This is a genomic window from Nakamurella deserti (assembly GCF_003260015.1).
In the GTDB taxonomy this organism is placed as follows: Bacteria; Actinomycetota; Actinomycetes; order Mycobacteriales; family Nakamurellaceae; genus Nakamurella; species Nakamurella deserti.
Window position 1 is genome coordinate 1 of record NZ_QCXS01000004.1, and the last position, 114,878, is coordinate 114,878.

General features: G+C 72.5%; 104 protein-coding genes, 2 pseudogenes and 1 riboswitch (1 of these 107 running past the window's edge). Of the genes and pseudogenes, 50 read left to right on the top strand and 56 right to left on the bottom strand.

Annotated features, from left to right (window positions below; all coding sequences use genetic code 11):
* A pseudogene (locus DB033_RS18435) lies at positions 1-211 on the top strand (2-keto-myo-inositol dehydratase); the annotation flags it as partial.
* 79 nt (positions 212-290) lie between these two features.
* Entirely contained in the window at positions 291-1,157 is an 867-nt protein-coding gene (locus DB033_RS18440) for a sugar phosphate isomerase/epimerase family protein (RefSeq protein WP_111768440.1), read from the top strand.
* Between the two features lie 113 nt (positions 1,158-1,270).
* On the opposite strand, the pseudogene DB033_RS21850 reads toward DB033_RS18440, so the two are convergent.
* The 5 genes and pseudogenes from DB033_RS21850 to DB033_RS18470 all read right to left on the bottom strand — a co-directional run.
* Positions 1,271-1,881: pseudogene (locus tag DB033_RS21850) on the bottom strand (VOC family protein); the annotation flags it as partial.
* 54 nt (positions 1,882-1,935) lie between these two features.
* Positions 1,936-2,979: a Y-family DNA polymerase gene (locus DB033_RS18455; protein WP_170315594.1), complete on the bottom strand. Its 1,044-nt coding sequence runs from the start codon at positions 2,977-2,979 to the stop codon at positions 1,936-1,938.
* A 175-nt stretch (positions 2,980-3,154) separates the two neighbouring features.
* Complete coding sequence (locus tag DB033_RS18460) at positions 3,155-3,919, bottom strand: SDR family NAD(P)-dependent oxidoreductase (RefSeq protein WP_111768444.1); 765 nt, start codon at positions 3,917-3,919, stop codon at positions 3,155-3,157.
* Between the two features lie 232 nt (positions 3,920-4,151).
* Positions 4,152-5,381: a formaldehyde dehydrogenase, glutathione-independent gene (fdhA, locus tag DB033_RS18465; RefSeq protein WP_111768445.1), complete on the bottom strand. Its 1,230-nt coding sequence runs from the start codon at positions 5,379-5,381 to the stop codon at positions 4,152-4,154.
* Positions 5,382-5,571: 190 nt separating this feature from the next.
* Positions 5,572-6,768: a phytanoyl-CoA dioxygenase family protein gene (locus DB033_RS18470; RefSeq protein ID WP_111768446.1), complete on the bottom strand. Its 1,197-nt coding sequence runs from the start codon at positions 6,766-6,768 to the stop codon at positions 5,572-5,574.
* 260 nt (positions 6,769-7,028) lie between these two features.
* Between DB033_RS18470 and DB033_RS18475 the strand changes: the two genes are divergently transcribed.
* Entirely contained in the window at positions 7,029-8,051 is a 1,023-nt protein-coding gene (locus tag DB033_RS18475; RefSeq protein ID WP_111768447.1) for a LacI family DNA-binding transcriptional regulator, read from the top strand.
* A gap of 179 nt (positions 8,052-8,230) precedes the next feature.
* Here the strand turns inward: DB033_RS18475 and DB033_RS18480 are convergent, their stop codons facing one another.
* The 10 genes from DB033_RS18480 to iolD all read right to left on the bottom strand — a co-directional run bounded on the left by DB033_RS18480 (position 8,231) and on the right by iolD (position 20,422).
* Positions 8,231-9,046: an ATP-binding cassette domain-containing protein gene (locus DB033_RS18480; RefSeq protein WP_111768448.1), complete on the bottom strand. Its 816-nt coding sequence runs from the start codon at positions 9,044-9,046 to the stop codon at positions 8,231-8,233.
* 2 nt (positions 9,047-9,048) lie between these two features.
* The gene (locus DB033_RS18485; protein ID WP_111768449.1) at positions 9,049-10,110 is read right to left on the bottom strand and encodes an ABC transporter permease; all 1,062 of its coding nucleotides are present in this window, start codon (positions 10,108-10,110) and stop codon (positions 9,049-9,051) included.
* 67 nt (positions 10,111-10,177) lie between these two features.
* The gene (locus DB033_RS18490; RefSeq protein ID WP_111768450.1) at positions 10,178-11,194 is read right to left on the bottom strand and encodes a substrate-binding domain-containing protein; all 1,017 of its coding nucleotides are present in this window, start codon (positions 11,192-11,194) and stop codon (positions 10,178-10,180) included.
* Positions 11,195-11,847: 653 nt separating this feature from the next.
* The gene (locus tag DB033_RS18500; protein WP_111768452.1) at positions 11,848-12,684 is read right to left on the bottom strand and encodes a 3-oxoacyl-ACP reductase family protein; all 837 of its coding nucleotides are present in this window, start codon (positions 12,682-12,684) and stop codon (positions 11,848-11,850) included.
* A gap of 194 nt (positions 12,685-12,878) precedes the next feature.
* Positions 12,879-13,883, bottom strand: a complete 1,005-nt coding sequence (locus DB033_RS18505) for a Gfo/Idh/MocA family protein (RefSeq protein WP_111768453.1) — start codon at positions 13,881-13,883, stop codon at positions 12,879-12,881.
* A gap of 54 nt (positions 13,884-13,937) precedes the next feature.
* Positions 13,938-14,858: a TIM barrel protein gene (locus DB033_RS18510; RefSeq protein ID WP_111768454.1), complete on the bottom strand. Its 921-nt coding sequence runs from the start codon at positions 14,856-14,858 to the stop codon at positions 13,938-13,940.
* Positions 14,859-14,930: 72 nt separating this feature from the next.
* Entirely contained in the window at positions 14,931-15,812 is an 882-nt protein-coding gene (locus DB033_RS18515; protein WP_111768783.1) for a Cgl0159 family (beta/alpha)8-fold protein, read from the bottom strand.
* Positions 15,813-15,817: 5 nt separating this feature from the next.
* Positions 15,818-16,789 carry a 5-dehydro-2-deoxygluconokinase gene (gene iolC, locus DB033_RS18520; protein WP_111768455.1) on the bottom strand — a complete coding sequence of 324 codons (972 nt, stop codon included), beginning with the start codon at positions 16,787-16,789 and terminating at the stop codon, positions 15,818-15,820.
* 102 nt (positions 16,790-16,891) lie between these two features.
* Positions 16,892-18,448, bottom strand: coding sequence for a CoA-acylating methylmalonate-semialdehyde dehydrogenase (locus DB033_RS18525; protein WP_111768456.1), 1,557 nt, complete (start codon positions 18,446-18,448; stop codon positions 16,892-16,894).
* Positions 18,449-18,496: 48 nt separating this feature from the next.
* Entirely contained in the window at positions 18,497-20,422 is a 1,926-nt protein-coding gene (gene iolD / locus DB033_RS18530) for a 3D-(3,5/4)-trihydroxycyclohexane-1,2-dione acylhydrolase (decyclizing) (RefSeq protein WP_111768457.1), read from the bottom strand.
* 678 nt (positions 20,423-21,100) lie between these two features.
* Here iolD and DB033_RS18535 point away from each other — a divergent pair.
* Positions 21,101-22,603 carry an aldehyde dehydrogenase family protein gene (locus DB033_RS18535; RefSeq protein ID WP_205844031.1) on the top strand — a complete coding sequence of 501 codons (1,503 nt, stop codon included), beginning with the start codon at positions 21,101-21,103 and terminating at the stop codon, positions 22,601-22,603.
* Positions 22,604-22,759: 156 nt separating this feature from the next.
* Here the strand turns inward: DB033_RS18535 and DB033_RS18540 are convergent, their stop codons facing one another.
* Positions 22,760-24,739 carry a 3-oxoacyl-ACP synthase III family protein gene (locus DB033_RS18540; protein WP_111768458.1) on the bottom strand — a complete coding sequence of 660 codons (1,980 nt, stop codon included), beginning with the start codon at positions 24,737-24,739 and terminating at the stop codon, positions 22,760-22,762.
* A gap of 136 nt (positions 24,740-24,875) precedes the next feature.
* On the opposite strand from DB033_RS18540, the gene DB033_RS21715 reads away from it, so the two are divergent.
* The gene (locus tag DB033_RS21715) at positions 24,876-25,343 is read left to right on the top strand and encodes an alpha/beta-hydrolase family protein (protein WP_111768459.1); all 468 of its coding nucleotides are present in this window, start codon (positions 24,876-24,878) and stop codon (positions 25,341-25,343) included.
* 90 nt (positions 25,344-25,433) lie between these two features.
* Here the strand turns inward: DB033_RS21715 and iolB are convergent, their stop codons facing one another.
* Positions 25,434-26,345 carry a 5-deoxy-glucuronate isomerase gene (gene iolB / locus DB033_RS18550; RefSeq protein WP_111768460.1) on the bottom strand — a complete coding sequence of 304 codons (912 nt, stop codon included), beginning with the start codon at positions 26,343-26,345 and terminating at the stop codon, positions 25,434-25,436.
* Between the two features lie 212 nt (positions 26,346-26,557).
* Between iolB and DB033_RS18555 the strand changes: the two genes are divergently transcribed.
* The 8 genes from DB033_RS18555 (at position 26,558) to DB033_RS18590 (ending at position 35,840) form a co-directional block, all read left to right on the top strand.
* Positions 26,558-27,295: a GntR family transcriptional regulator gene (locus tag DB033_RS18555; RefSeq protein WP_111768461.1), complete on the top strand. Its 738-nt coding sequence runs from the start codon at positions 26,558-26,560 to the stop codon at positions 27,293-27,295.
* A 69-nt stretch (positions 27,296-27,364) separates the two neighbouring features.
* Positions 27,365-28,219: an EamA family transporter gene (locus DB033_RS18560; RefSeq protein ID WP_111768785.1), complete on the top strand. Its 855-nt coding sequence runs from the start codon at positions 27,365-27,367 to the stop codon at positions 28,217-28,219.
* A 117-nt stretch (positions 28,220-28,336) separates the two neighbouring features.
* The gene (locus DB033_RS18565) at positions 28,337-29,983 is read left to right on the top strand and encodes an ABC transporter transmembrane domain-containing protein (RefSeq protein WP_205844032.1); all 1,647 of its coding nucleotides are present in this window, start codon (positions 28,337-28,339) and stop codon (positions 29,981-29,983) included.
* Positions 29,980-31,746, top strand: coding sequence for an ABC transporter ATP-binding protein (locus DB033_RS18570; RefSeq protein WP_111768462.1), 1,767 nt, complete (start codon positions 29,980-29,982; stop codon positions 31,744-31,746). The genes DB033_RS18565 and DB033_RS18570 overlap by 4 nt, the downstream gene beginning before the upstream one ends.
* A 122-nt stretch (positions 31,747-31,868) precedes the next feature.
* Positions 31,869-32,258, top strand: a complete 390-nt coding sequence (locus tag DB033_RS18575; protein ID WP_111768463.1) for a tautomerase family protein — start codon at positions 31,869-31,871, stop codon at positions 32,256-32,258.
* A 47-nt stretch (positions 32,259-32,305) separates the two neighbouring features.
* Positions 32,306-33,697: an MFS transporter gene (locus DB033_RS18580; RefSeq protein WP_111768464.1), complete on the top strand. Its 1,392-nt coding sequence runs from the start codon at positions 32,306-32,308 to the stop codon at positions 33,695-33,697.
* A 125-nt stretch (positions 33,698-33,822) separates the two neighbouring features.
* Positions 33,823-34,821 (top strand): Gfo/Idh/MocA family oxidoreductase, encoded by a 999-nt coding sequence (locus tag DB033_RS18585; RefSeq protein WP_111768465.1) that lies wholly within the window; start codon positions 33,823-33,825, stop codon positions 34,819-34,821.
* Positions 34,818-35,840: a Gfo/Idh/MocA family protein gene (locus DB033_RS18590; protein ID WP_111768466.1), complete on the top strand. Its 1,023-nt coding sequence runs from the start codon at positions 34,818-34,820 to the stop codon at positions 35,838-35,840. Before DB033_RS18585 ends, DB033_RS18590 begins: the two co-directional genes overlap by 4 nt.
* A 115-nt stretch (positions 35,841-35,955) precedes the next feature.
* Here DB033_RS18590 and DB033_RS18595 read toward each other — a convergent pair whose 3' ends face one another.
* The 6 genes from DB033_RS18595 to dnaB form a co-directional block, all read right to left on the bottom strand.
* Complete coding sequence (locus DB033_RS18595) at positions 35,956-36,537, bottom strand: NADPH-dependent FMN reductase (RefSeq protein WP_111768467.1); 582 nt, start codon at positions 36,535-36,537, stop codon at positions 35,956-35,958.
* Between the two features lie 77 nt (positions 36,538-36,614).
* Complete coding sequence (locus DB033_RS18600; RefSeq protein ID WP_111768468.1) at positions 36,615-36,962, bottom strand: winged helix-turn-helix transcriptional regulator; 348 nt, start codon at positions 36,960-36,962, stop codon at positions 36,615-36,617.
* A gap of 44 nt (positions 36,963-37,006) precedes the next feature.
* Positions 37,007-37,975 (bottom strand): GAF and ANTAR domain-containing protein, encoded by a 969-nt coding sequence (locus DB033_RS18605; protein WP_157970794.1) that lies wholly within the window; start codon positions 37,973-37,975, stop codon positions 37,007-37,009.
* A 148-nt stretch (positions 37,976-38,123) separates the two neighbouring features.
* A complete protein-coding gene (locus tag DB033_RS18610) occupies positions 38,124-39,140 on the bottom strand; it encodes an aldo/keto reductase family protein (protein ID WP_111768470.1) in 1,017 nt (338 codons plus the stop codon).
* 294 nt (positions 39,141-39,434) lie between these two features.
* Positions 39,435-40,391, bottom strand: coding sequence for a nucleoside hydrolase (locus DB033_RS18615; RefSeq protein ID WP_111768471.1), 957 nt, complete (start codon positions 40,389-40,391; stop codon positions 39,435-39,437).
* 75 nt (positions 40,392-40,466) lie between these two features.
* A complete protein-coding gene (gene dnaB, locus DB033_RS18620) occupies positions 40,467-41,858 on the bottom strand; it encodes a replicative DNA helicase (RefSeq protein ID WP_111768472.1) in 1,392 nt (463 codons plus the stop codon).
* A gap of 584 nt (positions 41,859-42,442) precedes the next feature.
* On the opposite strand from dnaB, the gene DB033_RS18625 reads away from it, so the two are divergent.
* A complete protein-coding gene (locus DB033_RS18625; RefSeq protein ID WP_111768473.1) occupies positions 42,443-42,805 on the top strand; it encodes a VOC family protein in 363 nt (120 codons plus the stop codon).
* Between the two features lie 149 nt (positions 42,806-42,954).
* Here the strand turns inward: DB033_RS18625 and DB033_RS18630 are convergent, their stop codons facing one another.
* Positions 42,955-43,806 carry an alpha/beta hydrolase gene (locus DB033_RS18630; protein ID WP_111768474.1) on the bottom strand — a complete coding sequence of 284 codons (852 nt, stop codon included), beginning with the start codon at positions 43,804-43,806 and terminating at the stop codon, positions 42,955-42,957.
* Positions 43,807-44,035: 229 nt separating this feature from the next.
* Here DB033_RS18630 and DB033_RS18635 point away from each other — a divergent pair, with 229 nt between their 5' ends.
* From DB033_RS18635 to DB033_RS18665, 7 genes are read left to right on the top strand one after another with little or no spacing between them, the layout of a single operon-like run.
* Positions 44,036-45,013: an ABC transporter substrate-binding protein gene (locus tag DB033_RS18635; protein ID WP_157970795.1), complete on the top strand. Its 978-nt coding sequence runs from the start codon at positions 44,036-44,038 to the stop codon at positions 45,011-45,013.
* The gene (locus tag DB033_RS18640) at positions 45,006-45,992 is read left to right on the top strand and encodes an amino acid ABC transporter permease (protein ID WP_240615983.1); all 987 of its coding nucleotides are present in this window, start codon (positions 45,006-45,008) and stop codon (positions 45,990-45,992) included. The genes DB033_RS18635 and DB033_RS18640 overlap by 8 nt, the downstream gene beginning before the upstream one ends.
* Complete coding sequence (locus DB033_RS18645) at positions 45,989-46,786, top strand: amino acid ABC transporter ATP-binding protein (RefSeq protein WP_338066275.1); 798 nt, start codon at positions 45,989-45,991, stop codon at positions 46,784-46,786. Before DB033_RS18640 ends, DB033_RS18645 begins: the two co-directional genes overlap by 4 nt.
* A gap of 42 nt (positions 46,787-46,828) precedes the next feature.
* On the top strand, positions 46,829-47,986 hold the full coding sequence (gene solA, locus DB033_RS18650) for an N-methyl-L-tryptophan oxidase (RefSeq protein WP_111768476.1): 1,158 nt from the start codon (positions 46,829-46,831) through the stop codon (positions 47,984-47,986).
* 1 nt (position 47,987) lies between these two features.
* Positions 47,988-49,256: a M20/M25/M40 family metallo-hydrolase gene (locus DB033_RS18655; protein ID WP_111768477.1), complete on the top strand. Its 1,269-nt coding sequence runs from the start codon at positions 47,988-47,990 to the stop codon at positions 49,254-49,256.
* A gap of 4 nt (positions 49,257-49,260) precedes the next feature.
* Positions 49,261-49,881 (top strand): FMN-binding negative transcriptional regulator, encoded by a 621-nt coding sequence (locus tag DB033_RS18660; protein WP_111768478.1) that lies wholly within the window; start codon positions 49,261-49,263, stop codon positions 49,879-49,881.
* Complete coding sequence (locus tag DB033_RS18665; protein ID WP_111768479.1) at positions 49,874-51,370, top strand: amidohydrolase; 1,497 nt, start codon at positions 49,874-49,876, stop codon at positions 51,368-51,370. Before DB033_RS18660 ends, DB033_RS18665 begins: the two co-directional genes overlap by 8 nt.
* Before the next feature lie 10 nt (positions 51,371-51,380).
* Here the strand turns inward: DB033_RS18665 and DB033_RS18670 are convergent, their stop codons facing one another.
* Positions 51,381-52,799 (bottom strand): IclR family transcriptional regulator domain-containing protein, encoded by a 1,419-nt coding sequence (locus DB033_RS18670; protein WP_111768480.1) that lies wholly within the window; start codon positions 52,797-52,799, stop codon positions 51,381-51,383.
* Positions 52,800-53,169: 370 nt separating this feature from the next.
* Between DB033_RS18670 and DB033_RS18675 the strand changes: the two genes are divergently transcribed.
* The 6 genes from DB033_RS18675 (at position 53,170) to DB033_RS18695 (ending at position 58,036) form a co-directional block, all read left to right on the top strand.
* The gene (locus tag DB033_RS18675) at positions 53,170-53,394 is read left to right on the top strand and encodes a hypothetical protein (RefSeq protein ID WP_111768789.1); all 225 of its coding nucleotides are present in this window, start codon (positions 53,170-53,172) and stop codon (positions 53,392-53,394) included.
* A 62-nt stretch (positions 53,395-53,456) separates the two neighbouring features.
* Positions 53,457-53,528: a putative leader peptide gene (locus tag DB033_RS21855; protein ID WP_420814095.1), complete on the top strand. Its 72-nt coding sequence runs from the start codon at positions 53,457-53,459 to the stop codon at positions 53,526-53,528.
* A gap of 99 nt (positions 53,529-53,627) precedes the next feature.
* Positions 53,628-54,770, top strand: coding sequence for an LLM class flavin-dependent oxidoreductase (locus tag DB033_RS18680; protein WP_111768481.1), 1,143 nt, complete (start codon positions 53,628-53,630; stop codon positions 54,768-54,770).
* Positions 54,771-54,910: 140 nt separating this feature from the next.
* Positions 54,911-56,242 (top strand): ABC transporter substrate-binding protein, encoded by a 1,332-nt coding sequence (locus DB033_RS18685; RefSeq protein WP_205844033.1) that lies wholly within the window; start codon positions 54,911-54,913, stop codon positions 56,240-56,242.
* Entirely contained in the window at positions 56,239-57,201 is a 963-nt protein-coding gene (locus DB033_RS18690) for a carbohydrate ABC transporter permease (RefSeq protein WP_205844034.1), read from the top strand. Before DB033_RS18685 ends, DB033_RS18690 begins: the two co-directional genes overlap by 4 nt.
* Before the next feature lies 1 nt (position 57,202).
* Entirely contained in the window at positions 57,203-58,036 is an 834-nt protein-coding gene (locus tag DB033_RS18695) for a carbohydrate ABC transporter permease (protein ID WP_111768482.1), read from the top strand.
* On the opposite strand, the gene DB033_RS18700 is transcribed toward DB033_RS18695, so the two are convergent.
* The 5 genes from DB033_RS18700 to DB033_RS18720 all read right to left on the bottom strand — a co-directional run bounded on the left by DB033_RS18700 (position 58,037) and on the right by DB033_RS18720 (position 62,921).
* The gene (locus DB033_RS18700) at positions 58,037-58,513 is read right to left on the bottom strand and encodes a DUF309 domain-containing protein (protein ID WP_111768483.1); all 477 of its coding nucleotides are present in this window, start codon (positions 58,511-58,513) and stop codon (positions 58,037-58,039) included.
* Positions 58,514-58,569: 56 nt separating this feature from the next.
* Complete coding sequence (locus tag DB033_RS18705) at positions 58,570-59,196, bottom strand: GAF domain-containing protein (protein WP_111768484.1); 627 nt, start codon at positions 59,194-59,196, stop codon at positions 58,570-58,572.
* Positions 59,197-59,388: 192 nt separating this feature from the next.
* Entirely contained in the window at positions 59,389-61,488 is a 2,100-nt protein-coding gene (locus DB033_RS18710) for a S9 family peptidase (RefSeq protein ID WP_111768485.1), read from the bottom strand.
* A 95-nt stretch (positions 61,489-61,583) separates the two neighbouring features.
* Entirely contained in the window at positions 61,584-61,781 is a 198-nt protein-coding gene (locus DB033_RS18715; protein ID WP_111768486.1) for a hypothetical protein, read from the bottom strand.
* 273 nt (positions 61,782-62,054) lie between these two features.
* Positions 62,055-62,921: an SDR family NAD(P)-dependent oxidoreductase gene (locus DB033_RS18720; RefSeq protein ID WP_111768487.1), complete on the bottom strand. Its 867-nt coding sequence runs from the start codon at positions 62,919-62,921 to the stop codon at positions 62,055-62,057.
* A gap of 35 nt (positions 62,922-62,956) precedes the next feature.
* Between DB033_RS18720 and DB033_RS18725 the strand changes: the two genes are divergently transcribed.
* The 5 genes from DB033_RS18725 (at position 62,957) to DB033_RS18745 (ending at position 68,452) form a co-directional block, all read left to right on the top strand.
* A complete protein-coding gene (locus DB033_RS18725) occupies positions 62,957-63,580 on the top strand; it encodes a TetR/AcrR family transcriptional regulator (protein ID WP_111768488.1) in 624 nt (207 codons plus the stop codon).
* Between the two features lie 535 nt (positions 63,581-64,115).
* A complete protein-coding gene (locus DB033_RS18730; protein ID WP_157970796.1) occupies positions 64,116-64,607 on the top strand; it encodes a hypothetical protein in 492 nt (163 codons plus the stop codon).
* Positions 64,608-65,042: 435 nt separating this feature from the next.
* On the top strand, positions 65,043-65,849 hold the full coding sequence (locus DB033_RS18735; protein ID WP_111768490.1) for an alpha/beta fold hydrolase: 807 nt from the start codon (positions 65,043-65,045) through the stop codon (positions 65,847-65,849).
* Positions 65,842-67,644 carry a sensor domain-containing protein gene (locus DB033_RS18740; RefSeq protein WP_111768491.1) on the top strand — a complete coding sequence of 601 codons (1,803 nt, stop codon included), beginning with the start codon at positions 65,842-65,844 and terminating at the stop codon, positions 67,642-67,644. The genes DB033_RS18735 and DB033_RS18740 overlap by 8 nt, the downstream gene beginning before the upstream one ends.
* A 169-nt stretch (positions 67,645-67,813) precedes the next feature.
* The gene (locus tag DB033_RS18745) at positions 67,814-68,452 is read left to right on the top strand and encodes a TetR family transcriptional regulator (RefSeq protein WP_111768492.1); all 639 of its coding nucleotides are present in this window, start codon (positions 67,814-67,816) and stop codon (positions 68,450-68,452) included.
* Between the two features lie 7 nt (positions 68,453-68,459).
* Here the strand turns inward: DB033_RS18745 and DB033_RS18750 are convergent, their stop codons facing one another.
* Both DB033_RS18750 and DB033_RS18755 read right to left on the bottom strand, forming a co-directional pair.
* Entirely contained in the window at positions 68,460-68,831 is a 372-nt protein-coding gene (locus tag DB033_RS18750; protein ID WP_170315596.1) for a hypothetical protein, read from the bottom strand.
* An 86-nt stretch (positions 68,832-68,917) separates the two neighbouring features.
* Positions 68,918-70,429, bottom strand: a complete 1,512-nt coding sequence (locus DB033_RS18755; protein WP_111768494.1) for an MFS transporter — start codon at positions 70,427-70,429, stop codon at positions 68,918-68,920.
* Between the two features lie 98 nt (positions 70,430-70,527).
* On the opposite strand from DB033_RS18755, the gene DB033_RS18760 reads away from it, so the two are divergent.
* Both DB033_RS18760 and DB033_RS18765 read left to right on the top strand, forming a co-directional pair.
* Positions 70,528-71,100 carry a TetR/AcrR family transcriptional regulator gene (locus DB033_RS18760; RefSeq protein ID WP_157970797.1) on the top strand — a complete coding sequence of 191 codons (573 nt, stop codon included), beginning with the start codon at positions 70,528-70,530 and terminating at the stop codon, positions 71,098-71,100.
* Between the two features lie 165 nt (positions 71,101-71,265).
* Complete coding sequence (locus DB033_RS18765) at positions 71,266-72,339, top strand: alkene reductase (RefSeq protein WP_111768496.1); 1,074 nt, start codon at positions 71,266-71,268, stop codon at positions 72,337-72,339.
* 129 nt (positions 72,340-72,468) lie between these two features.
* On the opposite strand, the gene DB033_RS18770 is transcribed toward DB033_RS18765, so the two are convergent.
* On the bottom strand, positions 72,469-73,413 hold the full coding sequence (locus DB033_RS18770) for an SDR family oxidoreductase (RefSeq protein WP_111768497.1): 945 nt from the start codon (positions 73,411-73,413) through the stop codon (positions 72,469-72,471).
* A 200-nt stretch (positions 73,414-73,613) separates the two neighbouring features.
* Here DB033_RS18770 and DB033_RS18775 point away from each other — a divergent pair, with 200 nt between their 5' ends.
* On the top strand, positions 73,614-74,501 hold the full coding sequence (locus tag DB033_RS18775) for a helix-turn-helix transcriptional regulator (RefSeq protein WP_111768498.1): 888 nt from the start codon (positions 73,614-73,616) through the stop codon (positions 74,499-74,501).
* A gap of 112 nt (positions 74,502-74,613) precedes the next feature.
* Here the strand turns inward: DB033_RS18775 and DB033_RS18780 are convergent, their stop codons facing one another.
* The 3 genes from DB033_RS18780 to DB033_RS18790 form a co-directional block, all read right to left on the bottom strand.
* Positions 74,614-75,282: a peptidoglycan DD-metalloendopeptidase family protein gene (locus DB033_RS18780; RefSeq protein WP_111768499.1), complete on the bottom strand. Its 669-nt coding sequence runs from the start codon at positions 75,280-75,282 to the stop codon at positions 74,614-74,616.
* Between the two features lie 97 nt (positions 75,283-75,379).
* Positions 75,380-75,856 carry a MarR family winged helix-turn-helix transcriptional regulator gene (locus tag DB033_RS18785; RefSeq protein ID WP_111768500.1) on the bottom strand — a complete coding sequence of 159 codons (477 nt, stop codon included), beginning with the start codon at positions 75,854-75,856 and terminating at the stop codon, positions 75,380-75,382.
* A 175-nt stretch (positions 75,857-76,031) separates the two neighbouring features.
* The gene (locus DB033_RS18790) at positions 76,032-77,195 is read right to left on the bottom strand and encodes a glycosyltransferase family 9 protein (RefSeq protein ID WP_111768501.1); all 1,164 of its coding nucleotides are present in this window, start codon (positions 77,193-77,195) and stop codon (positions 76,032-76,034) included.
* 32 nt (positions 77,196-77,227) lie between these two features.
* Here DB033_RS18790 and DB033_RS18795 point away from each other — a divergent pair, with 32 nt between their 5' ends.
* The gene (locus DB033_RS18795) at positions 77,228-78,298 is read left to right on the top strand and encodes a glycosyltransferase family 4 protein (RefSeq protein ID WP_111768502.1); all 1,071 of its coding nucleotides are present in this window, start codon (positions 77,228-77,230) and stop codon (positions 78,296-78,298) included.
* Here DB033_RS18795 and DB033_RS18800 read toward each other — a convergent pair.
* On the bottom strand, positions 78,238-79,476 hold the full coding sequence (locus DB033_RS18800; protein ID WP_205844035.1) for a glycosyltransferase family 4 protein: 1,239 nt from the start codon (positions 79,474-79,476) through the stop codon (positions 78,238-78,240). The two genes, DB033_RS18795 and DB033_RS18800, sit on opposite strands and share 61 nt — an antisense overlap.
* Positions 79,473-81,338 carry a glycosyltransferase gene (locus tag DB033_RS18805; RefSeq protein ID WP_205844036.1) on the bottom strand — a complete coding sequence of 622 codons (1,866 nt, stop codon included), beginning with the start codon at positions 81,336-81,338 and terminating at the stop codon, positions 79,473-79,475. The genes DB033_RS18800 and DB033_RS18805 overlap by 4 nt, the downstream gene beginning before the upstream one ends.
* A gap of 157 nt (positions 81,339-81,495) precedes the next feature.
* Here DB033_RS18805 and DB033_RS18810 point away from each other — a divergent pair, with 157 nt between their 5' ends.
* A complete protein-coding gene (locus DB033_RS18810) occupies positions 81,496-82,401 on the top strand; it encodes an ATP-grasp fold amidoligase family protein (protein WP_157970798.1) in 906 nt (301 codons plus the stop codon).
* A gap of 31 nt (positions 82,402-82,432) precedes the next feature.
* Here the strand turns inward: DB033_RS18810 and DB033_RS18815 are convergent, their stop codons facing one another.
* Complete coding sequence (locus DB033_RS18815) at positions 82,433-83,320, bottom strand: NAD-dependent epimerase/dehydratase family protein (RefSeq protein ID WP_111768503.1); 888 nt, start codon at positions 83,318-83,320, stop codon at positions 82,433-82,435.
* Between the two features lie 161 nt (positions 83,321-83,481).
* On the bottom strand, positions 83,482-84,480 hold the full coding sequence (locus DB033_RS18820) for a LacI family DNA-binding transcriptional regulator (protein WP_205844037.1): 999 nt from the start codon (positions 84,478-84,480) through the stop codon (positions 83,482-83,484).
* 274 nt (positions 84,481-84,754) lie between these two features.
* On the opposite strand from DB033_RS18820, the gene DB033_RS18825 reads away from it, so the two are divergent.
* The 4 genes from DB033_RS18825 to DB033_RS18840 are packed head-to-tail and all read left to right on the top strand — an operon-like array spanning position 84,755 to position 90,240.
* Positions 84,755-86,074 (top strand): extracellular solute-binding protein, encoded by a 1,320-nt coding sequence (locus DB033_RS18825; protein ID WP_205844038.1) that lies wholly within the window; start codon positions 84,755-84,757, stop codon positions 86,072-86,074.
* A complete protein-coding gene (locus tag DB033_RS18830; protein WP_205844039.1) occupies positions 86,071-87,015 on the top strand; it encodes a carbohydrate ABC transporter permease in 945 nt (314 codons plus the stop codon). The genes DB033_RS18825 and DB033_RS18830 overlap by 4 nt, the downstream gene beginning before the upstream one ends.
* Positions 87,015-87,833, top strand: a complete 819-nt coding sequence (locus DB033_RS18835) for a carbohydrate ABC transporter permease (RefSeq protein WP_111768506.1) — start codon at positions 87,015-87,017, stop codon at positions 87,831-87,833. The genes DB033_RS18830 and DB033_RS18835 overlap by 1 nt, the downstream gene beginning before the upstream one ends.
* Before the next feature lie 28 nt (positions 87,834-87,861).
* The gene (locus DB033_RS18840) at positions 87,862-90,240 is read left to right on the top strand and encodes a beta-glucosidase family protein (protein WP_205844040.1); all 2,379 of its coding nucleotides are present in this window, start codon (positions 87,862-87,864) and stop codon (positions 90,238-90,240) included.
* Positions 90,241-90,295: 55 nt separating this feature from the next.
* On the opposite strand, the gene DB033_RS18845 is transcribed toward DB033_RS18840, so the two are convergent.
* Both DB033_RS18845 and DB033_RS18850 read right to left on the bottom strand, forming a co-directional pair.
* A complete protein-coding gene (locus tag DB033_RS18845; RefSeq protein WP_111768507.1) occupies positions 90,296-90,610 on the bottom strand; it encodes a DMT family transporter in 315 nt (104 codons plus the stop codon).
* 16 nt (positions 90,611-90,626) lie between these two features.
* A riboswitch (guanidine-III (ykkC-III) riboswitch) is annotated at positions 90,627-90,693 on the bottom strand.
* Between the two features lie 47 nt (positions 90,694-90,740).
* Complete coding sequence (locus DB033_RS18850) at positions 90,741-92,501, bottom strand: gamma-glutamyltransferase family protein (RefSeq protein ID WP_111768508.1); 1,761 nt, start codon at positions 92,499-92,501, stop codon at positions 90,741-90,743.
* Positions 92,502-93,061: 560 nt separating this feature from the next.
* Between DB033_RS18850 and DB033_RS18855 the strand changes: the two genes are divergently transcribed.
* Positions 93,062-94,840, top strand: coding sequence for an MOSC domain-containing protein (locus tag DB033_RS18855; RefSeq protein ID WP_170315597.1), 1,779 nt, complete (start codon positions 93,062-93,064; stop codon positions 94,838-94,840).
* A 141-nt stretch (positions 94,841-94,981) separates the two neighbouring features.
* Here the strand turns inward: DB033_RS18855 and DB033_RS18860 are convergent, their stop codons facing one another.
* From DB033_RS18860 to DB033_RS18885, 6 genes are all read right to left on the bottom strand, one after another.
* On the bottom strand, positions 94,982-95,425 hold the full coding sequence (locus DB033_RS18860) for a hypothetical protein (RefSeq protein WP_157970799.1): 444 nt from the start codon (positions 95,423-95,425) through the stop codon (positions 94,982-94,984).
* A gap of 317 nt (positions 95,426-95,742) precedes the next feature.
* Positions 95,743-96,195: a 50S ribosomal protein L9 gene (gene rplI / locus DB033_RS18865; protein WP_111768511.1), complete on the bottom strand. Its 453-nt coding sequence runs from the start codon at positions 96,193-96,195 to the stop codon at positions 95,743-95,745.
* A 13-nt stretch (positions 96,196-96,208) separates the two neighbouring features.
* Positions 96,209-96,445 (bottom strand): 30S ribosomal protein S18, encoded by a 237-nt coding sequence (gene rpsR / locus DB033_RS18870; RefSeq protein ID WP_111768512.1) that lies wholly within the window; start codon positions 96,443-96,445, stop codon positions 96,209-96,211.
* 46 nt (positions 96,446-96,491) lie between these two features.
* Entirely contained in the window at positions 96,492-97,001 is a 510-nt protein-coding gene (locus DB033_RS18875) for a single-stranded DNA-binding protein (protein ID WP_111768513.1), read from the bottom strand.
* Positions 97,002-97,010: 9 nt separating this feature from the next.
* Positions 97,011-97,322, bottom strand: a complete 312-nt coding sequence (gene rpsF / locus DB033_RS18880) for a 30S ribosomal protein S6 (RefSeq protein WP_111768796.1) — start codon at positions 97,320-97,322, stop codon at positions 97,011-97,013.
* 130 nt (positions 97,323-97,452) lie between these two features.
* Positions 97,453-98,769: an alpha-amylase family glycosyl hydrolase gene (locus DB033_RS18885; protein ID WP_111768514.1), complete on the bottom strand. Its 1,317-nt coding sequence runs from the start codon at positions 98,767-98,769 to the stop codon at positions 97,453-97,455.
* Between the two features lie 73 nt (positions 98,770-98,842).
* Between DB033_RS18885 and DB033_RS18890 the strand changes: the two genes are divergently transcribed.
* Positions 98,843-99,460 carry a TetR/AcrR family transcriptional regulator gene (locus tag DB033_RS18890; protein ID WP_111768515.1) on the top strand — a complete coding sequence of 206 codons (618 nt, stop codon included), beginning with the start codon at positions 98,843-98,845 and terminating at the stop codon, positions 99,458-99,460.
* Between the two features lie 46 nt (positions 99,461-99,506).
* Here DB033_RS18890 and DB033_RS18895 read toward each other — a convergent pair whose 3' ends face one another.
* The 6 genes from DB033_RS18895 to DB033_RS18920 all read right to left on the bottom strand — a co-directional run bounded on the left by DB033_RS18895 (position 99,507) and on the right by DB033_RS18920 (position 105,134).
* Complete coding sequence (locus tag DB033_RS18895) at positions 99,507-100,520, bottom strand: hypothetical protein (RefSeq protein WP_157970800.1); 1,014 nt, start codon at positions 100,518-100,520, stop codon at positions 99,507-99,509.
* 254 nt (positions 100,521-100,774) lie between these two features.
* On the bottom strand, positions 100,775-101,122 hold the full coding sequence (locus DB033_RS18900; RefSeq protein ID WP_111768517.1) for a TraR/DksA family transcriptional regulator: 348 nt from the start codon (positions 101,120-101,122) through the stop codon (positions 100,775-100,777).
* Positions 101,112-101,897 carry an alpha/beta hydrolase gene (locus DB033_RS18905; protein WP_111768518.1) on the bottom strand — a complete coding sequence of 262 codons (786 nt, stop codon included), beginning with the start codon at positions 101,895-101,897 and terminating at the stop codon, positions 101,112-101,114. The genes DB033_RS18900 and DB033_RS18905 overlap by 11 nt, the downstream gene beginning before the upstream one ends.
* A gap of 30 nt (positions 101,898-101,927) precedes the next feature.
* Positions 101,928-102,881: a hypothetical protein gene (locus DB033_RS18910; protein WP_111768519.1), complete on the bottom strand. Its 954-nt coding sequence runs from the start codon at positions 102,879-102,881 to the stop codon at positions 101,928-101,930.
* 100 nt (positions 102,882-102,981) lie between these two features.
* Positions 102,982-104,682 (bottom strand): glycosyltransferase family 87 protein, encoded by a 1,701-nt coding sequence (locus tag DB033_RS18915; RefSeq protein ID WP_157970801.1) that lies wholly within the window; start codon positions 104,680-104,682, stop codon positions 102,982-102,984.
* Between the two features lie 53 nt (positions 104,683-104,735).
* Positions 104,736-105,134 (bottom strand): DUF5318 family protein, encoded by a 399-nt coding sequence (locus DB033_RS18920; protein WP_111768521.1) that lies wholly within the window; start codon positions 105,132-105,134, stop codon positions 104,736-104,738.
* Positions 105,135-105,344: 210 nt separating this feature from the next.
* Between DB033_RS18920 and DB033_RS18925 the strand changes: the two genes are divergently transcribed.
* Both DB033_RS18925 and DB033_RS18930 read left to right on the top strand, forming a co-directional pair.
* Positions 105,345-106,631: a multidrug effflux MFS transporter gene (locus DB033_RS18925; protein ID WP_111768522.1), complete on the top strand. Its 1,287-nt coding sequence runs from the start codon at positions 105,345-105,347 to the stop codon at positions 106,629-106,631.
* 78 nt (positions 106,632-106,709) lie between these two features.
* Entirely contained in the window at positions 106,710-108,050 is a 1,341-nt protein-coding gene (locus DB033_RS18930) for a serine hydrolase domain-containing protein (protein ID WP_111768523.1), read from the top strand.
* Positions 108,051-108,175: 125 nt separating this feature from the next.
* On the opposite strand, the gene DB033_RS18935 is transcribed toward DB033_RS18930, so the two are convergent.
* The gene (locus tag DB033_RS18935) at positions 108,176-108,460 is read right to left on the bottom strand and encodes a hypothetical protein (protein ID WP_157970802.1); all 285 of its coding nucleotides are present in this window, start codon (positions 108,458-108,460) and stop codon (positions 108,176-108,178) included.
* On the opposite strand from DB033_RS18935, the gene DB033_RS18940 reads away from it, so the two are divergent.
* Positions 108,432-108,737: a hypothetical protein gene (locus DB033_RS18940; protein ID WP_157970803.1), complete on the top strand. Its 306-nt coding sequence runs from the start codon at positions 108,432-108,434 to the stop codon at positions 108,735-108,737. The two genes, DB033_RS18935 and DB033_RS18940, sit on opposite strands and share 29 nt — an antisense overlap.
* 163 nt (positions 108,738-108,900) lie before the next feature.
* Here DB033_RS18940 and DB033_RS18945 read toward each other — a convergent pair whose 3' ends face one another.
* The gene (locus DB033_RS18945) at positions 108,901-111,336 is read right to left on the bottom strand and encodes an immune inhibitor A domain-containing protein (protein WP_111768526.1); all 2,436 of its coding nucleotides are present in this window, start codon (positions 111,334-111,336) and stop codon (positions 108,901-108,903) included.
* Positions 111,337-111,880: 544 nt separating this feature from the next.
* Between DB033_RS18945 and DB033_RS18950 the strand changes: the two genes are divergently transcribed.
* The 4 genes from DB033_RS18950 to modA form a co-directional block, all read left to right on the top strand.
* Positions 111,881-112,510, top strand: a complete 630-nt coding sequence (locus DB033_RS18950) for a TetR/AcrR family transcriptional regulator (RefSeq protein WP_170315598.1) — start codon at positions 111,881-111,883, stop codon at positions 112,508-112,510.
* Between the two features lie 34 nt (positions 112,511-112,544).
* Positions 112,545-114,203 carry an MDR family MFS transporter gene (locus DB033_RS18955; RefSeq protein ID WP_111768528.1) on the top strand — a complete coding sequence of 553 codons (1,659 nt, stop codon included), beginning with the start codon at positions 112,545-112,547 and terminating at the stop codon, positions 114,201-114,203.
* 98 nt (positions 114,204-114,301) lie between these two features.
* On the top strand, positions 114,302-114,709 hold the full coding sequence (locus tag DB033_RS18960; RefSeq protein ID WP_111768529.1) for a TOBE domain-containing protein: 408 nt from the start codon (positions 114,302-114,304) through the stop codon (positions 114,707-114,709).
* Positions 114,706-114,878, top strand: the 5' end (the start) of a protein-coding gene (modA, locus tag DB033_RS18965; protein WP_240615985.1) for a molybdate ABC transporter substrate-binding protein. The gene runs 619 nt beyond the window's last position; only the first 173 of its 792 coding nucleotides appear in the window; it begins with the start codon at positions 114,706-114,708; its stop codon lies off the right edge, out of view. Before DB033_RS18960 ends, modA begins: the two co-directional genes overlap by 4 nt.

Sequence of the window (114,878 nt, forward strand, 5' to 3'; positions counted from 1 at the left end):
CCCGCTCGGCGTGATGGTCGAACCGCCCTACGGCGAACCCGCCGTCCCGCCGCTGCTGGACGCCCTCGCCGCCCTCGACCGGGAGGTGTTCACCATCCTCGAACAGGACCTGTACCCGGTGAAACCCGACGTCCCGCTCGCCATCCAGGCCCGCGCCGCCGGCTACCTCACCGCCTGCGGCCTCGGACCCGTCCGACGCTGGCCCTCCTGAGTCCGCCACACCGCGTGCCCGCTGTGCGTCACCCCCACGTCATCGCCGACGACCCCCGTCGGCCGGAACGGAGTAACTGATGGTCAAGATCGCGCTCGACCCGGCGATGTACCACGCCGACCTCTCGGTCGCCGACGAGGTACGCAAGGCCGCGGACCTGGGCTACGAGTACCTGGAGCTGTCGCCCCGCCCGGACTTCTTCTTCTGGCACCGCTACCCCAAGGCCGACGACGCCGCGATCGCCGAGGTCAGGCAGGCGTGCCGGGAGACCGGCGTGCAGATCAGCAGTCTCGTGCCGGTGTTCAACTGGTCGTCCCCGGACGAGCAGGAGCGCCAGGCGCAGGTGCGCAACTGGCGCCGACTGCTGCAGATCGCCGCCGAACTCGAGGTGCCGGTGGTGATGTCGGAGCTGTCGGGTGATCCCAACCAGCCCCTGAAGTCCGAGCACGCCTTCTACCGGTCGATGGAGGAGCTCATCCCTGACTTCGAGAAGCACGGGCTGGTACTGAACCTCGAGGCGCACCCGTACGACTTCTCCGAGACCAACGACGATGCCGTGCAGATCATCCGGGGCCTGAACACCTCGTGGGTGAACTACGTGTTCTGCGCACCGCACGCCTTCCACCTGTCCGACGGCAAGGGCGACCTCGACCGGATGATCCGCTACGCCGGCAGCAAGCTCGCCCACCTGCACATCGCCGACTGCTTCAACCACCGCGCCAACGTCGGTAACCGCTACATCGTCAATCCGCCCGGCGTCGACGCCCGCGTGCACCAGCACAACGAGATCGGCAACGGCGACATCGACTGGGACCAGTTCTTCGCCACGCTCCGCGACGTGCGGTTCGACGGCATCGCCACCGTGTGCGTCTTCGGCTGGGAGGAGAACGCCGACGCCATCCATCGGCGGATGCTGGAGCGGGTCACGAAGGAACTCGCGGGCTGAGTCCCACCGGACCCGGAGCAGGCTCCGCCCCCGTTCAACGTTCGGCGCGGAGCCTCGTTGCCGCCCGGGTCGGCCGGCTCGATGCCGCCGTCCCGGTCGGCGAGCCGGGTGCCGCCGAGCCCGGTGAGCCGTTCGAGCTCGCCCCCGAGGTCGGTCGCCGCCAGCTCGAACCGCTGCCGGTTGCGCCCGGTCTTCTCCGCGACCGGCCTTCCGCTCCAGGCGATCTGGGTGCCGTCGGCCGGCGCCTGGATCGCCGTCTCGCCCTCCCGGTCCCAGACCAGCGGCCGGCCCAGCGCGTCCCGCCAGAACAGGCCCAGGTCCCGGGTGCCGTCGCCGGCGGTCTCGCCGAGTCGGCCGCAGCCCGCGAGGAAGGCGTTGTCGGGCTCGATGACGCAGAACGCCTCACCGCCCGGGTTCGTGAGCACGATGTGGCCCTCCTCCGGCTGCTGCCCGATGTCGAGGTGGTGCCCTCCGGACGACACCACCACGTCCACCGTCCGCCGCTGATCATCAGGATCGGCGGTGGTCACCTGCAGGTGGACGCGCTCGGCGCCGGGTGTCCGGAACGGCCGTCGACGAACCGGAGCCCGACCTGGGTCGGGTCCCCGGGTAGCCGGAACCCGTCGTCGGGGATCACGGCCCGGCCGAGCGAAGCGGCCCAGAACGCCGCCCGGCGCGCCGGATCCGGGGCGTCGAGGGTGACGGAGACGAAGCGCAACGGCATGGGCGCGAACCTGGGCCGATCGTCCGGGCGACGCACCCGGTCATCCGGCCCACCTCAGAACAGCGCGCCCTGCACCTGGTCGGCCGGCACCAGCCCGGCCAGGGTGACGCCCAGCCGCGACAGCGGCGGGACCGGCTCCCGCCGGAGCAGGTCGCGCGCCACCGGCAGCCAGACGTCCGGACGGGTGGTCGCCTCCTCGACGGCGCTGCGCCGCACCGGGGCCGGATGCCCGTCCTCGCCTCGCAGGATCAGTGCGAGGTGGGCACCGGCCAGCCCGGCGCGTTCCACCCGGTGACAGACGCGGGCGACGCACGTCTCCAGCAGTTGCTCGGGTGTCCAGTCGGGCCGGCCGTAGCCGGCGACCGACCCTTCGGAACTGAACGACGCCCGCCGCCGCAACGGCCTGACCTCGGCGTCGTCGGTGCCGTCCCGCAGGCGCCACAGCCGGCCCGCCATCGTGGTGCCACACAGCTGCCGCAGCTGCGGACGCGGCACGTCGTCGAGGTCGGTCAGGCGCCGGATACCCAGTGCGGACAGCCGCCGGGTGGTCGTGGGTCCGACCCCCCAGATGTCGGTCAGCAGCAGGTCGGCGCGGACCGCCTCCTCCTCGTCGACCCCGATGACGAACAGGCCGTCGGGCTTTCCGGCCCGGGAGGCGAGCTTGGCCATCAGCTTGGTTCGCCCGACCCCGACGGTCACCGGGATGCCGAGCTCGGCCGCAGCGCGCCGGCGCAGCTTACGCGCCCGCTCCACGGCGTCGTTCCAGCTCAGATGCGAGGTGTCCAGGAACGCCTCCTCGATGGAGCCGGGTTCGACGGCGTCGGCCACCTCGTGGAACAGGTCGAACAGGGCGTCTCCCACCTCCTCGACCTCGGCGTGCGGGACGTCGACCAGCACCAGCTCGGGGCACCGCCGGACCGCCTCCGTGGCGAGCATGCCGCTGCGCACGCCGAGGGCGCGGGCCAGGTAGTTCGGGCTCGCCACGATGATCATGGTGACCACCGCCAGCGGCCGGGCCGCGAGGTCGGGGCGGCCGCGCATGACCACCGATGCGAAGAACGCGTCGGCGTCGGCATGCAACAGCGGGCCGCGGCTCATCACACGATCGTACATACGTACGAGTCGAAGGCGCCACCACCGGTCGGGAGCGCATGTCGGCCGGGCACCGGGGAGGCGGCCAGGCCGCCGGACCCGAATGACAGGTGCGTCCGGACCGCCTCCCGCCCGGCGCGCGACAGCACGATCGTCCGGACCGCCGAATCCTCACTCGCCGTCAGGCGGCCGCGGTCTGCCCGCCGTCGACGAGCAGCTCGCTGCCGGTGATCATCCCCGCGGCCTCCGAAGCCAGGAACAGGATCGTCCCGGCGATCTCGGCGGGCTCGATGAGCCGGCCGAGCGGCACGGTGGCCGCCAGCTGCTCCCGCAGCGCCTGGGCCGCGGCGGCGTCCGGCGCCAGCTCCGACAGCCCGGGCGTCGCCGTCGGCCCCGGCACCACGGCGTTGACCCGGATCCCGCGCGGCGCGAGCTCGACCGCCCAGGTCCGGACGAACGAGTGCAGCGCCGCCTTCGTCGCGGCATAGGCGCCGAACGCGGGCATGCCACCCGGAGCGGCCGTCGAGCCGGTGACGATCACCGACGCTCCCGCGGACAGCAGCGGCAGGGCCTTCTGCACGGTGAACAGCACCCCGTCGACGTTGGTCCCGAAGGTCTCGTCGACGTGTTCCTGCGTGGTCTCGGCCAGCGACGCGAACGACCCACCTCCGGCGTTGGCGACCACGACATCGAGTCCCCGCCCGCGCGCCCGGACGGCGGCGAAGACCCGGTCGAGGTCGGCCGGCGACGCGGCGTCGGCCTGCACCCCGAGCCCGGATCCACCGAGCGTTTCGACGGCCCGGTCCACGGCCTCCCGACGACGCCCGGTCACCACGACGAACGCCCCCGCGGCGGCGAACCGCTGGGCGGTGGCGAGTCCGATACCGCTCGTCCCGCCGGTCACCAGAACGGTACGGCCCTCGAAACCTGTTGTCACTGTGTTCATCTGACTCATCCTCCGTCGTGGGACGCGGCGTCCGCGCCCCGGTTCCGGCCACCCGGCCCGGGTGACGGCACTAGAAGGGTGAAACTTCACGCAATATTCCCGGGTGCGGTGCCGCGGCGCGGGACAGCGCCCCCCGGGTTGCGGCCCCGACGGACAGCGCCGCCCCGTGGCGCGACGGCACCACGGGGCGACGGGGACGACGGGGACGACGGGGGCGACGGGGACGACCGGGTCAGGCGGCGACGATCCTGCCGGTCACCCCGTGCGGATCGATGACGTACTTGCGCGCGACGCCGGAGTCGAACTCCGCGTAGCCCTTGGGGGCGTCCTCGAGGCTGATCACGGTGGCGTTCACCGCATCTCCGATGTGCACCTTGTCGTGCAGGATGGCCTTCATCAGCCCGTTGTTGTACTTCATCACCGGGCACTGGCCGGTGTAGAACGAGTGGGACTTCGCCCAGCCGAGCCCGAGCCGGATCGAGAGCGACCCGACCTTGGCGGCGTCGTCGGCCGCGCCGGGGTCACCGGTGACGTACAGACCGGGGATGCCCAGCGAGCCGCCCGCCGCGACGATGTCCATGAGCGAGTTGAGCACGGTGGCCGGCGCCTCGTTGCCCGCGTCCCCGCCGTGCCCATGGGCCTCGAAACCGACGGCGTCCACCCCGCAGTCGACCTCGGGGGTGCCCAGGAGCTGCTCGATCTGGTCGCGCGGATCGCCCTTGGTGACGTCGACGGTCTCGCAGCCGAGCACGCGTGCCTGCGCGAGCCGCTCCTCGTTGAGATCACCGACGATCACCACGCCCGCCCCGAGCAGCTGCGCCGAGACCGCGGCGGCGATGCCCACCGGTCCGGCCCCGGCCACGTACACGCTGGACCCGGTCTTCACCCCGGCCGTGTAGGCCCCGTGGAAGCCGGTCGGGAAGATGTCCGACAGCATGGTCAGATCGGTGATCTTCTCCATCGCCTGGTCGTAGTCGGGGAACACCAGCAGGTTCCAGTCGGCGTAGGGCACGAGGACGTACTCGGCCTGTCCACCCACCCAGCCGCCCATGTCCACGTAGCCGTAGGCCGAGCCGGGACGGTCGGGGTTGACGTTGAGGCAGATGCCGGTCTTGCCCTCCTTGCAGTTCTTGCAACGGCCGCAGGAGATGTTGAAAGGCACCGAACACAGGTCGCCGACCTTGACGAACTCGACTCCGGGACCGACCTCGACGACCTCACCGGTGATCTCGTGGCCGAGGACGAGCCCCTCCGGCGCCGTGGTGCGGCCGCGCACCATGTGCTGGTCGGACCCGCAGATGTTCGTTGTCACCACCTTGAGGATCGCGCCGTGCGGGATCTTGCGACCGACGTTCGCGGGGTTGACCCCGGGGCCGTCCTTGAGCTCGAACTCGGGATAGGCGATCGGGTCGACCTCGACCTTCAGTGGGCCCTGGTACGTGACGGCGCGGTTGTTCGGCATCGTGCTCCTCTTCGTCGAAGATCGCAGCGAGCCCCGGACGGGCCCGCCTGCCGGGTGTGACGGCGGCGACGTGCCGGATGCCACCACCTGTGACATGCCCAGAACCCCGGGGAGCCGCACCGGACACACGGCGCCGGACACACGTCGGTCCCGCCCCGGCAACGCGGGACGGGACCGGCGCCACGGCGGATCAACCCGGGAAGGGCTGCGTCCTGGTCGTGTGTGCCTCCAGCGCCGCGGCGAAGGCGTCCGGTGCCCACTCCTCGGCCACGGCCTGCCGGACCAGGTCGGCCTGGGTCTGCGGGGCCATGCCGCCGATGGGCTGGTCGCGGTCGAGGTTGGTCGGGAAGGCGTAGCCCTCCGCGGAGGCGGCGATCACGTTGTCCAGTGCCGTCCGGGCGACGCCGCGGCGCCTGGCCTCCAGCAGCACCGGGAACAGCGCCCGGCACATGGCGACCCGGTCGACGGACTCCATCGCCCGGCCGAACGGCGACGACACCTGCAGCAGGTTGGCCATCCGGCGGACGTCGGCCGACACGTTGGTACCGGCACCGTGGAACAGCGCGGGGTTGAAGAAGGCCGCGTCGCCCTTGGCCAGCGGCAGTTGCGTGTAGTGCTGCAGGAAGTACGCGGTGAACTCGGGCAGGTGGAACGCCAGGTAGCCGGGCTCGTACCGGTGGGAGTACGGCAGGTACAGGGTCGGGCCGGTCTCGATCGGCATGTCGCAGTGGGCGACCGCGCCCTGCAGGGTCAGCGCCGGCGACAGCCGGTGCACCTGCGCCGGGAACCGGGCCGCCGCGGCGGCGTCCATGAAACCCAGGTGGTAGTCGCGGTGGGCGGTCTGGGCCTGGCCGCCGGGGTTGACCACGTTGATCTGCGAGGTGACCTGGTATCCCGGCCCGAGCCAGGCCTCGCTGATCAGCGCGATGACGTCGTTGGCGTAGTACTCGGCGAAGATCGCCGGCTCGGCGACGGCCAGTTTGTCCAGTGCGCCCCACACCCGGTCGTTGGCACCCGGCTTGCCGAAGTGGTCGCCCTTGGCGGTACCGGCGGCCTTCTCGGCGGCGATCTGGGCGTGGAACGCGTCGGTGGCGCGGTCGACGACCGACAGGTCACCGAAGGCCGCCTTGAACACCACGATGCCCGGGCCGTCGGTGAGGGCGCGCATCAGTTCGGCCTGGACGTCGCGGCGGCCCTCGACGGAACCGACGGCCGCCCGCAGCTTCTCGCCGTAGATCAGCACCTTCTGCTCGACGGCATCGGCGTAGGGGTAGTCGGCGAGCTCGGTCTGCTGGTCGACGACCGCGACGAAGTCGTCGAGGGAGCAGTCGGCGGCGGTGAGCCAGCGGGTGGTGCCGGATGCGGTGGACACAGCGGATGCCGTCATGGGATGCGCTCCTGGGTCGGTGGCGGGACACCTCAAGGGTCCTCGACGCCGCCGCATCCCGTCAACGGCCGCCAGCCCTCAAAAAGCCCTCATCGGCGGCGACTTCGGACGCGCTCCACCCGGGTTGACCGGGTGTCACCACACGCGGACCGGAGCGGACGGCGGGACGCGACCTCACGGTCCCGCACCCGGCGCCCGCACCCGCATCCGGCTTCCGGCGTCATTGACACACCCCTCACGAACCCCTCAGACTCGCGGCTGTGCCCCACCCGTACCCGGTCCGCGAGATCGCCCGGCAGGCCGGCCTGAGCGAGGCGACCGTCGACCGGGTCCTCAACCACCGCCCCGGAGTCCGCGCCAGCACCGCCGCCCTCGTCGGTCAGGCGATCGCCGACCTCGACCGGCAGGCGTCCCAACTGCGAATGAACGGCCGGACCTTCCTGGTGGACGTGGTCGTCCAGGCCCCGGACCGTTTCTCCGCCGAGGTCCGCGCCGCCCTGGAGGCGGAACTGCCGTCGTTGCGGCCGGCCGCGGTGCGGGCCAGGTTCGACTTCCGGGAGAGGGCCCGGCCGGTCGAGATGGTCAAGGTCCTCGACGACATCGGGCACCGCGGCTCGGCCGGGGTCATCCTCAAGGCTCCCGACGTCCCCGAGATCGCCGCCGCGGTCGACAGTCTCGCGCGACGCGGCATCCCGGTCGTCACCCTCGTCACCGATCTGCCGCTGAGCCGCCGGGTGGCCTACGTCGGCATCGACAACCGCGCCGCCGGGTCGACGGCGGCCTACCTGGTGGACCGGCTGCTCGGGGAGCGTCCCGGCGCGGTGCTGATGGCGTTGAGCCGCAGCGTCTTCCGCGGCGAGGAGGAACGCGAGATCGGGTTCCGCGCCACCATGCGCCGCCGCGCCGCCGGCCGGGTCCTGGTCGAACAGACCGACACCGACGGGCTGGACGGCACCGTCCGGGAGTCGACGTTGCGGACCCTGGAGCGTCACCCGGAGATCTACGCGGTCTACTCGATCGGCGGCGGGAACCGGGCGGTCCTCGACGCGTTCGAGGTCGCCGGCCGGCCGTGCCGGGTGTTCGTCGGCCACGACCTCGACCGTGACAACCTGGCGCTGCTGCGCGAGGAGAAGCTCACCGCCGTCCTGCACCACGACCTGCGCTACGACCTGCGGCTGGCCTGCCACACGATCATGCAGGCCCACGGCGCCATCGACGGGCCGATCACGTCCGTCCGGTCACCCGTGCACGTCGTCACGCCGTACAACCTGCCGGCGGTGTGAGCCACCGGGGACCGGTCGGCGATCCGAACCGGTGTGCGGGCCGACACCTCGGGCGTGATCACCCCGGATTCCGGCGCACAGGCACGAGCGGCGGTCCGGGAGACCACCCGCCGTCCCGGGAACGCCGGAAGGGCCGCCCCCGGCGGGGACGGCCCTTCCGGCACAACTGCAGCGACGACTCAGCGCGCGAGTTCGTGCGCCAGTTCGGCGAGTTCCTGCCCACCGGCCATCTCGGCGGTGAGCTCCTCCAGCGAGACCTCGGTGCGCTTCTTGTCCAACACGCACTGGCCGAGCTTGAGGATGGCGAAGTGGTTCCCGACCAGGTAGGCGTGGTGCGGGTTGTGGGTGATGAACACGACCCCGAGGCCGGCGTCGCGGGCGGCGGCGGTGTACTTGAGCACCACACCGGACTGTTTGACACCGAGTGCGGCGGTGGGCTCGTCCAGGATCAGCACCCGGGCGCCGAAGTACACCGCGCGCGCGATCGCGACACACTGCCGCTGACCACCGGACAGGGTGCCGATGGGCTGGTTGATGTCCTTGACGACGATGCCCATCTTCTGCAGCTCGGCGTCGGCGATCTCGCGCATCTCCTTGATCTTCAGCGGAGCGCCCGGGTAGTTGCCCGCCTTGAGCTCCGAACCGAGGAAGAAGTTGCGCCACACCTCCATCAGGCTGACCACCGCGAGGTCCTGGTAGACGGTGGCGATGCCGTGGTCCAGGGCCTCCCGCGGGGACCCGAACTTCACGTCCTGGCCGTCGACCTTCAGCGAGCCCTCGGAATGCGGGTGCAGCCCCGACATGATCTTGATGAGGGTCGACTTGCCGGCGCCGTTGTCGCCCAGCACGCAGGTGACCTCACCGGCGTTGACCCGCAGGTTGATCCCGCGCAGCGCGCGCACCGCTCCGTAGTACTTACCGATGTCCTGCATCTCGATCAGGGGCGTGCCCTTGACCAGCGAGGAATCCGCGTGTTCGGCGAGGGTGTCCGTCATGGTCAGGAACTCCTTCGAGTCGTGGACAGCTTCTTCACGTAGAGGTTCACGCCGACGGCCAGCAGCAGCATGACCCCCAGGAACGTGCGGAACCAGTTCGGGTCCCAGCCGGCGTAGACGATGCCCTGGCTCACCATGCCGAAGATGAACGCGCCGATCGCGGTGCCGATCGCGGAGCCGTAGCCACCGGTCATCAGCGTGCCACCGACCACCGCGGCGATGATGTAGATGAACTCCTGACCCACGCCCTCACCGGCCTGGATCGTGTTGAACGCGTACAACCGGTGCTGGCCGTAGAACCAGGCCAGGAATCCGACCAGCATGAACAGGCCGATCTTGACCTTGTTCACCGGCACACCCACCGCCCGGGCGGACGCGGCGTTGCCGCCGACGGCGAAGATCCAGTTGCCGATCTTGGTGCGCACCAGCACCCAGGTGGCGATCGCGACGAAGACCAGCCACCACACCACGGTGATCCGCAGCTTCGCGTCCCCGATCGGGATCTCGGCGGCGAAGATCGCCTTGAGCGAGTTGAACCCGTCGATGTCGGACACGTTCTGGGTGGCCACCGAACCCGAGATGGCCTTGGTCACCGCGAGGTTGGCACCCTGCAGGATGAAGAACGTGCCCAGCGTGATCAGGAACGACGGGATCCCCGTTTTCTGCACCAGATAACCGTTGAGGAACCCGATGGCCAGGGCGAACACCAACGCGATCGCCGTGCCCAACCACATGTTGACCGACAACTGGTAGCTGATGATCGACGCGGTCAGCGCCGCGGTGATGAACGCGACGCCGGCCGACAGGTCGAACTCGCCGCCGATCATCAACAGGCCCACCGCCACCGCCACGATGCCCACCTGCGAGGAGGCGTACAGCACCGTCGTGAACGACGTGAAGTCGCGGAACGGCGGGGCGACGATGAAGAAGAAGATGTAGATGGCGACCGCCGCGAGCAACGCGCCGACCTCCGGACGCCCCAACAGACGCGCCGACAACGGCGGCGTCGAGCGGCCACTGGCCGCAGCGGGCGCCGGGGCCGGCGCCTTCACCGATGAACTCATGAGTTGCTCCGATCGCTGGGGTGGCTCGGTGGGGACACTAGGCCCCCACCGAACCGTCGGCCAGATGTCAGCGGGTGCCGGCGTCCGCGTAGGAGGAGATGGCTTCGATGTTGGTCTTGTCCACGAAGGACGGACCCGTCAGGACGGCCTTGCCACCGCCGAGATCGTTGCGGTTGGTCAGGTACAGCCACAGGGAGTCGACGGCCTCGTAGCCCTGCAGGTACGGCTGCTGGTCGATGGAGAACTCCAGGTTGCCGTCCTTGATGGCCTGCGCGGCATCGGCGTTCAGGTCGAAGGTGCCGACCTTGGCGCTGGAACCGGCGCCGTCCTTGGCCTGGATCGCGGCCAGCGCGATCGGGGCGCCCAGGGTGATGACGTAGTCGATCGTCGGGTCCTGCTGCAGCTTGGCGGTGATGGTCGAGGTCACCGACGACAGGTCGGCGCCGTTCACCTGGAGGTTCTCGGTGCCCGGGGCGCCCTGGGCGACACCGGCGCACCGGGTCTCCAGCGCGACCGAACCCTCGGCCTGGATGATGCACAGGACCTTCTTGGCCCCGGCCTCAGTGGCCCGCTCGCCCGCGGCCTGTCCGGCCAGCGCCTCGTCGGAGCCGAAGTACATCAGTGCGCCGAGGTCCTTGTACTGGTCGATGCCGGAGTTGAAGCCGACGACCGGGATGCCGGCGTCGGTGGCGGCCTTGACCGCGGGGGCCAGCGCGTCCGGGGTGACCAGCGTGGTGGCGATCGCGTCGACCTTGGAGTCCACGGCGTTCTGGATCAGCGTGGCCTGACCGGCCGCGGTCGGGTCGTTGGAGTACTTGATCGTGATGCCGTGGTTCGAGGCCGCGGAGTTCACGCCCGCCTTGATCTTGTCCCAGAAGGTGTCACCCGGGGTCTCGTGGGTGATGACGGCGATCGTGTAGGCCTTGGGGCCCTGGTTGACCGCGCCGCCGGAGCCGCCGGCCTGCTGCGAGGAGGAGGTCTCCTGGGCGCCACCGGAGCTGCTGCAGCCCGAGACGGCCAGCGCGACGGCTGCCACGGTGGCGGCCGCGACGCGCAGGCCCTTCCGAGATCGACTGAGCTTCATTGCTTTCCTTTCGTCGGATTCCCCGGCGACGTCGCCGGTTCACGTAGTGCGTACTGCGGGCGGAGCACCAGCCCACCGGCCGTCAGCGGACGGTGGGGGCGGCCGAGCCGCCCGGGCCGGCGCACACCACCGCGGACGGGTGGTGCGGACGGGAGCGGAACGAGGTGGGACGGGAACTACGAGGGTGCGGACCGCTCGACGATCGTGACACGGCTGCCGCGCCGGCGAGGTCGTCGCCGGTGGACGGACGCAGCGGTCCGCGGCGGGTCGTCACGACGGAGTCGCGGTGACCGGAGCCGACGGTGCGGTGCGGGGTGATCCGGTGGACGGTGGTGGGCCCGGCGGATCGGCGGTGCGGGTCACCGGAGGTGACCCGGCGGCAGCGAGACGGCCCTGGGATGCAGACGCGGTGGACGGGGGTGGTGCCCGCCGTCGTGGCAACACCCATGGGGCCCTACCTCCGCCTGATCCGAGCGCCGGCGCCTCTGCCGACAGGAACAAGAGTGTCCGACGGCACATCGGATGTCAAGCTTTTGTACTGACATTCTTACGTCGATCCAAGAGGTGCCGGGCAGCGACGCGGCGCGAGGCCGGCCCTCCTGGCAGCCGGGCGAAACGTTCCGCGCACGAACAGGTATCGAAGCCGTAACGAACTACATGTCCATGCCGCCGTTCACGGCCCAGACCTGTCCGGTGATGTACGAGGAGGCGTCCGCGGCCAGGAAGTGCACGATCCGGGCGATCTCCTCGGGCCGGCCGAGGCGTCGCAGCGGGATCTGCGCCGTGATCTTGTCCAGCACCTTCTCGGGGACCGCCGCGACCATCTCGGTGGCCGTGTACCCGGGGGTGACCGTGTTGACGGTGATGCCGACACTGTCGTCGGAGAGCTTGCCGGCGCGCTCCAGCAGGAACGCGGCCTCCCGCGCGAACGTCTTGGTCAGGCCGAACAGGCCGGACTTGGACGCGGCGTAGTTGGCCTGCCCGATGTTGCCCATCTCGCCGATGACCGACGAGACGTTGATGATCCGACCGCTCCCCCGCTCCACCATGTGCGCGAGCGCCGCCTGCGACAGGAAGAACGCTCCGGACAGGTTGACGTCGAGCACCTTGTGCCAGTCGTCGTCGGTGAGCTTGAGGATGGTCTTGTCGATCGTGATGCCGGCGTTGTTGACCAGGATGTCCAGCCGCCCGTGCTGTTCGATCACCTCCGCCACCACCCGACGGCAGTCGTCGGCGGAGGCGACGTTGCCCTGGTGGATGGTCACCGCGGTGCCGAAACGGCCCTGGAAGTCGGCCAGGAAACCCTCGGCCTTGGTCACGTTGCCGCTGAACCCGGCCGCGATGGCCGCGCCCTGCGCCGCCAGGCTGCCGCAGATCGCGGCCCCGATGCCCCGGGTGCCGCCGGTGACGAGAGCGACGCGTCCGGAGAGCTTGTCGCCCACCACCGCACTGACGGATCCCTTGTCGACGGAACTGTCGGCGGTGGTCATGGGGGCCTCCCGGGGTCGCGGAACGCGGTGGCGGTCCACTCCGGGAGGAGGGACCGGCTGGCGCACCTGATCCTAGGGCTCCCCACCGCGACGGCAACCGGACCGGAGATCGGCACCGGGCCGCTGACGGCAGCCGACAGGGGACGGGGCGGTGCCCGGCGGACGCCGGCCACCGCCCCGGAGAACGGACCTGGTCAGGGACGCGGGGACATCCGCACCTCGACGCGCTGCCCGGTGCGCACGGCCTCGACGCCGGCCTCGCACACCGCGACGGCGGCGTAGCCGTCCCAGGCTCCAGGGCCGTCGATGGTGCCGTTGCGGGCCGCGTTCACCCAGCGCTGCAGCTCGGCGTGGTAGGCCGCTCCGAAGCGCTGCACGAAGCCGGGGGTGAGAGTGCCGCCCCAGCGACCGTCGGTGGTGGTGCGGACCAGGTTCTGGTCGAGACCGATGAGCGCGGAGCCGGTCTCACCGACCACCTCGGTGCGCACCTCGTAGGCGACGCCGGTCCGGACGTAGATCTCGTCGGTGGCCACCGCCCCGGTGCTGGTCTCGAAGACCACCAGCATCGGGTCGTTGACGCCCTCCGGGGCGCGTGAGGTCGCGAGCCCCTTGTGGACGGTGATCGCCGTTATCTCCGTGTCCAGCAGGAACCGGACCACGTCCACCTCGTGCACCACCGAGTCGCGGATCATGAACTCGGAGTTGAAGTGCGGCGGCACGTCGGGGTTGCGGTGCGTGCAGTGCACCATCAGCGGCGCGCCCAGGCCACCGTCGGCGATGAGGGCCCGCAGCTCGGCGTACTCGGTGTCGAAGCGGCGCATGAAGCCGAGCTGGATGAGCTGCCGGCCGAGCTCGGCCTCCCGCTGCACGATCCGGTACGCGGTGTCGATGCCGGTGGTCAGCGGCTTCTCGCAGAGCACCGGGATGCCCCGCTCGAGGCAGGCCAGCACCTGCTCCTCGTGGGCCGCACCGGGGGTGGCGATGACCACGGCGTCGACGTCGTCGGCGTTGATCGCCTCGAACGGGTCGGCGACGACCCGCGACCCCGGGATGCCGGCCGAGACCTTCGCCGCGGTGCCGGCGGAGAAGTCGTTGATCACCGTGACGGTGGCGCCCTTGACGGCGGTGGACAGCGTGCTGGCGTGGAACGAGCCCATCATGCCGACGCCCAGGACGGCGACGCGCAGATCATCGGACACGGAGGTTCTCCTTCAGGCGGAACGGGGTGTGGTGGGTGGGCACGGGTGGCCGGGTCAGCCGCGCGGGGCGACGTGGCGGCAGCCCTTGAGGTAGGTCAGGGTGCGCTCGGCGATCGGGAACGGCACGTCGCCGGCGCAGCCGTACATGTCCTGCTCGACGATGCCGAAGATCGGCCGCCCCAGTCCCTCCAGTGCGGCGAAGACGTCCGGCATGTGCGGGACGCCGCCCGGCGGCTCCTGCATGACGCCCAGCTGTACGGCCTTGGCCCAGGTGAAATTGTTCTCGTCGACCACGGCCTTGACCTGCGGGTCGACCTGCTTGAGGTGGGTGTAGGTGACCCGGGACGGGTGCTTGGCGATCAGGTCCAGGTTGTCGCCGCCGCAGTAGCTCAGATGGCCGGTGTCCAGGCAGAGGTTGACGTAGTCCGGGTCGGTGCCCTCCAGGAACCGCTCCACCGCGGCGTTGTTGTCGACGTGACTGTCTGCGTGCGGGTGGTAGACGACCTTCATCCCGTACTCCTCCAGGATGGCCTTGCCGAGGCGGTCGTTGCCCTTGATCTTGCGGTCCCAGGCGGCCGCGTCCAGGTGGTAGGGCTCGACCTCCTCGCCGGTGACGTCGTCGCGCCACATCGACGGGATGACCACCACGTATTCCGCGCCCGCGGACTTGGCCAGCCCGGCCACGTCGCTCACCTGGGTCCACACGTCGTCCCAGGAGTTCTCCCGCTGCAGGTGCTCGAAGACGGTGCCCGCGGTGACCTTGAAGTTGCCGGGGGCCAGCGCATCGGCCAGTGCCGACGGGTCGGTCGGGAGGTAGCCGTACGGGCCGAGCTCGATCCATTCGTAGCCGGCCGCGGCCGCCTCGGTGAGGAACTGGGTGTACGGCACCTGCACCGGGTCGTCGGCGAACCACACACCCCAGGAGTCGGGGGCGGTACCGATGGTGACGCCATCAGAAGGGGGGAGCAAGGTCATGGGGATGTGTACCTCCGGTCGTGTGGTGCGGCGGCGGTGCCGGCGCCGGGATGTGGTGCGGGAGTGCCGGTCTCAGCGGATGAGCGAGACCGCGTTGTCGACCGCGTTGGCGACGTCGCCGTCGGCCGGGTACAGCATGGTGCGGCCGACGACCAGGCCGCGGACCGACGGCAGCGACAGCGCCCTGGCCCACGCGGCCAGGGTGTCCTCCGGTGATCCGGACGGGTCGCCGCCGAGCAGCAGGGTCGGGAAGGTCGTCGCGTCCATGACGCGCTCCATCTCCTTCACCACGGGCAGCTTCATCCAGGTGTAGGCGGTGGAACTGCCGAAGCCCTGGGCGATGTGGATGCTCTTGATGACCGCGTCCGGGCTCAGGTCGTTGACGATCTTGCCGGCCACCCGACTGGACATGAACGGCTCGACCATCGCGATGAGCTTGGCCCGGTTGAGCTCGGTGACCGCGCGGGCGCACGTCTCGAGGGTCGACACGGTGCCCGGGTCGGCCAGATCGATGCGGGTCAGCATCTTGGCGCCGTCGAAGCCGCCGTCGATGGTGCCCTGGACGTCGTAACCGGTCATCCGGTCGTCCATCTCGAAGGACGCCCCGGCGAGACCGCCGCGGTTCATCGAGGAGAACATGATCTTGTCCTCGAGCGCCCCCAGCAGCAGCAGGTCCTCCACGATGTCGGCGGTGGCGAGCAGCCCGTCGACCCCGGGGCGGGACAGTGCGGTCTGCAGCCGGCCGAGCAGGTCCTTGCGGTCGCTCATCGCGTGCGGATCGGACCCGACGGACAGCGCGCCGCGGGCCGGGTGGTCGCAGGCGACGATCATCATCTTGCCGTCGTCACCGAGCAGGTGGCGGCGCTTGCGGGAGCGGAACAGCCCGGCGATCCGCTCCGGCTCGCGGGCCCGGATCTCGGAGATCTCGTCGTAGCTCTTGGCGAAGTGGGACATCGCGTTCACCGGCCTTCGTTGGGGTTGCCACCGGCGATGAGGGTGTCGATCTCCGCGGCGGTGGGCATGGCGGTGGAGCACTCGAGGCGGGACGCGACGATGGCGCCGGCGGCGTTGGCCCGCTGCAGCACCTTCTCCAGCGGCCAGCCGGCGAGCAGGCCGTTGGCCAGCGACCCGCCGAAGCTGTCGCCGGCGCCGAGCCCGTTGACCGGGTCGATGAGGATGGGCGCGGACTCGACCCGCTCGTGCCTGGTCTTGGCCAGCACGCCCTTGGGGCCCTGCTTGACGATGGCCAGCTCCACCCCGGCGTCGAGCAGGGCGTCGGCGGCCTTGTCCGGCACCGTCTCCCCCACCGCGACCTCGCACTCCTCGCGGTTGCCGACGGCCACCGTGACGTGCGGGAGGATGCGGGCGATCTGCTCGGTGGCGTCGGCGGGCTTGTCCCAGAACATCGGGCGGTAGTCCAGGTCCAGCACCACGAAGCCCTTGCGGCCCCGGGCCTCCAGCACGTCGAGGTGGGTCTGCCGGCTGGGCTCCTCACTCATCCCGGTGGTGGAGATCCACAGCAGGTCCACGGCCCGGACGAGGTCGAGATCGACGTCGGAGGTGCGGATCTGCAGATCGGGGGCGGTGGGCTTGCGGTAGAAGTACAGCGGGAAGTCGTCGGGCGGGAAGATCTCGCAGAACGTGACCGGCGTCGGGTACTCGGTGTTGGTCACCACCTGGCTGTCGTCGACCCCGAGGTCGCGCAGCGCACGGCGGACGAAGCGGCCGAAGGGGTCGTCGCCGACCCCGGTGATGATCGAGGTGCGCCGGCCGAGCCGGGCGGCGGCGACGGCGACGTTGCCGGTGGTGCCGCCGAGGAACTTGCCGAACGTCTCGACGTCCTCGAGACCGACGCCGATCTGCAGCGGGTAGATGTCCACGCCGGCCCGACCCATGGTCAGGACCTCCGGGACTGCGGTGGGGGCGCTCATCTGTGCCTTCCGGGAACGGGGGGTTGGGTGGGTGCGTCCACCGGCGGGTGGCCGGGACGCGGGCGCCCGGTGGGCCGTCGTGGTCGACGGCCCACCGGCAGGTCACACGTTCTGCGGGAAGCCCAGGTTGAGGCCGCCGTGGCTGGGGTCGAGCCAGCGGGTGGTGATGACCTTGTTGCGGGTGAAGAAGTTGAAGCCCTCGGTGCCGTGGGCGTGGGTGTCGCCGAACAGCGAGAGCTTCCAGCCACCGAAGGAGTGGTAGCCGACCGGGACCGGGACCGGGACGTTGATGCCGACCATGCCGACCTCGACCTCGTTCTGGAACTTCCGCGCCGCTCCGCCGTCGTTGGTGAAGATGGCGGTGCCGTTGCCGTACGGGTTGTCGTTGATCATCTGCAGGCCCTCGTCGTAGGAGGCCACCCGCAGCACCGACAGCACCGGGCCGAAGATCTCGTCGGTGTAGATCGTCATGTCGGTGGAGACGTTGTCGATCAGCGTCGGGCCGAGCCAGAAGCCGTCGGCGTCGCCGTCGACGACCGGGTCGCGGCCGTCCACGACCAGGGTGGCGCCGGCCTCGGCGCCGGCGGCGACGTAGGAGGCGACCTTGTCGCGGTGCGCGCCGGTCACCAGCGGGCCCATGTCGCAGCCGCGGCGGCCGTCGCCGGTGCGCAGGGTGCCCATCCGCTCGACGATCTTGGCGACCAGCTCGTCGGCGACGACATCCACCGCGACGAGCGCGGAGATGGCCATGCAGCGCTCACCGGCGGAGCCGAAGCCGGCGTTGACGGCGGCGTCGGCGGCCAGGTCCAGGTCGGCGTCGGGCAGCACCAGCATGTGGTTCTTCGCGCCGCCGAGGGCCTGCACACGCTTGCCGGCCTTCGTGCCGGTCTCGTAGACGTAGCGGGCGATCGGGGTGGAGCCGACGAAGGAGATCGACTTGACCCGCGGGTCGGTGAGCAGCGCGTCGACGGCGACCTTGTCACCGTGCAGCACGTTGAACACCCCGTCCGGCAGCCCGGCCTCCTTCCACAGACCGGCGAGCCAGTTGGCCGTGGACGGGTCCTTCTCGCTCGGCTTGAGCACCACGGCGTTGCCGGCGGCGATGGCGATCGGGAAGAACCACATCGGCACCATGGCCGGGAAGTTGAACGGCGAGATGATGCCCACCACGCCGAGCGGCTGCCGGATGGTGGCGACATCGACGTTGGTGGAGGCGTTCTCGCTCAGCGAGCCCTTGAGCAGGTGGGCCAGGCCGCAGGCGAACTCGACGACCTCCTGGCCGCGGGTCACCTCGCCGAGCGCGTCGGAGAGCACCTTGCCGTGCTCGGAGGTGATCAGCTCGGCGGCCTCGGCCTTGCGCTCGTTGAGCAGCTCGCGGAACTTGAACAGCACCTGCGTGCGGCGGGCCAGCGACAGCGCGCCCCAGGCCGGGGCCGCCGCCGCGGCTGCGGCGATGACCGCGTCCGCGTCGGACTCCGACGCGAGGGTGACGTGCTTGGTGACCTTGCCGGTCGCCGGGTCGTACACCGGGGCGGTGCGGTCGGAGTCACCGGCGAACGGCGCGCCGTTGCTCCAGTGCGGCAGGACGGTGGGCGTCGTGGCCGTGCGGCGGGCGTCGGTCGCCTCGGGCAGGGCGTCGGGATCGGTGATGGTCGTCATGGGTCCTCCGGGGATATGCGGGAGTGCGGACGGGAAGCGCGTGCGGGGTCAGCGACCGGCGGGGCGGTGGTAGTCCCGCTGGGTCGCCTTGTTCTTGTCGTAGGCGACCTTGGCCTGCTGGGTGACGTCCAGCGTCGAGACGTCCGCGACGGGGACGTCCCACCAGCCGTCACCGGACGGCGACTGGTGCTCGAGGTCGGTGTCGACGTGCACCATGGCCGGCTCGTCGCCCGCCTTGGCCTGCTTGAGGGCCTCACGGAGCTCGTCGAGGGTCTTCGCCCGGTACACCGTGATGCCCAGGCTCTCGGCGTTGGCGGCCAGGTCAACCGGCAGGATGCCGCCGTCGAGGCGGCCGCTGTCGGCGTTGCGGTAGCGGTACTTGGTGCCGAAGCGGGCCACGCCCAGCGACTCCGACAGTGCGCCGATGGAGGCGTAGCCGTGGTTCTGCAGCAGCACCACGATGACCTTGATGCCCTCCTGGACGGCCGTGACCAGCTCGGTCGGCATCATCAGGTACGAGCCGTCGCCGACGGTGATGAACACGTCGCGGTCGGGGGCGGCCATCCGGACGCCGATGCCGCCCGGGATCTCGTAACCCATGCAGGAGAACCCGTACTCGACGTGGTAGCCCTTGCGGTCGCGGGTGCGCCACATGCCGTGCAGGTCGCCGGGCAGCGAACCGGCGGCGCAGACGACGACGTCCCGGGCCTCCATGACCTCGTCCACCGCCCCGAGCACCTCGGACTGGCCGAGGACGCCGTGCTCGGCCCCGAAGCCGCTGTGGAAGGAGGCGACGACCTCGTCGTCCCAGGCCTTCGCCCGGGCGGTGGCGTCGGCCCGGTAGGCCGCGTCGGTGGTGTGGCCGTCCAGCGCGGCCGTGAGCGCGGTCAGCGCCTGGCGGGCGTCGGCGAGCACCGGCAGACCGGCGTGCTTGACCGCGTCCAGGGAGGCGACGTTGATGTTGACGAACTGGACGTCCGGGTTCTGCCAGATCGTCCTGGACGCGGTGGTGAAGTCGGAGTACCGGGTGCCGATGCCGATGACCACATCGGCCTGGCGGGAGAAGTGGTTGGCCGCAGGCGATCCGGTGGCGCCGACGGCCCCGAGGTTGAGCGGGTGGTCGAACGGCAGGGAACCCTTGCCGGCCTGGGTCTCCCCGATCGGGATGCCGGTGGCCTCGACGAAGGTGCGCAGCGCCTCGTTGGCGTCGGCGTAGGTGACGCCGCCACCGGCCACGATGACGGGCCGCTTCGCGCCGCGGATGATCGCGGCGGCGGCCTCGACGACCTCGGGCTCGGGGATCGGCCGGCCGATGCGCCAGACCCGCTCGGCGAACAGCGCCACCGGCCAGTCGTGGGCCTCGGCCTGCACGTCCTCGGGCAGCGCGATGGTCACCGCACCGGTCTCGGCGGGGTCGGTCAGCACGCGCATCGCGCCGAGCAGCGCGGCGGGGAGCTGCTCGGGACGCCACACCCGGTCGAAGAACTTCGAGAGCGGGCGGAAGGCGTCGTTGACCGAGACGTCGTAGCCGTAGGGCTGCTCGAGTTCCTGCAGCACCGGCGAGGCGACGCGGGTGGCGAAGATGTCGCTGGGCAGCAGCAGCACCGGCAGCCGGTTGATGGTGGCCAGCGCCGCGCCGGTGAGCATGTTGGACGCACCCGGTCCGACGGAGGCGGTGACGGCGAAGGTCTCGAGCCGGTCCTGCTGGCGGGCGTAGCCGACCGCGATGTGCACCATGGCCTGCTCGTTGCGACCCTGGTGGTAGGGCAGCTCGCCCGGGCTCTCCAGCTCCGACTGCAACAGGGCCTGGCCGAGGCCGGCGACGTTGCCGTGTCCGAAGATGCCGAAGCAGCCGGCGAAGAACTTGCGGCGCACACCGTCCCGCTCGGAGTACTGCTGACCGAGGAACTTCACCACCGCCTGGGCGACGGTGAGGCGGATGGTGCCGTCCTGCGCTGCGGGCGTGTGACTCATGCCGGAGCTTCCTTTCACGAGAAAACCGGGTCTTCGAGAACAGCTGTGGTCCGGTCCGCGCCTGGCGGGCGCAGCCGGACGCGGATTCACGACGGGGAGGGCGGGAGCGGCCCGGGGACCGGACGCCGGGACGGTTGCGGCGGGGGGACGAGGCGGCCGGGGACGAACCGGGTGCGGCGGCCGGTCGATCGACCGTCCTGCCGCACACGCCGCCGCTCGGCCATGCTCACCCCTCTCCCGCGATGGCGGTGAGGTCACGCGTGGCCGGCGCCATCGCCCGCAGGGAGAACTCTTGCGGACGACGCGGTGTGATGTCAAGCTTTTGTTAGAACATGCGGACATGTCCAGCGACGGCCCGGGGAGCCACCCCGGCGCCGTCCCGGCCCCGTCCCTGCCGCGTCCCTGCCGCGGTGGACCGCGCGCGTGCGAACGCCTCCGCCGGGCGGCCGACCAGGGCCGCTGGTAGGAGAATGTAGGGCAGCGGGCGCCGACGGGCTCGGGAGAGCCGGCCGGTGCGCCGCCGGGAAGTTCGCGAACCTGTCCGCTCGTTGCACCAGCAGGTCGGCGGGACCCGGGGTGAGGACCTCGGCCCGGCCGACATCAGGCACGGCTGCCGCCGGCCGCCCGGCGACACCCGTCCGGCGCGACCGCCCGGAACGGCCCGATCCAGGAGGAAGCATGACGATCACCACGTCCGAGCCCACGACCACCGGTACCACCGTCCCCGACAGGCCGATGCTCATCGGCGGCGAGTGGGTGCCGGCGCTGTCGGGCGAGTGGAGCCAGGTGCAGTCCCCGGGTCGCCGCGGGACCGTCCTCGCCCGGGTCCCCGTCGGCGGCCCCGAGGACGCCGACCGGGCCGTCCAGGCCGCCCGCGCCGCGTTCCCCGCGTGGGCGGCGCTGCACTTCAAGGACCGACAGAAAGCGCTGCTGAAGATCGCCGACGCCCTCGAGGACGCCGCCGAGGAACTCGCGCTGCTCACCGCCGCCGACACCGGCAACGCGCTGCGCACCCAGGCCCGCCCCGAATCCCAGACCCTGGTCAGCCTGTTCCGCTACTTCGGCGGCGTGGCCGGCGAGTTCAAAGGCACCGTGCTCCCCGCCGGCGACGACCAGCTGCAGTACACCCGCCGCGAGCCCCTCGGCGTCGTCGCCGGGATCCTGCCCTGGAACTCGCCGCTGATGATCGCCGGCATGAAGACCCCCGCGTCGCTGGCCGCCGGGAACACCCTCATCCTCAAAACCGCGCAGGAAGCGCCCCTCACCATCCTCAAGATGGCCGAGATCGCCAACCGCTACCTGCCGCCCGGCGTCATCAACGTCGTCACCGGCCCCGGCCGCAGCATCGGCGAAGCGCTGCTCACCCACCCCGGCGTCGACAAAGTGTCCTTCACCGGCTCCACCGAGGTCGGCCGGCACGTCGGTGAGGTCGCCGGCAAACGCCTCGCCCACGTCTCCCTGGAACTCGGCGGCAAGAGCCCCAACATCGTGTTCCCCGACGCCGCCACCCCCGACACCATCGACGCCACCACCACCGGCGTGCTCACCGCCATGCGCTTCACCCGGCAGGGCCAGTCCTGCACCGCCGGGTCCCGGCTGTTCGTCCACGCCGACGTCTACGACGTCTTCCTCGCCGCGCTCATCGAAAAGGTCAAGCAGCTCAAGGTCGGCGACCCACTCGACGAGACCACCGACATGGGCTCCATCATCAACGCCAAGCAGTACGAATCGATCATGGACTACATCAACGACGGCAAATCCCAACCCGGCGTCCAGGTACCGCTGGACGGCGCCGACTTCGTCGGCGAAGGCCTCAACGGCTACTACCAGGGCCCCACCATCTTCGCCGCCGTCGACAACAGCTGGCGCATCGCCCAGGAAGAGATCTTCGGACCCGTCCTCGTGGCCATCCCGTGGACCGACCGCGACGAGGTCATCCGGATGGCCAACGACTCCACCTACGGCCTCGGCGCCTACATCTGGTCACACAACCTCACCGACGCACTCGACACCGCACACCGCATCCAGTCCGGCTGGGTCCAGATCAACCAGGGCGGCGGCCAGGTCATCGGCCAGTCCTACGGCGGCTACAAAGCCTCCGGCATCGGCCGCGAATTCTCCCTCGAAGGAGCCCTCGAAGGCTTCACCCAGACCAAACAGATCAACGTCAAACTGGGCTGAGACGACTTTCGGGGTGGTTCTGACCGATCACCGGGCAGAATCACCCCGCAAGTGACCCGACGGCCCGCGAGATGCCGTCCCTCCCGGTGACCGGACGAACGACTTTCGGGGTGATTGTGACCGCAGAGCGGACAGAATCACCCCGAAAGTTTCTTTTCAGCCGCCGAAGGCGATGCCGGCGTCCTCGAACTTGCCGCCGGTGGGCACGTTGTCGATGTCGGTGGCGGTGGGTGACGGGGCTCCGGTCTCGACCGCGGCCGACCAGCTGGGCGCGATCACCGCGGGGTCGATGGTCATCACCGAATAGCCGGCCACCGCACCCGCGCCGAACCCGGGCGCGAAGATCTTCACCGGCGCGTCGATGACCCCGGCGGCCACCGCGTCGGCGATGGCGATCGGGATCGACGCCGACGAGGTGTTGCCCATCGTCTCGATGTTGAAGAACAGCTTGTCCTCCGACAGGCCCGACGCCGCCGCCAGTTTCAGCACCATCGTCTTGTTGGCCTGGTGCGGCACCACCAGCTCGACGGTGCTCCACGCCGAGTCCTCGACCCCGCCCGGGTCGGGCAGCGCCTGCAGCTCCTCGATCATCTGGCCGAGGTAGCGGCCGGCCAGGTCCTTGACCTCGGGACCGTAGACGGTGATGTTGTTGTCGAACGCCGGGTTGGGCCAGATGATCGAGTTGACCTGGCTGAACGGCCCGCTGGCGTAGGTCTGCAGCAGGTCGATGTCACCGGGGTGGCCCTCCGGCGCCGGCGCGATCACCATCGCCGCGGCACCGTCGCCGAAGATCATCCGCGACGGCCGGACGGTGCCGATCTTGTCGGAGAACTTCTCCCCGCAGACCAGCAGCACCGGCCGCTCGACCTCCTGCAGCAGCCGCACGCACTCCGAGAGCCCGTACGGCAGACCGGCGCAGGCGGCGACCATGTCGACCGACGAGTGCGTCTGGTAGATGCCCAGCTGACCGGACAGCCAGGTGGCCATCGACGGCATCATCCGGTGACTGGTGCACGAGCAGAAGATCACCGCACCGATCTCCTCGGCCTTGCGCCCGGCGTGCTTGAGCGCGGCCACCGCGGCGTCCAGGGAGATCTCGGACAGGTCGCGGGTGGTGTACATCCGGGACTCGATACCGGTCTTGGAGCTGATGTCCTCGGCGCTCATCGGCGACCAGCAGTAGGCCGCGTTGCGGATGAGGTCTTCGTTGCTGCAGACGATCTCACCCTTGACCACGGCCAGCGACTCGATCCTGGGCAGCACGGCGTATTTCCTGCGGACGTCGGTCGGCGGGTACGGCCGGACCGGCTTGACCGACGGCGCGGCGGTCTGCGTGGCGCCAGGACGGGCGTCGTCACCGGAACTCTTCTTCATCCGGTTGATGAACCGCAGCACGTCGGGGTTGCGCGGCCGGAACGTCACCAGCACGTCGTCGTCGGCGAGGTCACCGACGGCCTTGAGCCGCACCTTCGAGCGGTCCCACGGGTACTGGTTGTGCAGCACCATCGACCAGCGCTGCAGCGCTTCGAGTTCAGGGATGTCGGCGTGGCAGTCGACGATGTCGTCGAAGCTGTGGGTGCCGTAGTCGGGGTCGTAGTCCTCCAGCACCAGGGTCAGCCACCCCGGGTTGGCGAGCGCCTCCGCCACGGTCGGCTTGATCGACGGCAGCGTGGTGGCGTCGTGCGTGCGGTTGCCGAACACGTCGAACAGATCGCGCCAGATGGCGTCCTCCGCGGCGGCGTCCCAGGTCGGGCCCAGCTCGTCGTAGGCCTTGGCGACCGCGCCGATCTTGGCCTCGCTGTCGTGCCAGTGGGCGACGATCGGCAGGAAGAAGTCGTCGCGGTTGCGGGGGGTGTCCCGCCACCGCACCGGTTGCTTGTCGTACATGGTCATCGCGAACCGGTTGACCCAGAACAGGTTCAGCGCGACGTCGCGCATCAGCTCGTACCGGGTGGGGTACTGGCCGGTGTCGATACGGGCCAGGATCTCGGTGCCCTTGGGGGCCTTGGTCTCGAAGTCGCGGCGGATCACCCCGTCGAGCTGGGCCTCCGTCTCGATCACCGAGAAGTCCAGATCCGGCAGGAAGTTGGACGGGAAGACGAGACGACCGTGCTGGTTCACGACGAATGGCTGCACTGACATTCTCCTAACGTCGAGCGGCCTGCGGCCGTCGGCGGCGCCTCCGGGGCAACGTCCCGGGTGGGCTGCGGACGACGACGGCAGGCGGTACGGGGGCGATCTCTGTCGAAGGCTCAGGGGTTGCGCGTCCATTATGGGCGGTGCCCGCCGGACGCGCGGATCGGGGCGCAGGCACCTCCGGGCACCCCGTTCGGCAGCACCGGACGTGACCTGCGGCGGGCGATCCGCGGTGGTGGTGAGGCCCCCGGGTGAGCATCCCGACGTCGGTGACCGACGACGTCGGCGATCCGGAGACCGTCCCGCGTCCGCGCGGGTTCCGGCGGGTTCGCGCCCGGGTGGCCGCCCACCGCCGGCGGCACCGGGCGGGACTGAGCACCCTCGGGCTGGTCTCGGCGTCACCTCGGGGGTGACCTGGTACCCGGCGGTGACGTTCTGCCGGGTCACCGTGGACATGGTGTTCTCCAGCGACATGCCCGACGGGCGCGGGCACCACGACGGGCCGGAACCCGCCGACGCCGGGGCCGAGGTGGCGCCGCCGCCCGGCTGGACGGCCGACGACACCGACCGGCTGCGCGCAGAACCGACCACCGTCGACCCGTGACGGCCCGGACCGTGGCGCCGGACCGGGCAGCCCCGGGGGGGGCCCGGCGGCCATGACGGCTCGACCGCGGAGCTCGGCTCCCGGTGGGGCTCAGCCCGCGGCGGGCTCCGGCGCCGCGTACAGCGGCAGCCGGGGATCGACGGCCTGGTCGGACCAGGTGCCACGGATCCAGCCGTGGTCGGGGTCGTCGCAGATCTTCCAGGCCCGGGTCGGCTCGGGGCCGGCCATCACGTTCAGGTAGTACATGTCGTGGCTCGGCGAGGCGATGGACGGGCCGTGCCAGCCGTGCGGGATGAGCACCACGTCGCCGTCGCCGACCTCCGCCAGGACGTCGATCGGACGCTCCTCGGTGCCGTACACGCGCTGGAAGCCGGCGCCCCTGCCGGTCGCGGCGACGGACGCGTCGGGGGCGTGGGAGCGGAAGCGGTAGTAGTAGATCTCCTCCAGCGACGACTCGACGTCAGAGGTCTCGTCGTGCTTGTGCGGCGGGTAGGACGACCAGTTCGCCGCGGGGGTGATGACCTCGCAGGCGATGAGCTTGCCGGTGTCGAACGCGCCGGGGGTGGCGAAGTTGTTGACCTGGCGGCTGCACGAGCCGGCCCCGCGCAGCTCGACGGGGACACCGGACGCGGGGCCGTAGCGGAACGGCAGCAGCTCGTCGGTGATCGCGCCGGGCAGGGCGAAGGTGCCGCTGGCCGCGCTGGTGACCTCGACGACCTCGGCGATGGGCAGGTAGGCGAAGTCGGTGACCGCGTCGAACACGCCGGACCGCCCGGCCAGGTCGAACTTCTCGCTGCCGATGCGGACGCTGCACGAGCCGGACAGCGGCAGCAGGATCATCTCCTCCAGGCCCGTCTCGAACTGCACGGTCCGTCCCGCCGTCAGGGTCAGCACCCGCAGGCTCGAGTAGCCCCACGAGGCGTCCTCGGGGGTGATGACCAGCTCGAACGGGCTGTCCGCGCCGCCGGTGGAGCCGGCCGGGACGAAGTACGGGTCGGACATGGGTACACCCTCACTGTCGGTCGCTCACGCGGGGACGCCGGGCCGGGTCGACAGGCCCGCGGCCTGCTCCGACGTCGACGGACAGACCGACGGTGAACGGAAATCGCGCCTGTCAAACGGTTGTTCGTACATACTGTCATCGGTGCGACATTGTCGCCATACTGGAACGGCCGGCCCGGGTACGTCGCCGGCGAGACCCGGAGGGTGCACCCATGACCGACCTCGTGATCGACCTCGATCGTTCCAGCCCCATCCCGCTCTACTTCCAGGTCGCCCAGGAACTCGAGAAGGCCATCACCACCGGGCAACTCGGGCCCGGGGCGAAGCTGCCCAACGAGATCAGCCTCGCCGACAACTTCGGGCTCAGCCGGCCCACCATGCGCCGCGCGATCCAGGAGCTGGTCGACAAGGGCCTGCTGGTGCGCAAGCGCGGGGTCGGCACCCAGGTCGTGCACGGCGAGGTGAGCCGGCCGGTCGAGCTCACCAGCCTGTTCGACGACCTCAGCCGCAACGGCGCCGCGCCGCGCACGACGCTGCTCACCCGCGAGGTGATCCCGGCCGACGACCGGATGGCCGGGCAGCTGGACATCGCGCCCGGCAAGGCCATCCTGCACCTGCGCCGGCTGCGCTTCGCCAACGGCGAGCCGCTGGCCATCATGGAGAATTTCCTCCCCGAGGACCTCGCCGACCTTCCCGAGAAGGACCTCGAGGAGCGCGGGCTCTACCAGATGATGCGCAGCCGGGGCATCCACATCCGGGTCGCCAAGCAGCGCATCGGTGCCCGCACCGGGACCACCGAGGAATGCCGGCTGCTGACCGAGCGCCGCAACAGCCCGCTGCTCACCATGGACCGCTCGACCTACGACGACTCCGGTCGCACGGTCGAATGGGGACACCACGTCTACCGCGCCAGCCAGTACTCGTTCGCGGTCACGCTCGTCGACCACTGAGCGGTCGCCGTCCTTCCTCGCCCGGTGACGTCCTCGCCGCGGCTGTCGGCTGCCCGCGCCGGCGTCCTGATGGCCGTCGCGTCGATGAGCTGCGTGCAGATCGGGCTGGCCGCCTCCGTCGGACTGTTCGACCGGCTCGGCGCCGCCGGCACGGCGTGGCTGCGGCTGGCCTGGGCCGGGGTGCTGCTGTTGGTGCTGGTGCGGCCGTGGCGGGTGCGGATCAGCCGGTCGTCGCTGCTGGTCTGTGTCGCGCTCGGCGTGGTCACCGCCGGGCTGACGGTGCTGTTCATGGCGGCGGTGCAGCGGTTGCCGCTGGGGACGGCCAGCGCACTGGAGTTCCTCGGCCCGCTCGGCGTCGCGGTGGTCCGCGGCCGGGCCGCCGGCCGGTGGTGGGCACTGGTGGCGGCGGTCGGGGTGCTGGCGTTGACCGAGCCCTGGCACGGTGACGCCGACCTGGTCGGAGTGCTGCTCGCGCTCGGTGCGGCGGTCTGCTGGGCCGGCTACATCCTGTTGACCCAGCGTGCCGGCGACGAGGTGAGCGGGCTGAACGCACTGGCGATCTCGATGCCGGTGGCCGGGCTCGCCGCGACGCTGGTGATCGCACCCGGTACGGCCGGCCGGCTGGACGGCGGGCTCGTCCTGGCCGGCCTCGGTCTGGCGCTGCTGCTGCCGGTCGTCCCGTTCAGCCTGGAGCTGCTGGCGCTGCGCCGACTCAGCGCCGCGTCGTTCGGCACCCTGATGAGCCTCGAACCCGCCCTCGCCGTGGTGGTGGGACTCGTCGCGCTGCGACAGGTACCGGGCTGGGTGCCGCTGATCGGCGTCCTGCTCGTGGTGGCCGCCGGGATCGGTGCCGAACGCACCGGGGCCCGCCCCGAACCGGCCGCCGGCGACCTCCCGGTGGTGGAGCCGCCACGGTCCCCGTGACCACGCGGGGCCGGCGGTGCCGCGCTCCGCGGCGGCGCCGGATCTCCGGTGCGGCTCACCCCGGTCCGTACGATCGGACCGCGGGCCGGTGGCCTGACCGAGATGGAGGAGACTGCCGTGTCCGGCGCTCGTGCGGTGCTGTGGCAGGCGTTCGTCGGCCAGCGGCGGTGGGGACTCGGGGCCGCCGGCCTGTTGATGATCTGGCAGATCTGTGAGGCGTCGGTCCCGCTGCTGATCGGCGCCGTCGTGGACGGGCCCGTCCGCACCGGCGACGGAGCGGGGATGGCGCTGGCCGTCGGCGCCCTCGCGGTGGTGTTCGGCGTGTTGACCAGTGCCGGCCGGTTCGGCGGCCGCTGGCAGGTGGCGGCGGTGCAACGGGCCGCGCACGCGGCCCGGGTCGTGCTCACCACGCACGTCCTGGTGCCCCGCGCGGGGCGGGTCCCCCGCCGCCGGACCGGGGTGCTGCTCTCCGTGGCCTCCGAGGACGCCCACCGGGTCGGTGACATCAACGGCGTGCTGCCGGCGCTGGCCGGGGCGCTCGCCTCCCTGACGGTGGCCGCCGTCGCGCTGCTGGCCATCTCGGTGCCGCTGGGCCTGATGGTGCTGCTGGGCATCCCGCCGCTGCTGCTGGTGCTGCACCTGCTGGGCAAGCCGCTGGAGCGCCGCTCGGGCGCCGAGCAGGCCGGGGCCGCCGAGGCGACCACCATCGCCACCGACATGCTCACCGGCCTGCGGGTGCTCAAGGGAGTCGGCGGCGAGGCGCCCGCCCTGGCCCGCTACCGGGCCGCCAGCCGGCGGTCGCTCGCCGCGACGCTGCGGGCGGCCCACGCCGAGTCGATCGTGGTGGGGGCGACGATCACCCTGACCGCCTCGTTCCTGGCCGCGGTGGCCCTGGTCGGGGGCCGGTTCGCCGCCGAGCGACGCATCGACGTCGGGCAGCTCATCGCCGCCGTCGGGCTCGCCCAGTTCCTCATCGGCCCGTTCAACCAGCTGGGCTACGCCGGCGCGCGGTGGGCGAAGGCGCGCGCCTCCGCCGTGCGCGTCGCCGACGTGCTCGCCGACGCCCCGGCCACCGACGCGACACCGTTGCCGCCGGAGCCGGCCCACCGGGGGCTGACCGTGCGCCGGCCCGGCTTCGAGCTGCACGTCCGGCCGGCCGAGACGGTGGGGTTGGCCGCCTCCCCCGACGTGTCCACCGCGCTGGTCGACCTGCTGGCCACCCGGGACGCCGACGACGTGGCGGTGGTCTGGAACGGCACCCGGCTGACCTCCCCGGCCGCGGCGGCGGGCGTGATCGTCGACCGGCACGACTCGCAGCTGTTCCAGCAGAGCCTGCGCGACAACCTGATCACCACCCCGGCGTCGGCCCAGCGGATCGACGCGGCCCTGACCGCCGCCGACGCCGGGCAGGTCGCCGCCACCCTGCCCGACGGCCTGGACACGGTGCTGCAGGAGCGCGGGCGGTCGCTGTCCGGAGGCCAGCGGCAGCGGGTCGCGCTGGCCCGCGCCCTCGCCGCCGATCCGGACGTCCTCGTGCTGCACGACCCGACGACCGCGGTCGACACCGCCACCGAGGAGCGCATCGCCGCCCGCCTGACGGGCATGCGTTCCGGCCGGGGAACCCTGCTCGTCACCACCAGCCCCGCCCTGCTGGCCCGTTGCGACCGGGTCGTGTTCATCGACGCCGCCGGCCGCGCCGCCCACGGCACCCACACCGAGCTGCTGCACGGCGAGCGGACGTACCGCGAGATGGTGCTCGGATGACGGCCGGCACCGAGCTGCACCTGCCGACCGCGACCACCCGGGACGCCTGGCGCACGGTCCGGGCGCTGCTCCGGCCGCGCCAGGGCCGGGCCCTGGCCACCCTGGTCCTGCTCACCGTGGCGAACGCGGTGGCGCTGCTGGCGCCGCCGCTGGTCGGGCACATCGTGGACCTGGTGCTGGCCGGCGAACCGGCGTCGGCGATCACCGTCCCGGCGGCGCTGCTGCTCGCCGTCGCCCTCGGCCAGGGCGTGTTCGGGACCCTCGGCGCGGTGCTCGTCGCCCACGTCGGCGAGGAGTCGCTGGCCGAGCTGCGCGAGACGGTGATGGCGCGGGCACTGCAGCTGCCCCTGGCGCGGATCGAGCGTGGCGGCACCGGCGACCTCGTCGCCAGGGTCAGCGGCGACGTCGCGGTGCTCGCCGGCGTGACCCGGGTCGTCGTGCCGGCGGTGACGGGGTCGGCGTTGACCGTCGGCCTGACCTTCGTCGGGCTCGCCGCGCTGGACTGGCGGTTCGCGCTGGCCGGGCTGCTGGCGGTGCCGATCCAACTCGACGCGCTGCGCTGGTACCTGCGGCGGTCCGGACCGGTGTACGCGGCCGAGCGGGTCGCCGAGGGCGCCCGTACCCAGCAGCTGCTCGACTCCCTCGGCGGCGTGCAGACGGTGCACGCCTTCGGCCTGGCCGACCAGCACGTCGGCGCGGTGACCCGGACGTCGCAGCAGGCCGTGGATCTCGCGCTGCGGGCGGCCCGGATGGCCAGCATCTTCTTCGGCCGGCTCAACTACGCCGAGTTCGTCGGGATGGCCGCCATCCTCACCGCCGGGTTCTGGATGGTCGACAGCGGTGCGGCCACGGTCGGCACCGCGACGGCGGCGGCGCTGTACTTCCACCGGCTCTTCGACCCGATCAACACCCTGCTGGCCCTGTTCGACGAGGCCCAGCAGGGGCTGGCCGGCCTCGCCCGGCTGGTCGGCGTCATCCGGACGCCGCTGCCCCCGCCGCCGGCCGCACCGGCGGCGCCGGTCGACGGCAGCCTCACCGTGGACGGCGTCGAGTTCGGCTACGCACCGGGATCGTCGGCCGTGCGGGGCGTCTCGCTCACCGTCGCCGACGGCGAGCACGTGGCGCTGGTGGGGGCGAGCGGCGCCGGGAAGACCACGCTGGCGAAGCTGATCGCCGGTGTGCACCCCGTCCGGGGCGGCCGGGTGCTGCTCGGCGGGGTCGCCCTCGACCAGATCGAGCCGCACCTGCTCCGGGCGTCGGTGGCGCTGATCTCCCAGGAGAGCTACGTGTTCGCCGGCTCGCTGGCCGACGACCTCCGGCTGGCGGCCCCGACGGCGACCGACGCCGCGCTGGACGACGCGTTGCGCCGGGTCGGCGCCGGCGACTGGTTCGACCGGCTGCCCGACGGGCTGGCCACCGCCGTCGGCGAGGGCGGGACGCCGCTGACCGCCGCGCAGTCCCAGCAGCTCGCGTTGGCGCGGCTCATCCTGGCCGATCCGCGGATGGCCATCCTCGACGAGGCGACCGCCGACGCCGGCAGCGCCGGGGCCCGCCGGCTGGACGCGGCGGCGGTCGAGGCCCTGCGCGGACGCACCGCGTTGATCGTCGCCCACCGGCTGTCACAGGCGGTGACGGCCGACCGCATCGTGGTGATGGACGACGGCCGGATCGTCGAGACGGGAACCCACGACGCCCTGATCACCACGGGTGGGCCGTATGCGGCGCTGTGGTCGTCGTGGTCACGGGCCCGGCGGGTGGACTGACCGCGTTTGTGCAGATGTCAGAACAAAGCTTGACATCCGCCGCCGGCGTCCGACAGGGTTGACGCACCGGGCGACGACGTCGGTGGATCCGCCTCCGGACACTCCGCCCGCGAGGAGATGCGATGCCACTCGTCCGGATCGACCTGCAGGCCGGCCGCACCCCGGCCGAGGTGCGCCGCCTCGCCGACGTCGTGCAGGACGTGATGCTCGAGGTCTTCGCCGCCCCGCCCGGCGACCGGTACCAGATCGTCACCGAACACCCGCCCGGCCGGATCATCGTCGAGGACTCGGGCCTGGGTCTGGAGCGGACCGACGGGATCACCGTGGTGCAGATCGTCCAGCAGGGCCGCGACCGCGCACAGAAGGAGCGGGCCTACGCTGCCCTGGCGCAACGGCTGGAATCCGAGTGCGGCGTCCGCCCCGCCGACCTCATCGTCTCGGTCACCGGCAACAGCCGCGAGGACTGGTCGTTCGGTCTCGGCCGTGCGCAGTTCCTCACCGGGGAGCTCTGACCCCCGCGGGGCCCCACCCGTACCTGACTCGAGAACCCGAGGCACCGATGGACCGCCGCCGCCGCGCGACCGCGTTGCTCGTCGCCGGCACGTTCTTCATGGAGAACCTCGACGGCACCATCATCGCCACCGCGGCACCGGCGATGGCGCGGGCGTTCGGCGTGCAGTCCAGCGACATCGGCATCGCCATCACGGCGTACCTGCTGACCATGGCGGCGCTGATCCCACTGAGCGGCTGGATCGCGCACCGCTTCGGGGTCCGCCGGGTGTTCCTCACCGCGATCACCGTGTTCACCGTCGCGTCGGCGCTGTGTGCGGCCGCACCCACCCTGCCGATGCTGGTCGCCGCCCGGGTGCTGCAGGGGGTGGGCGCGGCCATGATGGTGCCGGTCGGACGGCTGGCGGTCCTCACCGGCATCGACCGGAGCGAGGTGATCCGGGCCATCGCGCTGCTCACCTGGCCGGCCCTCGTCGCTCCGGTCATCGCGCCGGCGCTCGGCGGCTTCTTCGCCACCTACCTCGGCTGGGAATGGATCTTCCTGGTCAACGTGCCGCTCGGGGCGGTGGCGTTCGTGGTGGCGCTGCGGGTGGTGCCGACCGGGGATGGCGTCCGGCCCGCGGGCCTGGACTGGTGGGGGCTGGTGCTGACCTGCACCGCCGTCGCCGCGCTCGTCACCACCGCCGACCTGCTCGCGGCCGAGGCCGACCGCCGGGGGCTCACCGCGGCGTTGGGCGCGGCCGGCGTGGTGCTGCTGGTGCTGGCGGTGCGGCACCTGCTGCGCGCCCCGCACCCGCTGCTGGACCTGACCCTGCTGCGGATCCGCACGTTCCGGGTGCCGCACGGCAGCGGCGGCCTGTACCGGCTGACCATCAGCGCGGTGCCGTTCCTGCTGCCGCTGATGTTCCAGGACGCGTTCGGGTGGTCGGCGGTCCAGGCCGGGTCGATGGTGCTGTTCGTGTTCCTCGGCAACGTCGCGATCAAACCGGCGACGACCTGGATGCTGCGCACCTTCGGCTTCCGCCGGGTGCTGGTGGCGGCCACCAGCGGCGCCGCGCTGAGCATGGTGCTGGCCGGTTCGCTGACCGCCGGGATGCCGCTCTGGCTGGTCGCGGCGGCGCTGACCTTCGGCGGCGTGGCCCGCTCGATCGGCTTCACCGCCTACGCCACCATCACCTTCGCCGACATCGACGCCCCCCGGGTGTCACAGGCCAACACGCTCTCGGCGACCATCCAGCAGATCGCCGCCGGCTTCGGGGTCGCCGTCGGGGCGGTCGCGCTCCGGCTCGGGGACGCGGTGACGGGCACCGGGGGGGACCCCGCCGCCGTCGGCCCGTACCGCTTCGCCTTCTTCGTCCTGGCGGCGCTGACCGTGATCGCGGTGGTCGACGCCGTCCGGCTGGACCCGGCCGCCGGGTCGTCGCTGCGGCCGGTGCGCTGAGCTCTCGTACCCCCGCACCCGAGGCGCCTAGAACGTTCTAGGACGTCGGTGCTAGCGTGAGCTCCGCAGCCGGTCGTCGTGTCGCCGCCCGGCCCCACCCGCCACCCACTCACAGGAGAGTGCCCATGACGCAACGGATCGGCATCATCGGCGCGGGCATCATGGGGGCCGACCACGCCCGCACGGTGCACCGCTTCGTCAGCGGCGCCACCGTCGAACTGCTCGCCGACCTCGATGCGGACCGGGTGACCGCCGCCGCCGACGCGGTCGGGGCCCGGGCGACCGTCGATCCGCTCGCCGTCATCGCCGATCCCGCGGTCGACGCCGTCCTCATCGCCTCCCACGACTCGACCCACGCCGCCCTCGTCCGCGCCTGCCTGGACGCCGGGAAGCCGGTGCTCTGCGAGAAGCCGCTGGCACCGACGCTGGGCGAGTGCCTGGACGTGGTCGCGGCCGAGAAGGCCGTGGTGGGCGACGGTCCCGGCCTGGTCACCCTCGGCTTCATGCGCCGCTTCGACCCGGGGTACGTGCAGATGCGCCGGGACATCGTCGACGGGGCGATCGGCCGGCCGCTCATCGTGCACTCGGTCGGCCGTGGGGTCACGTCCGGTCCAGGGGCCGACGACGAGCTGCTCATCACCGGATCGGCGGTGCACGACTTCGACATCGTGCCCTGGCTGCTCGGGTCGCCGGTCGTCGAGGTCAGCTGGCACGCCCCGGCGCCGAGTTCGCTGGCCGGCTTCCAGGACCCGCAGATGATGCTGCTGCGCACCCAGGACGGCGCGCTGAGCACGGTGGAGAACTTCCTCAACGCCCGGTACGGCTACGACATCCGCTGCGAGGTCGTCGGTGAAACCGGCAGTCTCACGTTGGCCGAGCCGGCCCGGGTGGTCCGCGACCGCGAGCTGTCGCACGGCATCGGCTACGCCCGGGACTGGCGGCCGAGGTTCGCCGACGCCTACCGGCTGGAGCTGCAGGCGTGGGTCGACGGCCTCGACACCGGCACCCCGACCACGCTGGCCACCGCGGCCGACGGGCTCCAGGCCAGTGCCGTCGCCACCGCGGTGATCACCTCGATGCGTGAGGGCGGCCGGACCGTGCGCGTCACCACGGACGTCCGGTGACCCGGGCGCTGCCCGCGTCGCGGGTCCCCGACCCGCGATCCGCGCCGTCGCTGCGCTGGGGGATCATCGGCACCGGTTGGATCGCCGAGCGGTTCGTCGCCGCTCTGCAGGCCTCCACCACCCAGCAGGTCGTCGCGGTGGCGTCCCGCGGCCTCGACCGGGCGACCGCCTTCGCCGAGCGGATGGGCATCCCCGCCGCCTTCGGCAGCTATCAGGACCTGGTCGCCGCCGACACCGTGGACGTCGTCTACGTCGCCACCGAGCACGTCGCGCATCTGGACTGCGCCCGGACCGCGATGCGGGCGGGGAAGCCGGTTCTGGTGGAGAAACCGCTGGCGATCAACGCCGACCAGGCCCGCGAGCTCGCCGCGCTGGCCGACGCGCACAACGTGTTCTGCATGGAGGCGTTCTGGACGACGGCGCTGCCCAAGTTCGACGTCATCCGCCAGATCCTGGACACCGGCATGCTCGGTGAGCTGCAGACGGTGATGGCCGACAACGGCGAGGACCTCACCGGGCACCGCCGGGTGATGGACCCGGCGCAGGCCGGCGGGCCGATGCTGGACCTCGGCACCTACGTCTTCGGACTGGCCCACTGGGTACTCGGACCGCAGCGGCTCGTCGGGGCGAAAGGCACCGATCATCCGTCCGGCATCAACGGTCAACTGTCGGCGATCCTGGCCGACGACGCCGGCCGGCAGAGCGTGCTGCACACCTCGGTGCTCGGCAACACCCCGGTGACGGCGTTCGTCGCCGGTTCGGCGGCCACCCTCGTCTTCACCGACCCGTTCTACCGGCCGGGGTCGTTCGAGGTTCGCTTCGTCGACGGCGAGGTGCTGCGCTACGAGGAGGCGGCCGGCGCGCACGAGGCGCTGTTCTGGCAGGCCTGCGAGGTCGCGCGGTGCGTCGCCGCGGGCCGGCTCGAATCACCGGTCCGACCGCTCGCGGCCTCCATCGCCACCCTCGAGCAGATGGACGAGGTCCGCGCGGCCCTGGGGATCCGCTTCCCCGGCGAGTGACGCCGCGCCCCGGGCCCGATCGCCTCGTCCGCCCGCGTCCACCGGTTCCCGGCGGACCGTCGCCGGACCGGAAGACGCAGGTCGGACCCGGGGCCTGGGTGGAACGCGGCCGGGGTCAGGCGGCGCGGGCGGCGTCCAGCAGCGGCGAGACGGCCGCGGTGAGTGCACCGAGCTCGTCCAGCAGCGCGTCGGCGGCGGAGTTCTGCTCCGGCGTGGGAACGAAGGCGCCGTCGATGATCTGCCGCTGCGGGCCCGCCAGCGCGACGGCAGCAGCCGTGGGGTACATGCGCAACGCACTGACGACCGGCTTCAGTGCCTGCACCGCACGCAGACCACCGGACGCTCCGCCGTAGCTGACGAAGCTGACCGGCTTGTGGGCCCACTCGCCGTGGAGGAAGTCGATGGCGTTCTTCAAGGCGCCGTTGACGCTGTGGTTGTACTCGGGATGCACGAACACCACCGCGTCGCCGCGGTCGACCGCCGCGCTCCACGCCTTGGTGTGGGGCTGGGTGTAGTTGCGGCTCTTCGGGTGGTGGGGCTCGTCGAAGACCGGCAGCGCGAAATCGGCGACATCGAGCACCTCGACGTCGAAACCACCCTGCTGACGGGCCCTCTCGGCGAACCAGGCGGCCATGACCGGGCCGATGCGGCCCGGTCGGGTGCTGCCGATGATGATCTGCAGAACGGGTGCGGACATGGTGTCTCTCCTGGGGGCGTGGCGGATGGGAAAGGTGGGCGACGCTGCCCCGGTGGTGCGGATGCTGCTGTGGGCCGCTACGTCACGGCCGTGGTTGGCTCGGCGCCGGACGGCTCGATCCACCGGTGCGCCCAGGTCGTCAGCGCGTCCATCACCGGCGCGAGCTCGAGCCCGCGCTCGGTCAGGCGGTACTCGACGACCAGCGGTGAGGTCGACACGACCTGTCGATCCACGACGGACGCCGCTTCGAGTTCACGCAGCCGCTGGGCGAGCATCGTGTCGCTGATGCCCGGGATCGCCGCCTTGATGCCGGCGAACCGGTGCTGACCGGTGAAGAGTGCCCGCAGGATGGCGCCCGACCAGCGGGCCCCGATCAGCTCGACCGCCCGGTGGAACCGGACGCAGACGGGGTGGACGACAGGCACTCACTCAGGATACCTGAGCAACTCAGGAAACCTGAGTGACAGGGTCAGCTCGACGACCGTGAGGTCGGTCTCCCCGGGTCCGAAGGGGACCCGTCCCCCGCGGACAGGACGGCCTCGACGGCCACGTCCTCGTCCCGGGAGCCGGCGGCCAGCGCGTCCCGGGCGACCCCGTCGACCTCGGGGTCGTCGGCCGCCGCCCCGGTGGTGGCACCACCGGTCCGGGCCACCGCGTCCGCGACGATCGTCCGGGTGGCGGCGCCGGCACCGCCGCGCGAGCGCTGCAGGTCGGTGACGCCCGGCAGCACCCCGGTGCTGCACAACTCCGCGCTGACGTCCCGCAGCTTGATGTTCAGGTGCTGCGACATCCGCAGCAGCACCGTGAACGCCGCGTCGGCGGTGATGCCGAAGCGTTCCATCAGGATGCCCTTGGCCTGCCCGATGATGTCGCGCGAACCCAGCGCGACCACGATGTTGCGGTGCCGGGCGGCACCGGCCAGGGCGATGCTGGCGTGCGCGGCGAAGACGCGGGCGAGCTCGCGCGTCTCCTCGTTGAACGCGCCGGGCTCGGTGGCGTGCAGGCTGAGCGAACCGCGGATGCTGCCGTCCCCGGTGAGCGGGGTGCACACGATGCTGCGGACGCCGATCGGCGCGACGGTGGTGGCGAACGACGGCCACCGGTCGTCGGCCAGGACGTCGGAGATCAACACCTGGTCGCCACCCTCGGCGACGTTGAGGCAGGGTCCCTCGCCGGTGGCGTTCTGCGCCTCCAGGACGGGACCGGCGAACGCGCCGCTGGACGACTGCCCGGCCAGCCGGTTCCGGCCGGCCAGCGTCGACACCGCGGCCGACTCGACACCGGGGATCAGCTCGACGGCCGCGGACACGATGAAGTCCAGGGACTGGACCTCCTCGGAGAGGTTCTGCTGGATGGCCCGGGCGAGACTGCCCAGACCATCGGCGAACGCGAGCTCGCCGAGCGGCATCGCGTCGCCGCGGTCCATCGTTTCGGACACGCCACACTCCCAGGATCGACGGTGGGCGGGCTCGGGGTGTGAACCGTTCCACCGGTAGTCATGATGCCACCGACGGACGCATCCGCCGTGCCGGGCGGCGCCCCCGAGCGGGTGGCCGGGGGCTGCCGCCGGACGGGTGTCGGACGGGTCAGACGCCGCGCTGCTGCGGGGTCGACTGCGCGACGAGCGCGGGATCGCGGCGGACGACGTCGCCCAAGGCGGTGTCGATGCGGGTCAGCGCCTCATCCGGGATGGTGACGCCGGCGGCCTTGACGTTCTCGGCGACCTGCTCCGGCCGGGACGCCCCGACGAGGGCGGCGGCGACGTTGCGGTTCTGCAGCACCCACGCGACCGCGAGCTGGGCCATGGTCAGGCCCAGCTCGTCGGCGATCGGGCGCAGCTGCTGGACGGCGGTGAGCACCCGGTCGTCCATGAAGCGGCTGATCATGGTGGCGCCGCCCTTGGTGTCCCCGGCGCGGGAACCCTCCGGTGCCGGCTGTCCGGGCAGGTACTTGCCGGACAGCACCCCCTGCGCCACCGGCGACCAGACGATCTGGCTGAGGCCGAGGTCCTCGCAGGTCGGGACCACCTCGTCCTCGATGACGCGCCACAGCATCGAGTACTGCGGCTGGCTGGAGACCAGGGAGATGCCGAGCTCCTTCGCCCAGGAGACACCCGCCCGGATCTGCTCCGGGGTCCACTCGCTGACACCGATGTAGTGCGCCTTGCCGGCGTGGACGATGTCGGCGAACGCCCGCATCGTCTCCTCGAGCGGGGTGAACGTGTCGTAGCGGTGCGCCTGGTAGAGGTCGACGTAGTCGGTCTGCAGGCGACGCAGCGAGGCGTCGATGCTCTCCATGACGTGCTTGCGCGACAGACCCGTGTCGTTCTTGCCCTTGGGGTCGGGCCCGACCGGCCAGTACACCTTGGTGAAGATCTCCAGCGACTCGCGCCGCTGGCCCTTCAGCGCGGCGCCGAGGACCTCCTCGGCGCGACCGTTGGCGTAGACGTCGGCGGTGTCGAAGCTGGTGATGCCCTCGTCGAGGGCGGCGTGCACGCACTGGGTCGCGACGTCGTTCTCCACCTGGGAACCGTGGGTGAGCCAGTTGCCGTAGGTGATCGCGGAGATCTGCAGGCCGGAGTTACCGAGGTATCTGAATTCCATGACCTGAGCATGTACCCGTCCGGGCGGTGCCGTCACACCGCGGGTCGTGCGACGGCCCCACCTGCGGCTCCACCGGCCGCGGGATCGGATGGGTGGAGCCGCGCCGCGGGACCGGACCAGCGGATCACCGACCGCGGGACCGGACCAGCGGGAAGCCGGCCGCGGGACCGGACCAGCGGGAAGCCGGCCGCGGGACCGGACCAGCGAAAAAGCCGACTTCAGGAGCGGACCAGCGAAGAAGCCGACTGCTGACCGCGGGATCACCGACCGCAGGATCGCCGGATCGTTGACGGGCTATCCGGCGACCAGCCGACGCCGGATCGCGGCGGCGCTGCCCTCCGGCGCGCTCAGCACCACGCGGGTGTGGGCACCGGTCTGCGCCGGGTATCCGCGGTAGCGGCCGCGCAGGTCGCAGACGGTCTGGCCGCGGCTGGGGCCGTGGGCGGCGTCGACGTCCACGCGCACCGTCGGGGCGAGCGTCGGGACCACCTCGCCGACGGCGATCGCGGCGGCCAGCGGATCGTGCAGCGCACAGTGCCGGTCACCGAAGACGCTGAGGTAGAACGCGAAGTAGTGGTCGAGCATCTCCCCGAGCGCGACGGGGACGGGGCGTCCGTCGGCGAGCAACGCCTGCCGGTCGTCCTCGTCGAAGCGGTGGAACATGGTGACGTCCAACGGGACCAGCGTGATGTCCCAGGCAGCGGCCATCACGTCCGCGGCGGCCTCTGGGTCGTTGCCGATGTTGGCCTCGGCGACGGCGGTGATGTTGCCCGGCACCAGAGCGGCGCCGCCCATGATCGTCACGTGCGCCACCAGGTCGGGCAGGCCCGGCTCCAGGCGCAGCGCCTCGGCGAGGTTGGTCAGCGGCGCGACCGCGACCACGTGCAGCTCGCCGGGGTGCCGACGGGCCATCTCGACGAGCAACTCGGCCCCCGAGGCCGGTACGGGCGACAGGCCCGACGGTGGCAGGGTCACGTTGCCGATGCCGTTGTCACCGTGCACGTGCGGAGCTCCGCCGCGGTAGCGCCCGGCCTGGGGATCGTGGTTGCCGACGGCCACCGGGATGTCGCCGCGACCGGCGAGGGCGAGCAGGTCCAGGGTGTTGCGGGCACCACCGGCGGCGTCGATGTTGCCGCTCACGGTGGCGATCCCGACCAGGTCGATCTCCGGCGAGTGCAGCAGGTAGACCAACGCGAGGGCGTCGTCGATCCCGGTGTCGCAGTCGAGGAACATCGGGACGGGCGTGGTCATCGGGGGCCTCTCGGGTTGCTGAACGGACTGTCGCACCCTAGCGATCGGCCGTCCCCGTCCGGCACCGCCGGGCTCCTACTGCAGCGCCAGGTCGGTGAAGCGGCTGTAGTGCAGCTGGTGGGCGACGGCGACGGTCATGGTCTGGCCGTTGCGGTGCTTGGCCACGATCAGATCGGCCTCCCCTGCCCGGGGGTCGTCGGACTCGAAGACGTCGGGGCGGTGCACCAGGATGACCATGTCTGCGTCCTGCTCCAGCGAGCCGGACTCCCGCAGGTCGGAGAGCATGGGCCGCTTGTCGGTGCGCTGCTCGGGACCACGATTGAGCTGCGAGATGGCGATGACCGGCACTTCCAGCTCCTTGGCGAGCAGCTTCATCTGCCGGGAGAACTCCGACACCTCCTGCTGCCGGGACTCCACCTTCTTGCCGGAGCTCATCAGCTGCAGGTAGTCCAGGACGATCAGCTTCAGGTCGTCCTTCTGCTTCAGCCGCCGGGCCTTGGCCCGGATCTCCATCATCGTCATGTTGGGCGAGTCGTCGATGAACAGCGGCGCGTCGGAGATCTCGCTCATCCGCTTGACGATCTTCTGCCAGTCCTGGTCCTGCATCTTGCCGGACCGCATCTGCGACAGCTTGATGCCCGCCTCGGCCGACAGCAGACGCATGGTGATCTCGGTCTTGCTCATCTCCAGGGAGAAGATGACGCTGGTCAGGCCGTGTTTGACCGACGCGTTGCGGGCCACGTCCAAGGCGAGCGTGGACTTACCCACGCCGGGCCGCGCCGCGATGATGATCATCTGGCCGGGGTGGAAACCGTTGGTCAGGGTGTCGAGATCGGTGAAGCCGGTGGGCACCCCGAGGGAAAGGCCGCCGCGGCTCTGGATGGCGTCGATCTCGTCCATGGTCGGCCCGAGGAGCTCCTCGAGGACGACGTAGTCCTCGGTGGTGCGGCGCTCGGCGACCTTGTACATCTCCTGCTCGGCCCGGTCGACGATCTCGTCGACCTCGCCGGAGCCGGCGTCCCCCTCGGCGCCGCCGTAACCGAGCTGGGCGATGCGGGTGCCGGCCTCGACCAGCCGCCGCAGCACCGCCTTCTCACCGACGATCTGGGCGTAGAACCCCGCGTTCGCCGCGGTCGGGACCATCGCGGTCAGGTGGTGCAGGTAGACCGAACCACCCACGCGCGGCAGCAGGCCGGCGCGCTCGAGTTCGGCCGACACGGTGATCGGGTCGGCCGGCTCCCCGCGGGAGTACAGATCGAGGATCGCGTCGAACACGTGGACGTGCGCCGGCTTGTAGAAGTCGGCCGAGGTGAGCACCTCGAAGACGTCGGCGATGGCGTCCTTGGACAGCAGCATGCCGCCGAGCACCGACTGTTCGGCCGGCAGGTCCTGCGGTGGTTGCCGGTCGAACGGGACGGCCGCCGGCGCCGAGGCGTTCCGGGGCTTCCACTGTTCGTCCGCTGCCATCCGGGTCCCCTCGGTTCGGTGTCACACCCCTCGCGGGAGGGGTACAGGTGTTCTATCGGATGCCACCGACAGTGCCGGCCGACCGCTGCCCGGTCGGCGACCGGCGGTCTTCGGCGGGACGGCGGACGGCTTCCGGCGAACCGTCGGGCGACCTCGTGCGACGCAGTTGCGAACCTAGGTCCGATAGCCGTTCGCGCCCAACTCCGTGTGTTGATCGACGCGTGGATGGGCTGGGGACAGAGCTCCCGGCGGCGGGCCAAGCACATGTGTCCCCATGTGCACAACTTGGGGACAACTGCGAGGGGTTCCCGTGTCGTCGCAGGTCAGGGTGCGTGATCGGGCTGTGACCTGTGTGGACAGAATATGTTCGGCGCCGCACGGCGTTTCGCGCGAAACGCCGTGTCGGGCGTGTCGGCGGCGGTGACGTACCGTCACGACATCGGCCGCGGTGCCACCCGACCGGGGTATCGACATCACGGCCGGGAGCCGGGAAGGGCAAGCCGGTGGCGTCTTGCTGACCGGCTGTGAGCATGGTCGACTACGGACCACCCGGAGCCGGGAGACGACACACCTGGAGGTGCACCGTGCCGCTGCAGTGGGAACAGGTGGTGGTCGACGCCGCCGATCCGGTCACCCTCGGACGCTGGTGGGCCGCCGCCCTCGACTGGGTCGTGGTCAACGACGACCCCGACGAGTTCGAGATCCAGCCGTCCCCGGGCCGGCTCCCCGGGCTGATCTTCGTCCCGGTCGCCGAGCCCCGGACGGTCAAGAACCGGATGCACCTGGACTTCCGGCCGCAGGACCGGGACGCCGAAGTGGACCGGCTCCGGGCGCTCGGCGCCACCCTCGCCGACGTCGGCCAGGGCGACGTCAGCTGGGTCGTGCTGGCCGACCCCGAGGGCAACGAGTTCTGCGTCCTCAGCGGCCGACCGGCGACCGACGACTGAGAGATGTCGACCCGGATTCAGCCGACCGGGAGCCGACGACCGCGAGACGTCGACCGAGAATCGTCACAGTCGGCGGAGCCGGCCCGCACGGGAACCGGTGTCCGGGGGTGGCCTCGCCCCAGGCCTCGGGCCCGGGTGTGAGCGGTGCCTCAGCCCCGCCCCGTTCCACACTCCGGTGCGCCCCCGTCGGCCCGCATCACCGCGTCGACGACCAGGGGCCCGTGGGCCAGGGCGGCGTCGTTGTGGTCCGCACCCGGTACCGCCACCACCCGGGCGCCCGCCGCGGCGGCGACCGCGAGGCTCTGGGCGGGATCCACGAGACTGTCCCGCTCGCCGTGGACGACGGTCACCGGGACGTCCAGCGACCCCACCGCCCCGTGCACCGGGAAGGTGTCCCACAGCATGCGGCGCACCGGCAACCGCGGGAACTGCGCCGCGGCGACGGCGGCCAGCTCGGTGAACGGCGACCGCAGCACCACCGCCGCCGGCGAAAACCGCCGGGCCAGCGCGACCACCACGGCGCCGCCCAGACTCTCCCCGAAGTAGGTGAGCCGGTGGCCGGGCACCTCGGCGCGCAGGAACTCCACCGCAGCGGTCGCGTCCCGTAGCAGCCCCGGCTCGTCCGGCGCGCCCGGGTTGCCGCCGTAGCCGCGGTAGTCCAGCAGCAGCACGCCCGGACCCCGCCCACCCAGCGCCCGGGCCAGCGCCGCCCGGTCGGCGCGGGACCCGGCGTTGCCGGGCGCGACGAGCACCGTCCGGGCGCAGCCGGCGGCCGCCGGCAGGTACCAGGCGTCCAGGGCGAGGCCGTCCGCCGTGTGCAGCACCACGTCGCGGGCACCGGGAACCGCCGCGGCCGCCGGACCGGGGCGGGTGGTGCCGGGCTGGAAGACGATGCGCCGCTGCAGCAGCCACAGCGCGGCCACCGGCACCAGCAGGACCGTCACGAGCGTCACCGCGGTCAGCACGACGCGCCGGCGCACCCGGGGGCGGGCCCTGTCCATGTGGTCACGGTAGCCGCGGTCCGGTCGTCCCGGGCCGCCGACCAGGGCCCCCTGGAGTACCCGTTCCGGGTGGGTCGACCGGCCCGGAACTCACGTCCTGCAAAGTCCGCGACCGGGGATTGCACGCGACGGAGGTCGTAACACGACCGCAAACCATCACTCCTAGCGTCTGCGCCAACGAGCCAGGGGCACTGATAACGGTGTCCACTCCCCCGACGGAAGAGTTCCCGTGACCACTGCATCCCGTTTCCCCTCCGGTCGACTGCTCGCCATCGTCGCCACCTCGACCTTCCTGCTCGCCGCCTGCGGGGGCACCGGCGAGAGCGACACCACCTCCCCCAGCGGTCCCGCCCCGGCCGGCCCGGTCGCCTCGGCGGGCGGTGCCGCCACGTCCGCCGGCTCCGCCGCGGCACCCGCCCCGTCCGGATCGGTCGTCGACGCCGCCGCCGCGCTGGTCCCCGCCGACATCCGCGAACGCGGCACGCTCGTCGTCGCCACCGGCGAGGGCTATCCGCCGTTCGAGTTCTACGCCGAAGGTGACACCACCAACCTGCAGGGCGTCGACCCCGAGCTGGTGTCGGCCGTCGCCGGCGCGCTCGGCCTGCAGCCGGAGCTGCAGATCCTCAAGTTCGACGGCATCATCCCCGGCCTGCAGGGCGGCCGCTACGACATGGCCGCCGCGGCCATGGGCGTCACCGCGGAGCGCAACGAGGTCGTGGACTTCGTGACCTACTTCGAGGGCGGCACCTCGATCATGACCCCGGCCGGCAACCCGCAGAACCTCAGCCTGGAGAACCTCTGCGGGCACCGCATCGCCGCCCAGAAGGGCACCATCTACGCCGACAACTACCTGCCGAAGTTCTCCGCCGACTGCACGGCCAAGGGTGAGCCGGAGATCATCGTCGACATCTATCCGGACGCGGCCCAGACCAACCTCGCGGTCGGCAGCAACCGGGCCGACGCGGTCGTGTCCGACTTCGGCCCGCTGGCCTACACCGCCCAGCAGTCCGACGGCCAGTTCTTCGTGCTCGACGCCAGCTACGACCCGGCGCCGTACGGTTTCGCCCTGCCCAAGGGCTCCGAGCTCGCCCCGGCCGTGGAGGCCGCACTCGAGGCGGTCATCGCCGACGGCACCTACCAGCAGGTGCTGGAGAAGTGGGACGTCACGACCGGCGCGATCGACGACCCGACGATCTCCCGTGGCTGACCCGGCCGGCCTGACGGGGGGCCGCCCACCGACCGGCGCCGAACTGCCCGGGGAGGTCGTGAGCCTGCGGCATCCCGGGCGGTGGGTGGCCGTCGCGGTGGTCGTGGTGCTGGCCGTCGTGGTCGTCACCTCGCTCATCACCAACGAGAACTACCGCTGGGACGTCGTCTTCCGGTACTTCACCAGTGCCGGCATCCTCGACGGGCTGCGCAACACCCTGCTGCTGACGCTGCTCGCGATGGTCGTCGGCCTCGTCCTCGGCATCGTGCTGGCCGTCGCCCGCGACTCCAAGAACCCCATCGTGTCGGGTGCGGCGCTGCTGTACATCGGCTTCTTCCGGGGCACGCCGCTGCTGGTGCAGTTGATCTTCTGGTTCAACCTGTCGGCGCTGTACCCGACCCTCGGGCTGGGCATCCCGTTCGGTCCGACGTTCGTCTCCGGCAGCGCCAACGACCTCATCACCCCGCTGACCGCGGCGGTGCTGGGACTGGGCCTGAACGAGGCGGCGTACATGGCCGAGATCGTCCGGGCGGGCCTGCAGTCGGTGGACAGCGGGCAGACCCAGGCGGCCCAGGCGCTGGGCATGACCGGGCGGCAGGTCTTCCGCCGCATCGTGCTGCCGCAGGCGTTGCGGGTGATCATCCCGCCGACCGGCAACGAGACCATCTCGATGCTGAAGACGACGTCCCTGGTCAGCGTGATCGCCCTGCCCGAGCTGCTGTTCGCCGCCCAGGTCATCTACTCCCGCACGTACCAGGTGATCCCGCTGCTGATCACGGCGAGCCTGTGGTACCTCATCCTCACCACGGTGCTGACCGTCGGGCAGACGTTCCTGGAGCGGCGCCTGCGCCGGGGCGACAGCCACGCCCGCGGCCGCACCCGGCGCGACCGCACGGACCCGGCGGACACCGCCGGCCCCGATCCGGCCGGCGACGACGTGCCGGCGGTCGAGACCGTCGGCCGGGGGGAGACCCGATGAGCAGCCCGACGCACACCCCGGCCGGCGACACTCCCGAGCCGATGCTCGTCGCCCGCGGGGTCCGCAAGTCCTACGGCAGCCACGAGGTGGTCCGGGGCATCGACCTGGAGGTGCGGGCCGGCGAGGTGGCCTGCCTGCTCGGGGCGTCCGGCTCCGGCAAGAGCACCTTCCTGCGGTGCATCAACCACCTGGAGAAGATCGACGCCGGCTGGATCAGCGTCGACGGTGAGCTCGTCGGCTACCGCCGGCACCGGGGGAAGCTGTACGAGCTCAAGGACCGAGAGATCGCACAGCGGCGCAGCGAGATCGGCATGGTCTTCCAGCAGTTCAACCTGTTCCCGCACCTGAGCGTGCTGGACAACCTGATGGAGGCCCCGCTGCGGGTTCGGCGCGAGTCCGCCGGACCGGTCCGCGAGCGGTCGATGGCGCTGCTGGACCGGGTGGGGCTGGCCGACAAGGCCGGCGCCTACCCCCGGCAGCTGTCCGGCGGCCAGCAGCAGCGGGTGGCGATCGCCCGGGCCCTGGCCATGCAACCCAAGTTGATGCTGTTCGACGAGCCGACGTCCGCGCTGGACCCCGAACTCGTCGGAGACGTCCTCGACGTCATGCGCGACCTCGCCGCCGAGGGCATGACGATGGTCGTCGTCACCCACGAGATCGGCTTTGCCCGGGAGGTCGCCGACAGCGTCGCCTTCCTCGACGGCGGGGTCATCGTCGAGCACGGCCCGCCGTCGCAGGTCTTCGGCGACGCCGCCCATCCACGGACCAGGTCGTTCCTGGCCCGCGTCCTGTAGTCACACCCCGTACCGGCCAGCGAGAGAGAACGGCAACGCACGATGGAACACGTCGATCATGTGGTGGTGGGGCTGGGTGCCCTCGGCAGCGCCACGGTCTACCAGCTGGCCGCACGGGGCGCGGACGTGCTCGGGCTCGAACAGTTCGAGCTCGGGCACGTCCGGGGCGCCTCGCACGACACCTCCCGGATCATCCGACGGGCCTACGACCGGCCGGAGTACGTCCGGCTGGCCGACTCGGCCTACCGCGACTGGGCCGACTTCGAGGCGGTCAGCGGGGAGCGGTTGGTCACCCGCACCGGTGGCCTGTACTTCTGTCCCGCCGACGCCCCGGTCCCGGCCGCGCACTACCTGGACAGCCTCCTGACGTGCGGGGTCGAGCACGAGGCGCTGGACCCGGCGACGGTGCGGCAGCGGTTCCCCCAGTTCGACGTGCCCGACGGCGTGACCACCGTGTGGACGCCCGACTCCGGCATCGTGCACGCCTCCCGTTCCGTCGCCGCGCTGCAGATGCAGGCCCGGATGCGCGGCGCCCGGTTGCGGGACCGGTGCGCGGTGACCGCGCTCGAGGAGGACGCCGACGGCGTCGTCGTGCAGACCGCCCAGGGGCCGGTGCACGCCGGCAACGTGGTGCTGTGCACCGACGCCTGGACCAACCGGCTGCTCGCCCCCCTCGGGGCGCAGGTACCGCTGCGGGTGATGCAGGAGCAGGTCACCTACTTCAAGCCGCCGCAGTCCGCCGACTTCGAGATCGGCCGGTTCCCGGTGTGGATCTGGGAGGGCCCGGTCTGCTACTACGGCTTCCCCTGCTACGGGGAGACCACCGTGAAGGCCGCCCGTGACGTGTCCGAGGTCGACATGGACGTCGACCAGCGCACGTTCGTCCCGTCGGCCGACCGGGCCGCCGAGCTGCAGGCCTTCATGTCCTCCGTCATCCCCGGCAGCGGCTCGTCGCTGCGCACGGTGACCTGCCAGTACGCGCTGACGCCCGACCGGGACTTCGTCATCGACAGCCTCCCCGGGCACCCGCGGCTGCTGCTGGGTCTGGGCGCCGGCCACGGATTCAAGTTCACCCCGACCTTCGGCCGGGTACTGGCCGAGCTCGCCACGACCGGGGTCACGTCCGACGACGTCTCGCTGTTCCGCGCCGACCGGCCCAGCCTGGGTTCCGCGGGCGCGCTCGTCCCGAGCGGGGTGTGAGGTGCTGACCGACGTCGAGACACACGCGCTGTCCTGCCTGGACGAGACCGCGCTGGTCGGTGACCTGGTCGAGCTGGTCCGGATCCCGAGCATCACCGGCACCGACGCGGAGTCGGAGCTGCAGCACCGCCAGGCCGCGCAACTGGCCGGGTTCGGCATGGACGTGGACAGCTGGAAGCTGGACCTGGCGGAGCTGACCGCGGACCCGCGGTTTCCCGGCACCGAGGCCGAGCGGGTCGAGGGCTACGGCGTGGTCGCCACCTCCGGGGCCGGCCACCCGGCGCTGGTCCTGCAGGGCCACGTCGACGTCGTGCCCCTCGGCGACGTCGCCCGCTGGGGTGACGGAGCGCCGTTCGGCGGGCGCATCACCGGTGACGTCGTGCACGGCCGCGGCGCCTGCGACATGAAGGCCGGGGTGGCGGTGAACACCGCGGTCGCCCGCACGCTGGCGGCCTCCGGACTCCGGCTGGAACGGCCGTTCGCGGTGCACTCCGTGGTCAGCGAGGAGGACGGCGGGCTCGGCGCGTTCGCCACCCTGGTGCGCGGTCACGGCGGCGACGCGGCCGTGATCACCGAGCCGACCAGCGGTCAGGTGGTGACCGCCCACGCCGGCTCGCTCACCTTCACCCTGAGGGTGCCGGGGCTGGCCGCCCACGGCAGCACCCGCACCGCGGGGGTCAGCGCGTTCGAGGCGTACCTGCCGGTGCACCGGGCCATCGTGGAGCTGGAACGCGAGCGCAACGCCGACCCCGACCCGCTGTTCGCCGGCAACCCGCTGCCGTACCCCATCTCCGTCGGCCGGATCAGCGCCGGCGACTGGGCCAGCAGCGTCCCCGACCGGCTGGTCGCCGAAGGCCGGCTGGGGGTGCAGCTCGGGGAGGACCCGGCGCACGCGCGGGAGGCGTTCACCGCGGCGGTGGCCGCGGCGGTGCGCGCGGACCCGTGGCTGTCCGACCACCCGGTCGGCGTGGTCTGGTCGGGTGGGCAGTTCGCCAGTGGCGCCACCCCGGACGACGACCCGCTGATCGGGCAGGTCGCGGCCGCGGTGGCCGACAGCGGTGGCCGCCCGCCGGTCGGCCGGCTGGCCGTCCCCTACGGCAGCGACCTGCGGCTCTACACCGGCATCGGCGGTATCCCGACCCTGCTCTACGGTCCCGGCGACGTCCGGATGGCGCACGCCCCGCGGGAACAGGTCTCGATCACCGAAACCCTCGAGGCGGCGCGGGCGCTGGTGCTGATGGCGGTCCGCCGCTGCGGCGCCCACCGGTGACGGCGTGCGGACCAACCCCGACTACGCCATGGACCCGGCCGACCTGAAGCGGCTGATCCGCGACAACCCGTGGGCCACGCTGGTCAGCGACACCGGCGCCGGGTTGACCGCCTCGCACTACCCGGTCATCGTCGACGAGTCCCGGGACGAGCTGTCACTGCTGACCCACGTCGGGCGGCCGGACGACGACGTCCTGGAGCTGGGTCGGCACGAGCTGCTGGTCATCGTGCAGGGACCGCACGGCTACATCTCCCCCAGCTGGTACGGCGTCGCCCCCGCCGTCCCGACCTGGAACTTCACCGTCGCGCACCTCGCCGGCGTCCCGGAGATCCTGGACGCGGCGGAGAACCTGCGGGTGCTGACCGCTTTGGTGGACCACCTGGAACGGCACGTCGACGAGCCGCGCCTGCTGCTGGCCGGCCCGGTCGACGCGGCCTACGCCCGCCGCATCGTCGCCGGGACGGTCGGCGTCCGGCTGACCCCCACCCGGATCACGACCAAGGCCAAGCTGAGCCAGGACAAGCCCGCCGAGGTGGTCGCCCGGGTGATCCGCCGGCTCGAGTCGCCCGGCGCCTTCACCGCGCCGGCGCTCGCCGCGGAGATGCGGCGGGTCCACGGTGGCTGACCGCCCGCCCGCCGGTCCGGCACCGTCCGGGCCGCTGCTGCTGCACGACGCCCGGTTGCCCGGCGCCGCCGAACCGCTCGACGTGCTGGTGGACGGCGGTGTGGTCGCCGCGGTCGGTCCCGCCGCGACCGCGGCCGCCGGACGAGCGCGTCCCGTGCCGCTCGACGGCCGCTGGCTGCTGCCCGGGCTGTGGGACGAACACGTGCACTTCACCCAGTGGGCGCTGATGCGCCGGCGGCTCGACGTCGCCGCGGCCGACAGCGCCGCGGCCGCGGCGGCGATGGTGCGCGACCATCTCGCGGCGACCCCGCCGACCGCCGAACCGTTGGTCGGCTACGGGTTCCGCGACGGCCTGTGGGCCGACGACCCGACCGTGCCGCTGCTGGACGGGGCGTCCGGAGAACGGCCGGTGGTCCTGGTGTCGGCCGACCTGCACTGTCTGTGGCTCAACAGCGCCGCCCGCGCCGTGTTCGGGGTCGCCGCGACCCACGACGCGGTGCTGCGCGAGGACGCCGCCTTCGCGGTGACCGGCCGCCTCACCGAGGTGCCCGACACGGTGGTGGACCGGTGGGCCGCCGAAGCGGCGGAGGCGGCCGCCGCCCGCGGGGTGGTCGGCGTGGTGGACCTGGAGATGACCTGGAACCCGCCGGTGTGGGCCCGCCGGGTCGCGGCCGGCCTGCGGAGTCTGCGGGTGGAGACCGGGACGTACCCGGCGGACCTGGACCGCGCGCTCGCGGTCGGGTTGCGGACCGGTGACCCCGTCGCCGGCGGCGACGGGCTGATCACCGTGGGCCCGTTCAAGATCCTCATCGACGGCTCGCTGAACACCCGCACCGCCTGCTGCCGCCACCCCTATCCGGACGGCACCACCGGCTGGCTGACCGTGCCGCCGGACGAGCTGCTGACGCTGCTGCGGCGGGCGGTCGACGGTGGCCTGCTGCCGGCGGTGCACGCCATCGGGGACGCGGCGGCGGGGGTGGCGCTGGACACGTTCGCTCAGCTGGGCAGCGGCGGCCGCATCGAGCACGCGCAACTCGTCGACGCCGCCGACCTGCCGCGGTTCGCGGCGTTGGGCGTGGTGGCGAGCATGCAGCCCGAGCACGCCATGGACGACCGGGACGTCGCCGACCGGCACTGGGCGGGACGCACCGGCGACGCGTTCCCGGTGGGCGCACTGTGGCGGGCCGGTGCCCGGCTGGCCTTCGGGTCGGACGCCCCGGTGTCCCCGCTGGACCCGTGGCGCGGCATCGCCGCGGCCGTCTCGCGCAGCCGGGACGGGCTGCCGGCCTGGCATCCCGAGCAGGGCATCCCGGTGACGGCCGCGCTGGACGCCTCCTCCCGCGGCGGGCGGGTGGCCCCGGGACGGCCGGCGGACCTGGTCGTGGTGGACCGCGACCCGCTCGGCTGCACCGACGTCGAGCTGCGGACGATGCCGGTGACGGCGACCCTGCTGGCGGGCCGGCTGACCGCCGGGGAGCTGCCCGGCTGAGCCGCACGCTTCAGCGGTCGGGTGCGACCAGCTTCTCCGACACCGCGGCGGCGAACCGGTCGGCGACCGCCGTGGTGTAGGCCAGCGACGCCGTCAGCCGGCTGCCGGGGCCGACCAGGCAGGCCGCCGCGACCACGGTGCCCGCGGCGCACCGGACCGGCGCGGCCACCGACGTCAGCCCCTCCTCGGCGAAGCCGTCCAGCACGAGACGGCCGTCGTCGCGGGCCCGCCGCACCTCGCGGAGGAAGGCGTCCAGGTCGCGTGGGGTGTGCCGGGCGGTGACCACCGCCCGGGAGGGCAGCACCGCGGCGATCTGCCGGTCGTCGAAATCCATCACCAGCAGTGCGCCGCCGTCGGCGCCGAACATCTGGGCCGGCCTGGCCAGCCAGCTCTGGGTGCTCAACGCCCCGTTGCCGAACGCCTCGGCCACGGTCACGCTCCGGCTGCCACGCCGCACGGTCAGGTAGGCGGTGGCCCCGGCCTCTCGGGCGGCGTCGGCGACCAGCGGCCCGACCCGGCCCGTGAGCACCGCCGCGGTGACCGCGCGGTGCCAGCCGTGCAGGTACCAGGTGGGGCGCGCGGCGGTCCCGTCGTCGACCGGGTCGACCAGCCCCGCGGCCGCGGCGCCGGCGATCACCCGCTCCACCCGCTCGGGCCGCAACCCCAGCCGGGACGCCAGGTCGCGCAGCGGCTCGGTGCGCTGCCGGCACACCTGCTCCAGCACGGCGGCGGCGACCCCGAGGCGCGAGCCGTCGTCGGCGGGCACCGGGTGCCGGGGCACCGCCGGTGCCCGCACCGCGGCGGTCTCCAGCCGCCGGCGGGCCTGCCCGAGGATCCGCTCCGCGACCGGGGTGACCTGCGCCGCCCGCAGCGCCGGGACCTGCACCACCAACGCCGCCACCGCACGCCCGGTGGCGTCGTGCACCGCCACCGCGAACTCCTCGTGTTCGGGTCCGGCCGACCGGGTCATCCCCCGCGACGCCGCCCGGCCGGCCGGTGGCGGTCGCAGCGCCGCCGCGGCGGCGCCGGCGGGATCCACTCCATCGCCCACCCGTGCACCCACGTGCACCGTCCAGTTCGACAGCACGGCGGCCACCACCCGGGCGCCGCCCGGGGCGGGCGCCACCAGGGACGCGGTCTCGCCGGTCACCGCCGCCAGCCAGGTCAGCACGAAGTCCACCGTCGGCGCCTCCGGGGCGGCGGCCCGGCCGGACAGCGCGACGGCGCGCCGGCCCAGCTGGTAGGCCCCGTAGCCGGCCGCGGGCGCGAGCATGCCGACCTCCTGCCAGGCGGCCGCCGTCCGCGACGCCGACGACGTGGTGACCCGCACCGCCTGCGCCAGCACCCCGACCGTGACCGGCTCCGTCGGGTCGGGTCGGTCGGCCACCGCCCGGAGCAGCGCGAAGGCGCCGCCGAGGTGGTCCTGCACGGGACGGACCTCCTGCCCGGGTCGAACGGCGTGTCGCCCCGTTCTACCGCACCCGCGGGTCCGCTCCGTCCGCGCCCACCGCCGCAGGGCGTGGTCGGGGCGTCGCGCAGGCCGACGCCCGCGCCGGGGGCCGGTGCCGGCACCGCCGGGCGCTCCGCCAGGGGGTCCACCGGCAGCACCGGCACCGCCGCTCCGGCGTGGTCCGGTCGGGCCGCCGCGACGCGACGGTCACCCGCCGGCGCACCACCGTCCCGGGACGGCCGACGTCACCTCGACCGGCCGGCGGCGCGGGCACGCGACCCGGTGATCGGGTACGGGTGCGACAGGACCGCGGCGCCCAGCCGCCGGGCCGCCGACGGTGGAGGGACCCGTGCGCACCGCGAGCATCGTGACCGTCTTCGCCGGGCTGACGGTCGTGCTCGTCCTGCTCGGCATCATGATCGTGCGGTGGAAGCGCTACCGCGCCGAGACCGACCGGCTGAAGGCCTGGCAGGCCGTGTACGGCCCCCGCGGCGGGAAGGTCGCACTGGTCGTCGGCTTCCTGGCGCTGGCCGTGGTGACCGGGGCGCTCGCCGCGTTCCAGGCCCGGCCCTGACCGCTTCCCGCGCCGGCGACCGGCATTTGCCAACCGCCCGTCGATGAACCACCATTCGACCCATGTCCGCAACGCTGGTGAGTCGACGTCACGTCGACCTGCGCCGCGTCACCAGTGCGGCGTGTCGCAGCTGACCCTGGCATTCCCGCGCCCCGCGCGGTGACCACCGACGACGGTGGCGGGAGTGCCGCACGTGCCGTCCGGTCCGCTCCGCACCCACCCCGAGGTCAGTCATGTCAGCCCTGTCGCACGCCCCGCTCCCCGCCGCCGCTACCGCCGGCCCGGTGTTCCACTGGTTCCTGCCGACCCGCGGCGATTCCGAGAACCCCGGCGTCATCCCCGCGTTCGGCGACACCGAGGTCGGGCCGGGTCGGCGACCGCCGACGCTGGACTACCTGACCGAGGTGGCGCAGGCGGCCGAGCAGGGCGGCTTCCACTCCGCGCTGACGCCGGTGGGCATCGGCTGCCCCGATCCGTGGGTGGTCTGCTCGGCCATCGCCGGCCGCACCAGCCGGCTGGGCTTCATCGTCGCGCTGCGCCCGAGCACCGCGTCCCCGACGCTGGTGGCGCAGCAGGCCGACACCTTCACCGCCCTGCACGGGCGGCGGCTGACCCTCAACATCGTGACCGGCGGTGACCCCGTCGAGCAGGCCGCCTACGGCGACCACACCGATCACGACGGCCGTTACGACAAGACCGCCGAAGCGCTGGACGTCATCACCCCGTTGCTCGCCGGGCGGCGCACCACCGTGCGCGGCACCCACTTCGACGTCCGCGACGCCGCCCTGGTCGCACCGACCGGCATCCCGGTGCCGATCTACTTCGGTGGCGCCTCCCCGGCGGCGCTGCAGGTCGCCGCCCGCCAGGCCGACACCTACCTGCTGTGGGGTGAGCCGCTGCCGCAGATCGCCGCCCGGATCAGCCGGATGCGCGAGCTGGCCGCCGCTCACGGACGGTCGCTGCGGTTCGGACTGCGGATGCACGTGCTCGCCCGGGACACCGCCGACGAGGCGTGGGCGGAGGCCGACCGCATCCAGGCGGCCTTCGACCCGGCCGTCGTCGCCTCGGTGCAGGAGCGGATGTCGCGGATGGACTCCGTCGGGCAGGCCCGGATGGCGTCCCTCCACGGGGGGACCGCGGTGGCCGCCCGCGCCACCGAGCTGACCGTCGGCCCGAACCTGTGGGCCGGGATCGGGCTGGTCCGCGAAGGCGCCGGGACCGCACTGGTCGGCAGTTACGACGAGGTGGCCGAGCGGCTGGATGAGTACTCTTCGGTCGGTGTCGACGAGTTCATCCTTTCCGGGTATCCCCACCGTGAAGAGGCGTTGCGCGTCGGCCGCCACGTTCTCCCCCGCGTCGGCGCCACCCTGCGCTGACCTCTCCCGAGACCGCGCTGACCCTGCGCGGACACCGCGGACGTGACCCCGTGACCCGGACGCGCCGCGGCCTGCACCACCCGGCTGCGCTCGTCCGGCCCGCTGCCCGAACCCTGACCGCACGCCCCGGAGGTTTTTCCGTGAACCACGTCCTGTCCGCCGGCCGGCCCGGCCGCACCCCTGTCAGCCGCCGGTCGTTCCTCGCCGGCCTCGGCGCCACCGGCGCCGGCGCGATGCTCGCCGCCTGCGGTGGGCCCGGAGCCACCGCCACCCCCAGCTCGTCCGCGTCGACCGGCGGCACCGGTTCCGGGACCGTCGGCGGGGTGACGAACTTCTACCACTGGCGCAGCGAGGACCGGGCGGCTCTGGACAGCCTGGCCGCCGGCTTCGCCGCCCGCTACCCGGGCGCGAGCGTCACCCAGACCATCGACCCCTCGGAGCAGTACCAGTCGACCGCGGCCCAGAAGGCGCGCGACGGTTCCATCGGCGACGCGCTCACCGCCTTCCGGGGCACCCAGTTCAACCAGTTCACCGAGCAGGACATCCTCGCCGACCTGAGCGGCTCGGTCGCCGTGGGCAACTACGTCGCCAACCTGATCACCCCGGGCGCGCAGGACGGCACCCAGTACGGGTTCCCGTACCAGCTGATCTTCAACATGCCGCTGCTGAACACCGACCTGGCCGAGAAGGCCGGCGTCTCGGAGGTCCCGAAGGACTGGGACGCCTACCTCGGCATGCTGGACGCCCTCAAGGGCTCCGGTGTCGACCCCATCGCCTGGCCCGGCAACGACCCGGCCAACGCGTTCCAGATCATCAACACCCTCGCGATGAACAACGGCCCCACGCCGGAGATGTTCATCGGCATCCAGGACGGCACCTACAAGGCCACCGACGACTGGTGGATCACCTCGCTGACGCAGTTCCAGCAGCTGTCGGCGTACTTCCAGCAGAACTTCGCCGGGGCCAGCAACGACGGGGTGCTGGCGCTGTACAGCCAGGGCCGGGCGGCGATCCTGCCGACCGGGACGTACCAGCTCGCGCAGGTCCGCGCGGCCGGCGGCAGCTTCCCGATCGACCTCGCCCCCCTCATCACCACCGCCGCCGGGACCACCCCGGCGTTCGAGGGGGTCTTCAACGCGACCTTCATCCTCGCCGTGAACGCCGCCGCCAAGAATCCGGCCGGCGCCCGCGCCTGGGTCGAGTTCCTGTCCGAGCCGGCGAACGCCGCGGCCTACGCCAACGCCACCTCGCAGCACGTCACGGTCAAGGACGTCACCTACGAGAACCCCGACCTGCAGGCGCTGGCCCCCTGGGTGGAGAAGAAGACGCTGCTGGCGCCGCGGTTCCAGTTCACCGACGCCGACATCCGCAGCGCCGTGGAGAACTCGCTGGTCGCCGTGGTCACCGGATCGTCGCCGGAGCAGGCCGCCGAGGCCGCGCAGGCCATCATCGACGAGAAGCGCGGCGGGTGAGCACGACCGACACCACCGCGACCGACGTCCGGTTCGCCGAGGTCGCGACCCGCGCCCGCCGCAACCCCCGCCGGCGTTCGAGCCGCCGCAACGACCCGCGGCTGCTGTTGTTCGTGCTGCCGGCGGCGGTGCTCTACCTCTGGCTGGTGCTCTGGCCGACCGTCCAGGCGGTGCAGTACTCCCTCACCGACTGGGACGGGCTCTCGGTCGCCTACCGGAACCTGGGCCTGGCCAACTACGACCGCCTCCTCGGCGGCGACACGGTGTTCGGCCAGGCCTTCGGCAACTCGCTGAAGTTCATGCTCGCGGTGGTCATCGGGCAGACCACGCTGTCGCTGGTGCTGGCCATGGCCCTGCAGCGCAACACCCGCACCAACATCGCGCTGCGGGCGCTGTACTTCTTCCCGACCGTGCTGTCGTCGGTGTCGGTGGCGTTCGTCTGGTCGTTCGTCTACGACCCGACGTTCGGACTGGCCAACAGCCTGCTCTCGGCGGTCGGCCTGGACAGCTGGCAGCAGCCGTGGCTCGGTGACCAGAGCCGGGCCATCTACTACCTGGCCATCGTGCAGATCTGGTTCCACGCCGGCCAGATGATGGTGGTCTACATCGCGGGACTGCAGACCATCCCGGCCGATCTGTACGAGGCGGCCGACCTGGACGGGGTGACCCGCTGGCAGCGGTTCCGCCACATCACCTGGCCACTGGTCGCGCCGGCCACCGCGATCGTGGTCGCCTACACCACGATCCAGTCGTTCAAGGCGTTCGACCTGATCTTCGCCAGCACCGGCGGCGGCCCCAACCACGCCACCGAGATCCTGTCCACGCTGATCTACAACTCGGCCTTCCGCAACTTCGAGTTCGGCTACGCCGCCGCGCAGTCGGTGATCTTCGTGGTCCTCATCGCGCTGGTCACGGTCCTGCAGCAGCGCGCCGTGGCCCTGTCCGCCAGGAGGGCCTGAGATGGCCGTCGCCGCACCGACCCTGCGGGGCGCCACCCGCGGGGCGCTGCTCGCGGTCTACGCGCTGATCATCCTGGTGCCGATGACCGTCGTGCTGTTCACGACGTTCAAGACCTCGGCGCAGATGTACGCGAGCCCGTTCGGGCTGCCGACCTCACCGACGTTCGCGAGTTTCGCCGAGCTGCTGGACGGCGGGCGGCTGGGCACCAGCCTGCTCAACTCGGTGATCGTCACCGGCTGCTCGGTGGTGCTGACGCTGCTGGTGTCCACGCTCGCGGCGTTCGGCATCGCCCGGATCCACGGCTGGCTGGGGATCGCGATCTTCGGCCTGTTCGCGGCCGGGCTCGCCGTGCCCGCGCAGGTCGCGATGATCCCGCAGTACGTCATCGTCAAGCAGATCGGCCTGGACAACTCGCTGCTGGGGCTGATCCTGATCAACATCGCCGTGACCTGTCCGGTGGCGATCTTCATCCTCACCGGGTTCCTGAAGACGCTGCCGACGGAGCTGTTCGAGGCGGCCGAGATCGACGGCGCCGGACCGCTGCGGATGTACCGGTCGGTGGCGCTGCCGCTGGCCGCCCCCTCGGTGGCCGCGGTGGCGATCTTCCTGTTCGTCATGCACTGGAACGACCTGCTCTACCCGCTGCTGTTCATCACCGACCCGGCCAAGGCGACGCTGCCCAAGGCGCTGCTGGACTTCAAGGGCGAGTACACGACGAACTACCCGGTGCTGTTCGCCGGGGTGCTGGTGGCGAGCGCGCCGATGGTGCTGGCGTACGTGTTCCTGCAGCGTTACTTCGTCGCCGGCATCACGGCCGGGGCCACGAAGGGCTGATCAGCGGGCGCGTCCGCGGAGCTGCACCCCGGCCGGCGGTCGACCCGCGGCGGTGGCGTCGCACCAGGCCAGCAGGCCGGCGACGTCGACCCCGTGGGTGTCGGCCGTCGGAAGCGCACGCAGGGCGGTGGCCGCCCGCCCGATCAGCACCGCCGAGCCGCGGGGGTTGCCCCGCAGGTGGTGGGTGACGCCCACCGCGAGCTGGGCGAGCGCCTTCCACAGCGCCCGGTCCGGCCCGTCGGTGGCCTTCCAGGCGTCCTCGAAGACCTCGTGGGCGTGGAACGGACGGCCGGCGTCGAGCAGTTCCTGCGCTTCGTCGAGGGTCTGCCGCGGGGTCCGCACGATGCCCTCCGGCTGCCGGGGCACGTCGACCGCACCGTAGGGCAACGGACGTCCGAGCTCGTCGCGGGGGCGGGAGTTGCGGGCGCGGCCGGCGTCGTCACGGTCGCGGTCGGCTGCCGGGTCGGAGGACGTCATGGTCCCCATTCTCCGCCGCATCGCACCGTCGCGAACCCCTTGTGGCTCCCGTCGGTTCAGGGCGTGCGGTGCGGCCGGCCGAAGCGGTGACCCGGCCGCGGCCGCCGGGCGCCGCCGACCAGACCGACCAGCGGCCGGGACGGCGCGCCGCCCTGCCGCCCGGCCCCGGCGGCGGCGCCCACCGCGAGGTGCTCCTCGGTGGCCGTCCGGATGAGGTCCAGCTGGCGTTCGACGATCTTGCCGAACTGCAGCAGCACCCGCAGCTGGTGCGAGGTGATGGTCCGGTGGGTGCTGTCCACGGTGCAGATCGCGCCGATGACCAGGTCCTCCCGGCCGACCAGCGGCACCCCGAGATAGGACCCGATCTCCCCGCTGCGCACCGCCGGGAAGTCGGCGAACCGCGGATCGTGGGCGGCGTCCTGCACGATCACCGGATGGCCGGTGCGCACCACGGTGTCGCAGAACGCCTCGCTGCGCGGCACCGAGCCGGTCCCGCCCGTACCGAACAGCCGGATGGTGTGCTGCCGGTCGTCGTCGACGACGTTGACCCGGACGGTCGGGAACTCCAGGGTCTCCGCCACCACCATCAGCACCGTCTCCAGCCGGGCGGTCAGGTCGTCGTCCATCACGTACCGCCGCGCGGATGCGCTGCGAGCGCCGTCGTCGTCCACAGCGTTCCCCATTCCGCACTACCGGTAGCCGTTCAGTCACTCAACGTCGTAAAGGTACGCCAGGCACCGGGCTCGGGGGTGGGAATCGGCGGGACGGCCGCGACGTCCCCGGAGGGAGCGCCGCATCCGGAGGGAGCGCCGGGACCGCCGTGACCGGCCTCGTCGGGAGCGCCGCGACCGGCGGGAGCGCCGCGGCTCGTCGCGTCAGCCGGCCGCGGGGTCGGCCCCCAGGACGGCCGGCAGCTCGACGCCGTTTCCACCCAGCATGTGCCGGTCCAGGAAGTCCCACACCACCTGGTACCAGAGGGCGGCGTGCTGCGGCTTGAGCACCCAGTGGTTCTCGTCCGGGAAGTACAGGAAACGGTGCGGGGTGCGACCCTCGTCGTCGGCGGCGAGCTGCGAGGCGCTGAGCAGCTCGTACCAGAGCCGTAGACCCTCGCCGACGGGCACCCGGTAGTCCTTGTCGCCGTGGATGACCAGCATCGGCGTGACGATGTCGCCGACGAAGCGGTGCGGCGAGTTCTCGGTCGCCATCTCCGCGGTCATCTCCCGCTGCCAGTAGAACGCGGCGTCGGTGGTGGGCCCGAACTGGTCCAGCGCCCAGAGGCTGGCGTGGGTGACGACGGCCCGGAAGCGGTCGGTGTGGCCGGCGATCCAGTTCGCCATGTAGCCGCCGAACGATCCGCCCATCGCCGCGGTGCGGGTCGCGTCGATGTCCTCCCGCGCCTCGGCGGCGTCGGTGACGGCCATCAGGTCGGTGTAGGGCGCCGCGCCCCAGGCTCCCCAGCCGCGTTGGACGAAGTCCTGGCCGTATCCGGTCGACAAGGCCGGGTCGGGCAGCAGCACGGCGTAGCCGCGGGCGACCATCAGCCACGGGTTCCACCGCCAGGACCACGCGTTCCACGAACCGAGCGGGCCACCGTGCACCCAGAGCAGCAGCGGGGCCGGCTGCTCCGGTCCGGCGCCGGTGGGCAGCGCCAGCCAGGCGCGCACCTCGGCGCCGTCGTCGGCCCGGGTACTGAGTTCGGTGAGCGTGCCGGGCAGCTCCGGCACCGGAGCGGGGGCCGGCAGGGCGGTCACCCGGCCGCGGTCGTCGCCGGTGAGACCGATCCGCACCGGATGGGCCGGCGCCAGGTAGGAGGCCCGGAGCGCGAACACCGCGGTGCCGTCCGGTGCGACCTGCACCTCGGTGAACACCGCGTCCTCGGACGTCAGCCGCTCGACGCGGCCGTCGGCCAGGTGCAGCACGAACAGCGGGCCGCGTCCGTGGTCGTCGGCTGTCACCACCAGCCCCGAGCCGTCGGGCAGCCACCGGATCGACGACGGCCAGCGGTCCCAGTCGGCGGCGACGTCGACCACCGACCCGTCGGCGACGTCGACGATCCGCACGCCGGTACGCGGGGCGCGCTGCGGGGTGGAGTCGCGCTCCCGCAGCAGGGCCACCCGGCGGCCGTCCGGGCTGAACCGGGGGGAGAAGAGGTCGGCGTCCGGATCGGCGAGCAGCGGCGTGACGGCGCCACTCTCCCGGTCGACGAGCCGCAGGTCGCTGCGGACGGCGCCGCGGGCCAGCGGGCGCCGCCAGGTCACCGCGATCCACCGGCCGTCGGCGGACAGGTCCAGGTCGGACTCGCGCAGCGCCTGCCCGGGCCGCGGGGTGAGGTCGGTGGCGGTGCCGGTGCCGTCGGCGGGGATCGCGGCGGTGAACAGGTGCGGCACGTCGGGACCGAGATCGGCGTCCCAGAACCGGACGGGGTAGCCGGTGTGCAGGACGGCCGCGACCTTCCGGGTGGCCCGGTCCTTGCGGACCGCGGCGTCGGAGCGGTCGTCAGCACCGGGCTCACCGTCGGGGACGGCGCTGGGCAGCACGTCACCGCAGAACGCGAGGACGTCGGCGTCACGGGCGACGTGGACGCGGCCCAGACCGCCCGGCCGGGTGAGCAGCAACCGGCCCTCGCCGCCGCCGCGGGGCAGCAGCCACAGCGAGGTGGGAACGTCATCGGAGCCGCCCGGCCCGGCGTCCGGGTCCGGTCGGGCGGAGAGGAACAGCACGTCGCCGGCGGCGGTGAAGCCGGCGGGCGACTCGCCCTCGGACCCCCGGGTGAGCCGACGGGCGGGCACCTCCCCCGCCGGGTCGATCTCCCACACGGCGGTGACGAACCCGGTGCGGGCGGGGTTCGGGGTCGCGACCGAGGTGATCAGCCGGGTTCCGTCCGGGGACAGCACGAGGCCGCCGGTGCGCGGCAGGTCGAGGTAGGAATCCAGGTCGGCGAAGGGGGTGCTGGTGGTCGGCTGCGGCTCGGTCATCCCTCTGTCCTACCCCGCGGCACCGAGCCCGGCGCGGCCACCCCCGGGCACGGCGCGGCCCCGGGACGGTCTCGTCCCGGGGCCGCCGCCACCGCCTACAGGTCGTCGGCGAACTCGTCCTCCTTCTCCTCCTTCGGAGCGGAGTTGGTCGCCTGCTCGCGGGCCACGTCATGGGTCTTCGCGTGCTGCGCCTCGGGGCCGCCGGTCTCGGAGTACGGCGCCCGGCTGTCGCCGGCGGTGTGGTCGTCGGTCTTGCCGGTCTTGTTGATGTCGTCCCTGCCGGTGCCGCTCATGTCGTTCCCTTCGTCGTGGAGAACTGCTCTCGCCAATGCACTGCCCAGCCGGGCCACCGGGCACCGCCCGGCCGCCGCGCACGACGGGCGATCGGGACCGACGATCCCGTTCGGGCGCGGCCCGTCGGCCGGCGTGGGTGGTGACCGTCCGGTCACTGCCGGAGCGCGGTGTCGCCGGTGGCGTCGGCGACGCTTCTCCTGCCTGGCCCCGCCCTGCGCGCGACTCCGTCCCGGCCGTGGGCCCGGTGCGCCGTCTCGGGCGCCACCTGCCCGTCAGCCGACCCGGACGTCGGTCTGCTGCTCGGACAGCGTCCACAGGGACGCCGCCAGCTCCACGTCCTTCGCGCGGGCGGACCGTCCGATCACCGTCGCTCCCCCGCGCATGTGCATGAGGTGGCGCGGACCGGTGAACGTCCCGCCGGGGAGGTCCCCCGCGACGGCGAGCAGAACGGGCAGCGCGCCGGCTTCGGGCTCTTGTCCGACCATCGGAAGCAGCCGGTCCCAGACCCCCGGACGGTGTCCCGCGGGATGGTCGTAGATGGCCGTCACCACCAGCCCCGGATGCGCGGCCAGGGCCCGTACCGGCGATCCCGACGCACGCAGTCGGCGGTCCAGTTCCATCGTGAACAGCAGATTGGCGAGCTTGGAATCGGCGTAGGCCCGGCTGCCGTCGAACGGCCGCCGACGCCAGTCCACGTCGTCCAGGTCCGGTCGGGCCATCCGCTCCGCCTGCGAGGCGACGGTGACCACCCGGCCCGCGATCTGCGGCAGCAGCAGCGCCGTCAGGAGGAAATGGCCCAGATGGTTGACCCCGAACTGCAGCTCGTGCCCGTCCACGGTGCGCTGCAGCCGCTGCGCCGAGACGCCGGCGTTGTTGACCAGCACGTCCACCGGCCCTGCGAAACCCGCCGCGAAGCGCCGGACCGACCCGAGATCGGCCAGATCCAGTTCCCTGACCAGGTGGGTGCCCTCGGCACCGGGCAGGGCGGCCGCGACGCGCTCCCCTTTCACGGTGTCCCGCACCGCCAGCACGATCCGTGCTCCGCGGTCGGCCAGCGCCACCGCCGTCGCCCGGCCGATACCGCTGGTGGCGCCGGTGATCATCACGGTGCGTCCCCGCACGCTCTCCTGGGTTGTCATGACGGCCAATGTAGGCACCGTCCACATTGTTGTCAATGTCTACATCGGCCTATCCTGACGTGATGGCCGACGTCTACCACCACGGGTCGCTGCGTCAGGCACTGCTCGACGAGGCCCGCCGGGTACTGCTCGACCGGGGCTCCGAGGCGGTGACCCTGCGCGAACTCGCCCGCCGGACCGGCGTCAGCCACGGCGCCCCCGCCCGCCACTTCGCCGACCGGGACGAACTGCTGGACGCGTTGGCAGCCCAGGGATTCGACGAACTGAGCCGGCAGTTGGAACGAGCCGCCACCGACGGCGACATGACCGAGCGTTTCCGCTCCTACGCCCACGCCCATGTCCGGTTCGCGCTGTCCACCGGCCCGTTGATGGACCTGATGTTCTCCCGGATCGCCGTTCATCCCGGCCGGCCGCCCACGGCCGCCACCGACGCTGCCGGCCGGTTCTTCGCGCTGGGCGCCCGACTGCTGGGCGAACGCGACCCCTCCCGGGTGAGCCCGCTGCCGTACCTCCTGGCCGGAACGCTCGAAGGCATCAGCGCTCTCGCGGCGTCCGGGCGCCTGCCGCAGGACCGCGTCGCCGAGGTGACCGACGCCGCCGTCTCGATGTTGATGCCGGTCATCCGAGGCCGGCTGGGGAACGACCCGGCCGGCGGATGACCCGACGGCGGCTGCGTGCAGTGTGGAACCGCCGCGCCGGCCCGGGTCGAGATGCCGAGGGCGACCTCGGGTCGGCCGGGTGGAGCCGGCGCGCCGGACCCCCATCATGTGGCTGGACCATGACGGGGCGGTGTCACACCGGTTCGCCCCGTCCCGCGCACGGTCGGCGCTCGGGGACGATGTCATCGACGAGGTGCGGGCCCGCGGCCGGGCGATGTTCGAGGCGGGCCACCACGGCGACGCGGCAGCCGTGCTCTCCCAGGCGGCCCGGGGCGGGCCATCGGAGGCGGTGGCGCCGCCGCGCCGGAACCCGCCGGACCAGCCGGTCCGTGGATGCGGGGACCGGCGCCGGTGTCGCCCGTCGCGGGCCGTGCCGTGCACCGCGAAAGGACCCATCGACCCACTCAGCCGCACGCCGTGGTCGTCACCGGCGCCCCGCGGCCCGCCGGACCCCGGGTCGCGACGTCGTGCGGACTGTCGTACGGTGACGTCTCCCGGCCCGGTCAGCGGCCCGTTCCGATGAGTGGAGATGCTGATGCGACGGTCCTGGCTCACCCGGTTGGCCGGCGCCGTGGCCGCCCTGCTGATCGCGCTGGGTGGCGCGCTGTCGGTACCGCTCAGCGCTGCGGCGTCGGACAACGTGCCGGGTTCGCCCGGCTCGTCATGCGCTGGACGCCTCGTGAAGGATTTCCCGGTCACCCGGTCCACGAAGTACGGGTCGGTGAAGATCTACGTCTACTACAGCACCGCCAACGGCGGTACGAACTGCATCATCGCTAAGAAGAGCGGGGCGTGGGCAGGGAGGAAGACGTACATGAACGTCGCGATCTGGCGGGACGACCACCGCGCCAGCGGCGACTACCCCTACGTCGCCTACGATTCCGGCGCCTACAGGTCCTACGCCGGTGCAGTGTCGATCCCCCGCACGAACGGACGCTGCATCTCCGCCCTCCTCGACCTGGGCTCCGGCAGCTCCGCCGCCACCCAGTTCAACTACTGGAGCAAGACCAGCTTCGCCTGCGGCTGACCCGATCTGCGTGCGCCGGCGCGCCGGGGACGAGTCCGTCGAGCACCCGACCCCGCCGGCCTGAACGCGGTGGCGCCGTCGTCAGGTCGGCCCCGGTGTGTCTGTGGCACGCGTGCCTGCGAGCCGTCCCGGGGCGACGCGCTGCCGATCCGCCACCGTGTCGGCACGGATGTTCGTGAGGTACTTCGACGATTCCGTCGACACCCTGCGGGTTCGCCATGCCGCAGGATGGCGCCGTCATGCGGTCCCCGATGCCGTCGTCCGCCGGGGCGCGGCCCGGATCATCACCACGCCGGCGCCACGGCCCGCCACCCACCCCGTGGTGTCGCTAACTTTCTGTACTTCCGGCGTAACGGAGAGCTACACTCGGGTTTACGCGCGAAATACCCACTGAGTGCTGTGCACCACGGACGCAGTCGACCCGGAGAGGTACGGATGGCACGCAACGCAGTGGCCCGTAACAACGTGACGACGCTGGGGCGGGCGGACGGCCCGGTGCTGCTGTTCGCCCACGGGTTCGGTTGCGATCAGAACATGTGGCGCCGCATCATCGGCGCGTTCACCGACGGGTACCGGGTGGTGCTCTTCGACCACGTGGGCGCCGGTGGCTCGGACCTCGACGCCTACGACCACGCCACCTACGCGAGCCTGGACGCCTACGCCCGTGACATCGTCGAGATCTGCGACGAGATGGCGCTCACCGAGGTCACGCTCGTCGGACACAGCGTGAGCGCGATGATCGGTGCGTTCGCGGTCGCGCAGCGGCCGGACCTGTTCGCCCGTCTCGTCATGGTCTCGCCGTCCCCGCGGTTCATCGACGACCGCGACTACACCGGCGGCTTCACCGAGGAGGACATCGACGGCCTGCTGGAGTCGTTGGACAGCAACTACTTCGGCTGGGCGGCGAACATGGCGCCGATGGTGATGGGCGACGCGCAGCCGGCGGCCCTGCAGGAGGAGCTCACCGTCAGCTTCTGCCGGACGCGACCCGACATCGCCTACGACTTCGCCCGGGTGACCTTCCTCAGCGACGCCCGCGACGTCCTCACCGAGGTTCCCACCCCCACCCTCGTGCTGCAGTGCACCAACGACCTGCTGGCCGCGGTGGAGGTCGGCGAGTACGTCCACGCCCAGCTGCCGCACAGCCGCTTCGTGCTGCTCGCGGCCACCGGCCACTGTCCGCACGTCAGCGCCCCCGACGAGACCGCCGCCGCCATCCACGCCTTCCTCGCCGATGTCTGAGGTCGCCGTCGCCGCCGAGCGGCCGCGCACCGCTCCCGCAGCGGTCGCCGAGGTGGTGACCCCGGCCGGCGCCGCCGACCGGTTGTTCCACGACGCCCCCTGCGGGTACCTCGTGACCACCGACGACGGCTGCATCCAGGCCGTCAACGACACCTTCGTGCGCTGGTCGGGCCGCGCTCGCGAGGACCTCATCGGGACCCCCGTGGGGCGGCTGTTCCCCATCGGCGACCGCATCCTCTACGCCACCCACTGCCAGCCGATGCTCGAGATGGTCGGCGTCGTGGCCGAGATCGCCGTCGAGGTGGTCACCGCCGGCGGTGCCCGGCGTGCCGCGCTGCTCAGTGCCGCGCGCACCCCCGCCACCGACGACACCCCGGCGTCGGTGCGGGTCGTCATCTTCAGCGCCCACGAACGCCGTCGGTACGAGAAGGAACTCCTGGCCGCGAGACGGGCGGCCGAACAGTCCGAGGCGCAGCGGGCGGACGCCGAGGCGGGGCTGCAGCATCTGGCGCTGCACGACTCGCTGACCGGGCTGCTCAACCGCGCCGGCCTCACCGCCCACCTGGACCGGCTGTTCGCCGCGCCACCGGACACCCGGATGGGGCTGGCCCTGCTGTTCGTGGACCTGGACCACTTCAAGGCCATCAACGACAGCCTGGGCCACGCGGCGGGTGACGAGCTGATCGTCACCGTCGCGCGGCGACTGACGGCGTCGGTGCGCGGCTCGGCGATCTCCCGGCTCGCCGGTGACGAGTTCGTCGTGCTGGAGAAGGTCCGCGACACCACCGAGGTGGTCACGGTCGCCCAGCGGCTGCTCGAGCTGCTCAACGCGCCGGTGACCATCGACGGCATCGAGATCGTGCCGTCGGCGAGCATCGGGGTGGCGCTGACCGAGCCGGACGACACCCCGGACCGGCTGCTGCGGCACGCCGACATCGCGATGTACCGGGCGAAGTCCCTGGGTCGTAACACCTGGCACCTGCACGACCCGCTCAAGGTCGATCCCGCCACCGGACGACTGCGGGTCATCGGCGAGCTCCGGCACGGGATCGAGCGCGGCGAGTTGCGGGTCCACTACCAGCCCCGCATCGACCTCGGCACCGGCCAGGTGCACAGCGCCGAGGCGCTCGTCCGGTGGCAGCACCCGACCCGGGGGTTGCTCAGCCCCGACCAGTTCGTCGACATCGCCGAGGAGTCCGGCCTGATCCGCAGGCTCGGGGCCCGGGTCCTCGACGAGGCCGTCGGGCAGGCGACCCGCTGGCGGGCCGCGCACCCGCAGCGGCCGCCCCTCGAGATCGCGGTCAACCTCTCGCCGCGCCAGCTGACCGACCCGGCCCTGCAGTCCGTCGTCACCGAGATCCTGGCCCGGCACCGCTTCGACCCGGCGCTGCTGACGCTGGAGATCACCGAGACCGCACTGATGGCCGACCCGGACGCGGCCCTCGCAGCCCTGTCCGCGCTCAAGCGGCTGGGGGTGCTGCTGGCGGTGGACGACTTCGGCACCGGGTACTCGAGCTTCACCTACCTCAAGCGCTTCCCGGTGGACGAACTCAAGATCGACCGCAGTTTCGTCGCCGGACTCGGCACCGACACCGGCGACACCGCCATCGTGGCGAGCTGCATCCAACTGGCGCACGCCGTCGGCATCCGGGCCGTCGCCGAAGGCGTCGAGACCGACGGCCAGTACCGGGCCCTGGTGGAGATGGGCTGCGACTACGCCCAGGGTTACCACTTCGGCCGCCCGGTCCCGCCGGAGCGGTTCGACCTGGGCAGCGCGGGTGCGGTGGCCCCCTGACGCCGTCGGCGACCCCGCCGTATACGGTGTAATCCGCACCTCGGACCCGAGGGTGGCAGTGCCTCACGCGGTGGACGCGTGCGCGCCCGCCGGCGCGCTCCTCCACAGGGATCGATGCCGACCGACGCCACGGTCGGCGCCGGGCACCCGGAGCAGCGGGGAGGGACCCATGGGGCACCACCAGACCGAGGCCACGACGAGCGACGCCGTCGCGGTCCGCATCCTCGACGCGGCCGTCGCGGTGATCAACCGGCAGGGCGTCACCGAGACGACGATCGCGGCGATCTGCGCCGAGTCCGGGATCGACCATCCGGAGTTCGACGCGCGCTTCGGCTCGGTGAACGACGTCCTCGTCCAGATCATCGCGTTCATCACACAGGCCTACGGCGACGCGATGGCGGCCACGGCCCGACGCCGCCGCTCCCTGTACGAATCCGTCCGGTTGGCCCACCAGAAGCTGCTCGATGTCGCCGAGGAACACCGCGACTTCCAGAGCGCCCTGATGGCCATCCGACTGGCCGCGATGACCGACCGCCGGATCGGCGTCCCGACCGCGGCGACGAGATCGCTGCAGGAGGAGCTGATCGCGCGGTCGGAGGACTGGCTGGAGGACTTGGCGCGCCTGCACAACGTGACCTGGGAGCTGCCGACGCGACTGCTCGCCACCTTCATGTCGGTCAGCCTCACCGGTGTGCTCGTGGACTACCTGGCCCGCCAGGACATGACGGCGAGTCGGTCGATGGTCGATCTGATCGCGTTCGACCTGGCGCACCGCGGCCGGCGGATGTCCAAGAACAGCAGCTACTGAGCCGCCGTCAGCCGGCCGGACGGCGGCGGCGCCGCACGTCCACCGCGCCGGCGGCGGCGAAGCCGAGACCGATGACCGCGTCGGTGGAGCCGGCCCGCCGACGGCGCCGGTCGGCGGCGGCCAGCGCGACCATCGACGCGGCGTGGGCGAGGTCCGCCGCGACCCCCAGCGCCGACACCGCCGGGCCGGGCCGGGCCACGGCGACCGCGCCCTGTGCCAGATGCCGAGCCCCCAGGACCCGCGCCACCACGACGTCCACCCGGTCCGCCGGTGCCCGGTGGACGCCGGTCAGGACCCGCACCGGCTGGATCAGCAGGGCCGCCCCCCACGCCATCCGCAGGAGCTCCACGGGCCGTGCGGCCCTGTTCGACGTCGCCACTGCGTGTCCGTTCGGTCGGGTGGAGCGCGGATGGGCCGACGACCGCGGTCGTCCCCCACCCGGACTCTGCCCATCCGGCCGCGGGCTCACCGGCGGGCGTCGACCACCCGGACGTCACGGGTGGACGGGATGATCCGCCACGCGACCACCGCGGCCAGCAACAGCAGGACGGCGGCGATTCCCGAGGTCCACTGCATGGCGCCGGTGAAGGCGTGCGCGGCGGCGGCGAAGCCGTCGCCGGTGAGCACCGCGGAGGCCGACGCGAGCGACTCCCGGGCGGCCGCCGTGACTTCGGGACCGAGGCCGTCGGGCACGACCAGCCCGGAACGGTAGAACACGGTGATCAGGCTGCCGAGGACGGCGATGCCGAGGGCGACGCCGAGTTCGTAGGCCGTCTCCGACACCGCGGAGGCGGCACCGGCCTTGGCCGGCGGAACGGCGGACACCACGGCGTCGACCGTCAAGGTCATCGCCACCCCGATGCCGAGACCGACGGGGAGCAACGACAGCGCGAGCCAGCCGTAGTGCGGTGACGCCTCCGCCACCGCCAGCGCGGCGAGTCCGACGGCGGCCAGCGCCATCCCGGCACCGATGGCGCGGCCACGGCCGAGCCGGGTCACCAGGACCCCGACCAGCGCGATCGAGACGAAGGTCGCCAGCGTGATCGGCAGCTCCCGCAGGCCCGCACCGAGCGGGCCGTACCCCCGGACCAGCTGCAGGTACTGCGAGAAGAAGAACAGCAGGCCGCTGAACGCGAAGATCGCGAGCAGGTTCGCCGCGACCGCGCCGGCGAACGCCGGCACGCGGAACAGGCCGACGTCGAACAGCGGCACCGGGAGCCGCCGCTGCCGCCGGACGAACGACCGGCCGGCGAGCACCCCGACGACCGCGGAACCGAGCGCGACGAGATCGGCGCCGTCGCTCACCAGGTGCTTGACCGCGAACACCACGGGGACGACGGTCGCCAGTGACAGCAGCGAGGACAGCGGGTCGAACCGGCCCGGACGCGGATCCCGGGACTCCGGGATGAGCACCAGCCCGGTGACGAGCAGCACGGCCATCACCGGCACGTTGATCAGGAACACCGACCCCCACCAGAAGTGCTCGAGCAGCGCCCCGCCGACCAGCGGCCCCAGTGCCGCACCGCCGCTGGCGCCGGCGGACCACACGGCGATGGCGGTGGTGCGCTGGCGGGCGTCGGTGAAGACGTTGCGGATGATCGACAGCGTCGACGGCATCAGCGTGGCCCCGGCCACCCCGAGGAGCACCCGCGCGGCGACGAGCCAGCCGGCGCCGGGTGCGAACGCGGCCAGCATCGACGCGAGCCCGAAGCCGGCGGTGCCGATCAGCAGCAGCTTCTTGCGCCCGATCCGGTCGGCCAGGGTGCCCATGGTGACGAGCAGACCGGCCAGCGCGAACGAGTAGCTGTCGCCGATCCAGAGCAGTTCGGTGGCGCTGGGATCCAGTGCCCGGGTCAACGCCGGCACCGCCAGTGACAGCACGGTGCCGTCGACGGCCAACAGCACGACGGCCAGGGTGAGGACGGCCAGGGCGGCCCATTCGCGCGCGCCCGCCCGGCGGGTGGTCTCGACTTCCATGCGACCAACATACCGTCCAGACGGTCGGTTACCAGCCGGTTAGACTGTTCGGGCCGGACGGATCCGCGTCACACCGGCACCCGCATCCAGGAGGAACCGTGGCCGGACGGCAGACGCGCAACGCCGAGCGAACGCGGACCGAGCTGCTCGAGGCGGCCACCGTGGTGTTCTCCCGCCAGGGACCGGCCGCCAGCCTGGACGCGGTCGCCGCCGCCGCCGGCACGTCCAAAGGTGGTCTGCTGCACCACTTCCCCACCCGCGACCAACTGCTGGTGGCGCTGGTCGAACACCAGGCCGAGCGGTTCCGCCGCCGGGTGGAGGCCGAGCTGGATCCCGACGACACCGCCCCCGGCCGGCTCACCCGGGCGTTCGTCCGCGCCACCTTCGCCGACATCGCCGAGCAGCACGGCCGCGCGCACGAACAGGCGATGCTGCTCGGGACGCTGGGCTCGTCACCGCACCTGCTGCAGATCGTCGCCGCCGACGCCCGGCGCTGGAACGAGCGGCTGCGGGAGGACGGCCTCGAGTGGCAGCGGCTGGTCCTGATCCTGCGGGCGGCCGACGGCACCACGATCGCCTCGCTCTACGAGGGCGCCCTGACCCGGGAGGACGCCGACCGCACCCGGGACTGGCTGCTGGAGCTGACCCACGGCACCGGTCCGCTCCGCTGACGCGTACCCCGGCAGCGCCGACCACCCGGCGGTGCCCGCACGCCCGGCTGGTGTGGCTCTCGCCACGGCGCCCGGCGGAATATCGGGGAGGCATAGCGGGCTGTGCCGTGAGGCCGGGTGTCACACCGGGCCGGCCCTGACCCTCGTACCGCTTGGACTGCACCCATGGACCTGTTCTCCCCTGTCACCCTCGGCTCGATGGAGCTGCGCAACCGGGTCGCGATGGCGCCGATGACCCGGATGCGGTCCGGCGCGGACGGCGTCCCGGGCGAGCTCGTCGCCGATCACTACGCGCAGCGCGCCGGTCTCGGCCTGCTGGTCACCGAGGGCACCTACCCGAGCGCCGAGTCGCGCGCCTACCCGAACCAGCCCGGCATCGCCACCGAGGAGCAGGCCGCGGGCTGGGCCCGGGTGGCCCGCGCGGTGCACGAACAGGGCGGGGTCATCGTCATGCAGGTGATGAACGGCGGCCGCGTCTCGCACCCCGACATCACCGGCACCGAGCGGATCGTCGCACCGAGCGCGATCGCCATCGACGGCGAGGTCCACACGCCGAACGGCAAGGCCGCCTACCCGGTGCCGCACGCGCTGACCACCGACGAGCTCGCCACCGTCCGTCAGGAGTTCGTCGACGCGTCCCGCCGGGCGGTCGACGCCGGCCTGGACGGCGTCGAGATGCACGCCGCCAACGGCTACCTGCTGCACGAGTTCCTGTCGCCGGCGTCCAACCGGCGCACCGACGGCTACGGCGGCAGCCCCGCCGAGCGCGCCCGCTTCGTGATCGAGGTGACCACCGCGGTGGCCGCCGAGGTCGGCGCCGACCGGGTCGGCATCCGCATCTCCCCCGCCCACAACATCCAGGACGTCGCCGAGACCGACGCCGCGGACGTCGCGGCCACCTACCGCGCGCTCGTCGACGGACTGGCGCCGCTGGGCCTGGCCTACCTCAGCGTCCTGCACCGCGACCCGGAGGACGAGCTGGTCCGCGAGCTGGCCGACCGCTTCGGCGGGCCGCTCATGGTCAACACCGGATTCAGCACGATGACCACCCGCGAGGAGGCGCACCACCTGATCGACCGGGGCCTCGCCGACGTGGTCGCCGCGGGACGTCCGGCCATCGCCAACCCCGATCTCGTCGAGCGCTGGGCGGGTGACCACCCGGAGAACGAGCCGAACCCGGGCACCTTCTACGGCGGCGGCGCCGAGGGTTACACCGACTACCCGCGGCTGAGCGCCTGACCCACCGGGGCCGCGGCGGACCGCCGCGGCCGGCGGTGTCGGCGGACCGCCCCCGCCCGGCGGTGGTGCCGGACGGCGGCGCCACCGGGGGGCGGGCCGGCTCCCACCGCGCTGCGGTCCGGACGGCGGTCAGGCCGCGGCGTAGGCCACCCGCGTGAGCTCCTCCGACACCGCCCAGACGCGCGCGGCCGCGACGTCGTCGCGCAACGGGCGGTAGAGCTTCTGCTCGCCCGGCGCACCGCCCAGGTGGCCAGGTCCGCCGGGCCCGTAGAACGCACCCGGCCGCGCGTCCGGTGACGTCGCGGCCCACAGGGCGGGCAGGGCGGCGCTGTCCACCGTGCCCAGCAGGATGCCCCGGCGCGACAGCGCCCCGATCAGCCGGCGGCCGCGGGTGGCGGTGGCCCGGCCGAGCTCGGGACGCGCGGACAGCAGACCGGTCGGCGCGATACCGGGGTGCGACAGGTTGCTGGTGATCCCCCACCCCGCCGCCCGGCTCCGCCGGTCGAGCTCCAGGCCGAACAACCCGAACGCGATCTTGGACTGGCTGTACGCCTTGGCGCCGTCGTAGGACCGCTGCCAGTTCAGGTCGTCCCAGTTGACCGCACCGCTGAGCGCGGCCACGCTGATCTGCGAGGTCACCCGGGCCCGGCCGGCGCGCAACAACGGGAGCAGCTGGCCGACGAGCGCGAAATGACCCAGGTGGTTGGCGCCGAACTGCAGCTCGAATCCGTCGGCGGTCGTCATCCGGGCCGGCGGGGTCATCACACCGGCGTTGTTGACGAGGACGTGGATGGGCGTGCCCTCCGCCCGCAGGGTCGCGCCGAGCGTCGCCACCGAGTCCAGCGAGGCCAGATCGAGATCACGCAGCGACACGTCCGCCGACGGATGCTCGCGGCGGATCGCGGCGACGGCCGCCTCGCCCTTGCTGCGTCGACGGACGGGCATCACCACCTCGGCGCCCGCGGCCGCCAGCCGCGCGGCCAGCCGCAGGCCGATGCCGTCGCTGGCGCCGGTGACGACGACGCGTCGTCCGGTGAGATCGGGAACGCTGACGGTCGGAGGATTTCGGGTCACGGGGACTCCTTCGGGGAGGGGGTGTCGACCTCCACCGTGACCGTCGGCGCAGCCACCGTTCAGGGCCCGTCGAACCTCGGATCGGCGATCCCCGCCTGCGGCCCATCCCCGGCCGGACGGCGGCGGAGAGGGGGATCGACGGACCGTGGCTACGTTCCCCCGTCCCCGACGACAATGGGCGTGCCGGGAGGGAGGCGCAGATGGGCATCGACCGGAGCGGGCTGGCGGAGTTCCTCCGCCGTCGGCGTGGAGCACTGCAACCCGACGACGTGGGGCTGCCGCACGGGCAGCGGCGCCGCACCGGCGGCCTCCGGCGGGAGGAGGTGGCGGCGCTGTGCCACATGTCGACCGACTACTACTCGCGCCTGGAGCAGGAGCGTGGGCCGCAGCCGTCGGTGCAGATGATCGCGTCCATCGCCCAGGGGTTGCACCTGTCGCTGGACGAGCGCGACCACCTGTTCCGGCTGGCCGGGCACCAGCCGCCGGCGCGCGGCAGCGCCGGCGACCACGTCGGCCCCGGTCTGCTGCGCATCTTCGACCGGCTGCAGGACACCGCGGCCGAGATCGTCACCGAACTCGGCGAGACCCTGCTGCAGACCCCGCTGAGCGTCGCCCTGACCGGTGATCTGACCTCCTTCCGCGGGCCGGCCCGCAGCATCGGCTACCGGTGGTTCACCGACCCCGCGACCAGGCGCCGCTACGCCCCGGAGGAGCACGCCTTCCTCGGCCGCCTGTTCGTCTCCGGGCTGCGCGGGGTGGCCACCCTGCGGGGTCCGGGATCCCGCGCGGCCCACCTGGCCGAGCTGCTGGCCGACAACGCGGAGTTCCGCGACCTCTGGACCGGCCACGAGGTCGGCGTCCGGCACCGTGACGTCAAGCACTTCGTACATCCGGAGGTCGGCGAGCTGGAGGTGAACTGCCAGTCGCTGGTGGACCAGGACAACGGACACCTGCTCCTCGTCTACACCGCGGTGCCCGGCAGTGAGAGCTACGACAAGCTCCAGCTGCTCAGCGTTCTCGGTGCGGGGCTCGGCGAGCGCGCGGGCCCCGTCGGAGTGGCAGCCACCGACGGCGACCGGCGCGACTGAGCGGCCGGCCCGACCGGGGGCCGCGCCGGCGGACGCAGCGCCGGGGGTCGCAGCGCCGGCGGACGCAGCGCCGGGGGTCGCAGCGCCGGGGGTCGCCGGGAGCGCCCGACGGTCAGGGCTCGCAGCGTCCGTCGATCACGCTGCCGTTGCGCGGCAGCCAGGTCGAACCGTCCGCCCGCCGGAACACGAACGGGACGCCCCGCGCCGTGGGCCAGTCCGTGGAGTCGCTGACCTGCAGGTGCACGTGCGGCTCGGTGCTGTTGCCCGAGTTGCCGCACCGGCCGACCCGGTGCCCCCCGTCGACGGCCTGCCCGGGCTGCACCCGCACGCTGCCGCACTGCAGGTGCGCCAGCAGCACGAAGGGCCCGCCGGGGCCGAGGGCGATCACCACATGGTTCCCGGCGAGCGCCGCACCGCCCCGACGGGCCCGCGCCGCCTGCCCGAGCACGTACAGCACCAGGGCCGGCTGCGACCGGCGGGCCCGGTGGTCGGGTTCGCCGTCGTGGACCTGGACCACGGTCCCGGCGGCGGGAGCGGACACCGCCGCCCCGAAGCCGACGAACGCCGCCGGCGACTCGGTCGCGACGACGCCGCGCCAGGTCCGGGGGGCCGACCGGCCACGCCCGTCGACCGGCACGAGATCGATCGCGTGGGCCGAACCGAACGACCACGTCCCGTGGCTCGGCACCCGGTCGGCCGGACTGTGCTGCACCAGGCTGCGGCCGGTCAGCGGCACGGACAGGAGCACGGCACCGGACGGCGGCGGGACGGGACGCGTCATCCCCGCACCCTGGCAGTCACGGACGCCCGGCGCCAGACTCGGGATCGGCCCTCCGGGCTCCGTCGTCGCGGCGACCGGCCCGCGCCACCCACCGGGTTCAGTCGAGACGTTCGGCCAGCGTCCGGGTGTGCCGGCGCAGGTCCTGCGCCATCGTGGACAGCACGGTCGACAGGCGGGGCAGCTCGGCCGCGTCGACGTGGTCGAAGGTGCCGAGCAGGAAGCTCGCGGTGTCGCTGATCACCGACCGGCCCTCCTCCGTGAGCTCGACGACGAAACGCCGGCGGTCCGTCGGATGCGGGGTACGCCGGGCGATGCGGTGCGCCTCGAGCCGGTCGACCAACGCGGTGACGCTGCTGGTGTTGAGCATCAGCAACTGGGCCAGCTCGGCCTGGCCCATCGCCCCCCGGCTGTACAGGTAGCTCACCGCCTGGGTCTGGCGGACGTCGAGTTGCAGCACGGCGGATGCGGTCTGCCGGTAGTGCTCGATGGCCAGCGCCAGCTCACGGAGGGCGTTACCGGCCGCGGTCAACGCAGCACCGCCGTCGGACCCGGGCCCCGGAAGTGACTCGCTCATCACATTGCTTGACCGTCGAACGACATTCGGTCATGCTATCGGACGGCGGTCGGCTTCAGCAGCGCAGGTCGGTCGGTACGCAGCAGGAGTCAGACAGCGGCTCCCACTGGCGCGCCACCCCCACGCCGCCGGTCGCCGGCCCCACCATTTCCCCGCCGGGCGTGACCGGACCCGGTCAGACCCCGGGTGTCCCGAGGGCATCCGCCGGATGCAGGACGTCGTCCACCTCGGCCAGCATCCGGTCCGCGGTCAGCAGCCGGGCGCACCGGAAGTCGATCGGGCAGGTCTGCAGACCACAGGGGTTGCAGCCCACGTCCACCGCCACCACCCGGTGCCGCCGCCGGTCGGCGCCGCGCCAGCGACGCGCGTCACCCGCGAGATAGGCGGTCACGGTCGGGGTCCTGGACGCGACCGCGAGCTGCACCACGCCGGTGTCGCCGCTGACGACCACCGCGGCGCGGGCGATCACGGCGGCGGCCCCGCCGAGGCTGGTACGGCCGCACAGATCGGCGGCCGGCTCCCGCATCCCCGACAGCACCCGGTCGACGAGCTCCCGCTCGCCCGGCACCCCGGTGACCGCGACCCCGAGCCCGCGCTCCACGAGCCCGTCGGCGACCGTGGCGAACCGTTCCGCCGGCCACTGCCGGCTGGCCGCCGTCGCCCCCGGATGCACCACGGCGAACGGCCGGCCGGCCAACCCGGCGGCGTCCAGTTCCCGCCCGGCGACGGCGAGATCGTCGGCGGTGAGCGGGAACTCCAGGTCCCGGGAGCCGGCGGGGGCGCCGAGGAACTCCATCAACCGCAGGTGCCGGTCGATCTCGTGGGCGAACACCGGGTACGGCAGGTGGGTGGTGAGATCGGCCGGCCACGCCCCCGGTGTCACGAAGCCGGCCGTGATCCGGGCGCCCAGGCCGGCGGTGACCCGGTTCGCCGCCGGCAGCGCACCGTACATCTGCACGGCGACGTCGAAGCCGCGGTCGCGGACTCCGGCGGTGAACGCCTCAATCACCGCGCGCTCGGGCGCCGGCCGTTCCGGAACACCGGGATCGCCGGGGAAGGGCAGGAACTCGTCGACGTACGCGGCCTGTCGGGCCACGATCCCGGCCATCTCCGGGTAGCTCATCAGCGCCACGTGCAGATCGGGCCGGGCCGTCCGCAGCGACCGCAGCGCCGGGACCGAGGCCAACAGGTCCCCGAGACCGGTGCGCAGCCGGACGAGGACGACACTGCGCACCGACGGGTCCGCGAGCGGCGCGAGCGGACCCACCACCCCGGACCCGGCGAGCTCCGGCCCGTCGGGGGCGACGGCACGCCGGGCCGCACCGGACGGCCCCGTCACCTGCGGTCCCCGGTACGGCAGGATGACCGTCCGTGCGCATCCTGGTGATCACCGACCGGTATCCGCCCGACGCGACCGGCGGCTACGAACGGTCGTGCGCCGACGTGGTCCGGCACTGGCGGACGGCCGGTCACCGGGTCACGGTGCTCACCACCGGGACGGCCGGTGGCGACGACGGCGGCGGCGAGGACGTGCTGCGCATCCTCCCGGGGGTGGACGAGCCGGCCGGTGCCGCCGCGGCGGTGCGTGCGGTGCTGCGGGACACGCGGCCCGAGGTGGTCAGTGCCTGGAACCTGGCCCGGGTGCCGGTCGCGGAGGTGCTCGGCCCGGTGGCCGCGGCGGCCGTGCCGGTGGTGCTGGTGGTCTGTGACGGCTGGCTGGACGCCGCGCCCGCCGACGTCCCCGCCGTCGCTGCGGGCTCGCGGGTGGTGTACGTCAGCGACCACCTGCGGTCGGCGTCGTCGCGCCCGTCGTGGGCGCCCGCGGTGGACGCCGTGGTCCCGAGCGGCATCGACACCGACGTGTTCACCCTGCGTCCGGTGACCGACCGGTCGTGGTCCGGTCGGTTGCTCTACGTCGGCCGGATGTCGCCGGCCAAGGGCGCGCAGGACGCCGTCGCCGCGCTCGCCGACCTCGACGCGGACACCACGCTGCACATCGTGGGCAGCGGCACTCCCGGGCAGTGGGCGGCGATCACCGCGCTCAGCGACGGGCTGGGCGTGACCGACCGCATCGAGATCAGCACCGGAGACAGGGATGTCGCGCGGGCGGCGTACGACGGGGCCGACGTGGTGCTGTTCCCGTCCCGCTGGGCGGAGCCGTTCGGACTGGTCCCGCTGGAGGCGATGGCGCGGGGTGTCCCGGTGGTGGCCACCGGCACCGGCGGCTCGGTGACCTACCTGCGCGACGGCGGGAACGCCCTGCTGGTCCCACCGGCGGACCCGGCCGGGCTGGCCGCTGCGGTCCGCCGGCTGGCCGCCGACCCCGCGCTCCGCCGGCACCTGGCCACCGGAGGTCTGGCGGCGGCCGGCACCTGGACGGTTCACCGGCTGGCCGAGCGGTTGGCGGTCGAGCACGCCGCCACGGTCAGCGCCGCGTCGTAGACGTCACGCACCGACTTCCCCAGCGTGGTCCAGTCGTAGTCGGCCGCGGCCACGAGACTCTGCTCCCCCAGCCGGGCCGCCAGCGCCGGGTCACCGAGCAGCCGGTCGAGCGCCGCCGCCATCGCCGGCGGGTCCGACGGCGGCACCAGCAGCCCGGTCTCGCCGTCGGCCACCACCGACGGGATGCCACCCACCCGGGTGGCCACCACGGGCCGACCGGCCTGCAGCGCCTCGGCCAGGATCGATCCCATCTCCTCGTAGATCGACGGCAGCACCACGACGTCGGCGGCCGCCAACAGCGCGGGCACCTCGGTGTGCGGACGGAAACCGAAGCGGTGCACCCGGTCCCGGACGTCGGCGGGCAGCGCGGCCACCGCCGCGTCCACCCGCGCGTGGTCGGGCCCGTCGCCGACCACCACCAGGGTGGCCGGCGTCCGCAGCCGGCCGAACGCGCGCACCAGGGTGGGCACGTCCTTCTGCCGGGCCAGCCGCCCCAGGTACAGCACGACCGGGCGGCCGACGTCGCCGAAGAGCGTGCTCGGCGGCACCCGGAACCGCTCGGGCTCCACCCCGGACGGGATGACCACCGTGCGGGGCCGCAGGTCCCCGAGCCGGTCGGCGGTGGCCTCGGTGAGCGCGATGATCCGGTCCGCCCGGTGCAGGCACGCGGTCTCCCACGGACCACCGAACGCCCGCATGGCGGTCAGCTTCGGCCCGGCCGCAGGCACGGTGTGGGCGACACTGCAGTGCAAGGTCGCCACCAGGGGCACCCGGAACCGGCGCGCGGCCAGGATCCCCAACGGCAGGGCCGCGAGGTCCTCGCCCTGGTGGGCGTGCACGAGGTCCACGGGACCGGTCCGCAGGATCTGCCGGACCGCACCCGCGGCCCAGAGCTGGCGCAGCCGGGTCGTGGGCCATCCGACCCGGACGATCCGTGCGGACCGGCCGAACGCGGTGTCGGAGGTGTCCCCGCCGAGCCGCGAGGTGATGACGGTCTGGCGGACACCCTGCGCGTCCAGCGCCCGGGTGAGGTTGGCGGTGTGGTTCTGCATGCCGCCGATGGGGTCGAAGGCGGCCTGCGCCTCGACCTCGTCGGGGTCGGTCTCCGGCGGCTCGAACACCGAGCACAGCCGCAGCACCGACAGCGGCCGGTCGGTACCGCGCACGGGGCCGCTCACCGGCCGGCCGCGGTCAGCAGGATGCCGTCCAGTTCGTCCACGACCGCCTCGAAGGTGAACCGCTCCCGGCCGGCCGCCATCCCGGCCCGGGCCGCACCCACCCGGTCGGCGTCGTGCAGCAGCGACCCGGCGTGATCGGCGTCCTCGAACGACAGCCCCGCACCGATGTCGTCGACCACCCGGTTCACCGCGGTGCGCGATCCCGTCCGGTCCGGCAGCAGGACCGGCAGGCCGGCGGCGGCGAGGGTGGGCAGCCGGGCGGGGAGGTTCAGATCGTCCCAGGACGCGCGTCGCAGGTCGCCGCCGTTGGCCACCGCACCGCTGACGTGCAGCCAGCCCGCGTCGTACCGGGACAGCTCCGCCCGCCAGCGGGCCGGCGGTACGGCCGGATGCACGTGCAGGTGGTCGGGCGCGGCGTCCAGGGCGTCCCGCAGCCACGGCTCCGGCCGGGTCCGCGGGCTCGCGCCGGGCACCCCGTGCAGGTGGACGTGGACGTCCGCGGCAGCCAGCGTCGCGACGAACGCGGCGTCGACCCCGACCGGACGCCCGACGCACACGGTGTGCACCCCGGACCGGCCGGGTCGCTGCGCCGGGTCGCCGTCGAACCAGCGGGCTCGGGGCAGGTCGCCGTCGATCACGCTGGTGCGCACCGGATCCCGGCGGTCGGGCAGGGCCAGCTCCAACCACTCACGCTCCTCGGCACTGGCCAGCACCACGTGGTCGGCGACCTCCCACAGCCGGGCGAGCAACGGCCAGTCACCGCGGGCCAGGCAGCGCTGCGGCGCCTCCTTGAAGTGCCACACCAGCGGCAGGTCCGGGAACACCTCGGCCACCCGCAGCGCCCATGCGAGGCTGCGCCAGTTCAGCAGGCAGTACGCCACGTCCGGCGGGTCACTGCGCAGCGCGTCCGCCCAGCCCGTTCTCGGGACGTCGCGGACGGCGCCGAACGGCAGCGGACCGACGGTCATGAAGCCGAGCGGGTCGTCGATCCACAACCCGGAGAACCGGATACCGCGGGCGGCGAGCACCAGGATGCGGTCGGCGTTGTAGGCCAGTTCGCCGACGAGGAGCACGTGCCGGTCGGTCGCGGCGCGGTCGGTCGTGGCGTCGGCGTCGGCGTCGGGGAGTCCGTAGAGCTCCCGCTCCTCCACGACGTCCGCGCCGCGGGCGGCGAAGCGGAGCGGGCCGGTCGCGCCGTAGCGGGCGCGGAACGGATTGAGACCACCGTCGGTGTGCCGGGCGAAGGTCCGCCACCGCTGCCCCGGGTGCTGCACCCACTCGCAGGTCACCCGTCCGGTGGCGGCCGCCGGACCGGCGGCCCGCAGCTCCGCCAGCAGCAGCAGCTCGAGGTCGTCGGATTCCACCTCCGCGCGTTCCCGCCAGCGCACACCGGTGCGCCGGTGCGCGAGCTGGACGAGCTGCGGTCCCGCCGCCGTCGCGTCCGGGTGCTCCACGCCGTCGACCAGTACGCCCGTGGTGGCCAGTACGCCGTCCGGGACCGCGGCCAACGCCGCGGTCAGGGCGCTCAGGTGGTCGGGGAACCAGCAGTCGTCGGCGGGCAGGTACGCCACGACCGCGCCGGCGGCGGCGTCCAGCGCCGCGTTGCAGGCCGCCCCCAGCCCGGCGTTGCGCGGATGCACGATCCACCGGACGGCGTTCTCCGGCACCAGGTCCCGCACAGCGTCGGCCGGCGCGTCCGTGGAGCCGTCGTCGACGACCACCAGCTCCCAGCGGCGCGGCCCGGGCCCGCAGCCCCAGCCGTCCTGGGCGAGCAGGCTCCCGATCGCGCGGACGAGGAACGCGGCCTGGTCGAAGACCGGCAGCACCACGCTCACCACGGGGGGGACGGACAACTGGCTCACGCAGAGCTCCTGGGGACGGACGCGACCGGACTCCACCGGAAGGAGCCACCGGAGCCTGTTTCCCCGTAGCCGGAGCCTAACCCGACGGCCGGACGGTGCGCCGGGAACGCGGGGCTGGTGCTTCACGGCCGGGGACCGCCGCACTACCGTGACGGCCGTGCGTGACCTCACCGAGCTGCGGGCCCTCCTGGTACACCGTCCCCTGCAGCGGATCAGCCCCCTGCTGCACCGTCAGTCGCGCTCGCTGGTGGTCCGGCGGCGGTGGCTGGACCTGCGGTCCCCGACGGCGTTCAACGAGAAGCTGAACTGGCGCTGCCTGTACGACCGGCGGGAGCTGCTGGCGTTCACCTGCGACAAGCTGGCCATGAAGGACTGGGCCGCGGCGCACGGCGGCCCGGCACTGCGGATCCCCCGGACCGTGTGGGCCGGAACGGATCTCGCCGAGCTGGCCGAGGTCGACCTGCCCGCCCGGTGGGTGCTCAAGCCCAACCACCGCAGTGGTCTCGTGCACTTCGGGCGGGGGTCGGTCACACCGGCGGAGCTGCCCGCACTGCGCCGGACGACCACCGGGTGGCTGCGCGAGCACCTCGCCGCCGTCGAGGGCGAATGGGCCTATTCACGGGCCCGCGCGTGCCTGCTCGTCGAGGAGCAGATGCCCGGCGAGGTCTCCCCCGACGACGTCAAGTGCTTCACCTTCGGCGGCCGGACGGCGATGATCGTCGTCGACAGCAGCCGGTACGGCGGGCACCGCCGCACGGTCTACAGCCCCGACTGGACCCGGCTCGACGTCGAGATCGACATCCCGTCCGGGCCCGCCGCCGCGCCGCCGGGCGATCTGGCCGAGTTGCTGGCCACCGCCCACCGGCTCGGCGAAGCCTTCGACTTCATCCGGGTCGACCTGTACCGGGTCGGCGACGAGTGGTGGTTCGGCGAGCTCACGCCCTACCCGGGGGGCGGCTACGGCGTGATCCGGCCGTGGTCGTTCGACGTCGAGCTCGGTCGGCACTGGACGCTGCCGGAGCTGCCGGGCGGGGTGCCGGGACGCGGCGGGCGCGGACGCTGACCGCGTCCGCTCCCGGCGCGTCGGCCGGCCGTCAGGACGCCGGGAGCGCCTTGCCGTTCTCGTCCAGGTAGTCCCGCCAGGACCGCGTCGGTGTCCAGCCGAGCAGGTCCATCGCCTTGCGGGAGGTGATGCCCGACGAGTCCGGGCGCTCCAGGTCCCGCAGCTCGATCGCGTCGCCGTAGTACCGCTTCAGCACGGCGGCGAAGTCGTGGCCGCCGACGTTGTCGGGTGAGGCGATGTAGAAGACCTCGTGCCCGGGCAGGTCGGACTCGGCCGCCAGCCGGATGGCGTCGGCCAGGTCGTAGGCGTCGATGTAGCTCCACAGGTTGGGGCTGAGCACCGACGCGTCGCGGATCTGCGGTCCCAGATTGTGCTCGTAGTTGCCCTCGTACTGGACCCAGCACGGGCGGATCGTGATGCACCGGATGTCCGAGCGGCGCACGGCGGCGTCCATCAGCTGCTCGCCGAAGTGCTTGGACAGCGCGTAGGGGTCCTGCGGGCGCACCGGATGCAGCTCGTCCACCGGGGCGTAGTCGGGCAGGAAGTCGCGCTCCGGGAAGAAGAACCCCGGGACCGTCTCGCTCGAGATGTTCACGAAGCGCGGGACGCCGAACCGCACCGCCGCCTCGAGCACGTTGAAGGTGGCCATCAGGTTGGTGCGGAAGACGACCTGCGGGGGGTTGCCGGTCGGCTCCGGGATCGCGGCGGTGTGCACCACGGCGTCGGCGCCGCGGACGACCGCGAACGCCTCGCCGGCGTCGGTGAGGTCGGCCTGCACGTAGTGCGCCTCACCGGCTTCCTTGCGGTCGAACCCCGGCCGGGTCAGATCGGTGGCCACGACCTCGTGACCGGCGTCGAGGAGCGTCCGGGTCGTGATGCGGCCGACCTTGCCGTGGGCGCCGGTGACGACGATCTTCATGGGTCTCCCTCTGGTTGGGCGGTTCACGGCGCGTCCGGTCTGCGGGATGCGCCGGTCGCCGCATCAGGGGCTCTACCCGGGATCGGGCGGGGTGGTCGCGGCTGCGGGTGCGGTCGTGCGGCGTTCCCCTCGCGTGACCCGGTCCGGCGCGCCCGGCAGGCTCACCGCGGCGGCGCGGTGGAGTCCCGGACGACGAGGCTGGTGGCGAGCTCGTAGTGGTGCGCCTCCGGTCCCTGCCCCCGGGACTGGTCGACCACCGTCCGCACGGCCAGCCGTCCCATCTCGCGCAGCGGCTGATGGATGGTCGTGAGCCGCGGGGACGCCGACTCGGCGGCGTAGGTGTCGTCGAATCCCACGATGCTCAGGTCCTCCGGGAGTCGCAGCTGCCGGACCCGGGCGGCCGCGATCACGCCCAGCGCCGAGGCGTCGCAGCCGGCCACGATCGCCGTCGGCGGATCGGCGAGATCCAGGAAACGGGCGGCCATGTCGCGCCCGTCCTCGTAGCGGAAGCCGTCCTGCAGGGTCAACTCGGGCGCCGGCGGCACGCCGGCGGCACTGAGGGCCGCGACATGCCCGTGCAGCCGCTGACGGGCCGGTTGGGACTCCGGGGGCCCGCCGGCGAAACCGATCCGTCGATGCCCGAGGGCCAACAGGTGCTCGGTGGCCTGGTAGCCGCCGGTCCAGTTGGTCGCGCTCACGCTGACCAGCCCGTCGTCGTCGGCGTCGCGCCCACTGACCGGATCGACCAGCACCAGACCGAGGCCGGCGGCGATCGAGTCCGCGGCGGCGTCGGCGCGCACCTCGGTGGTGACCACGATGACCCCGAGGTGCCCCTTGTCGGCGACCCGGTGGAACCAGGCGGCACTCAGCGGTTCGTGCCGGTGCCGGCCGTTGGGATTGGTGGTCACGACGTCGATGTCGAGTTCCAGCCCGGCCTCCACCACCCCGGCGAGCACCTGGGCGGCGTAGAGACTCTCGTAGGCGTCGAACAGCACCGTGACGACGGGGGGTACGGCGCCGGCCGCCCGCGAGGTGCTGGGTTCGTACCGCAGCTTCTTCATCGCCGCCAGCACCCGCTGCCGGGTGGCCACCGAGACGCCGTCCCGGTCGTTGAGCACCTTGGACGCCGTCGCCTTGGAGACACCTGCGGCGGCGGCCACCGCTTCCAACGTGGCGCGTGAGGCTCTCGGCACCGTTCCCCCGTTCCCGGCCGACGTGCGCGACCCCGAAACAGTTTCGCACACCGTCCCCGTCCCCGTCGTGCCGTTCTCTGGCCACAGCTGCGGTTCTCGCGCTCATCAACCACCCGAAGGAACCACTCCGCAGGGTTGCCAGCGACCGCGTTCCGTCTGTACGTTCGGTCCACACCGAAACAGTTTGTCGAAACAGTTTCGCAGAACACCGCCGTTCACCCTCCGAAAGGCAATGACGCCCATGACCAGATCTGCACGACGGCCCCTCGTGGCCCTGGCATTGCTCTCCAGCCTCACGGTCGCCGCCTGCGGCGGCGCGACCCCCGGCGGAAACGCCGGCACCGGCGCCCAGGGCCCGGCCGCCGCGTCCGACACCAGCGCCTGGGTGCTGACCGGTGGCGGCTGGCCCGTCATCGAGAAGACCTTCGACACCTGGAACGACGCCCACCCCGAGCAGAAGATCGCCGTCGAGGCGTTCGCCAACGACGCCTACAAGGAGAAGATCCGGACCTCGGTGGGCTCCGGCCAGGCGCCCACCCTGATCATGAACTGGACCGGCGGCGCGCTGGCCGACTACGTCGAGAACGGTCAGGTCGCCGACATCACCGCCGAGACCGCCGCTCTCGTGAAGCGGGTGACCCCCTCCGTCGCCGAGAACGGCGTCGTCGACGGCAAGACCTACGCGGTCCCGCTGAACGACGTGCAACCGGTGGTGCTGTACACCAACGAGGACGTCTTCGCCTCCGTCGGTGTCGAGGTGCCGAAGACCTTCGACGACCTGCTCGCGGTGGTGCCGAAGTTCCGGGAGGCCGGCATCGCACCGATCTCCATCGCCGGCCAGAGCGTCTGGCCGGAGCTGATGTGGCTGCAGTACCTCACCGACCGCATCGGCGGCCCGGAGGTCTTCCAGGCCATCCTCGACGGCAAGCCCGACGCCTGGTCCGATCCGGCCGTCGTCGACGCGCTGACCAAGATCCAGCAGCTCGTGCAGGCCGGCGCGTTCGTCGACGGCTTCGCCTCGGTGACCGCCGACGCGGGCTCGGACTTCGCGCTGGTCCACACCGGCAAGGCTGCGATGATCCTGCAGGGCAGCTGGGGCTACGCCACCTTCAAGACCGACGCACCCGAGTTCGCCGGGACCTCCCTCGGTTTCGCCGAGTTCCCGGCCGTCCAGGGCGGCGCCGGTGACCCGGCTAACATCGTCGGCAACCCGGCCAACTTCTGGTCGGTCTCGGCCTCGGCCGGCGACGCCAGCAAGAAGGCCGCGCTGGACTACCTGAACGACTCGGTCTACAGCGACGACCAGGTGGCCGCGATGCTGGCCGCCGGATCCGTGCCGCCGATCACCGGGCTCGAGGAGCAGATCGCCGCCACCGAGGACGCCGACTACCTCGGCTTCGCCTACGACCTGGTCGACAAGGCGCCGCACTTCCAGCTCTCCTGGGACCAGGCCCTGCCGTCCCAGCAGGCCACCGAACTGCTCACCAACCTGAGCAAGGTCTTCCTCGAGGAGCTCACCCCCGAGCAGTTCGCCACCGCGATGAACGGCACGCTGGGATGACCCTGACCACCCCGGTGTCCACCGGTGCGGTGGCGTCGAGCCACCGCACCGGTGAGGGGCCCGGCCGCCGGCGGAAGGGCGGGGTGCCGTTCTTCATGGTGGTGCCCGCGGCGCTCGTCTTCGGTCTGTTCGCGCTGCTGCCGCTGGCCGGCGTGGTCGGGCTGTCGTTCATGGAGTGGGACGGGCTGGGTACGCCGACCTGGGCGGGCCTGTCCCAGTGGGCCGGCGTGTTGAGCAACCCGGTGACCCTCGACGCGATGCGCCTGACGGTGGTCTTCGTCGTGGTGTCCTTCGTGTTCCAGGCGCCGATCTCGCTGCTGCTCGGCGTGTTCATGGCCGGCCGGCAACGCAACCGCGCGCTCCTCGCGGTGCTGTCGTTCCTGCCGCTGGTGTTCTCCTCCGCCGCGGTCGGCATCGCGTTCAAGGCGCTGCTCGACCCGAATTTCGGTCTGAGCAGCGTGCTGCCCACCGGTTGGCTGGGCGGGAACCTGCTGGGCGACCCCGACCGGGCCCTCTACATCGTCATCTTCGTCGTCGGGTGGAGCTTCGTGCCCTTCCACGCCCTGCTGTACCAGGCGGGCGTCCGGCAGATCCCGGCCGCGCTGTACGAGGCGGCGACCCTGGACGGTGCCACCACCTTCCAGCTGTTCCGGTTCGTCACCATCCCGCAGCTGCGGTACACGATCATCACGTCGTCGACGCTGATGCTCGTCGGCTCGTTGACCTACTTCGATCTCATCTTCGTGCTGACCGGCGGTGGACCCGGCAGCGCCACCCGGATCCTGCCGCTGGACATGTACCTGACCGGCTTCCGCAGCTACACCATGGGCGCGGCGAGTGCGATCGGCGTCATCCTGGCCGCCGTGGGCCTGGCGATGTCGCTGCTGCTGAACCGGCTCTCGGGCAGCGGCCGGATGGAAAGTCAGCAGGCGGGCCTGTGATGCGACGCAAGGTCAACGTCCTCGGCGGACTGGCGGCCTGGTTGTGGCTCGCCATCACCGTCGTGCCGATCTACTACATCGTCGTCACCAGCCTGCGCAAGCAGTCGGCGTACTTCGCCGAGGGCCCGCTGAGCATTCCCTCGGCCCCCACACTGGACGCGTACCGGCTGGTGTTCGAGAACGAATTCGTCCGGTACTTCGCCAACAGCCTGATCGTCACCCTGGCCTCGGTGCTCGTCACGCTGATCGTCTCGCTGATGGCGTCGTACTACCTGGTGCGCTCGACGACCCCTGGTGCGGCCCGCATGTTGCGGCTGTTCCTGCTCGGGCTGGCGATCCCGATCCAGGCGACGATCATCCCGGTCTACTACATGATCGTGAAGCTGGGCCTCTACGACAGCCTTCCGGCGCTCATCCTGCCGTCCATCGCGTTCTCGATCCCGATCTCGGTGCTCATCATCGTGAACTTCCTCCGGGACATCCCCGGGGAGCTGTTCGAGTCGATGCGCGTCGACGGGGCCACCGACTGGCGGATCCTGCGCAGCCTGGCGCTGCCGCTGACCCGCCCGGCACTGATGACCGTCGGCGTCTACGTCGGCCTCAACGTGTGGAACAGCTTCCTGTTCCCGCTGATCCTGACGCAGAGCTCCAGCGTCCGGGTGCTCCCGCTGTCGCTGTGGACCTACCAGGGTCAGTTCGCCGTCAACGTGCCGGCGGTGCTGGCGGCGGTGACGCTTTCCGCGGTACCCGTGCTGGCCGCCTACGTCGTCGGCCGCCGCCAACTGGTCTCGGGCCTGACGGCCGGCTTCGGCAAGTGACCGCTCCCTCTCCGAACAGGAAACCTTCGTGACCCGACAGCAACTGACCCGACCCCCCGGGGTCTCCTTCGATCCCGCGGCACCGTCCGGACCGGTCGCCGCCGGGCGGCCGTGGCAGGACACCGACCGGTCGCCCGACGAGCGCGCCGCGTCACTGGTGGCGGCGATGACGCTCGAGCAGAAAGCCGCCCAACTCGGCAGCTACTGGGCACCGCACGGGATCCCGGGCGAGGACGTCGCCCCGATGGAGGGCGTGCTGAGCGACAGCACCCGCCCGCTGTCGGACTACATCGCCTCCGGACTCGGGCACCTGACCCGGGTGTTCGGCAGCCGCCCGGTGACGGTGGCCGAGGGGGTCGGGGACCTGAACGACCTGCAGCGTCAGGTCGTCGCGTCGCCCGGCGGTCTCGGGATCCCCGCCGTCGCGCACGAGGAATGCCTGACCGGGTTCACCGCGCTGGGCGCCACCGTCTACCCGACGCCGCTGGCCTGGGGGGCGACGTTCGACCCGGCGTTGATCCGGGAGATGGCCGCGGCCATCGGGCGGGACATGCACGACGTGGGGATCCAGCACGGGCTCGCCCCGGTGCTGGACGTCACCCGCGACTACCGGTGGGGGCGTACCGAGGAGACCATCGGCGAGGATCCGTACCTCGTGGGCACTCTCGGCAGCGCCTACGTCGAGGGGCTGCAGGGATCCGGCGTGGTCGCCACCCTCAAGCACTTCGTCGGGTACTCCGCGTCCCGCGCCGCCCGCAACCACGCACCGGTCGCGGTCGGCCGGCGGGAGCTCGCCGACGTGCTCCTGGTGCCGTTCGAGCGCGCCGTCCGTGACGGCGGCGCCCGGTCGGTGATGAACTCCTACGCCGACCTCGACGGCGTCCCGCCGGGGGCGAGCCGCGAGTTGTTGACCGACATCCTGCGCACGGAGTGGGGTTTCACCGGCACCGTGGTGTCGGACTACTGGGCGGTGACGTTCCTGGAGATCATGCACCGGGTGGCGGCCGATCCGGCCGATGCCGCCCGGCTCGCGCTGACCGCCGGGATGGACGTCGAGCTGCCGGAGACCGGGGCGTTCGCGCACCTGCCCGAGCTGGTCCGCTCCGGGCGGGTGGACGAACAGGTGCTCGACGCGGCGGTCCGGCGGGTGCTGCGGCAGAAGGCCGAGCTGGGCCTGCTGGACCACGACTGGGCGCCGCCCGCCGCCGACGTCGAGGTGGACCTCGACTCGCCGGCCAACCGGGCGCTGGCCCGGCGCATCGCCGAGGAGTCGCTGGTGCTGCTGGCCAACGACGGCACGCTGCCGCTGTCCACCCCGCCCGGCCGGATCGCGCTCATCGGGCCCGGCGCCGGTGAGCCGCGGTCGTTCCTGGGCTGCTACTCGTTCCCCAACCACGTGCTGTCGCGCTACCCCGAGGGCGGCGTCGGCATCGAGATCCCCGATCTGGCCGCGTCGTTGGCGGCGGTCCTGCCGGGCAGCCGGCTGACCTACGAGCCGGGGTGCGACTTCTCCGACGGCGACCGCGGCGGGATCCCGGCGGCGGTGGCCGCAGCGGCGGACGCCGACCTGGCCGTCGTCACGCTCGGCGACATCGCCGGCCTCTTCGGTCGCGGCACGTCCGGCGAGGGTTGCGACGCGCCGGATCTCCGGCTGCCCGGCGCCCAGGCCGAGCTCCTCGAGGCGGTACTCGCCACCGGCACCCCGGTGGTGCTGGTCCTGGTGTCCGGACGGCCCTACGCGCTCGGCGCGTTCGCCGACCGGTGCGCGGCGATCGTGCAGGCGTTCTTCCCCGGCGAGGAGGGTGGGGCGGCATTGGCCGCGCTGGTCACCGGCGCGGCCGAGCCGAGCGGCCGGCTGCCGGTCGGGGTGCCGCGGCACCCGGGCGGACAACCCGGCACGTACCTGGCGGCGCCGCTCGGCCAGCACGCCGAGGGGGTGTCCAACCTGGACCCGACGCCGCTGTTCCCGTTCGGCCACGGACTCAGTTACTCCTCTGTCGGCTACGGCGAGATCGACCTGGACCGAACGGATCTCCCCGCCGACGGGCTGATCGAGGTGTCGGTCGAGGTCCGCAACACCGGCGCCCGGCCGTGCGCCGAGGTCGTGCAGCTGTACCTGTCCGACCGGGTGGCCCAGGTGGTGCGACCGGTGCGGGAGCTGATCGGCTTCGCGAAGGTCCCGCTGGCCGTCGGCGAGACCCGGCGCGTCACCTTCACCGTGCACGCCGACCGGACGTCCTTCACCGGACTGACCGACCGGGTCGTCGAACCCGGGACCGTCACCTTCGCGGTGGGCCGGTCCAGCGCCGACCTGGTCGCCACCGCCGACGTCGAGATCACCGGTGCGACGCGGGTTCTCGCCGGCCGCCGGGTGATGGACACACCGGTCCGGCACGTCCCGGCCTGACCGGGTCCCGTCCGGGTCCGGCACCCCGCGCCGGACCCGGGCGGCTCCCCGCGTCTCAGTGCAGGACCTTGAGCCCCACCACGCACCCGACGATGCCGCTGAGCAGCAGGATCTTGACCAGCGAGACCGACTCGGCCCCGGTGGCCATCGCGTAGCCCACCGTGCCCACGGCTCCGACGCCCACCCAGACCGCGTAGGCGGTGCCCACGGGCAGATCCCGCAGGGCGACGGCCAGGCCCACCATGCTCAGGACGAGGCCGACGACGAACACGACGGTGGGGACGGGACGGGAGAAGCCGTCGGCCCTGCCGAGTGCGGTCGCCCAGACCGCCTCCAGCACCCCGGACACCAGCAACACGAACCAGGCCATGACAGACCCCTCCTCAGGAGGGCCGTCTTGTCGCAGACCGGGTACGGCACCACTCGTCCGGGGGCTCGGTCGGGAGCCTCCTGCCATGGTGGCAGAGTGCGGCGCCGCCGGGAAGCGGCGGCGATGGACGTCACCGCCCGACCGCGTAGCCCTGCCGTCCACGTGGGTCCGATGCCGCCCGCAGCCGGCCGGACGGGTCGCGGCCGACGACGCAGAGCCGCCCCAGCGACCACGGCGCCGACAGGACCACCTGGTGGCCGCGCCGGCGCAGCTCGGCGACGACGCCGGGCCCGAACCGCTCCTCCACCACGATCTGCCCCGGGGACGCCTCCCGCGGGAAGAACGAGCTCGGGAAGTGCGTGGTGTGGAACATCGGCGCGTCGACGACCCGCTGCAGGTCCGCCCCGTCCTCGCTGAACGCCAGCTGCAGGAAGAAGTTCAGCTGCCACTGGTCCTGCTGGTCGCCGCCGGGCGTCCCGAAGGCCAGCTGCGGTCGGCCGTCCCGGGACACGATCGTCGGGGACAACGTGGTCCGCGGCCGCCGGCCCGGGGTCAGCGAGGCCGGCAGGCCCGGTTCGAGCGTCGTCATCTGCAGCCGGGTCCCGAGGGGGAACCCGAGGGCCGGGATGACCGGCGAGGACTGCAGCCAACCGCCGCTGGGCGTCGCGGCGACCATCGTCCCCCAGCGATCGGCGACCGCGACATGGCAGGTGTCGCCGCGGTTCTCACCCGACCGGGCGACCGTCGGCTCGCCGGTGCCCGCGGCGCTGACGGCCGGGGCGGCGGTGAAGTCGGGGAGCCGCGGTGTGCGGCCGGCGGGGGATCCCGGCCGGAGCTCGTAGGAGGCGGTGTCGGTCAGCAGCGCCCGTCGCGCCTCGGTGTAGGGCGCGCCGAGCAGTTCGACGAGCGGCACGTCGGGGTCGTCGCCGTACCAGGCGTCCCGGTCGGCGAACGCGAGCTTCGCGGCCTCCACCACGGTGTGCACGAAGTCGGCGCCGCCCGGGCGCAGGTCGGTGCCGTCGAGCAACCGGAGCTGCTGCAGGAAGGCCGGTCCCTGCGTCCACGCGGGGGCCTTCGCCACCGTCCACGCGCCGAGGGTCGTCGTCACGGCGGGCTCGTACCCGGGTCGCCAGGCGGCCAGATCCTGCCCGGTCAGCACGCCGGTGGAGCGCTGACCGGAGGTGTCCCGCCACGGGGTCCGGCAGAAGTCGTCGACCGCCTCGGCCACGAAACCCGTCGTCCAGGCGTCGATCACGGCATCGACCGCGGCCTCCCGGCCGGTGACCCCCGCGGCCGCCGCGACCAACCGGCGGTACGTGGACGCCAGCACCGGGTTGGTCAGGACCTCCCCCGCCACCGGCACCCGGTCGCCCGGCAGGTACACCTCGGCGGACGGCAGCCACTCGGTGCGCAGCAGGTCCGCGACCGCGCCGATCGTGCGGGCCATCGACGGGAGCACCGGGTAGCCGTGCTCGGCGTAGTGGACGGCGTAGGAGAGCACCTGCCCGACGGTGGCAGTGCCGGAGTCCCGCAGCAGCGTGAGCCAGGCGACCACCGATCCCGGCACCGCGGCGGCCAGCAACCCGGTGCCGGGCACCACGGCGTGACCACGCGCCCGGTAGGCGTCGATGGAGGCGGCCGCCGGCGCCGGGCCCTGACCGCCCAGGACCACCGGATCGCCGCCGCGCTCGCTGATCAGCAGCACCAGATCGCCGCCGGGGCCGTTCAGGTGTGGCTCGACCACCTGCAGGACGAAGGCCGCCGCGACCGCGGCGTCCACCGCGCTGCCGCCGGCCTCCAGCATCGCCATCCCGCTGGCCGACGCCAGCCAGTGGGTGCTCGACACCATCCCGAACGAACCCGTCAGGTCCGGTCTCGTCGCGAACGACATGTCGCCAGCCCCCGTCTGTCCGTGCCGGCCCGGACGCCCGACCTCCACGCGGACCGTACCCGGCGCCGCACCCGCCGCTTTCCCGGACGGTCGCACCGGGCGACCGCGCGTCCGGTCGGTGGCCGGCCGGCCGGCCGCAGACCGTCGGTCTCGGTCTCGGCCTCGGTCTCGTCGATCCGCCGGTCGGCCTGCTCGCCCGGATCGTCGACCGGTTCGCCCGCTGCATCGACGGTGCGCTCACCTCGGTGACCGACCGAAACGGTCGCCGGACACGCGCGCCTGCACCGGTGCGGCGGATCCGGGGCGTCCCCCGCCGGCCGGATCGACCGGGAGAGCTACGGCCGCACCGACACGCGTTCCGCGGTGAGGGTACCGTCGGCGATCTCGGTCCTCCCCGGGAGATCGAGTGCCGAGCTCCCGGGCCGGGGCCCGGTACCGCGACGTCGTCCGGTACCGCATCCTCGATCGCCGTGGCATTCCCCGAGCCTGGAGGTACCGGACGTGTTCGTGGCGGCGTTGCCGCGGTGCCTGCGGCGGACCCAGCGGAACGGCGACACCCCGTGAGCGACGCGACGGGTCTGGGGACCCTGCTGGCGGTCAACGTGGGCCGACCGCGCCCGGTGTCGTTCCAGGGACGGCAGATCCACACCGCGATCTTCAAGGACACCGTCGACGGGCCCGTCGGCGTCGTCGACGGCAGCCTCGCGGGTGACCGGCAGGGTGACCAGGTCAACCACGGCGGCCACGCCAAGGCCGTCTACCTCTACCCGCACGCGCACTACCGGTTCTGGGCCGGGGAACTGGGCGGTCTGCCGCCCGGTACCGGGGTCTTCGGGGAGAACCTCACGGTCGAGGGTTTCGACGAGAACGACCTGCTCATCGGCGATGTGCTGCAGATCGGTTCGATGCGCCTGACCGTGACCGAGCCGCGGTACCCCTGCTTCAAGCTCGGTATCCGCCTCGACCGGCCCGACGTCGTCGACCGTTTCGTCCAGATCAACCGGGTGGGTGCCTATCTCGCGATCGACTCCCCCGGGGAGGTCACCGCCGGTGACACCATCCACCGGATCCGGGTCGATCCCGCCGGGCTCACCGTCGCCGAACTCATGCGGCTGCGCGCTCTCAGCGGACCGGAGGACATCGACGCCGTCCGGCGCGCGCTGGACGTCCCGGCGCTGACCGCGGAATGGCGTGGCCATCTCCAGCGGCGGCTGCGTGACCTGACCCGCGGCCGGGCACCGGGCTGGCCCGGCACCCGGCCGTTCGTGGTCCAGGAGTCCCGCCGGGAGGCCGACGACGTCGTCGCCCTCACCCTCGTCCCGCGGGACGGGCGGCCGCTTCCCGGGCACCGTCCCGGCCAGTTCGTGGCCGTCGAGGTTCCCGGGGTCCCGCCGGTCGTGCGCTGCTACTCGCTCTACGACCGGCCGGGACGGCCTCACCTGCGGGTCGCGGTGAAACAGCTCGACGTCGCCACTCCCGGCGGCGGGGTGTCGGCCCGCCTGCACGGCCTCGCACCCGGCGACGAGCTGCAGCTGCGGGCGCCGGCCGGTTCCTTCACCCCCGATCCCACCGCGACCCGGCCGCTGGTCCTCGTCGCGGGTGGGGTCGGGGTGACACCGATCCACGCGATCGCCGACACCATCACCGCCGCCGCCGGTTCCGCCACCGCTGCGGACGCCACCGCTGCGGACGCCACCGCCGCCGATCCCACCGCCGCCGATCCCACCGCCACCGCCGCGGTCGGGACGGCGCGCCCGACCCATGTGTTCTACGGGGCCCGGCGCCCGGGGCTGGACCCGCTGGCGGCGTCGCTGGCCGCGCTGGCCGCCGGCGGCGCGTTCCGCCTGCATGTGCGGTACAGCCGCGACAGCGCCACCGCACCCGCCCGGGTCACCGCCGCGGAGATCGTCGCGACCGTCGGGACCACCGACGTCGAGGTCCTGGTGTGCGGACCGACCGGGATGGTCACGACCCTGCCCCATGACCTGGCGAACCTCGGGGTGCCGGCGCACCTCATCCGGGTCGAGGCCTTCGGCGGCGACGCCACCCGCGCCCTGGCCGCCGCTGTGACCGTGCCGCCCGGCGGCCGCGGCGTGCGGTTCGCCCGGTCCGGGATCGGCACCCGGTGGCAACGGGCCGATCAGACCCTGCTCGAACTCGCCGAGACGACCGGCCTGTCACCGGCGTTCTCCTGCCGGACGGGCAGCTGCGGATCCTGCGAGACCACCGTCGAGAGCGGCACCGTCGCACACCTCCGCCCGCCCGGAGTGGACCTGGACCCCGACCGGTGCCTCACCTGCATCGCCGTGCCCACCGGCGACGTCGTGCTGGACCTCTAGGTCCCGCCGGACCGGTCGCCGTCAGGAGCGCGGTCCGGTGGCCGGTGCGGCGGCGCCGGACGCCGCCTCCACCGCCCGCCCGGTCAGCCGCACGCACGCAGGAGCGGCTGGACGCCATCCACCCGGCGCTGCCGCACCTGCTCACTCCAACGGCCACCCGATGTTCGCCGCCCGGGGGTTGCGGTCCTGGCAGTAGTCGGCCATGGCCGCCCACGGCCACAGACCGGCGCGGATCTCCGTCAGTGACCGGTCCGCGCGAGTCTCGAAGACCATGACCGTGTCCCCGTCCCGGGGGGCGCCGCGGTCGGGTGAGTGGAGCACCATGGGTCCACCTTGCTTGGACACGGTGTCCAGGTCGGCGAGGCTGTCGGCGCCGTAGGTGGCGACCAGATCGTCGACGGTGCTCGCGCCCACGGCGATCCCCTCGGCCGTGCCCAGGTCCGGCTCCGCGGTGACGTAGGCCAGCACCATTCCGTCGTCGGTGGTGACGACGGCGAACCGGGCCTGCCGGTCGACGTGGATCGAGCAGTCCTCGGTCTGGCCGGCACTGAACAGGTCCAGCCCCGGGAGTACGTCCTCCTGCATCGCGTGGACCGACGTCCGTCCGACGGGCGCGCCCGGCAGTCCGGACGCCGACAGCGTCAGCCGGTCCGGGCCCGGCGGTGTCGGACGGGGAGGGGCGGGCGGACTGCAGGCCACCAACGTCAGCGCGGTCACCGGACCGACGATCTTCGCTCGCCCTGACAGCCGCATGGGCATCTCCCGCGGAGTGAACGACGTGACCACACGTCATCGCCACGCGAATTCTGAGCGCGATTCCGGGCGGTCGTCAACCCCCGGACACACCTCCGGCCCCGCTCGCCGAGGCGGACGGGGCCGGAAGGGAACCACGGGACTCCAGGTCAGGCGGAGGTGACGACCGTGACCTTGAAGCTGGCGGAGACGCCCGGGTGCAGCTTGACCGACACCGGGTGCGAACCGGCGGTCTTGATGTGACCACCGACGTCGACGGTGTTCTTGTCCAGCGACGGACCACCGGCGGCCTTGATCGCGGAGGCGACGTCGGCGTTGGTGATCGAACCGAACAGCTTCTTGCCGTCGGCGGTGGCGCGGGCGGTGATGGTCACCGACAGCGCCTCCAGCGCCTGCTTGACCTCGTTGGCGTGATCCGCGTTGCGGATCTCGCGCGCGATCTGCGTGCGCTTCATCGTGGCGATCTGCTTCTCGGCGCCCTTGGTGGCGACGATGGCCTTGCCCTGGGGCAGCAGGAAGTTGCGGCCGTAGCCGTCGCGGACCTCGACGATGTCGCCGGGGGCACCCAGCTTCGGCACGTCGACCGTGAGAATGAGCTTCATGTGAGGTCCCTTCTCAGCGCGCGGTCGAGGTGTAGGGCAGCAACGCCACTTCGCGGGCGTTCTTGACCGCGATGGCGATGTCCCGCTGGTGGATGGTGCAGTTGCCGGTGACGCGGCGGGCGCGGATCTTGCCACGGTCGGAGATGAAGCGGCGCAGCAGGTTGACGTCCTTGTAGTCGATGGGCGTCGACTTCTTCGAGCAGAAGCCACAGGGCTTCGTGCTCACCTTGCGGGGGGGAGGCTTGGGCATTCGTTACTCCAGTGGAAGAGAGAGATCAGGAAGAGAGCAGGGAGGCCTAGAAGGGCGGTTCGTCCGAGTAGCCGCCGCCACCGCCGGCCGGCGGTGCCGAGGCCCACGGATCGTCGGCCGGAGCCGAGTTGCCGCCGCCGCCGCCACCGCCGTAGCCGCCGCCACCGCCGCCGCCCCCGCCACCGGCAGGCCGGTTGACGCGGTTGACCTTGGCCGTGGCGTAGCGCAGCGAGGGGCCGATCTCGTCGACCTCCAGCTCGATGACGGTGCGCTTCTCGCCTTCCTTGGTGTCGAAGGACCGCTGCTTGAGCCGTCCCGTGACGACGACGCGACTCCCGCGGGTCAGCGACTCCGCCACGTTCTCCGCAGCCTGACGCCAGATGTTGCAGCGCAGGAACAGAGCCTCGCCGTCCTTCCACTCATTGCTCGCCCGGTCGAACGTGCGAGGAGTGGACGCGACGGTGAAGTTCGCGACGGCCGCTCCGGACGCGGTGAACCGCAGCTCCGGATCGGCGGTGAGGTTGCCCACCACCGTGATGATCGTGTCGCCAGCCATGACCGACCCTTACTTCTTGACGGTCGGGCGGATGATCTTGGTGCGGAGCACGGACTCGTTCAGGTTCAGCTGACGGTCCAGCTCGGTGACGGCCGCGGACGGCGCGGTCACGTTGATCACCGCGTAGATGCCTTCGGCGTTCTTCCGGATCTCGAAGGCGAGGCGACGACGTCCCCACACCTCGACACTCTCCACCGAACCGCCGCCCTGACGGACGACGTTGAGGAAGGTGTCGATCGAGGGAGCGACGGTGCGCTCGTCGAGACTGGGATCGAGAATGAGCAGAAGCTCGTAGTGACGCGGCGTCGTGGATACGCTCACGTACACCTCCTATGGGCTCATCGGTCGCGGTAGGTCCGCGACAGGAGGGGGTTGCAGACCGGGCACATGGGCGCCCCCGGCCGGGCACAACTCTCCCAGGTTACCAGCGCGCGCAGGCCGGACGAACCCGTCAGCCCAGGACCACCCAGCCGTGCCCCGGCACCCGCACCGTGCCCCCGACGAGGTCGGCGTGACCGGCCCGCACCTGCGACGCCCCGAGCCCGGTCAGCTCGAGCGTGTCGTCGCCGATGTTGAGCGCCACCACCAGCCGGTCGTCGCCGGACCGCACCTCGTAGGCGTAACCGGTGTTGGTCAGCGACAGCTCCGCGGTCCGCCCGCGGTGCAACCAGGGGTGGCGCCGCCGCAGCGCGATGAGCTCCTGGTGACGGTGGTAGGTCGACCACCCGCCGGCGGCCAGGTCGTCCGGGCCGTCGGGGAAGGCCGGCCGGATGGCGTCGTCCCCCCCGGCCCGCTCCTCCTTGAGCCCGGTGAAGCCCTGCTCGTCGCCGTAGTAGACGGCCGGCACGCCGCCGACGGTCATCAGCACCACGAGGGCGTGCTGCCGGTGCCGCTCGTCGGTGATCAGCGTGGCCAGCCGGGTGACGTCGTGGTTGCCGACGAAGGTCATCGGCACGAACGACTCCAGGAACTGGTTGTGCCGCTTCATCGACCACGCGAGCTCGAAGAAGTTCCGCTCGACGATGCCGTTGCCGACGGCCTTCCACAGTTCGTACTGGGTCACCGAGTCCATCCCGGACTCCGCGACGATCCCGGCGTAGTCGCCGTGGATGACCTCACCGACGATCCAGGCGTGCGGATGGGCGTCGCGGACCCGGGGCAGCACCTGCGCCCAGAACGCCGCCGGCACCGCGTACGCCGCATCCAGCCGCCAGCCGTCCGCGCCGCGGTCCAGCCAGTGCGTCATCACGTCGGCGACGAGCTCCACCACGGCGGGGTCGTCGTGGTCGAGGGCGACGAGCGCGTCGTGGCCCTCGAAGTTGTCGGCGCGCGGCGGGGCGTCGCCCGGCGACCACCCGTCGGGCCAGTCCAGCCGGAACCACGACGCGGTCTCCGACGCCGGCCCGCCGGCCAGCGCGGCGGCGAACGCCGGGTGGGCGCGACCGACGTGATTGAACACACCGTCGAGCAGGATCCGCAGCCCGCGGCTGTGGGCAGCCTCGACGAGCGCCTCGAAATCGGCCTCGGACCCGAGCCGGGGGTCGATCGTGAAGTGGTCCACGGTGTCGTAACCGTGCGTCTCCGATGCGAACACCGGACCGAGAGCGATTCCACTGCAGCCCATCTCGATGACGTAGTCCAGCCAGGCGCCGATCCGGCCGAGGCGGTGTACGACGTCGGCGTCCGGGCGACCCTCACGGGGAGCGCCGACGAAGCCCAACGGATAGACCTGCCACCAGATCGCGTGTTCCGACCATTCCGCCGCCATGTGATGCATCCCCTGCTGATCGTTGCGCACCTGTCTAGTGACCAAATCTCACTACCCCCGTACCGTACCCATCATGGCCCGCGTCGATCGTCGTCCCCGTCAGCGACTTCCCATCGCCCAGCGACGGTCGGCGATCCTCACCGCCGCCGAGGCCGCCTTCGCCGCGGCGCCCTACGACCAGGTCAGCCTGGCCGGCATCGCGGAGGTGGCCGGCGCGTCGGAAGCGTTGGTGCACCGTTATTTCGCCACGAAGAGTGAGCTGTACGTCGAGATCGTCACCGCCGCCGTACAGGACCTGGAGGACCGGTGGACCGCGGCGGACGGGGCCGCCGGCGGCCCCGGTACGGACGGATGGACGCGGATCGCCCTGGCCATCGACGCCTACCTCGACTTCACCGCCACCTCCGGCAGGGGCTGGACGGCACCGCTGCGGGCGCCCGACAGCGGCTTCGGGCCGGCGTTCGCGATGCGGATGCACGCCCGGGAGACCTTCGTCGGCCGCGTCCGCGACGCGCTCGGCCGTACCACCGCACCCGCCGAGAACCAGGCCCTGCACGGCTATCTCGGGTTCCTCGACGGTGCGGCGCTGACCTGGGCGTCCGACGGTTGCCCCGAGGAGCAGCGGTCCGGGTTGATCACCATGGCGCTCGGCGCCCTCAGCGGCGCGCTCGCCGCCCTCGACGCCGAGTAGCGCTCCGGCGACGGAGGCGGCACGCCCGGTCGATGCCGCCCGCGGCTCAGGACGTCGAGAACGAGAAGGTCGCCGGCGGTGTGCCCTCGGCGGTGATGTCGCCGTTGTCGTAGGTGAGGGTGTACTCGCCGGTGCCGGGCAGCGGCACCACGAAGGTCAGGACGTTCCGCTCGCTGTCGGACACGGTGCCGGGATACAAGGCGTCGCAACAGTAGTCGCTGCGCTGGTCGGCGACGACCGAGCTGCCGTCCGGCGCGGTGACGGAGAACTGTTCGTAGCCGGTGTTCCAGCCGGAGGCGTTGCAGTCCGGTGCGCACGTCAGCTTCACCCGGACGTCGAGCAGCGCCTTGCCCTTCTCACCGGACTCGTAGCTCGGGGCCAACGAGGCCTCGACGACGTCCACGACGATCTGGCCCTGGGTGAGGTTGCCGGTGACGGGGATGTCGAGCGGCTCGATGCTGTCGACCTCGGCCGAGTCGGCCAGCGGCAGCACCGTCCGGTTGTCGCCGGCGTCCCCGTAGACCAGCGACACCAGATCGATGGCCTCCGCCGGCGTCACCGCCTCGTCCGGCGTCACGGTGAAGGTGGCGGTCCCCCGGGCCTTCCCACCACCGGGGATGTCGGGGGCGTCGAAGAACGCCTCGACGGCGAGCCCGTCGACCTCGACGTCACCCCGGGGCGGCGAGTCGTCCTCGATCCCGAGATTGTCGTAGGTCAGACCGACCGTCACGTCGACGGACGTTCCGTATCCGGGTTCCGCGGTCGCCTCGTCCACGGTGACGGCGAATCCGTCGTACCACCCGGTCCTGTCGATGCTCCGGGTGACCGGTGCGGCCACGGCGGCCTCGCTCGTCGGCCCGGCCGGCTCCCCCGTCCCGGTGGCCGACGCCATCGGCAGGTCCGACGGGAGCGCGGTGGCGAGCGCGCTCGCGGACTCCACGGCGGCGGCGATGCCGCCGGCGACCGCTTCGGCGGTCCCCTGCGTCCCGCCCCCACCGCAGCCGGCGAGGCCGGCGACCAGGACCACGGCCACCCCGGCGGACACGACACGACGTCGCACGACGACCTCCACTGCTCGACGGCGCCGGCGGGAGGTGCCGGCCCGTCGCAGCGTAGGCAGGGCGTCAGCGCCGTGACCAGGTACTTTCGGGCAGACCTCCGGCCGCGGCGCCGCCCGGTGCGGCCGTCCGCCCGCTCGGCGGCGCGGGGCGGGGCGGGGCGGAATCCGTCGTGGGCGACCGGTCGGCCGACCGCCGCCGCCCACGCCGGTCGGGTGGACCGGTTCCGGCCCGCCGCCGCCGGTCGGGCGTCCGCTCAGGCGCAGCGCACGCAGCGGACCGCCGCCGGCAACGCCTCCAGCCGGCCGGCGGCGATCGGCCCGCCGCAGCGTTGGCAGATCCCGTACCGGCCTGATGCCGCGTGCGCCACCGCCGCTTCGGCGGCCGCCACCCGGCGGGCCGCCGCCCGGTGCAGACCGTCCAACCGGGCCCACTCCGCCGACAGCGGACTGCCCTCCGGATCGTGCTCGTCGTCGTCCACCCGGTCCGCACGGACCCGTCGGATGTCGGCCAGGGCACGCTCGGTGGCGGCCAGCTCGGCCCGCGCGGCCTCGAGCACCTCGGTCGGCGCGGGGAGCCCGGCCGGACCGCTCTCAGGCGCCACGGGACCGCAGCGGCAGCCAGGCCAGGACGTCCTGGATGGTGCGGTCCCAGTACGCCCAGTCGTGCACGCCCTCCTGGAAGTCGACCGTCAGGTCGACGTCGCGCTCGGCGCAGGCGGCGACGAACCGCCGGTTGTCGTCGATGAGATGGTCGCCGGTGCCGCAGCCCAGGTACAGCGGCGGCGGGTCGGTGACGGTGTCGAGCAGCGCGAACAGGTCGTCGTCGGACCCGGCGACCGCCGCGTCGCCGAAGATCCGCCGCATCATCCCGGGGTCCTGCATGCGGCCGTGTTCCCGTTGGATGCGGTCGAGGTCGACCGCGCCGGACAGGCTCGCCGCGGCGGCGAAGCGGTCGGGACGGCGCAGCGCCCACTTGAACGCGCCGTAGCCGCCCATCGACAGACCGGCGACGAAACGGTCCTCCCGGCGGGTCGACACCCGGAACATCGACTCCACCTTCGCCGGCAGCTCGTCGGCGAGGAAGGTCCAGTACTCCAGCCCGAACGCCTCGTCGGCGTAGAAGCTGCGGCTCACCGACGGCATCACCACGGCGAGCCCGAGCGGTGCGACGTAGCGTTCCAGCGCGGTCCGCCGCTGCCAGATGCTGTGGTCGTCCGAGAGACCGTGCAGCAGGTACAGCGTCGGGAAGCCGCCGGCGGCGGCGGCCGGAGCGCCCGCCAGTCCGATCTGACTGGAGGTCTGTTCGGGCAGCAGCACGGTCATCGAGGTACCGACGCCCAGGGCGTCGGAATGGAAGTCACACCGGATCAGGGCCATCGGGTCATCCTGCTCCCCGGCGCCGGGCGGTCACGCGGCCGGGCACCAGTCCACCGGTGCGGCCAGCACGGCGTCCAGCGTCGACTCGACACTCGGCACGACGACCCGCAGCAGTGCGGAGCCCAGCCACCCGGTGGCGGCGCAGTCCAGCGACGGCGGGGCGGCGGCGGGCGCCGGCGGGTACATCGCGTCGACCCGGTCGGTGAGGACCTGGGCGGTGAAGGTGGACGCGGCCTTCATCGTGTCGCTGCCCGCGCTGGCGGACGTCTGCAGGATGGCCACGAAGAACCGCCCGGTCCAGCCGACCGAGTGGATGTTGTACGGCGACCAGCCCGGATCGCTCCAGCCCTGTTTGGCGCCGTGGTCGCCGGTCACCGCGTTGAGCCCGAAGGCCTGGTCGAAGCCGTCCGATCCGGTCGGGGCGGCGGCCGCCATCCAGCTCATCAGCGACGGTCCGACGAGCGGGTCCTGTGACATGCCCCAGAGGAATCGCACCTGGTCGTTCGCGGTGATCTTCGCCGAACCCCAGTTGCGGGAGCTGGCGTTCGCCGCGTTCGTCGTGCCGGTCAACCCGTACCGCTCGGCGATGGTGGGCACGATGTCGCGCCGCCAGAGGTCGCTCTGGATGCCGTTGTCGGACACCTCGATCATGGTGCGCAGCGCGGCGGCGGTACCCGCGTCGAGCTGCCCGTCCGCCTGTACGAGGTAGTAGGCCGCGGTGAACAGCTTCAGGACGGACTCGGAGTTGTACACGGAGTCGCCGCCCGCCGAGGCGAGCAGGGTGCCGTCGGTCCGGTCGAGCACGGCGACCGACTGCTGCACGTCGGCCGCCGCGGCCGCCGCGACCGCACCGTCGACGGTGGCCTGCACCGTGTCGTCGGCGTGGGCGAACGGCGGGAATGCCAGGGCGAGCACCAAGACGACCAGCGCGGGCAGCAGCCGCCGGCGGGTGCGTCCGGAAAACGGCGAGGGTGGTGCGGTCAACGGGGGCTCCTGCGGGACCGGGGCGGCGGGAGACGCCGTCCACCCGGTCCAGTCTGCCCACCGCGGCGGCGCGCCGAGCCGCCCGACCGGGTGGCACCTGTCACTCGCGCGGCGCGACGCGTTCCACGAGCGGGACGGCCTCCGCGGGCGGCCCGCCCGCCGGTACGGCGGGCACGTCGGCGGCCCGCGGGTCCATGGCCGGGCGGCGGCCGAACCCGAGGACGGCGGGCAGCGACAGCAGCGTGAACCGGTCGGGTGCATCGGCGAAGACGCCGCCGGTCGGGTCGTCGTCGCCGGCCTGGCGGACCAGGTCGTCGGCCGGCCGCAGGATCTCCCGGATCACCATCACCATGAGCATCAGCACGATCGCGTCCCGCACCAGCGCCATCGCCTGGAACGGGTAGGCCGACAGGAGCGCGTACCGCGCCGAACTGTCGCCGCGGGTGGCGAAGGTCAGCATCAGCAGCCACCAGAGTGCCGCCTCGGCCAGCTGCCAGACCAGCAGCGGCCGCCAGCGCGGCAACGCCAGCACGGCCAGCGGCAGCAGCCACAGCGAGAACTGCGGGTTCCACGTCTTGGTGATCAGCAGGAACGCCGCCACGGTGAGGAACATCAGCTGCGCCACGCGGGGCCGGCGCGGCGCGGCGAGTCCGAGCCAGCCGATGAGCAGCACCGCCACCACCAGCAGCACCGCGACCACCGCGTTCAGCAGCGCCGGCGCCTGGCCGGGGGCGAGGTCCGGCGTGAACAACGTCGAACCCGACCACGTCGAGAACACCGACCACAGCGAGGTGAACTCGGGTCTGCGGTCGAGGTTGGCCGCGTAGAACTGCGACCACGCGGCCGGATCGGTGAGTACGAACGGCAGGTTGACCGCGGCCCAGGCGACGGCGGCGGTCACCGTGGTGACGAGCACCGGCCGCACCCTGCCGGTCCGCAGCGCCAGGACGACCAGCGGCACCAGCAGGAGCACCGGGTACAGCTTCGCCGCCACCGCCAGACCGAGCAGGGCCCCGGCCCACACCGGCCGCGAACGCGACCACGACAACATGGCCGCCGCGAGCAACGCGATGGGCAGGATGTCCCAGTTGGTGAAGGCGTGCACGACGAGCAGCGGGGACAGACACATGATGGCGGTGTCCCACGGCCGCCGCCGGGAGATCTTCAGGGTGCTGGCCACCGCCCACAGGTACACCAGGCCCAGCGCGATGGCGCCGACGGTGAAGAAGACGCCGACGTCCAGCGACGCCGGCAACAGGCCGCTGCCGTCGGCCACCTTGCGGTAGGCGCCGGCGCCCCGGGCGACCAGCCACAGGAACGCGGCGGTCAACGCGCCGTAGGGCAGCGCCGGCATCACCGACCCGTCACTGGCGTAGTGCGTCGCGAACGGCGAGATCGACTGGTTCAGGCCGTGGATCTGGTAGGCGGGAACGACGTCGTTGTAGCAGCCGGAGATCCACTGCCGGTTGCCGCTGGAGTCCAGCACCATGGCACCGTCGGCACCCGGGGTCTGCTGGATGCACGGCGATTTCGCCAGCCATCCGAAGATCAGGAACAGCAGCGCCATCAGCAGGCACACCCGCAGCGGCGTCAGGATCGGCAGCCGGCCCACCTGCGCGTGCCGACCGAGCGGTCCGCCGATCAGCTGCGACGCCCGGCGCACCGTCGCATCGGTCCAGCTGGGGACGACGCGTTCGTAGGGCGTGAGCGTGGCGCTCGGGTCGGCTGCGCGATCAGACCGACGGCGACCGGCGTCGGGAAGGTCGGGTGCCGGTTCCCCCCGGTCGGCGCTCCTGCTCACCGCACGGATGCTACCGACCGGTCGACCGGGCCCACCCGAGCCGACCCGTCGGGTCAGCCGCCGGCGCGGCGGGCCTTGGGCGCACGCTCGCCCTGGTGGCCCATCACGAACGAACTGACGAGGTGGTTCCACTGGCAGGTGCGGCACACCTCGACCATGTAGACGTCGAACTCGCTGAACACGCCGGCCATCTTCTCCAGCTCCGCGGGGGTGCGGGCCGACCCCGCCGCCGTGCCGAGCTCGTCGCCGTAGATCCAGTGCACGTGCGTCAGGTTCTCCTTGCGGCACACCGGGCACGGCACGTCGGTGGGCACACCATGGAACTTCGCCGCCTGCATCAGGTACGGGCTCGCCTCGCACACCTCGGCGACCGGGACCCGCCCGCTGGTCACCTGCGCCAGCAGCGACCGACGCCGGAGGGCGTAGTCGACGAGGCCGCGCTGAGTCTGCACGGGACGAGCGTACGCGCGCCCTCCCGGCCCGCCGAGGGCACCGTCGGAGGATTCCGGCTCCCGGACGAGCGCCGTGACGGCGGAGCCGCTGTGGGGGCGGTCACCGGTTCCGGTGAATCGGGAATGGCCGCGCGGAGGGGGCGGTTGGTCACGGGAGGACGCGTCCGAGGGCGTGCGCACCACACCCGAGCACGACGCGAAAGGCTTCCCATGACCCCCACCCCGACGCGCGCCACCCGCGAGCGGATCAGCGCCGGCTTCGTTCTGCTGCTGGGCGCACTGACCGCCATCGGTCCGTTCACCATCGACCTGTACCTGGCCGCGTTCCCCCGCATCGCCGAGGAGTTCGGCACCACCCCCGCCGCCGTCCAGCTGACGATCACCGCGACGCTCGCCGGGCTGGCGATCGGTCAGCTGCTCATCGGTTCGCTCTCCGATGCGCTCGGCCGCCGCCGCCCGCTGATCGGCGGGCTGGTGCTGTACGTCCTGGCCTCCGCGGCGATCATCGTGGCGCCGTCGGTCGAGGTGCTGGCCGCGATGCGCTTCGTGCAGGGTCTGGCCGCGGCTGCCGGGATGGTGCTGTCGATGGCCATCGTGCGGGACCGGTTCTCCGGCATCCAGGTCGGCAAGGTGCTCGCCCGCCTGATGCTGGTGGTCGGGGTGGCCCCCATCGTCGCGCCGGTGATCGGCTCCTTCATGCTGGGGCTCGGCTCGTGGCGCTGGCAGTTCGGCGTCCTCACGGTGTTCGGTGTGGTGCTGCTGGGCCTGGCCGTCTTCGTGCTGCCGGAGTCGCTGCCGGTCGACCGGCGCCGTAAGGGTGGTGTCCGACCGGCGCTGCGCACCTACGCATCGCTGTTGCGGGACCGCACCTTCATGCTGCTGACGCTGGTCAGCGGCTTCTTCATGGCGGCGATCTTCACCTACGTCTCGTCGGCGACCTTCGTCTTCCAGGACCAGTTCGGGTTGTCCGTCGGCGGCTTCGCCCTCGTCTTCACCGCCGGTGCCGCCGCCCTGACCGCGGGAACCCAGATCAACGGCGCCCTGATCGGCCGCTTCACGCCGGCGCAGATCCTGCGCGTCGCCGTACTGGCCGGCGCCGCCGTCGCCACCGCCATGCTGGTGACGGCCCTCCTGGGTCTGGGGATGTGGCCGCTGATCGTCACGCTCGTCCTCACCCTGTTCACCGCCGGGTTCGTGCTGCCCTCGGTGCCGACGATCGCGCTGGATGCGAACCCGGACCGGGCGGGCAGCGCCTCGGCCCTGCTCGGCTCCTTCCAGTTCGGTGTCGGCGCGGTCGTCGCCCCGCTGACCGGCGTCTTCGGCGGAGTGACCGCACTGTCGTTGGCGGCGGTGATGTTCGGTGCGGTGATCGTGGCGACCGTGGTCTTCCTGGTGGTCGCGCCGGCCCTCGGCCGGCTGGACTCCCGGCTGACGGCGCAGACCGCCGTACCGCACGTGGCGGTCGCGCCGCCGGTGCTGGCCACCGAGGCCCGCTGACCCCGCGGCCGCCCGGCCCTATCGTGGGGCCATGACGGCCCGCTGCTCCCTGTCCCCCCGTGCGTCGGCGAAGCGCTGATGGTCACCACCGCCGAACAGCTCTCGCACCGGCTCGCCGTCGAGCAGTCCGACCGGCGACTGCCGTCGGTGTCGGCCGCCTGGGTGCGGGACGGGGAGATCCGCTGGCAGGACGCGATCGGCACCGTCGACGCGCGCCCCGACGGGTCACCGGCGACGCCCGACACCCAGTACCGCATCGGCTCCATCACCAAGACGTTCGTCGCGGTGCTGGTTCTGCGGCTCGCCGAGGAGGGCCGGCTCGCGCTCGACGATCCACTCGACCGGTACCTGCCCGGTACGGCCACTGCGTCGGTGACCCTGCGGTCGCTGCTCAGCCACGCCGGCGGGATCCGTGCGGAGACCGACAACCCCTGGTGGGAGCGCACCGCGGGGATCGACGAGGCCGAGCTGCGCCGTCAGTTGATCGCCCGTGATCTGGCCGTCGGCCACTTCCACTACTCCAACGTCGGCTACGGCGCGTTGGGCGCGGTGGTGGCGGCCCTGCGCGGCCGGAGCTGGCTGGACTGCGTGCGCGAGGAGATCCTGGCCCCGCTGGGCATGTCGCGCACCACGGACCGACCGGCGGCACCCCACGCCACCGGGCTGGCCGTGCACCCGTTCGCCGATGTGGTCCTCGGCGAACCCGAGCACGATGCGGTGGCGATGGCCCCGGCGGGCCAGTTGTGGTCCACCACGGGGGACCTGGCCCGCTACGCGACGTTCCTGCAGGCCGGCGACGACCGGGTGCTGCCCGCCGCCGTCCTGGCCCGGATGAAGCGCCCGCACACGTGGGACGACCCGCCCGGGCAGCGCTGGAGCCGCGCGTACGGGTTGGGCCTGGAGATACTCAACGCCGACGGCCGCCGGCAGTACGGACACGGCGGGTCGATGCCGGGATTCCTGGCGATGCTGCGGTTCCGGGCCGACGGTGACGCGATCCTGGTCCTCACCAACACCACGACCGGGCTGTCGCCGACGCTGGTCGGTGACCTGCTGACCGTCGTCGACCGGTCGGCACCGCGGTCGCCCACCGTGTGGCACGCGCGGCCGGACCAGGCCGACCGGCTGGAGTTGACCGGGGAATGGTTCTGGGGTCCCGCCCGGCTGACGATGCACGTCCGGCCCGACGGCTGGCTGGAGCTCGTGCCCGTGGGAGCCGGTCGTGGCTCGCGGTTCCGGCGGACGGGCGCGGACAGCTGGGAGGGGCAGGACGGCTACTACCTCGGTGAGACCCTGCGGGTGATCCGCCCCGCCGGCACCCGTCCGTACCTCGACCTCGCGTCGTTCCGGCTGACCCGCACCCCGTACGACCCGGACGCCGACATCCCCGGCGGGGTCGACCCGGCCGGCTGGAGCTGAGCGCGCGCGGTTCCGGCTCGGCCCGGCGGGGTCGACCCCGCCGCTGGAGCTGACCGGGTGCGCGGTTCGGGCTCGGCCCGCCGGGGTCGACCCGGCCGGCTGGAGCTGATCGCGCGGTTCCGGGCTCAGCCCGCCGGCTGGATCTCCATCAGGGACCAGGCCTCGGTGGTCCCGCAGTACACCGGGCGGTCCCGCTGGTACACACGGACCTTGACCCTGTCCCCCGCGGCGAGGGTGCCGCCGGTCCCCGTCACCGTGTAGACCGGCCCGTCGTCGGCGGTCACCGTGTAGCACGGGCCGTCGCCGCCCTCGGTGACCGTGCCGACCACCCAGAGCCCGGCGATCCGGTCGCTGGGTTCCGACGGCGGGGCGGTGGGCCGGGTGAGCGTCGGCAGCACGGTGGTCGACATCGGCCGGGTCGACGACGAGGTCGTCGTCGCCGGTGGGGTCGCTCCCGGGGCACTCGTCGTGGTGGCACCCGACGCCGTGGTGCCGGACGCCGTGGTGCCGGACGTCGAGGTGCCGGACGTCGCGGAGCCGGACGCCGTGGTGCCGGACGCGGTACCCGCGGACGTGGCGCTGCCCGTCCGGTCGCCGGTCCCGGATCCTGCGCAGCCGGCCACCGCGAGCGAGATCGCACCCAGCACCGACACGGTTCTGATCATCAGCTGCTTCATCCTCCTCTGACGGTGCGACCCGGGCCTCGGGTTGCACGGAGCGCGACGTGGTCTGCGCGCGAACAGTTCTCGCGGTGCGACCGATTCGGGAACAGAACAGCGGCGCCCGGGGGTTGTCCCCGGACGCCGCCGTCGTCTGGTCCGCACCGATCGCGCGGTCGGAATCCCTCAGGTCAGCTGACGCTGCCCAACCGGATCGTGGCGCCGTTGTCCTTCTCGTTCAGGACCTTGATCGTCACGCCGGCCCCGGCGACCTTGACACCGTGGTTCGGGAGCTCCGGATCGAAGTAGTCCCGGGTGTCGTCGAACGTCGGGTTGCCCTTCACGCCGCGGATGTAGCTCGGTCGGCCCGCGATGTGCAGGGTGAAGGAGTCGGCCTTGGCCTTGGTGAACGGCGCATCGTAGAGCTGGACGCGGGTCCGCCAGGGCAGCCCGTCGAGCCGGTACAGCGTCTCGGGCCGGGAGTCGATGTACAGGTTCAGGCCCTCACCCGGGTGCTCACTGACGTTGTTGTCCGACTGGGAGGTATCCCAGTAGGAGATCAGCAGGCCCTCCTGGTAGGCGTAGTGCTCGACGAAGTCGGGCTTCGCCGGGCCGAAGCCGTAGTTGTACGGCCCGGTCTCCAGGTACCGGTCGTAGGAGACGTAGCTCCGGTAACCGGCGATGTAGTAGTTGTCGAACAGTTCGGTGGCGACGCTGCCGACCGTGCTGAAGCCGTCGAGAGTCCAGCCGTTGGGTGAGGTCTCGGCGTCGTCGGTGAGCAGCGTGGCATCTCCGGAGGTCACGGCGATGTCGTCGACGAAGATGCCGGCGGGCAGACCGAGGTCGTTGCCCTCCTCGGAGCCCTGGGCGGCGCCGTCGGTGGAGTACGACACCCGCAGCCCGACGGTCTCCCCGGCGTAGGCGGACAGGTCGAAGGTGGCCGGCTGCCAGCCGTCGCTGAAGCCGTCGATGCCGTTGCCCTCGTCGGCGTTGGTGATGGAGCCGGGCACGGCGGCCCAGCCGGTGCCGTCGTCGACCTGGACGTAGGCGTAGTCGCACGGATCGGGGCCACAGTCCTCGATGCTCCAGCGGGCCTGGAAACTCAGCTCCGCCGGCTGGTCGGCCGGCAGCTCCACGGTCCGCGACATGCTGTTGCTCAGGTCGTCACCGGTCCCGGAGTACCACTGGTTCTCACCACCGAACGGAGCACCCAACTCGCTGGTGACCTCCTTCTGGGGCAGCACGACGACGAGCGCCTGGGCCTTGTCGGTGTTGAACTCCTCCGGTCCGAGCTCGATCTTCTTCTCCTGGCCCGCCACCTCGACCTGGTAGTCGAGCCAGCCCAGCTGCAACTTGTTCCAGGCGCCGAGATCGCCACCGCGGTCGCCGATGAAGTCCTCCCCTGCGGCACCCAGGCGGCTCTGCGCCATGAGAGTCCAGTGCTCGTTCGGGTTGTCGCCCGCACCGGTGGTGTCGTAGTCGTCCGGCAGACCGAGGTCGTGGCCGTACTCGTGGTAGAACACGCTGCGGCCGCCGTTCTCCGGCTGGATCGTGTAATCGCCGATCCAGACGCCGGTGTCGCCGATCTCGGTGCCGCCCAGAGCGTTCTCGGCCGGACCCTCCGTGCCGATGCCGCCCTGGTAGGCGTACCAGCGGTGCGACCAGATGGCGTCCTCACCCTGGTACGGGTCGCCGTCGGCCTGGTCCCCACCGGCGTGCACGATCTGGAAGTGGTCGATGTAGCCGTCGGACTCGTTGAAGTCGCCGTCACCGTCGAAGTCGTAACGGTCCCACTGGTCGAACGACTTCATGTCGGCGGCGATGTCGGCGTCGCTGCGGCCGGCGGCCTCCTGGTCGGCGACCCACTGGTCGGCGGCGTCCCGGACGAGGTCCCAGGTGTTGCTGCAGACGTTGGACAGGCAGGGGAAGCCGTCGGAGCGGCCGTACCGGGCCTCGTTGTACTTGACCTTGACCCAGTCGGTGACCTCACCGTCGACGGAATACCGGCCGGAGGACTGCGTCTCGTAGTACTGCTTCAACGACTCGTCGCTGGGATCGGTGCCGAAGTACAGGTTCTCGAAATACTCCCGGCTGAAGTCCGGGATCCACTTGGTGCTGTTGTCCAGCGTCCGGTCCGGCTCGGGGATCTGGTTCACCAGCGGACCGTCGAAGACGGTCGGTCCGGGGGTGTCCGGATCGGTGTCCTGGTCGGGGTAGAGCGGATCCCGCTCGTCCCCGAACTCGGCCAGGATGACGAAGATCCGGTCGGTTCGTTCCCGTTCGAGCTCCACGTACTGCTCACGCTGGGTCGCCTCGGACTCCCGCGCCCCGTTCTCGGCGGCCGCCGACCGGTCGGCGGTGCCGACCTTGACGACCGTGCTGCCGTTGACCTCCTGGGGCTGCAGTTCGCCGTTGAGGACCCCGGTGATGGCCTCCTCGCGGAGGTCCCGGCGCTTGTCCTCCAGGGCGTTCGGCAACTCGTCGACCACCTTGGCCGAATCCGGTGTCGTCGAGACCTGGGAGTCGTCGACGGCGGGCACCGCCGACGCCAGCGCCGGGGTGATCACCGCCCCGCCGAGTCCGGTCGCGAGTGACACGGCGAGCAGTCCCGCCACGATCTTTCGCACTCATGTCCTCCGAGAGTGATGGGTTCCCACGGCCGCTCGCTGGTACGGGCAGCCTCGGAACCGCATGTGAAAAGGCTGTGACGGTGACCGTACTCACGAGTAATGCCGTTGTGAACACCCCCCTCGAATTGACGGGAAATGCTTTCGCCGAGCCCTGACGACACCAAGATCATCCGATCGGATGCACTTCGACGGAATGTGCATCCAGCCGATCGGACGCGCCTCCGTGGACGTCGTCCCAGCTCAGGACACCCGACAGCCGCCCTCCATCCACCCCGCATCGCATTCCTCCCGCGTCCGACGACGCATTCGGCGCACGTGCGATCGCTCGATCACGAAACGATAACGAGCATTCGGGTGAAGAATGGCGGACCCGGAGGCGTCCCGGTCGTCCACCCGGACGCCCGGACCTCGACGACCACCGCCGGGCTCACCCGTCCTGCTGGCGGCGGTCGGTGCGCAGGTGTAGAGGGGCTGCGGATGTGAGACGGCCGACATCCGGATCCCTGCCTCGAAAATTGCACGACGTGCAATGCTGCATGACGTGCAGAATTCATCCGACCCGGTCGGCGGACTCCGGGAGACCAAGAAGCGGGCCACCCGCCACCGGCTGACCACCGCGGGTCGACGACTCACACTCGCCCACGGCCTGGACAACGTGACCGTGGAGATGATCTGCGCCGAGGTAGGCGTCTCGGTGCGGACCTTCTTCAACTACTTCACGTCCAAGGACGAGGCGCTGGCCGGTGACGAGCTGCCGCTCGGCGACGACGAGAGCCGGCGGCGCTTCCAGGACGGCGGACCCACCGGCGTCCTGCTCGCCGATCTGATGACCGTGCTGTTCCCGGCCGACGGCTTGCACGGCGACGACCGGGAGGAGCTGCGGACCGCGTTCGCCGTCATGATGCAGGAGCCCCGCATCCTCGCCCGCCAGCTCGCACGCGGCATGGAGCACGAGGAGCGGCTGGCCGGGATGATCGCCCGCCGGCAGGGACTCGAGGCGCCGGACACGACCAGCCGGACCGCCGCGGCCGTCGCCCAGACCCTGCTGCGCCGAGCCGTCGCCGAGTGGGTCCAGGCCGACGACGACAGCGACATCGCCACTCACATCCGGCGCGAACTCGTCGCCGCGACGGCGGTCATCACCGCCGGCACGGGCCACGCCGGCCCCTGACCACCACACCCCGACCGCAGACCCAGGAGTTCCCGTGACCACCACCGCCCCGCCGGCACCGATCGTGCTGACCCGACGCCGCATCTGGCTGATCTTCTCCGCCCTGCTGGCCGGGATGCTGCTGTCCAGCCTCGACCAGACCATCGTGTCCACGGCGATGCCGACCATCGTCGGCGATCTCGGGGGCGTCGCCCACATGGCCTGGGTGACCACGGCGTACCTGCTGGCCACCACCATCGCGATGCCGATCTACGGCAAGTTCGGCGACATCTGGGGCCGCCGCAACCTGTTCCTGGTCGCCATCGCGTTGTTCACGCTGGCCTCGCTGGGTGCGGCCCTGGCGACCGGCTTCTGGGAGTTCGTCACCTTCCGCGGGATCCAGGGTCTCGGCGGCGGCGGCCTGATGATCCTGTCGCAGGCGATCATCGCCGACATCGTGCCGGCCAAGGAGCGCGGGAAGTACCTGGCTCCGATGGGCGCCGTGTTCGGCATCAGCGCGATCGGCGGACCGCTGCTGGGCGGTCTGTTCACCGACCACCTGAGCTGGGAGTGGTGCTTCTGGATCAACATCCCGGTCGGGATCGCCGCGTTCGCCATCGCCTGGCGGACGCTGAGCCTGCCGTCGAAGCGCAACACCAGGAAGGTCGACTATCTCGGCGTCATCCTGCTGTCGACCGCCACCACCTGCCTGATCCTGTTCACCGACTGGGGCGGCAAGCAGTACGCGTGGACCTCCCCCACGATCATCGGCCTCGTCGTCGCCTTCGCCGCCGCCGTCGCCGCGTTCGTCGTGGTCGAGAACCGCGCCGAGCAGCCGATCATCCCGATGGCCCTGTTCCGCAACCGCACCTTCGTCCTCGCCACCGCGATCGGCCTGGTGCTGGGCCTGGGCATGTTCTCCGCACTGGCCTTCATCCCGACCTTCCTCCAGATGGCCTCGGGCACATCGGCTTCCGTCTCCGGTCTGCTGACCATCCCGATGATCATCGGCCTGATCCTGACGCTGACGCTGTCGATGCGGCACATCACCAGGACCGGCCGCTACAAGATCTTCCCGATCGTCGGCGCGATCGTCACCGCGCTGGGCATGCTCTGGTTGACGACACTGGCGGGCACCACGCCGATCTGGGTCATCTGCACGATGCTGTTCGTGCTCGGCGCCGGGCTCGGCTTCATCATGCAGATCATCGTGCTGGTGGTGCAGAACGCCGTGTCTCCCGACGACGTCGGTACCGCGACCAGCACCAACAACTACTTCCGCGAGGTCGGCGCGGCGTTGGGTGTGGCCGTCTTCGGGTCCATCTTCACCAACCGCCTCGTGGAGAACCTGACCACCGCCGTCACCGCCAACGCCGCCCAGGCCGCCGCTGCCGGGCTCGATCCCGCCTCTCTCGTACCGGCTCAGGTGAAGGCCGCCGGCGACCCGCTCAAGACCGCCATCGTCGACTCCTACGCCGACGCCCTGGCGCCGGTGTTCTGGTACCTCATCCCCGCGGTGCTGATCGCGCTGGTGCTGGCGATCTTCCTGCCCGAGATCCCGCTGTCCGACGAGGCGGGCATGATCGCCCGCGGGGAAGCGATCGCCGACACCGGCCAGGGCGACGCCCCGGTCGCCGCCCCCACCGACGAACCGGTGCTGATCGCGCCCACCGGTACCGCCCACGGGTCCCGGGACACCACGACCCGCCACTGACGTCGGTCACCCGCGCCCCGGTGCCCGCTCCGCCGAGCAGGTACCGGGGCGCGGCATTCCGGCACCTGCTCCGCAGCTGCGGCGGTAAGCTCCATTCCATGCCGCAGTTTCGGATCCGCGAGGCCGCTGATCTCCTCGGAGTCAGCGACGACACGGTGCGTCGCTGGATCGACGCCGGATCGCTGTCGGCCGCCGCGGACGGGGGCGGCCGCAAGGTGATCGACGGACGCGAACTCGCCGCGTTCGCGCGCGACCACGCCGCCACCGCCGCCGCCGACCCCTCGGGGGTGCGACGTTCGGCCCGCAACCGCTTCGTCGGTCTGGTCACCCGGGTGGTCGCCGACGGTGTGATGGCCCAGGTCGAAATCCAGTGCGGGCCGCACCTCGTCGTGTCGTTGATGAGCAGCGAAGCCGTCGGGGAGCTGCAGCTTGAGCCGGGGCGGATGGCCGTGGCCGTCGTCAAGGCCACCACCGTGATCGTCGAGACGCCGGGCGGATCGTCGTGAGACGCCGCATCTCCCGGCCGGCCGGTGTTCTCGTCGGCGCCCTGCTGCTCGCCGGGTGCGGCGGCGACGCCCCGGCCGCCGACCGGTCCCCGGCCCCGTCCACCACCGGCGTCCAGGGCACGCTGACCGTCTTCGCGGCGGCGTCGCTGAAGACCACCTTCACCGCCCT

What these genes read in the sequence shown, in the direction of transcription:
- DB033_RS18440 (WP_111768440.1), top strand. Translation starts at nt 291, where the DNA reads ATGGTCAAGATCGCGCTCGACCCGGCGATGTACCACGCCGACCTCTCG.
- DB033_RS18455 (WP_170315594.1), bottom strand. Translation starts at nt 2,979, where the DNA reads ATGAGCCGCGGCCCGCTGTTGCATGCCGACGCCGACGCGTTCTTCGCA.
- DB033_RS18460 (WP_111768444.1), bottom strand. Translation starts at nt 3,919, where the DNA reads ATGAACACAGTGACAACAGGTTTCGAGGGCCGTACCGTTCTGGTGACC.
- fdhA (WP_111768445.1), bottom strand. Translation starts at nt 5,381, where the DNA reads ATGCCGAACAACCGCGCCGTCACGTACCAGGGCCCACTGAAGGTCGAG.
- DB033_RS18470 (WP_111768446.1), bottom strand. Translation starts at nt 6,768, where the DNA reads ATGACGGCATCCGCTGTGTCCACCGCATCCGGCACCACCCGCTGGCTC.
- DB033_RS18480 (WP_111768448.1), bottom strand. Translation starts at nt 9,046, where the DNA reads ATGACGGACACCCTCGCCGAACACGCGGATTCCTCGCTGGTCAAGGGC.
- DB033_RS18485 (WP_111768449.1), bottom strand. Translation starts at nt 10,110, where the DNA reads ATGAGTTCATCGGTGAAGGCGCCGGCCCCGGCGCCCGCTGCGGCCAGT.
- DB033_RS18490 (WP_111768450.1), bottom strand. Translation starts at nt 11,194, where the DNA reads ATGAAGCTCAGTCGATCTCGGAAGGGCCTGCGCGTCGCGGCCGCCACC.
- DB033_RS18500 (WP_111768452.1), bottom strand. Translation starts at nt 12,684, where the DNA reads ATGACCACCGCCGACAGTTCCGTCGACAAGGGATCCGTCAGTGCGGTG.
- DB033_RS18510 (WP_111768454.1), bottom strand. Translation starts at nt 14,858, where the DNA reads ATGACCTTGCTCCCCCCTTCTGATGGCGTCACCATCGGTACCGCCCCC.
- DB033_RS18515 (WP_111768783.1), bottom strand. Translation starts at nt 15,812, where the DNA reads ATGTCCCACTTCGCCAAGAGCTACGACGAGATCTCCGAGATCCGGGCC.
- iolC (WP_111768455.1), bottom strand. Translation starts at nt 16,789, where the DNA reads ATGAGCGCCCCCACCGCAGTCCCGGAGGTCCTGACCATGGGTCGGGCC.
- DB033_RS18525 (WP_111768456.1), bottom strand. Translation starts at nt 18,448, where the DNA reads ATGACGACCATCACCGATCCCGACGCCCTGCCCGAGGCGACCGACGCC.
- iolD (WP_111768457.1), bottom strand. Translation starts at nt 20,422, where the DNA reads ATGAGTCACACGCCCGCAGCGCAGGACGGCACCATCCGCCTCACCGTC.
- DB033_RS18535 (WP_205844031.1), top strand. Translation starts at nt 21,101, where the DNA reads ATGACGATCACCACGTCCGAGCCCACGACCACCGGTACCACCGTCCCC.
- DB033_RS21715 (WP_111768459.1), top strand. Translation starts at nt 24,876, where the DNA reads ATGGGCGGTGCCCGCCGGACGCGCGGATCGGGGCGCAGGCACCTCCGG.
- iolB (WP_111768460.1), bottom strand. Translation starts at nt 26,345, where the DNA reads ATGTCCGACCCGTACTTCGTCCCGGCCGGCTCCACCGGCGGCGCGGAC.
- DB033_RS18555 (WP_111768461.1), top strand. Translation starts at nt 26,558, where the DNA reads ATGACCGACCTCGTGATCGACCTCGATCGTTCCAGCCCCATCCCGCTC.
- DB033_RS18560 (WP_111768785.1), top strand. Translation starts at nt 27,365, where the DNA reads ATGGCCGTCGCGTCGATGAGCTGCGTGCAGATCGGGCTGGCCGCCTCC.
- DB033_RS18570 (WP_111768462.1), top strand. Translation starts at nt 29,980, where the DNA reads ATGACGGCCGGCACCGAGCTGCACCTGCCGACCGCGACCACCCGGGAC.
- DB033_RS18575 (WP_111768463.1), top strand. Translation starts at nt 31,869, where the DNA reads ATGCCACTCGTCCGGATCGACCTGCAGGCCGGCCGCACCCCGGCCGAG.
- DB033_RS18580 (WP_111768464.1), top strand. Translation starts at nt 32,306, where the DNA reads ATGGACCGCCGCCGCCGCGCGACCGCGTTGCTCGTCGCCGGCACGTTC.
- DB033_RS18585 (WP_111768465.1), top strand. Translation starts at nt 33,823, where the DNA reads ATGACGCAACGGATCGGCATCATCGGCGCGGGCATCATGGGGGCCGAC.
- DB033_RS18595 (WP_111768467.1), bottom strand. Translation starts at nt 36,537, where the DNA reads ATGTCCGCACCCGTTCTGCAGATCATCATCGGCAGCACCCGACCGGGC.
- DB033_RS18610 (WP_111768470.1), bottom strand. Translation starts at nt 39,140, where the DNA reads ATGGAATTCAGATACCTCGGTAACTCCGGCCTGCAGATCTCCGCGATC.
- DB033_RS18615 (WP_111768471.1), bottom strand. Translation starts at nt 40,391, where the DNA reads ATGACCACGCCCGTCCCGATGTTCCTCGACTGCGACACCGGGATCGAC.
- dnaB (WP_111768472.1), bottom strand. Translation starts at nt 41,858, where the DNA reads ATGGCAGCGGACGAACAGTGGAAGCCCCGGAACGCCTCGGCGCCGGCG.
- DB033_RS18630 (WP_111768474.1), bottom strand. Translation starts at nt 43,806, where the DNA reads ATGGACAGGGCCCGCCCCCGGGTGCGCCGGCGCGTCGTGCTGACCGCG.
- DB033_RS18645 (WP_338066275.1), top strand. Translation starts at nt 45,989, where the DNA reads ATGAGCAGCCCGACGCACACCCCGGCCGGCGACACTCCCGAGCCGATG.
- solA (WP_111768476.1), top strand. Translation starts at nt 46,829, where the DNA reads ATGGAACACGTCGATCATGTGGTGGTGGGGCTGGGTGCCCTCGGCAGC.
- DB033_RS18680 (WP_111768481.1), top strand. Translation starts at nt 53,628, where the DNA reads ATGTCAGCCCTGTCGCACGCCCCGCTCCCCGCCGCCGCTACCGCCGGC.
- DB033_RS18695 (WP_111768482.1), top strand. Translation starts at nt 57,203, where the DNA reads ATGGCCGTCGCCGCACCGACCCTGCGGGGCGCCACCCGCGGGGCGCTG.
- DB033_RS18700 (WP_111768483.1), bottom strand. Translation starts at nt 58,513, where the DNA reads ATGACGTCCTCCGACCCGGCAGCCGACCGCGACCGTGACGACGCCGGC.
- DB033_RS18705 (WP_111768484.1), bottom strand. Translation starts at nt 59,196, where the DNA reads ATGGGGAACGCTGTGGACGACGACGGCGCTCGCAGCGCATCCGCGCGG.
- DB033_RS18710 (WP_111768485.1), bottom strand. Translation starts at nt 61,488, where the DNA reads ATGACCGAGCCGCAGCCGACCACCAGCACCCCCTTCGCCGACCTGGAT.
- DB033_RS18715 (WP_111768486.1), bottom strand. Translation starts at nt 61,781, where the DNA reads ATGAGCGGCACCGGCAGGGACGACATCAACAAGACCGGCAAGACCGAC.
- DB033_RS18720 (WP_111768487.1), bottom strand. Translation starts at nt 62,921, where the DNA reads ATGACAACCCAGGAGAGCGTGCGGGGACGCACCGTGATGATCACCGGC.
- DB033_RS18725 (WP_111768488.1), top strand. Translation starts at nt 62,957, where the DNA reads ATGTCTACATCGGCCTATCCTGACGTGATGGCCGACGTCTACCACCAC.
- DB033_RS18730 (WP_157970796.1), top strand. Translation starts at nt 64,116, where the DNA reads ATGCGACGGTCCTGGCTCACCCGGTTGGCCGGCGCCGTGGCCGCCCTG.
- DB033_RS18735 (WP_111768490.1), top strand. Translation starts at nt 65,043, where the DNA reads ATGGCACGCAACGCAGTGGCCCGTAACAACGTGACGACGCTGGGGCGG.
- DB033_RS18740 (WP_111768491.1), top strand. Translation starts at nt 65,842, where the DNA reads ATGTCTGAGGTCGCCGTCGCCGCCGAGCGGCCGCGCACCGCTCCCGCA.
- DB033_RS18745 (WP_111768492.1), top strand. Translation starts at nt 67,814, where the DNA reads ATGGGGCACCACCAGACCGAGGCCACGACGAGCGACGCCGTCGCGGTC.
- DB033_RS18755 (WP_111768494.1), bottom strand. Translation starts at nt 70,429, where the DNA reads ATGGAAGTCGAGACCACCCGCCGGGCGGGCGCGCGCGAATGGGCCGCC.
- DB033_RS18765 (WP_111768496.1), top strand. Translation starts at nt 71,266, where the DNA reads ATGGACCTGTTCTCCCCTGTCACCCTCGGCTCGATGGAGCTGCGCAAC.
- DB033_RS18775 (WP_111768498.1), top strand. Translation starts at nt 73,614, where the DNA reads ATGGGCATCGACCGGAGCGGGCTGGCGGAGTTCCTCCGCCGTCGGCGT.
- DB033_RS18780 (WP_111768499.1), bottom strand. Translation starts at nt 75,282, where the DNA reads ATGACGCGTCCCGTCCCGCCGCCGTCCGGTGCCGTGCTCCTGTCCGTG.
- DB033_RS18785 (WP_111768500.1), bottom strand. Translation starts at nt 75,856, where the DNA reads ATGAGCGAGTCACTTCCGGGGCCCGGGTCCGACGGCGGTGCTGCGTTG.
- DB033_RS18815 (WP_111768503.1), bottom strand. Translation starts at nt 83,320, where the DNA reads ATGAAGATCGTCGTCACCGGCGCCCACGGCAAGGTCGGCCGCATCACG.
- DB033_RS18825 (WP_205844038.1), top strand. Translation starts at nt 84,755, where the DNA reads ATGACCAGATCTGCACGACGGCCCCTCGTGGCCCTGGCATTGCTCTCC.
- DB033_RS18830 (WP_205844039.1), top strand. Translation starts at nt 86,071, where the DNA reads ATGACCCTGACCACCCCGGTGTCCACCGGTGCGGTGGCGTCGAGCCAC.
- DB033_RS18835 (WP_111768506.1), top strand. Translation starts at nt 87,015, where the DNA reads ATGCGACGCAAGGTCAACGTCCTCGGCGGACTGGCGGCCTGGTTGTGG.
- DB033_RS18845 (WP_111768507.1), bottom strand. Translation starts at nt 90,610, where the DNA reads ATGGCCTGGTTCGTGTTGCTGGTGTCCGGGGTGCTGGAGGCGGTCTGG.
- DB033_RS18850 (WP_111768508.1), bottom strand. Translation starts at nt 92,501, where the DNA reads ATGTCGTTCGCGACGAGACCGGACCTGACGGGTTCGTTCGGGATGGTG.
- DB033_RS18860 (WP_157970799.1), bottom strand. Translation starts at nt 95,425, where the DNA reads ATGCAGGAGGACGTACTCCCGGGGCTGGACCTGTTCAGTGCCGGCCAG.
- rplI (WP_111768511.1), bottom strand. Translation starts at nt 96,195, where the DNA reads ATGAAGCTCATTCTCACGGTCGACGTGCCGAAGCTGGGTGCCCCCGGC.
- rpsR (WP_111768512.1), bottom strand. Translation starts at nt 96,445, where the DNA reads ATGCCCAAGCCTCCCCCCCGCAAGGTGAGCACGAAGCCCTGTGGCTTC.
- DB033_RS18875 (WP_111768513.1), bottom strand. Translation starts at nt 97,001, where the DNA reads ATGGCTGGCGACACGATCATCACGGTGGTGGGCAACCTCACCGCCGAT.
- DB033_RS18885 (WP_111768514.1), bottom strand. Translation starts at nt 98,769, where the DNA reads ATGGCGGCGGAATGGTCGGAACACGCGATCTGGTGGCAGGTCTATCCG.
- DB033_RS18890 (WP_111768515.1), top strand. Translation starts at nt 98,843, where the DNA reads ATGGCCCGCGTCGATCGTCGTCCCCGTCAGCGACTTCCCATCGCCCAG.
- DB033_RS18905 (WP_111768518.1), bottom strand. Translation starts at nt 101,897, where the DNA reads ATGGCCCTGATCCGGTGTGACTTCCATTCCGACGCCCTGGGCGTCGGT.
- DB033_RS18925 (WP_111768522.1), top strand. Translation starts at nt 105,345, where the DNA reads ATGACCCCCACCCCGACGCGCGCCACCCGCGAGCGGATCAGCGCCGGC.
- DB033_RS18930 (WP_111768523.1), top strand. Translation starts at nt 106,710, where the DNA reads ATGGTCACCACCGCCGAACAGCTCTCGCACCGGCTCGCCGTCGAGCAG.
- DB033_RS18935 (WP_157970802.1), bottom strand. Translation starts at nt 108,460, where the DNA reads ATGTCGACCACCGTGCTGCCGACGCTCACCCGGCCCACCGCCCCGCCG.
- DB033_RS18960 (WP_111768529.1), top strand. Translation starts at nt 114,302, where the DNA reads ATGCCGCAGTTTCGGATCCGCGAGGCCGCTGATCTCCTCGGAGTCAGC.